Origin of the sequence: Paenibacillus sp. FSL W8-0426 (assembly GCF_037969725.1) — a bacterium.
GTDB lineage: Bacteria > Bacillota > Bacilli > Paenibacillales > Paenibacillaceae > Paenibacillus > Paenibacillus hubeiensis.
Window position 1 is genome coordinate 5700686 of record NZ_CP150203.1, and the last position, 115343, is coordinate 5816028.

Annotated in this window: 120 protein-coding genes, 4 pseudogenes, 1 riboswitch and 1 other annotated feature (2 of these 126 running past the window's edge); of the genes and pseudogenes, 33 read left to right on the top strand and 91 right to left on the bottom strand. The window is 49.5% G+C overall.

The window, feature by feature from the left end; translation table 11 throughout:
* Positions 1–999: the 3' portion of an NAD(P)/FAD-dependent oxidoreductase gene (locus MKY59_RS25670; protein WP_339274453.1), read on the top strand. It extends 3 nt beyond the left edge of the window; 999 of the gene's 1002 nt are visible here — the last part of the coding sequence; its start codon lies beyond the left edge, outside the window; the stop codon is at positions 997–999.
* 84 nt (positions 1000–1083) lie between these two features.
* The gene (locus tag MKY59_RS25675; protein ID WP_236414642.1) at positions 1084–1338 is read left to right on the top strand and encodes a hypothetical protein; all 255 of its coding nucleotides are present in this window, start codon (positions 1084–1086) and stop codon (positions 1336–1338) included.
* Positions 1339–1361: 23 nt separating this feature from the next.
* Here the strand turns inward: MKY59_RS25675 and MKY59_RS25680 are convergent, their stop codons facing one another.
* Positions 1362–1505 (bottom strand): sporulation histidine kinase inhibitor Sda, encoded by a 144-nt coding sequence (locus tag MKY59_RS25680; protein ID WP_236414644.1) that lies wholly within the window; start codon positions 1503–1505, stop codon positions 1362–1364.
* A gap of 351 nt (positions 1506–1856) precedes the next feature.
* Complete coding sequence (locus MKY59_RS25685) at positions 1857–2519, bottom strand: YheC/YheD family protein (protein ID WP_339278478.1); 663 nt, start codon at positions 2517–2519, stop codon at positions 1857–1859.
* A 250-nt stretch (positions 2520–2769) separates the two neighbouring features.
* Here MKY59_RS25685 and MKY59_RS25690 point away from each other — a divergent pair, with 250 nt between their 5' ends.
* The gene (locus tag MKY59_RS25690) at positions 2770–3021 is read left to right on the top strand and encodes a hypothetical protein (protein WP_236414646.1); all 252 of its coding nucleotides are present in this window, start codon (positions 2770–2772) and stop codon (positions 3019–3021) included.
* A gap of 26 nt (positions 3022–3047) precedes the next feature.
* The gene (locus MKY59_RS25695) at positions 3048–4574 is read left to right on the top strand and encodes a Ppx/GppA family phosphatase (RefSeq protein WP_339274456.1); all 1527 of its coding nucleotides are present in this window, start codon (positions 3048–3050) and stop codon (positions 4572–4574) included.
* Here the strand turns inward: MKY59_RS25695 and ppk1 are convergent.
* Positions 4534–6615 carry a polyphosphate kinase 1 gene (gene ppk1, locus MKY59_RS25700; protein WP_236414651.1) on the bottom strand — a complete coding sequence of 694 codons (2082 nt, stop codon included), beginning with the start codon at positions 6613–6615 and terminating at the stop codon, positions 4534–4536. The two genes, MKY59_RS25695 and ppk1, sit on opposite strands and share 41 nt — an antisense overlap.
* 266 nt (positions 6616–6881) lie before the next feature.
* Here ppk1 and MKY59_RS25705 point away from each other — a divergent pair, with 266 nt between their 5' ends.
* Both MKY59_RS25705 and MKY59_RS25710 read left to right on the top strand, forming a co-directional pair.
* A complete protein-coding gene (locus tag MKY59_RS25705) occupies positions 6882–7109 on the top strand; it encodes a hypothetical protein (RefSeq protein ID WP_236414653.1) in 228 nt (75 codons plus the stop codon).
* Between the two features lie 369 nt (positions 7110–7478).
* Positions 7479–8528 (top strand): glycosyl hydrolase 53 family protein, encoded by a 1050-nt coding sequence (locus MKY59_RS25710; protein ID WP_339274458.1) that lies wholly within the window; start codon positions 7479–7481, stop codon positions 8526–8528.
* A gap of 118 nt (positions 8529–8646) precedes the next feature.
* Here MKY59_RS25710 and MKY59_RS25715 read toward each other — a convergent pair whose 3' ends face one another.
* The 27 genes and pseudogenes from MKY59_RS25715 to MKY59_RS25845 all read right to left on the bottom strand — a co-directional run bounded on the left by MKY59_RS25715 (position 8647) and on the right by MKY59_RS25845 (position 34030).
* Positions 8647–9288, bottom strand: coding sequence for an NAD(P)-dependent oxidoreductase (locus MKY59_RS25715; protein WP_339274460.1), 642 nt, complete (start codon positions 9286–9288; stop codon positions 8647–8649).
* Between the two features lie 412 nt (positions 9289–9700).
* A complete protein-coding gene (locus MKY59_RS25720; protein WP_339274462.1) occupies positions 9701–13603 on the bottom strand; it encodes a carbohydrate binding domain-containing protein in 3903 nt (1300 codons plus the stop codon).
* A 507-nt stretch (positions 13604–14110) separates the two neighbouring features.
* Positions 14111–15352, bottom strand: a complete 1242-nt coding sequence (locus tag MKY59_RS25725; protein WP_339274464.1) for a VWA domain-containing protein — start codon at positions 15350–15352, stop codon at positions 14111–14113.
* A gap of 1 nt (position 15353) precedes the next feature.
* A complete protein-coding gene (locus MKY59_RS25730) occupies positions 15354–17750 on the bottom strand; it encodes a DUF5682 family protein (RefSeq protein WP_339278479.1) in 2397 nt (798 codons plus the stop codon).
* Positions 17751–17755: 5 nt separating this feature from the next.
* Positions 17756–18859, bottom strand: coding sequence for an AAA family ATPase (locus tag MKY59_RS25735; protein WP_236414662.1), 1104 nt, complete (start codon positions 18857–18859; stop codon positions 17756–17758).
* Between the two features lie 131 nt (positions 18860–18990).
* Entirely contained in the window at positions 18991–20826 is a 1836-nt protein-coding gene (locus MKY59_RS25740; protein WP_339274466.1) for a hypothetical protein, read from the bottom strand.
* Between the two features lie 50 nt (positions 20827–20876).
* Positions 20877–22313, bottom strand: coding sequence for an SWIM zinc finger family protein (locus MKY59_RS25745; RefSeq protein WP_339274468.1), 1437 nt, complete (start codon positions 22311–22313; stop codon positions 20877–20879).
* Between the two features lie 327 nt (positions 22314–22640).
* Positions 22641–22736, bottom strand: a pseudogene (locus tag MKY59_RS25750) (iron-sulfur cluster assembly accessory protein); the annotation flags it as partial.
* Between the two features lie 616 nt (positions 22737–23352).
* Positions 23353–23643, bottom strand: a complete 291-nt coding sequence (locus tag MKY59_RS25755; RefSeq protein WP_339274469.1) for a phBC6A51 family helix-turn-helix protein — start codon at positions 23641–23643, stop codon at positions 23353–23355.
* On the bottom strand, positions 23630–24019 hold the full coding sequence (locus MKY59_RS25760; RefSeq protein ID WP_339274470.1) for a phBC6A51 family helix-turn-helix protein: 390 nt from the start codon (positions 24017–24019) through the stop codon (positions 23630–23632). The genes MKY59_RS25755 and MKY59_RS25760 overlap by 14 nt, the downstream gene beginning before the upstream one ends.
* 94 nt (positions 24020–24113) lie before the next feature.
* Positions 24114–24434 (bottom strand): DUF2577 family protein, encoded by a 321-nt coding sequence (locus tag MKY59_RS25765; RefSeq protein ID WP_339274471.1) that lies wholly within the window; start codon positions 24432–24434, stop codon positions 24114–24116.
* Positions 24435–24450: 16 nt separating this feature from the next.
* Positions 24451–26301: a phage tail tape measure protein gene (locus MKY59_RS25770; protein WP_339274473.1), complete on the bottom strand. Its 1851-nt coding sequence runs from the start codon at positions 26299–26301 to the stop codon at positions 24451–24453.
* Entirely contained in the window at positions 26291–26617 is a 327-nt protein-coding gene (locus tag MKY59_RS25775) for a hypothetical protein (protein WP_339274475.1), read from the bottom strand. The genes MKY59_RS25770 and MKY59_RS25775 overlap by 11 nt, the downstream gene beginning before the upstream one ends.
* A 52-nt stretch (positions 26618–26669) precedes the next feature.
* Positions 26670–26963 (bottom strand): hypothetical protein, encoded by a 294-nt coding sequence (locus MKY59_RS25780; RefSeq protein ID WP_339274477.1) that lies wholly within the window; start codon positions 26961–26963, stop codon positions 26670–26672.
* Positions 26960–27613 carry a hypothetical protein gene (locus MKY59_RS25785; protein ID WP_339274479.1) on the bottom strand — a complete coding sequence of 218 codons (654 nt, stop codon included), beginning with the start codon at positions 27611–27613 and terminating at the stop codon, positions 26960–26962. The genes MKY59_RS25780 and MKY59_RS25785 overlap by 4 nt, the downstream gene beginning before the upstream one ends.
* Positions 27614–27636: 23 nt before the next feature.
* Positions 27637–28335: a hypothetical protein gene (locus MKY59_RS25790; protein ID WP_339274480.1), complete on the bottom strand. Its 699-nt coding sequence runs from the start codon at positions 28333–28335 to the stop codon at positions 27637–27639.
* 14 nt (positions 28336–28349) lie between these two features.
* Positions 28350–28661 (bottom strand): cold shock domain-containing protein, encoded by a 312-nt coding sequence (locus MKY59_RS25795; RefSeq protein ID WP_339274482.1) that lies wholly within the window; start codon positions 28659–28661, stop codon positions 28350–28352.
* A complete protein-coding gene (locus MKY59_RS25800; RefSeq protein WP_339274483.1) occupies positions 28658–29014 on the bottom strand; it encodes a hypothetical protein in 357 nt (118 codons plus the stop codon). The genes MKY59_RS25795 and MKY59_RS25800 overlap by 4 nt, the downstream gene beginning before the upstream one ends.
* Positions 29011–29301, bottom strand: coding sequence for a hypothetical protein (locus tag MKY59_RS25805; RefSeq protein ID WP_339274484.1), 291 nt, complete (start codon positions 29299–29301; stop codon positions 29011–29013). The genes MKY59_RS25800 and MKY59_RS25805 overlap by 4 nt, the downstream gene beginning before the upstream one ends.
* 127 nt (positions 29302–29428) lie before the next feature.
* Positions 29429–29650, bottom strand: a complete 222-nt coding sequence (locus MKY59_RS25810) for a helix-turn-helix transcriptional regulator (protein ID WP_339274485.1) — start codon at positions 29648–29650, stop codon at positions 29429–29431.
* 109 nt (positions 29651–29759) lie between these two features.
* Complete coding sequence (locus tag MKY59_RS25815; RefSeq protein WP_339274487.1) at positions 29760–30542, bottom strand: hypothetical protein; 783 nt, start codon at positions 30540–30542, stop codon at positions 29760–29762.
* Positions 30543–30835: 293 nt separating this feature from the next.
* Positions 30836–31312, bottom strand: a complete 477-nt coding sequence (locus MKY59_RS25820; protein WP_339274490.1) for a hypothetical protein — start codon at positions 31310–31312, stop codon at positions 30836–30838.
* A 63-nt stretch (positions 31313–31375) separates the two neighbouring features.
* A complete protein-coding gene (locus tag MKY59_RS25825) occupies positions 31376–31807 on the bottom strand; it encodes a helix-turn-helix transcriptional regulator (RefSeq protein WP_339274492.1) in 432 nt (143 codons plus the stop codon).
* A gap of 812 nt (positions 31808–32619) precedes the next feature.
* A complete protein-coding gene (locus MKY59_RS25830; protein WP_339274493.1) occupies positions 32620–32880 on the bottom strand; it encodes a hypothetical protein in 261 nt (86 codons plus the stop codon).
* A gap of 159 nt (positions 32881–33039) precedes the next feature.
* On the bottom strand, positions 33040–33399 hold the full coding sequence (locus MKY59_RS25835; protein ID WP_339274494.1) for a hypothetical protein: 360 nt from the start codon (positions 33397–33399) through the stop codon (positions 33040–33042).
* The gene (locus MKY59_RS25840; RefSeq protein WP_339274496.1) at positions 33400–33612 is read right to left on the bottom strand and encodes a hypothetical protein; all 213 of its coding nucleotides are present in this window, start codon (positions 33610–33612) and stop codon (positions 33400–33402) included.
* 130 nt (positions 33613–33742) lie between these two features.
* Positions 33743–34030 carry a hypothetical protein gene (locus MKY59_RS25845; RefSeq protein ID WP_339274498.1) on the bottom strand — a complete coding sequence of 96 codons (288 nt, stop codon included), beginning with the start codon at positions 34028–34030 and terminating at the stop codon, positions 33743–33745.
* A gap of 194 nt (positions 34031–34224) precedes the next feature.
* Between MKY59_RS25845 and MKY59_RS25850 the strand changes: the two genes are divergently transcribed.
* Positions 34225–34449 carry a helix-turn-helix transcriptional regulator gene (locus tag MKY59_RS25850; protein ID WP_339274499.1) on the top strand — a complete coding sequence of 75 codons (225 nt, stop codon included), beginning with the start codon at positions 34225–34227 and terminating at the stop codon, positions 34447–34449.
* A gap of 400 nt (positions 34450–34849) precedes the next feature.
* Here MKY59_RS25850 and MKY59_RS25855 read toward each other — a convergent pair whose 3' ends face one another.
* The 8 genes from MKY59_RS25855 to MKY59_RS25890 all read right to left on the bottom strand — a co-directional run bounded on the left by MKY59_RS25855 (position 34850) and on the right by MKY59_RS25890 (position 40758).
* Positions 34850–35524: a hypothetical protein gene (locus MKY59_RS25855; protein WP_339274501.1), complete on the bottom strand. Its 675-nt coding sequence runs from the start codon at positions 35522–35524 to the stop codon at positions 34850–34852.
* A gap of 15 nt (positions 35525–35539) precedes the next feature.
* Complete coding sequence (locus tag MKY59_RS25860; RefSeq protein WP_339274502.1) at positions 35540–35722, bottom strand: hypothetical protein; 183 nt, start codon at positions 35720–35722, stop codon at positions 35540–35542.
* 16 nt (positions 35723–35738) lie between these two features.
* Positions 35739–35975, bottom strand: a complete 237-nt coding sequence (locus tag MKY59_RS25865; RefSeq protein WP_339274503.1) for a hypothetical protein — start codon at positions 35973–35975, stop codon at positions 35739–35741.
* Between the two features lie 873 nt (positions 35976–36848).
* On the bottom strand, positions 36849–37454 hold the full coding sequence (locus MKY59_RS25870) for a hypothetical protein (protein WP_339274504.1): 606 nt from the start codon (positions 37452–37454) through the stop codon (positions 36849–36851).
* Positions 37451–38059 carry a hypothetical protein gene (locus MKY59_RS25875; RefSeq protein ID WP_339274506.1) on the bottom strand — a complete coding sequence of 203 codons (609 nt, stop codon included), beginning with the start codon at positions 38057–38059 and terminating at the stop codon, positions 37451–37453. The genes MKY59_RS25870 and MKY59_RS25875 overlap by 4 nt, the downstream gene beginning before the upstream one ends.
* 121 nt (positions 38060–38180) lie before the next feature.
* The gene (locus MKY59_RS25880) at positions 38181–39146 is read right to left on the bottom strand and encodes a tyrosine-type recombinase/integrase (RefSeq protein ID WP_339274508.1); all 966 of its coding nucleotides are present in this window, start codon (positions 39144–39146) and stop codon (positions 38181–38183) included.
* Positions 39143–40183, bottom strand: coding sequence for a tyrosine-type recombinase/integrase (locus tag MKY59_RS25885; RefSeq protein WP_339274510.1), 1041 nt, complete (start codon positions 40181–40183; stop codon positions 39143–39145). The genes MKY59_RS25880 and MKY59_RS25885 overlap by 4 nt, the downstream gene beginning before the upstream one ends.
* A gap of 218 nt (positions 40184–40401) precedes the next feature.
* Positions 40402–40758: an iron-sulfur cluster assembly accessory protein gene (locus MKY59_RS25890; RefSeq protein ID WP_236414666.1), complete on the bottom strand. Its 357-nt coding sequence runs from the start codon at positions 40756–40758 to the stop codon at positions 40402–40404.
* Between the two features lie 442 nt (positions 40759–41200).
* Here MKY59_RS25890 and mqnE point away from each other — a divergent pair, with 442 nt between their 5' ends.
* Entirely contained in the window at positions 41201–42307 is a 1107-nt protein-coding gene (gene mqnE / locus MKY59_RS25895) for an aminofutalosine synthase MqnE (RefSeq protein ID WP_339274512.1), read from the top strand.
* 230 nt (positions 42308–42537) lie between these two features.
* On the top strand, positions 42538–43599 hold the full coding sequence (locus MKY59_RS25900; protein WP_236414668.1) for an NAD(P)/FAD-dependent oxidoreductase: 1062 nt from the start codon (positions 42538–42540) through the stop codon (positions 43597–43599).
* On the opposite strand, the gene MKY59_RS25905 is transcribed toward MKY59_RS25900, so the two are convergent.
* Complete coding sequence (locus MKY59_RS25905) at positions 43596–43850, bottom strand: YuzB family protein (RefSeq protein WP_236414669.1); 255 nt, start codon at positions 43848–43850, stop codon at positions 43596–43598. The two genes, MKY59_RS25900 and MKY59_RS25905, sit on opposite strands and share 4 nt — an antisense overlap.
* 80 nt (positions 43851–43930) lie before the next feature.
* Between MKY59_RS25905 and MKY59_RS25910 the strand changes: the two genes are divergently transcribed.
* Positions 43931–44176 carry a NifU family protein gene (locus MKY59_RS25910; RefSeq protein ID WP_062324083.1) on the top strand — a complete coding sequence of 82 codons (246 nt, stop codon included), beginning with the start codon at positions 43931–43933 and terminating at the stop codon, positions 44174–44176.
* Between the two features lie 133 nt (positions 44177–44309).
* Here the strand turns inward: MKY59_RS25910 and MKY59_RS25915 are convergent, their stop codons facing one another.
* The gene (locus tag MKY59_RS25915; RefSeq protein WP_236414670.1) at positions 44310–45116 is read right to left on the bottom strand and encodes an SDR family oxidoreductase; all 807 of its coding nucleotides are present in this window, start codon (positions 45114–45116) and stop codon (positions 44310–44312) included.
* A gap of 343 nt (positions 45117–45459) precedes the next feature.
* Between MKY59_RS25915 and MKY59_RS25920 the strand changes: the two genes are divergently transcribed.
* A complete protein-coding gene (locus MKY59_RS25920) occupies positions 45460–46470 on the top strand; it encodes a DUF2167 domain-containing protein (protein WP_339274516.1) in 1011 nt (336 codons plus the stop codon).
* A gap of 90 nt (positions 46471–46560) precedes the next feature.
* Here MKY59_RS25920 and MKY59_RS25925 read toward each other — a convergent pair whose 3' ends face one another.
* The 6 genes from MKY59_RS25925 to MKY59_RS25950 all read right to left on the bottom strand — a co-directional run bounded on the left by MKY59_RS25925 (position 46561) and on the right by MKY59_RS25950 (position 52035).
* The gene (locus MKY59_RS25925) at positions 46561–47397 is read right to left on the bottom strand and encodes a MetQ/NlpA family ABC transporter substrate-binding protein (RefSeq protein WP_236414672.1); all 837 of its coding nucleotides are present in this window, start codon (positions 47395–47397) and stop codon (positions 46561–46563) included.
* A gap of 37 nt (positions 47398–47434) precedes the next feature.
* Entirely contained in the window at positions 47435–48094 is a 660-nt protein-coding gene (locus MKY59_RS25930; protein ID WP_236414673.1) for a methionine ABC transporter permease, read from the bottom strand.
* A complete protein-coding gene (locus tag MKY59_RS25935) occupies positions 48094–49122 on the bottom strand; it encodes a methionine ABC transporter ATP-binding protein (protein WP_339274519.1) in 1029 nt (342 codons plus the stop codon). The genes MKY59_RS25930 and MKY59_RS25935 overlap by 1 nt, the downstream gene beginning before the upstream one ends.
* A 229-nt stretch (positions 49123–49351) precedes the next feature.
* A riboswitch (SAM riboswitch) is annotated at positions 49352–49491 on the bottom strand.
* An 81-nt stretch (positions 49492–49572) separates the two neighbouring features.
* Positions 49573–50307, bottom strand: coding sequence for a Cthe_2314 family HEPN domain-containing protein (locus tag MKY59_RS25940; protein ID WP_339274520.1), 735 nt, complete (start codon positions 50305–50307; stop codon positions 49573–49575).
* A 182-nt stretch (positions 50308–50489) separates the two neighbouring features.
* Positions 50490–51428 carry a COX15/CtaA family protein gene (locus MKY59_RS25945; protein ID WP_290371432.1) on the bottom strand — a complete coding sequence of 313 codons (939 nt, stop codon included), beginning with the start codon at positions 51426–51428 and terminating at the stop codon, positions 50490–50492.
* Positions 51429–51690: 262 nt separating this feature from the next.
* Positions 51691–52035, bottom strand: coding sequence for a thioredoxin family protein (locus MKY59_RS25950; RefSeq protein WP_236414676.1), 345 nt, complete (start codon positions 52033–52035; stop codon positions 51691–51693).
* A 124-nt stretch (positions 52036–52159) separates the two neighbouring features.
* Between MKY59_RS25950 and MKY59_RS25955 the strand changes: the two genes are divergently transcribed.
* On the top strand, positions 52160–53446 hold the full coding sequence (locus MKY59_RS25955; RefSeq protein WP_339274522.1) for a DUF2515 family protein: 1287 nt from the start codon (positions 52160–52162) through the stop codon (positions 53444–53446).
* Positions 53447–53707: 261 nt separating this feature from the next.
* On the opposite strand, the gene MKY59_RS25960 is transcribed toward MKY59_RS25955, so the two are convergent.
* The 20 genes from MKY59_RS25960 to MKY59_RS26055 form a co-directional block, all read right to left on the bottom strand.
* Positions 53708–55336 (bottom strand): polysaccharide biosynthesis protein, encoded by a 1629-nt coding sequence (locus tag MKY59_RS25960; RefSeq protein ID WP_339274523.1) that lies wholly within the window; start codon positions 55334–55336, stop codon positions 53708–53710.
* Between the two features lie 59 nt (positions 55337–55395).
* Entirely contained in the window at positions 55396–55836 is a 441-nt protein-coding gene (locus tag MKY59_RS25965; protein ID WP_236414870.1) for a DUF456 domain-containing protein, read from the bottom strand.
* Positions 55837–55890: 54 nt separating this feature from the next.
* Entirely contained in the window at positions 55891–56640 is a 750-nt protein-coding gene (locus MKY59_RS25970; RefSeq protein ID WP_339274525.1) for a Cof-type HAD-IIB family hydrolase, read from the bottom strand.
* A gap of 210 nt (positions 56641–56850) precedes the next feature.
* A complete protein-coding gene (locus MKY59_RS25975) occupies positions 56851–57723 on the bottom strand; it encodes a metal ABC transporter permease (RefSeq protein WP_339274527.1) in 873 nt (290 codons plus the stop codon).
* Positions 57723–58682: a metal ABC transporter permease gene (locus MKY59_RS25980; protein ID WP_339278480.1), complete on the bottom strand. Its 960-nt coding sequence runs from the start codon at positions 58680–58682 to the stop codon at positions 57723–57725. The genes MKY59_RS25975 and MKY59_RS25980 overlap by 1 nt, the downstream gene beginning before the upstream one ends.
* 3 nt (positions 58683–58685) lie before the next feature.
* Positions 58686–59507 carry a metal ABC transporter ATP-binding protein gene (locus MKY59_RS25985; protein ID WP_339274529.1) on the bottom strand — a complete coding sequence of 274 codons (822 nt, stop codon included), beginning with the start codon at positions 59505–59507 and terminating at the stop codon, positions 58686–58688.
* A gap of 43 nt (positions 59508–59550) precedes the next feature.
* Positions 59551–60489 (bottom strand): zinc ABC transporter substrate-binding protein, encoded by a 939-nt coding sequence (locus tag MKY59_RS25990; RefSeq protein ID WP_339278481.1) that lies wholly within the window; start codon positions 60487–60489, stop codon positions 59551–59553.
* Positions 60490–60730: 241 nt separating this feature from the next.
* Positions 60731–61531 (bottom strand): nickel import ATP-binding protein NikE, encoded by an 801-nt coding sequence (nikE, locus tag MKY59_RS25995; RefSeq protein WP_339274531.1) that lies wholly within the window; start codon positions 61529–61531, stop codon positions 60731–60733.
* A 1-nt stretch (position 61532) separates the two neighbouring features.
* The gene (gene nikD, locus MKY59_RS26000) at positions 61533–62336 is read right to left on the bottom strand and encodes a nickel import ATP-binding protein NikD (protein WP_339274533.1); all 804 of its coding nucleotides are present in this window, start codon (positions 62334–62336) and stop codon (positions 61533–61535) included.
* Positions 62337–62372: 36 nt separating this feature from the next.
* Positions 62373–63200, bottom strand: a complete 828-nt coding sequence (nikC, locus tag MKY59_RS26005; RefSeq protein WP_236414685.1) for a nickel ABC transporter permease subunit NikC — start codon at positions 63198–63200, stop codon at positions 62373–62375.
* Positions 63200–64144 (bottom strand): nickel ABC transporter permease subunit NikB, encoded by a 945-nt coding sequence (gene nikB / locus MKY59_RS26010; protein WP_236414687.1) that lies wholly within the window; start codon positions 64142–64144, stop codon positions 63200–63202. Before nikB ends, nikC begins: the two co-directional genes overlap by 1 nt.
* 49 nt (positions 64145–64193) lie before the next feature.
* Positions 64194–65831 (bottom strand): nickel ABC transporter substrate-binding protein, encoded by a 1638-nt coding sequence (gene nikA, locus MKY59_RS26015; protein ID WP_339274534.1) that lies wholly within the window; start codon positions 65829–65831, stop codon positions 64194–64196.
* 201 nt (positions 65832–66032) lie between these two features.
* Positions 66033–67934 carry a penicillin-binding protein 2 gene (locus tag MKY59_RS26020; RefSeq protein WP_236414878.1) on the bottom strand — a complete coding sequence of 634 codons (1902 nt, stop codon included), beginning with the start codon at positions 67932–67934 and terminating at the stop codon, positions 66033–66035.
* A 322-nt stretch (positions 67935–68256) separates the two neighbouring features.
* On the bottom strand, positions 68257–68655 hold the full coding sequence (locus tag MKY59_RS26025; protein ID WP_236414690.1) for a hypothetical protein: 399 nt from the start codon (positions 68653–68655) through the stop codon (positions 68257–68259).
* 11 nt (positions 68656–68666) lie between these two features.
* Complete coding sequence (locus MKY59_RS26030) at positions 68667–69239, bottom strand: hypothetical protein (protein WP_236414692.1); 573 nt, start codon at positions 69237–69239, stop codon at positions 68667–68669.
* Positions 69240–69279: 40 nt separating this feature from the next.
* The gene (locus MKY59_RS26035; protein ID WP_236414694.1) at positions 69280–70017 is read right to left on the bottom strand and encodes a hypothetical protein; all 738 of its coding nucleotides are present in this window, start codon (positions 70015–70017) and stop codon (positions 69280–69282) included.
* Entirely contained in the window at positions 70014–71321 is a 1308-nt protein-coding gene (locus MKY59_RS26040; RefSeq protein ID WP_339274536.1) for an SPFH domain-containing protein, read from the bottom strand. Before MKY59_RS26040 ends, MKY59_RS26035 begins: the two co-directional genes overlap by 4 nt.
* A gap of 242 nt (positions 71322–71563) precedes the next feature.
* Positions 71564–73591 (bottom strand): penicillin-binding transpeptidase domain-containing protein, encoded by a 2028-nt coding sequence (locus tag MKY59_RS26045; protein ID WP_339274537.1) that lies wholly within the window; start codon positions 73589–73591, stop codon positions 71564–71566.
* Between the two features lie 112 nt (positions 73592–73703).
* Complete coding sequence (locus tag MKY59_RS26050; RefSeq protein ID WP_236414699.1) at positions 73704–74852, bottom strand: transglutaminase domain-containing protein; 1149 nt, start codon at positions 74850–74852, stop codon at positions 73704–73706.
* 21 nt (positions 74853–74873) lie between these two features.
* Positions 74874–75329 carry an ATPase gene (locus MKY59_RS26055; RefSeq protein ID WP_339274539.1) on the bottom strand — a complete coding sequence of 152 codons (456 nt, stop codon included), beginning with the start codon at positions 75327–75329 and terminating at the stop codon, positions 74874–74876.
* A 216-nt stretch (positions 75330–75545) separates the two neighbouring features.
* Here MKY59_RS26055 and MKY59_RS26060 point away from each other — a divergent pair, with 216 nt between their 5' ends.
* Positions 75546–76751: an MFS transporter gene (locus tag MKY59_RS26060; protein ID WP_236414703.1), complete on the top strand. Its 1206-nt coding sequence runs from the start codon at positions 75546–75548 to the stop codon at positions 76749–76751.
* Between the two features lie 184 nt (positions 76752–76935).
* A complete protein-coding gene (locus MKY59_RS26065) occupies positions 76936–77283 on the top strand; it encodes a toprim domain-containing protein (protein ID WP_236414705.1) in 348 nt (115 codons plus the stop codon).
* Positions 77284–77591: 308 nt separating this feature from the next.
* On the opposite strand, the gene MKY59_RS26070 is transcribed toward MKY59_RS26065, so the two are convergent.
* Positions 77592–78203, bottom strand: coding sequence for an SCO family protein (locus MKY59_RS26070; RefSeq protein ID WP_339274540.1), 612 nt, complete (start codon positions 78201–78203; stop codon positions 77592–77594).
* A gap of 279 nt (positions 78204–78482) precedes the next feature.
* Here MKY59_RS26070 and MKY59_RS26075 point away from each other — a divergent pair, with 279 nt between their 5' ends.
* On the top strand, positions 78483–79469 hold the full coding sequence (locus tag MKY59_RS26075; RefSeq protein WP_339274541.1) for a metal-dependent hydrolase: 987 nt from the start codon (positions 78483–78485) through the stop codon (positions 79467–79469).
* A gap of 117 nt (positions 79470–79586) precedes the next feature.
* Here MKY59_RS26075 and MKY59_RS26080 read toward each other — a convergent pair whose 3' ends face one another.
* The gene (locus MKY59_RS26080) at positions 79587–79805 is read right to left on the bottom strand and encodes an alpha/beta-type small acid-soluble spore protein (RefSeq protein WP_175399207.1); all 219 of its coding nucleotides are present in this window, start codon (positions 79803–79805) and stop codon (positions 79587–79589) included.
* A gap of 119 nt (positions 79806–79924) precedes the next feature.
* Between MKY59_RS26080 and MKY59_RS26085 the strand changes: the two genes are divergently transcribed.
* A complete protein-coding gene (locus tag MKY59_RS26085; RefSeq protein ID WP_236414712.1) occupies positions 79925–80119 on the top strand; it encodes a hypothetical protein in 195 nt (64 codons plus the stop codon).
* Between the two features lie 155 nt (positions 80120–80274).
* Here the strand turns inward: MKY59_RS26085 and trpS are convergent, their stop codons facing one another.
* The gene (gene trpS, locus MKY59_RS26090) at positions 80275–81264 is read right to left on the bottom strand and encodes a tryptophan--tRNA ligase (protein ID WP_236414714.1); all 990 of its coding nucleotides are present in this window, start codon (positions 81262–81264) and stop codon (positions 80275–80277) included.
* 74 nt (positions 81265–81338) lie between these two features.
* Positions 81339–81586 (bottom strand) — a binding site (T-box leader).
* A gap of 251 nt (positions 81587–81837) precedes the next feature.
* Between trpS and MKY59_RS26095 the strand changes: the two genes are divergently transcribed.
* Together MKY59_RS26095 and MKY59_RS26100 are read left to right on the top strand one after the other, a co-directional pair.
* Positions 81838–82812, top strand: coding sequence for an aldose 1-epimerase (locus MKY59_RS26095; protein WP_236414716.1), 975 nt, complete (start codon positions 81838–81840; stop codon positions 82810–82812).
* A 178-nt stretch (positions 82813–82990) separates the two neighbouring features.
* Positions 82991–83227, top strand: a complete 237-nt coding sequence (locus MKY59_RS26100; protein WP_236414718.1) for an alpha/beta-type small acid-soluble spore protein — start codon at positions 82991–82993, stop codon at positions 83225–83227.
* 75 nt (positions 83228–83302) lie between these two features.
* On the opposite strand, the gene MKY59_RS26105 is transcribed toward MKY59_RS26100, so the two are convergent.
* Together MKY59_RS26105 and MKY59_RS26110 are read right to left on the bottom strand one after the other, a co-directional pair.
* Positions 83303–83716 carry an O-methyltransferase gene (locus tag MKY59_RS26105; protein ID WP_236414720.1) on the bottom strand — a complete coding sequence of 138 codons (414 nt, stop codon included), beginning with the start codon at positions 83714–83716 and terminating at the stop codon, positions 83303–83305.
* A gap of 257 nt (positions 83717–83973) precedes the next feature.
* Entirely contained in the window at positions 83974–85764 is a 1791-nt protein-coding gene (locus MKY59_RS26110; RefSeq protein ID WP_339274543.1) for a M3 family oligoendopeptidase, read from the bottom strand.
* 120 nt (positions 85765–85884) lie between these two features.
* On the opposite strand from MKY59_RS26110, the gene MKY59_RS26115 reads away from it, so the two are divergent.
* Entirely contained in the window at positions 85885–86061 is a 177-nt protein-coding gene (locus MKY59_RS26115) for a YycC family protein (protein ID WP_236414722.1), read from the top strand.
* Positions 86058–86294: a hypothetical protein gene (locus MKY59_RS26120; RefSeq protein ID WP_236414725.1), complete on the top strand. Its 237-nt coding sequence runs from the start codon at positions 86058–86060 to the stop codon at positions 86292–86294. Before MKY59_RS26115 ends, MKY59_RS26120 begins: the two co-directional genes overlap by 4 nt.
* A gap of 11 nt (positions 86295–86305) precedes the next feature.
* On the opposite strand, the gene MKY59_RS26125 is transcribed toward MKY59_RS26120, so the two are convergent.
* Positions 86306–87037, bottom strand: coding sequence for a DUF2225 domain-containing protein (locus MKY59_RS26125; RefSeq protein WP_236414880.1), 732 nt, complete (start codon positions 87035–87037; stop codon positions 86306–86308).
* Between the two features lie 40 nt (positions 87038–87077).
* Entirely contained in the window at positions 87078–87455 is a 378-nt protein-coding gene (locus MKY59_RS26130; protein WP_339274545.1) for a globin, read from the bottom strand.
* Positions 87456–88232: 777 nt separating this feature from the next.
* On the opposite strand from MKY59_RS26130, the gene ylbJ reads away from it, so the two are divergent.
* Together ylbJ and MKY59_RS26140 are read left to right on the top strand one after the other, a co-directional pair.
* Positions 88233–89489, top strand: coding sequence for a sporulation integral membrane protein YlbJ (ylbJ, locus tag MKY59_RS26135; RefSeq protein ID WP_339274546.1), 1257 nt, complete (start codon positions 88233–88235; stop codon positions 89487–89489).
* 103 nt (positions 89490–89592) lie between these two features.
* Positions 89593–90396, top strand: coding sequence for an NAD kinase (locus tag MKY59_RS26140; protein ID WP_236414728.1), 804 nt, complete (start codon positions 89593–89595; stop codon positions 90394–90396).
* A gap of 75 nt (positions 90397–90471) precedes the next feature.
* On the opposite strand, the gene MKY59_RS26145 is transcribed toward MKY59_RS26140, so the two are convergent.
* Positions 90472–90864: a YutD family protein gene (locus MKY59_RS26145; RefSeq protein ID WP_339274549.1), complete on the bottom strand. Its 393-nt coding sequence runs from the start codon at positions 90862–90864 to the stop codon at positions 90472–90474.
* A gap of 14 nt (positions 90865–90878) precedes the next feature.
* Positions 90879–91778 (bottom strand): lipoyl synthase, encoded by a 900-nt coding sequence (lipA, locus tag MKY59_RS26150; protein WP_236414730.1) that lies wholly within the window; start codon positions 91776–91778, stop codon positions 90879–90881.
* 181 nt (positions 91779–91959) lie between these two features.
* Here lipA and MKY59_RS26155 point away from each other — a divergent pair, with 181 nt between their 5' ends.
* Entirely contained in the window at positions 91960–93036 is a 1077-nt protein-coding gene (locus MKY59_RS26155; protein ID WP_236414731.1) for a M23 family metallopeptidase, read from the top strand.
* A gap of 82 nt (positions 93037–93118) precedes the next feature.
* Here MKY59_RS26155 and yunB read toward each other — a convergent pair whose 3' ends face one another.
* From yunB to zwf, 3 genes are all read right to left on the bottom strand, one after another.
* Positions 93119–93991, bottom strand: a complete 873-nt coding sequence (gene yunB, locus MKY59_RS26160) for a sporulation protein YunB (RefSeq protein ID WP_339278482.1) — start codon at positions 93989–93991, stop codon at positions 93119–93121.
* Positions 93992–94223: 232 nt separating this feature from the next.
* On the bottom strand, positions 94224–95117 hold the full coding sequence (gene gnd / locus MKY59_RS26165; RefSeq protein WP_236414732.1) for a phosphogluconate dehydrogenase (NAD(+)-dependent, decarboxylating): 894 nt from the start codon (positions 95115–95117) through the stop codon (positions 94224–94226).
* A 202-nt stretch (positions 95118–95319) separates the two neighbouring features.
* Positions 95320–96774: a glucose-6-phosphate dehydrogenase gene (gene zwf / locus MKY59_RS26170; protein ID WP_339274552.1), complete on the bottom strand. Its 1455-nt coding sequence runs from the start codon at positions 96772–96774 to the stop codon at positions 95320–95322.
* Between the two features lie 418 nt (positions 96775–97192).
* Between zwf and MKY59_RS26175 the strand changes: the two genes are divergently transcribed.
* Positions 97193–97513 (top strand): helix-turn-helix domain-containing protein, encoded by a 321-nt coding sequence (locus tag MKY59_RS26175; protein WP_339274553.1) that lies wholly within the window; start codon positions 97193–97195, stop codon positions 97511–97513.
* Between the two features lie 216 nt (positions 97514–97729).
* Here MKY59_RS26175 and MKY59_RS26180 read toward each other — a convergent pair whose 3' ends face one another.
* The 4 genes and pseudogenes from MKY59_RS26180 to MKY59_RS26195 form a co-directional block, all read right to left on the bottom strand.
* Entirely contained in the window at positions 97730–98500 is a 771-nt protein-coding gene (locus tag MKY59_RS26180) for a DUF3600 domain-containing protein (protein ID WP_339274554.1), read from the bottom strand.
* Positions 98497–99078: a sigma-70 family RNA polymerase sigma factor gene (locus tag MKY59_RS26185; protein WP_339274555.1), complete on the bottom strand. Its 582-nt coding sequence runs from the start codon at positions 99076–99078 to the stop codon at positions 98497–98499. Before MKY59_RS26185 ends, MKY59_RS26180 begins: the two co-directional genes overlap by 4 nt.
* A gap of 948 nt (positions 99079–100026) precedes the next feature.
* Positions 100027–100502: pseudogene (locus tag MKY59_RS26190) on the bottom strand (dihydrofolate reductase family protein).
* Positions 100503–101499: 997 nt separating this feature from the next.
* Positions 101500–102483 (bottom strand): LacI family DNA-binding transcriptional regulator, encoded by a 984-nt coding sequence (locus MKY59_RS26195; RefSeq protein ID WP_236414742.1) that lies wholly within the window; start codon positions 102481–102483, stop codon positions 101500–101502.
* A gap of 85 nt (positions 102484–102568) precedes the next feature.
* Between MKY59_RS26195 and MKY59_RS26200 the strand changes: the two genes are divergently transcribed.
* On the top strand, positions 102569–103396 hold the full coding sequence (locus MKY59_RS26200; RefSeq protein ID WP_339274557.1) for an HAD-IIB family hydrolase: 828 nt from the start codon (positions 102569–102571) through the stop codon (positions 103394–103396).
* Positions 103397–103549: 153 nt separating this feature from the next.
* On the opposite strand, the pseudogene MKY59_RS26205 reads toward MKY59_RS26200, so the two are convergent.
* A pseudogene (locus MKY59_RS26205) lies at positions 103550–104110 on the bottom strand (response regulator transcription factor); the annotation flags it as partial.
* Positions 104111–104287: 177 nt separating this feature from the next.
* On the opposite strand from MKY59_RS26205, the gene MKY59_RS26210 reads away from it, so the two are divergent.
* Positions 104288–104683 carry a VOC family protein gene (locus MKY59_RS26210; protein ID WP_339274559.1) on the top strand — a complete coding sequence of 132 codons (396 nt, stop codon included), beginning with the start codon at positions 104288–104290 and terminating at the stop codon, positions 104681–104683.
* Positions 104684–104718: 35 nt separating this feature from the next.
* On the opposite strand, the gene MKY59_RS26215 is transcribed toward MKY59_RS26210, so the two are convergent.
* Together MKY59_RS26215 and MKY59_RS26220 are read right to left on the bottom strand one after the other, a co-directional pair.
* Positions 104719–104907, bottom strand: a complete 189-nt coding sequence (locus MKY59_RS26215) for a hypothetical protein (protein ID WP_236414746.1) — start codon at positions 104905–104907, stop codon at positions 104719–104721.
* 187 nt (positions 104908–105094) lie between these two features.
* Positions 105095–105799 (bottom strand): MerR family DNA-binding transcriptional regulator, encoded by a 705-nt coding sequence (locus MKY59_RS26220; RefSeq protein WP_236414747.1) that lies wholly within the window; start codon positions 105797–105799, stop codon positions 105095–105097.
* 168 nt (positions 105800–105967) lie between these two features.
* Here MKY59_RS26220 and MKY59_RS26225 point away from each other — a divergent pair, with 168 nt between their 5' ends.
* Positions 105968–106702, top strand: a complete 735-nt coding sequence (locus MKY59_RS26225; RefSeq protein WP_339274561.1) for a VOC family protein — start codon at positions 105968–105970, stop codon at positions 106700–106702.
* Positions 106703–106953: 251 nt separating this feature from the next.
* On the opposite strand, the gene MKY59_RS26230 is transcribed toward MKY59_RS26225, so the two are convergent.
* Positions 106954–108108: a stalk domain-containing protein gene (locus MKY59_RS26230; RefSeq protein WP_236414750.1), complete on the bottom strand. Its 1155-nt coding sequence runs from the start codon at positions 108106–108108 to the stop codon at positions 106954–106956.
* Between the two features lie 245 nt (positions 108109–108353).
* On the opposite strand from MKY59_RS26230, the gene MKY59_RS26235 reads away from it, so the two are divergent.
* Positions 108354–108824 (top strand): hypothetical protein, encoded by a 471-nt coding sequence (locus tag MKY59_RS26235; protein WP_339274563.1) that lies wholly within the window; start codon positions 108354–108356, stop codon positions 108822–108824.
* 359 nt (positions 108825–109183) lie between these two features.
* Here MKY59_RS26235 and ssuE read toward each other — a convergent pair whose 3' ends face one another.
* Together ssuE and MKY59_RS26245 are read right to left on the bottom strand one after the other, a co-directional pair.
* Positions 109184–109729 carry an NADPH-dependent FMN reductase gene (gene ssuE / locus MKY59_RS26240; protein ID WP_236414753.1) on the bottom strand — a complete coding sequence of 182 codons (546 nt, stop codon included), beginning with the start codon at positions 109727–109729 and terminating at the stop codon, positions 109184–109186.
* On the bottom strand, positions 109722–110993 hold the full coding sequence (locus tag MKY59_RS26245; RefSeq protein ID WP_339274565.1) for an acyl-CoA dehydrogenase family protein: 1272 nt from the start codon (positions 110991–110993) through the stop codon (positions 109722–109724). Before MKY59_RS26245 ends, ssuE begins: the two co-directional genes overlap by 8 nt.
* 143 nt (positions 110994–111136) lie before the next feature.
* Between MKY59_RS26245 and MKY59_RS26250 the strand changes: the two genes are divergently transcribed.
* Positions 111137–111694: a TetR/AcrR family transcriptional regulator C-terminal domain-containing protein gene (locus MKY59_RS26250; RefSeq protein ID WP_236414755.1), complete on the top strand. Its 558-nt coding sequence runs from the start codon at positions 111137–111139 to the stop codon at positions 111692–111694.
* Between the two features lie 121 nt (positions 111695–111815).
* On the opposite strand, the gene MKY59_RS26255 is transcribed toward MKY59_RS26250, so the two are convergent.
* The gene (locus tag MKY59_RS26255; protein ID WP_339274567.1) at positions 111816–112370 is read right to left on the bottom strand and encodes a dihydrofolate reductase family protein; all 555 of its coding nucleotides are present in this window, start codon (positions 112368–112370) and stop codon (positions 111816–111818) included.
* A gap of 273 nt (positions 112371–112643) precedes the next feature.
* Between MKY59_RS26255 and MKY59_RS26260 the strand changes: the two genes are divergently transcribed.
* The 3 genes and pseudogenes from MKY59_RS26260 to MKY59_RS26270 form a co-directional block, all read left to right on the top strand.
* Positions 112644–112889: a helix-turn-helix transcriptional regulator gene (locus MKY59_RS26260; RefSeq protein WP_236414757.1), complete on the top strand. Its 246-nt coding sequence runs from the start codon at positions 112644–112646 to the stop codon at positions 112887–112889.
* Positions 112879–113229 (top strand): DUF2178 domain-containing protein, encoded by a 351-nt coding sequence (locus MKY59_RS26265; protein ID WP_339274568.1) that lies wholly within the window; start codon positions 112879–112881, stop codon positions 113227–113229. Before MKY59_RS26260 ends, MKY59_RS26265 begins: the two co-directional genes overlap by 11 nt.
* Before the next feature lie 30 nt (positions 113230–113259).
* Positions 113260–113340, top strand: a pseudogene (locus MKY59_RS26270) (oxidoreductase); the annotation flags it as partial.
* An 85-nt stretch (positions 113341–113425) separates the two neighbouring features.
* On the opposite strand, the gene MKY59_RS26275 reads toward MKY59_RS26270, so the two are convergent.
* Positions 113426–113668, bottom strand: coding sequence for a hypothetical protein (locus tag MKY59_RS26275; RefSeq protein ID WP_236414759.1), 243 nt, complete (start codon positions 113666–113668; stop codon positions 113426–113428).
* Positions 113669–113751: 83 nt separating this feature from the next.
* Positions 113752–114186 (bottom strand): hypothetical protein, encoded by a 435-nt coding sequence (locus tag MKY59_RS26280; protein ID WP_339274571.1) that lies wholly within the window; start codon positions 114184–114186, stop codon positions 113752–113754.
* A gap of 318 nt (positions 114187–114504) precedes the next feature.
* On the opposite strand from MKY59_RS26280, the gene MKY59_RS26285 reads away from it, so the two are divergent.
* Positions 114505–115343 carry the 5' portion of an IS110 family transposase gene (locus MKY59_RS26285; protein ID WP_339274573.1) on the top strand. It continues 370 nt past the right edge of the window, so only the first 839 of its 1209 coding nucleotides appear in the window; the start codon lies at positions 114505–114507; its stop codon lies off the right edge, out of view.

Below are 115343 nucleotides of genomic sequence, written 5' to 3' on the forward strand. Positions count from 1 at the left end.
ACTGCACAAACGAACGGTCATGAGATGACCGATTTGCTTATTATCGGCGGTGGACCTGCGGGATTGTTCGCTGCGTTCTATGGCGGAATGCGCCAAGCGTCCGTTACGCTGGTAGAGAGCATGCCGCAATTGGGCGGACAGCTGGCCGCACTCTATCCGGAGAAATACATCTATGATGTTGCCGGATTCCCGAAAGTGACTGCACAGGAACTGGTAAATAATCTGATCGAGCAGATGAGCCACTTCAACCCGAATATTCGTCTGGAGGAAAAAGTCGTTTCGGTCGAGAAAAAGGACGAGCGCCACTTCATCGTCAAAACCGATGCAAACGAATACCATGCCCAAGCCGTCATTATTACTGCGGGCGTCGGCGCATTCGAACCTCGCCGTCTGGAACTCGAAGGCGCGGACAAGTTCGAAAAAACGAACCTTCATTATTTCATTAGCGATCTGAACGCGTTTGCCGGCAAAAAAGTGCTGATCAGCGGCGGCGGCGACTCTGCGGTAGACTGGGCGCTGATGCTTGAGCCGATTGCCGAGCAAGTGACGCTCGTTCATCGGCGGGATAAATTCCGTGCGCATGAGCATAGTGTCGAAAACCTGATGAATTCGAAAGTCAATGTCGTGACGCCGACCGAAATTTCGGAAATTCACGGTGACGACCGCATTACCAAAGTCACGCTGTCCCATGTCAAAACCAAAGAAACACAAGAGATTGAAGTCGATGACGTCATTGTCAACTTTGGATTCGTTTCCTCGCTTGGACCGATCTCCGAATGGGGAATCGCCATCGAAAACAATTCCATCGTCGTGGATTCCCGGATGGAAACGTCCATTCCTGGCATTTTCGCTGCCGGCGACATTACGACCTACCCGGGCAAGCTGAAGCTGATCGCCGTAGGTTTCGGAGAAGCGCCTACCGCCGTCAACAATGCCAAAGTATACTTTGATCCGGACGCGAAATTGTCTCCGGGACATAGCAGCAACATGAAGCGTTAATCGGCTGCCAAGCCCCTTCATAAAAGACACAAAAAAGGGTATCTTACTCCTGAACAACGATCTTATCCTTCAGGAGGGATACCCTTGTCTTATATATGCCCGCTTTGTAATGGCCTTATTGTTCCGGCGCAGGCTTGTCCCCACTGCCTTCAGGGGCTGTCGGAATGCGGCAAATTGGACGATTACACCGGTCCTTACAGCCCCTATACTTCCGGCATCACTTCTACCGGCGATGCGGAGGAGGCAGGAAGCGGTTGCATACATGTGCTGTACTGCGACCATTGCCAGACCCGTACGTTATGGTCCGAACCTCTATGGGACATATCCGGAAACCTGTAGCCTTGCCTGCAGTGAGGAGTTCTTTAGTGAAGAATGGCAGAAGCATTGGTATCCAGTTTGCGCTTATGGATTTCAGCCAAGAGCAGGGCGATGAAATCTCTCTCGAGATTGAGCTCAATCGCTTGATGGTAAGAATCCAATAACATCTCATCGGATAACATAGCCATTTCCACCCACAACCTTTCCTTTTTTTTCCTCGAAACTATCATATCAGAGATCCATAAAGAGAACAAGCGTTCTGTTATCCACAACAATTTGTGGAAATCCTGTGCATAGTTTGTTGATAAATGGCAAGAATGTTGACTATCCAACGTGGATAATGTGGACAGAATTTATGCACAGGATTTGTGGATATAACGATAGGCGATATATTAAAAAATATTTTTTGCATGATTCATAGTTTTACAGGCCGATACGTCTTATTACCCTATGCACCGCGGATTAAACCTGACCTGATCCTGACCTGCTTTCTTTTATTATCGGCTGGCATTCGGATTTGTTTAAGCTTTTCATGCGTTTTATTGAGGTCTGGTGTTCACTTCCAAAATCCATATTTTCCCTGAATAATCCAGGCCGTAGTCAAATCCAAGCTCTCCTATTCCTGGAAAGCGGCTCTCCATGATTTGGGTACAGGTCAGTGTAAGCAAGCGCATTTCCCGCCGTTTTCGTGCAGTGGACACATGCGGCAAGGAGTGCTTCAAAGCCGTTCTTCCATTTAGCATAGTTCCACCCCTGCTCAGATTGGTCACGCACAGGCCGCGCCGGGCCCATCGGCCCACCATGGAACGAAACGTCCATCCACGCTCGGTTTTGACGACCTTCACCCTGTAGTCCACGGCTCTTCCATGAATGGTAGCGAGGTGAATACCCTGTTGAATCAAATATTTTCGTTTAGCCTTTACCCGCAAAAGCGAACGGTACATCCTTTTGTAGCTTGAATAAGAACGCGTCGTTCTCTTATATTTATAACGGTATACGCCACCGTGTGCGGACACCCGAATGACGCCGTAGCCCCCTGCCCCCACGATCGGTTTCACATATACCATTCCATACGTTCGGAGCATCTGTCGCAAATTCGGGGCATTGAACGCTACGGTCCGGGGGATGTGCGCAGCAGCAGCCGGATACTTCAACAGCGTTTCTGTTTTTAACCATTTGCTTGCAAGTTGTCTCGACATGATTGATCTCCTTTCGTGAACAATGGTCCTTCCTTATACATACTCAGCAGAAACCTCCCATTCTTGGATGTTTGTCCAAGGCCAGGACCCATTTCCTTGGGGGCCGTTCCCTTATGGGCTTGTTTGTCCGAAGGTCAAGTGCAGTTTGTTCGCCGCCTGCGTCACGTTGCTTTTCAAACGCTTTAATCTGTAATATGCTACTTAAGAATATATGGGTAATAGGATCAATAAGAGGACCGAAGGAGCGTTCATTATGGAATCGTTTTTCAAGTCATTGTACGGCATCGCCTATGTCGCCATGTTTATTGTGCTCTTGGCTGTCACCGTGCTGCTTTTTGTTACGGGAGTACGGCTGTTCATCCAAAAGCGGAATCGCGGATTCGCCGTAAGCTGTATTTTGTTCGCTTGTTTTATCACGTTCATCGTTGTTGTCATGCTGACAACACCCTTCTCCCCGCTTCCGGATTCGTCCGGAGCGATGGCCGCACTGTTGCAGTTTGGATAGATCACCCTGCGTAGAAGGAGATAAGTATGAATCAAAAAGGAACTCTCGGCATTATCGACATCGGCTCCAATTCCATTCGCCTCGTCATCTATGAGATGGATGCAGAAGGCGCTTATCGAATCATTCATGAGGATAAATATGCGGCAAGATTAAGCAGCGTGGTTGAAAAAGATGGACGGATTTTGCGTTCTTCATTGGACACCGCCATGACTGTACTGCAGCAATTCAAGGCAACGTGTGACGCATTTCGCACGAGCAGAATTCACGCAGCCGCTACGGCAGCCATTCGGAATGCAGCTAACGCCGATCAGATCATCGGGTGGCTGGAGGAGGGAACCGGGCTTGAAATCGAATGCGTATCCGGAGACCGTGAAGCTTATTACGGTTTTCTCGGAGTGATCCAGTCGATTGGCCTGAACGACGGGTACGTCGTCGATATCGGCGGAGGCAGCACGGAAATTTCTGTTTTCCGCAATCGGGAACGGCTGCATAGCATCTCTTTGCCCATCGGTGCCGTGAACTCCCATGCCCGCTACGGGAATGAAGACCGCTGGACGGAAAGCCATATCGAAAGCCTGCGCAGCGAAATCGTCCAGGCCCTCAGCGGGCAGGAATGGATAAGCCAATACGCCGGACTTCCCCTGATCGGCCTGGGAGGTACCATGCGTACACTTGCCAAAATGGAGCAGAAGCGGACGCAATATTCGTTGCCGGTCACGCATCATTACGAGATTAGCGCTGCGGCGATGGATGCCATGTACGAGTCCATGCCGCAGCTGACCTCGGCCCAGCGTAAAAAGATCCCGGGATTGGCCAAAGACCGGGCCGATATCATCGTGCCTGGCATCATCATTTTGCGCACGGTATTCGAACTGATTCAAGGAGACCGTTACGTCGTCAGCGGAGCGGGCTTGCGCGACGGAATTTTACGCGATTTGCTGGCTCCATTCTATCCCTTGGCGCCGACGGCACTGGAAGATAGTGTCCGCAATTTCCTTCATTTCGGTCCAGCTATGCCAACCGATCGGCTGAAATGCGTATACGAGGACTCTCTTACCCTGTACCGTGCTTTATACGGCAAGGAGCCGTCGCCCGAAGATGACCGCATTTTGTACGTGGCCTCGATGCTGCATGGCGCCGGCAAACAGATCAATTACTTCCGATACAGCCAGCACTCTGCATATTGGATCATGAATGCCGGCATTTACGGACTTTCACACCGGGAAACCGTGTTATCCGCATTGGTCGCCGACTATCATCCGAAGAAAAGAACGAATCAACTGCTGCAAAAACACAAGGACATCTTGCTTGCATCGGACGATCACCATGCGCACCATCTTGGCTCCATCGTGCAAGCAGCCCAAGTCATTCATCGTGCCGGGCGTATATCGTCCATGACGGCAACGCAAAAAAACGGCTCGCTGCAGATGAATTTCACCTGTACAGCCGAGCCGTTACTCGAATTGAAAGGTTTGGAAGATGCCATGAAGGATCTGGAAGACGCATGGAAAATCACGTCAGCATATTCGATTCTTCCGGCTTCCAAGGAATGATGCCCATCGCCTCCGTCTGACTTCTCAGCGGGGGTTCTTCGTTTTGCACAAACACGTAATTGCCGCTAGGCAAGAGCTTTCTCGCCTTCACGTTGTCTCTGAGCGACAAATTCAAAATTTCCACAAGCATCCGCTTCAAATCCGGATCGAATACGGGACACATCAGCTCGATCCGGCGCTGCAGGTTGCGCGTCATCCAGTCGGCGCTGGATATATACACATCCGGATTCCGGTTATTTTCAAAGTAGAACAATCTGGAGTGTTCCAGGAACCGATCCACAATGCTGATGACGCGAATGTTTTCGCTCAATCCCTCGACGCCGGGACGCAGACAGCATACGCCTCGGACGATCAGATCAATCTGCACGCCGGCCTGGGAGGCCAAATAGAGCTCGTCGATCATATCCTGGTGCGACAGCGAGTTGATCTTAGCGATGATCCGTGCCGGACGCCCTTTTAGAGCATGCTCCTTCTCCCTGCGGATCAAAGCAAACAATTCATCTTTCATGCCGTCAGGTGCCACGCGGAAAGCTTTCATCGATTTGGGCCCGGAATATCCGGTAATCTCGTTGAACAACTCGGAGGCATCTTCCCCGATGACCGGGTTGGAGGTGAACAGCCCTACGTCCGTATATACTTTCGCCGTACTCTCGTTGTAATTCCCCGTCCCCACGTGCACGTAACGACGCAAGCCGTTTTGCTCCCTGCGCACGACCAGAATGATCTTGGCATGGGTTTTCAAACCGACAAGCCCGTACACGACGTGGCAGCCTGCCTTCTCCAACTTGCGGGCCCAGGCAATGTTCCGCTCCTCATCGAAGCGTGCCTTCAGTTCAACCACGACCGTCACCTGTTTGCCGCTCTCTGCAGCATGGGCCAAGGCCGGAATCAGGCGAGAATCGCCGTTTACCCGGTACAGCGTCATCTTGATCGCCATCACTCTTGGATCTTCCGATGCTTCAACGACGAAGTCGGTGACCGGTTCAAACGACTCGTACGGGTGATAGACCAGCACATCCCGCTTGCGCAGCAACTCGAAATGGCTCTCCCGCGGCAAAAATTCCGGCGGATAGATCGGCTGCACGGGACTATACTTCAGATGGCTAAAGCCCTCAATGCTGTCCACGAACCCCGAGAGGAAGCTGAGATCGAGCGGTCCATCGATTTCGAATACCGGGTCCTCGATCTCAAACTCCTCCTGCAGCTCGGCCAATGCGTCCGGCCGAAAATCCGTGCAGATTTCGAGTCGGACGGGTGCCCCCCGGCGTCTGCGCCGCAATTCTTTCTCAATCGCTTCGAGCAGATCCTCAGCTTCTTCTTCATTAATGGAAAGATCTGCGTTGCGGGTGACCCGGAACTCCTGCACTGCCAGCGGAATGAACCCGCTGAACAGCGTCGTCATATGATGCTTGATCAGATCTTCGATCAGAATGAACGTTTTCTTTTTGCTGTTTGCACGGAGCGGCACTTGAATGACCCTCGGCAGATTGGAAGGAACCTGAATAATCGCGAATAAGGGCTCGCCCTCACTCTCCTCTTCCTTCTGAAGAAGCACCGACAAATACACCGATTTATGATGCACCAGCGGGAATGGACGGCTTTGGTCCACTGCCATTGGGGTTAACACTGGAAAAATGATGTCATGATAATATTGATCCATGGCGCGCTGCTGCGTCACATTCAAGTCATCATATTCCTGAAGAACGACGCCTTTTTTGGCGAGCAGACGAATCAATTCACGATAGGTTTTGTATTGTTCGGATACCATTCCACCAATGCGCTTGATCAATCGCCGATACAGACCGGAAGGCGTATACCCCGTAAAATCCTTTTGCGTAAACCCGGCCTTGATCTTTTCCTTCGTTTCCGCTACCCTGACACTCATGAATTCGTCCAGGTTGCTGGCGACGATTCCCAAAAACCTCAATCGTTCCAGTAAAGGCGTTTCAGGATCCTGTGCCTCCTGCAGCACGCGCCGATTAAACTCGACCCAGCTTAAATCGCGGTTTACATAATTGCCTGTTTTGATATCTCTTTGCATGTCTGGCCTCCGAATGTGTTGCATATCCATCAATGTTACATGTACTTGTTATAATTGTACTATTCGTGATTGGCAGCAAGCGTCATCGCAGTGTAAAATCAGTGTAAAATTTACGTAAATCATACCGCATCTCGGTGACTTTTTCCATCCCTTTACAAAGGGAGGCAGACAAGGTAAAGTGATGTACAGAATCGCTTGAGCCGGCATTTTTTTGTTCGGAAATCCTCCGAATTCATATCGCATCTATATATAAGAAGGAGTTTAACATGAAATCCAACAAACCCAGAACATTGCATAAAAATATAGAATTTTTCGCAGCCGCGCTTTCCCAGTGTACGGTAACGGCATGGCAGGAAGATCCCGCAGGCGTATATTGCGAGGTGGGCCGCGGCATCGTGGAACGCATCAGCGACGAAAGCGTACGAATTCGCAACGACAACGGCACGAAGAGTCATTTTGCACGAGACATGACGATGTTCCAGACCGAGAAATAAAATTTTGCGCGATTGTAAAAAAAAGCAAAAAAGTGCTGGCATTTTAAGCGCCCGTGATGTATACTCGTCTCACAAGGAAAGGAGGTGCGTCAACATTAGTTATTCCATGTTGAACGTGTCCCTTACCCGATTCAACCGTTCAAATTAAGTTGAATGGTTGAAGGCGCGGGATACGGATCAAGGCTTCACATAGCGCCACGGGTAGAAAGACCGTCTTCGGACGGTCTTTTTTCATGTCCGAGAACGCGTGCCAGCGCAAGCTTGTTGCAAAAACAACCAAAATATTGGAAATGGACCCTGTAGGCAGATGCCCCTAGGCAACTATAATGAGGGTGCAACTCATCCTAATATTCAGGGAGGAATATTTGAATGCCGAGATTTGTAAGGGGTTACAAAATATCCATCGTATTGGTCTTTGCTTTGCTGTTCACCTCGCTCGGGCTGCCTGCCAGCCAGCATGCCGATGCAGCGCCAAGCTTTGCCAAAGGGGCCGACATCAGTTGGGTTCCGGGGATGGAAGCACAAGGGTATAAGTGGAAAGATAAAAACGGCGTGCAGCGCGACATTATCGATATCCTCAAAAACGACTATCAAATCAACTCGGTTCGTATCCGCGTTTTCGTGAATCCTTCGAATGATTACGGAAACGGGTACCTGAACAAAGATCGCGCCGCAGCGCTGGCCCAACGTGCCAAAAACGCAGGCATGAGCGTGATGCTCACCCTGCACTATAGCGATTCGTGGGCCGATCCGGGCCAGCAAACCAAACCTGCCGCGTGGAAAAACTACACGTTCCAGCAATTGATGGATGCCGTATGGAATTATACGCGCGAGGTCATGACGGCCATGCAGAGCAAAGGCGTGACACCCGACTGGGTGCAGATCGGAAACGAAACGAGCAATGGCATGCTGTGGGAAGACGGCAAAGCGTCGGTGAACATGAAAAACTATGCCTGGCTTGTCAATACCGGCCATAATGCCGTCAAATCCATGAGCGCCAACACCAAAACGATCGTTCACCTCGCCGGCGGGGATGACAACGCCTTGTACGTCTGGAACATCGGCGGGCTGATCAGCAATGGCGCCAACTTCGATATGATCGCCATGTCCCTGTACCCATCCGCTTCCGGCTGGAATACTGCAGTAACCAATGCCGTGAACAACGCCAAAGACCTGATCAACCGTTACGGCAAAGAAATCATCGTTTCCGAAATCGGCATGGACAACAATCAGCCTGCCGCAGGCAAAAGCTTCGTTGCCGCCATGAAAAACCAATTCCGCAACCTTCCTAACGGCAAAGGCAAAGGGGTGTTTTATTGGGAGCCGCAAGCCACTCCGGGCTACAATGGCGGATACGGCAAGGGAGCATGGCAATCCAACATGATGCCGACCATCATGCTGGAAGGCTTCATTGACTAAACAGCAGATGCCCCATATTGTGTGATCTTACGATGAATCAAACAGCCTTGGCTCGAATATCCGAACTAAGGCTGTTTGATTATATATAGCTGGATGTACTTTACTACTTTACTTTACTTTACTTTACTTCGCCGACTACGGTGAAGCGCTCGTTAACATGTTTCGCATTCTCGATCTCATCCACCAGAGCGATTGCATAGTCAGCATAGCTGATATAGCTGTTGCCTTCGCTATTAACCATGATAACGTCATGGCCTGCCTGGTATTTGCCAGTGCGAGCGCCTTTCGGATTAAAGAAGCCTGCCGGGCTCAGAAACGTCCATTGGATGCCTGTAGAAGCTTGCAGATCCTGGAGGTTTTGCGTTTGGTTCGACGCGGTCGCTTTATATGCTTCCGGGAATCCCGGGGAATCGACAAGACGCTGCGTCTTGGACTCGTCCGTGAACAGGCTGCCCGCACCGCCGACAACGATCAACCGGGTGTTTGGCGCGCCTTTCAAAATTTGAATCAAGGCTTGTCCCACTTCTACATGCATATGCTCTTTGCCAGCAGGCGCACCAAACGCGTTGACGATCACGTCAAAACGTTGGGCATCTTCGGAAGTCAGGCTGAACACATCCTTCTCCAATGCGTTCACGCTTTTGTCCTGCAGCTTGGATGCATCACGCACGATTGCGGTGACTTCATGCCCTCTTGCCTTGGCTTCCTCCAAAATGAAGTTGCCGGCTTTGCCCGTTGCTCCGATAATTCCGATGTTCATCATGATCTCTCCTTTAACGTTTGGGATGGAATATACTATATAAACCGCACTAATCATTTTCACTAGGGCACTGCGAGTGCAGTACCATCTTCCGATCGCTGTTATCCCCAGATTTTTGGGATTCCCCTTTTCTAAGGGAAAATCCGGTGATAAATGCGAACGCTTTGCTTCTCCAGATTGGTTCTGCCCTCTCCGTTAACATGTGTTTGTTTTTTGCGGTTTATATAATCATATTATGTTCAAACTTTATAATGTAACTATATCGGTTACAACAATATTTGTCAACCAACAGGCACAAAGAACCTCTGCTCACCCTGACGATGAGCAAAGGTTCTTACTTGATATAGCGTCTTGAAACCACAAGCGGCTCGTTTATTCAAAACTCTGCTTCTTTACCGCTCCTTTATAGCTTCTATGCGCTCTTCCGGCTGTGCAAACGCCATACCTCTGTTTGATCTGCCAAAGCCAAGGGATTCTCGAACGGGATCGTCCCGTAAGCCGTCTGTGCTCCGGACGGCACACCCGGAGTAATGTTCCCCGAATGGTAGGTACTATTGCCAAGCGGGAACATATAGTTTTTCCCACCATTGTTGTCCCATGTGCCGCTGCCGTTGTTGAACACGGCCTCCAATCCCGATGCGGCTCCTACGTCAATCGTGATCTTATAGTAACCGGGAACCTCCGCCGCCGTCATGGCTACGCCGGGAGGTGTCGTCCACGTCCCTCCTGCAGGGCGATAATGAATATTTGGATTCGCGTATCCTTGCTTATAATAGATGGTTACGCTATTGCCCTGCGGAGCTTCATCCGTCGTAACGCCCTGTTCTTCGCTGGCTGCCGAACGATTGGAGGCAGCATCATAGGCAATCACCTTATATCGGTACGTCGTTGAAGGTTGCAGCCCTTGATCGGTGTAACTGGTCGCTTCGCTGCTCCCTACCTTCGTTCCGTCACGAAAAATCTCATAACCGACCACGCCGACATTGTCCGTCGACGCATTCCATGACAGCGTCACGGAATGGGGCGTGGTAGAGGCAGCTGCGAGCCCTGTCGGCACGCTTGGCGCTGTCGCGTCCACCTGAGGGGCACCGGGCGTTATTTTGCCATTGCTGTATGTGCTTGTGCCTAAGGGGAACATGTAGTTTTTCCCGCCATTGTTGTCCCATGTGCCGCTGCCATTGTTAAATACGGCCTCCAGTCCGTCCGCCGAGCCTACATCGATGGTCATTTTGTTATAGCCGGTGATTTCGGCCGCAGGCATTTGCACGCCGGGAGGAGACGTCCATGTTCCGCCAGCAGGGCGATAATGAATGTATGGAGTAGCATATCCCTGCTTGTAATAAACCGTAACCACGTTTCCATCCTCCGTCTGGGCCGTTACCGGTAAACTGACGGGAGACTTGTTGCCGGCAGCATCGACGGCCTGAATCGTATAGGTGTAACTGGTTGCCGGCGAAAGCGCAGCATCCATAAACGAAGTGCTTGCGCTATCTCCCACTTTAATTCCATCACGGTAAATGTCGTAACGGGCCACGCCGTAATTGTCGCTGCTGGCGTCCCATTCCAGCGCTACGGACGATGCGGTAACAGCCTTCACCGTCACGTTGGCAGGAGCGGTTGGCGGCTGCGTGTCGGCTTCCAACGTTCTCACTTTTAACGGTTTGCTTAATTCAGAGCTGTTATTGGTCTTGTCTATGGCCTTCACGGTGTACTCATAATCCGTTTCGGGCGTGAGACCGGTGTCGGTAAAGCTCGCAGTTCCGGAACTGCCGGCCTTGATCCCGTCACGGAAAATATCGTATGACTCCACGCCGACGTCATCTTCGGGCACTTCCCACTCCAGAGTAATGCTGCGATCCGTAACCCGGGACGCGTGAATCCCTGTTGGTGCAGCCGGCGGCGTCGTGTCCACGACAAGGAAAGGATGTGTGCCCTCGATATTTCCTGCGGCATCCTCCACGATTTTCCCGGCAGCGTTCTTGCTGTACTTGCCTGTGCCGACGTAAACGGTCTGAATCTCGCTGCGCGTCACGTTTCCGTTCTCATCCACGGCTTCGACGTAATAGTCCACCAGTTGATCCCGGAACTCGTTAAAATACGTGTAGTACAGGTCGCCGATTTCTTGTGCAGGCACTCGCTTGAACATATCGGTGCTGCTCGGCTGCCAGACAACACCGTTGATATCCGGTTGTAGATCCCGCTTGTTCATCGGGTATTCCGTCCACCCGCTGACTTTGTCCGGATCGATGTTCGGCACGCCTTCGGCTTGAAGTCCCGCCGGATCGTATACGCGGAACGTATTATCCCGGGCATCCGCCTCTTTATCCCGATGCGTGCGTACCTTTACCTTGATATCCTGGATTCCGCTGACATCATAAGCGTACGTATAGATGCCGAACGTATTGTCAAAATAGTGCAGCGTCCATCCTTCGGCTTTGCTGACGTTTGCGCTGCCCGGGTTATACGGATAACGCTGCGGCCACCAGACCGAAGGGCCGGTTCGATCCTCCGCCAGCTGGCTGTTCACATAGGGCTTGGAAAAAAACAGCGACTGGTTGAAGGAGAGCGTCGGTTTCACGCCGTCATCGACATTTTCGTCGTAATATCCGAAACCGGAATCCAGCGCGGGCAGCAGAAAATACCAGCTCAGTTCGGCAGGATTTGCACCGCCGCTGTAATCGTTGGCCGGGTCTCCTTTGACCGGATATGCCATCATCCATGGATTCAACTGATTGCCCTCATACGTAATTTCGTGATCAAGCGCCGTCGTTGGCTTCCAATGGTTGGGGTGGCTGTCAAGCCATATCTGTTCCGCGGTTTTGGCGTAATTGAGGGCAGCCTGCTCCAGAGCGAAGTTACGCTCCAGATAGTGGTATCCATATTCGAACGACACCGTCATGCCTTCTTCCACGCCGTCCAGATTCTTTTTAGGCTTCAGATCAAGGCCTGTGGCTTGATTAAAAGCATCAAACTGACCCTTCCAAATACCAAACGGTAGACGCCAGTGATACCAGGTCGGATCGGAAGACGAGTCTCGCGTATCAATCCATGAGCCATCCTGAACATGGACTACGTCTTCCTCGTCAGGCGTATTTGTGCGCAAATACTCGTTAATGCTCTCTCCCTTCACGCCAGACTGCGCATAGGTCACGTTAGCCGCGTTTCTCCATGTTTCCTCGGAGCCTGCGCGTCCCGAAGAATTGTCTCCGTCATGGGCGATGACAAAGAACTGCTTCTGGTCGACCAAACCTTCGAACGGTTTAAGCGCATCCGCCTTGGCCGATCCTTGATATCCTTCTTCCCACGACTCGGCCTGGGCAACGGGAATGCCTACGACTCGGCTCTCCTCACCCGTCTCCGGATTGACATGCCGAACCCAATGCGGCGTGGAAGCAAACGGATATTTGTTGTAGACCACCTGCTTTTCGTTAAACATAGGCGAGGATACCCAAGACCCAACGTCGCTGGTGTTCTGCAGGTCGGCCCGGTTCGGTGGCGAGATCATCGTATCTTTGCCGGGATCGTTCAACAGCGGGTAATCCTTCAATGTACGGGAGAAATGGTTGTTGCCGATGACCGACCACTCGATGCCGAGTTTGTCGAGCACCGGGATGATCCGTTCCGAGAAGCCAAGCTCGGTCGGGAAAAATCCTTTCGAGGATTTAAACGAATCCCCCAGAAAGAAAGGCTGTGCCATCACTGCATTCTGGTAAATCAAATCCTTGAGCAAATATTCGTTGCCCGCCAGCGGTCCCATCGAATGGTGCCCGGAGAAATGAACGAGGTCCATCGTTCGCTCCCCGTTGGTTGTTTTGAGATTGTTGTATGCATTTTTCCAGGGAGCGCCCCAATTCACATTGTTGTAACCGTTTACATTATTGGTGTACATAAAACTGTTCACGTTATTGAGCAGCGACCCTGACATGGTAACCTGCATGCCCGCGGCAGGATGAAGGTTTTTCAAGTCGCTTGCCACCTGCCAGGGCCAGGACAAGTAAGCTCCCGTTTTGGCATGGTGCGTGTAATAAGCCACCAGATCATCATGCGGCATGGGTGCTCCACTGGGCAAATGATACGGATAATTGGCTGGAGGATTGTTTTTCAAGTCGACGACCTGCCCGTCATACGTATAACGGATGGGAGAACCCACCGGAGCCGAATGGTATGTGGACGTGTCATAGTAAGCCCAGAAATTCGGCATATGATTGTGATATACGTGGGTTGCGGATATTTCAGCGAAAACAGCCGATGTCTGTATTGTAAATACAAGCGGTAATGTCATAAGAATGGCACCAAGCTTGCGTACAAACTTCATGTTTTACCTCCCTTGATCTGATCCTTTGCAAAATTCACCCTAAACAGTCCTACAGTCGGCATATGCATGATATGCCTTTGCGGTCAGGTCATTATTCCCTTGCTCCATAACCGTTCTGTTCCATCTTCCCTCCTTTCTGTCGATCCCCGCAATCCGTGCCAATGGAGCTAGGTCGCCTTTTGCAATCACGGTTCATCCTTCATAAGAAATGCGATGATCTTTTTCCTTTTTTGTTATTGCGCAAACGTTTGTTCAAATTTCAATGAATTTTCGTGCCATCAACCTGCTTAAACCAAGGAATTCTAAAGTAATCTCACATTTCAAACTCCTTATTATTGCAAACGTTTGCACAAACAATATACCTTTAAATGGAACGAAATGTCAATCATTCATTTTCTGCGTCGTCCTCTATTTGATGATGCAGTTAGGGGATGAGACAAGCCAAAACAAACGTTAGCAAAAAGGACCAGCCAATAATCTGGCTGATCCAATCATGCACCATCCCGCTTAACCTTTTTCCGAGCTCAATTTCTTCGCCAATTCGCTCATATCGCGGCCCTGTAACGCTCCTGCCACCAGTTCAGGAAGCATGCCGGGCGTACAAGCAAAACACGGTGTGCCGTCACGGGAGAGCTGCTTCGCCAGCCGTTCGTCATAGAATGGCCGTCCGCGATCCGACAGTGCCAGCAGGCACAACGTCCGCACGCCGGATTCCCACATTTCACGCATGCGGCGCACCAAAGCGGATTGGTTGCCGCCCTCATACAAGTCGGTGACCAGAATGAACAGCGTTTTTTTCGGGTCCTCAATAAAGGGCTCGCAATACGCGACCGATTTGTTAATATCGGTTCCTCCGCCGAGCTGAATACCGAACAACATATCTACAGGATCATTGGCGCACTGTTCCGTCAGATCGACCACTTCCGTATCAAATACAACGACCCGGGTATCCAGCGCGGGCATGCTTGCAAAAACCGCTCCCGTCACCGAGGCCCAGATGACCGATTCGGCCATCGAACCGCTCTGGTCAATGTCGAGGATGACGGTCCATTCCTTATTTCGTCGTGCCCGGTCGAAATAATAAAACTTTTCGGGAACGAGAATGCTGCGTTCACGGTCATAATGCTTCAAGTTGCGCTGGATCGTCCGTTTCCAGTCCAGTCCGCTGAGCGAAGGGAGAGGGGTATGCTGACGCTTGTTCAGTGCGCCTGTCACAGCCCGCCGCATGTCTTCCTTCATGCGTGCCATCAGGTCTTCGACTACGGCCTGTACGAGCAGGCGTGCCGTTTCCTTCGTCTTTTCCGGTATTTTTCCCTTAAGCGCCATCAATGTGCCAACCATCTGAATGTCCGGTTTGACCGTTGCAAGCAGTTCGGGCTCAAACAACAGCTGCTTCCAGCCACGGCGCTCAATCGCGTCATTCTGGATGATCGAGACAACGTCTTCCGAGAAGAGGCTGCGCACGTCGCCTAGCCAACGGGACAGATTAACCGCCCCCCTGCCGCCGCCTGCCCCGCGGCCCGATGCTCCGCTTCCCCCGGCACCTCGGCCCGAGCTGTTGCCAGGTGAACTGCCATCGGTATCATCGTAAATGGCGGCCAGGGCGGCATCCATGATCGCTTCTTCTTCGGTCAGCTGCAACGCTTCTTCCCCGGTCAACCCCTCCAGCTTTTCCTGAGCCGCCTCGCCCAGAATCAACCGCCAGCGGGAAACGGAGTGTTCTTGTCTTTTTTCCGCCTGATCCGTCATGTCAAAAGTCCCCAAAATCAAATTCGTTTAATTCGTCCAGCATCTTGTCCTCTTCCTCCTTCAGATCCCCGGTTAAAACCTCTGCCGCTTGTTCCGCGTTCACGCCCCACAACTCGCCCAGTGTTTCGGCAATCATCGTTTTTTCGTGCGGCGAAAAGGAGCTGAATGCCCGGCGCAAAAAGACTAGCGCCCGTTTGAACTCATCGTTGTTTAACGAGTTGATGTAATCGTTCAGCTGCTCCCATAGGCTCATGCGTGACAGCAGCGCATATCGGTTCCGCATGGACAAGCCCTCGAACCAGCCTGCGCCAAGATCGGACGGAATGCCCGGAGAAAGCCGCCGCGAAACTTCGGCCGCGCACTGCTCCGCATCCATCTCGCCTCTTTCGAGCAGCAGGGCGCAGGCGAAGCCCGATAACTTGGGATTGCGGTCATCCCGTTCGGAGAGCTCGTTCAATTCGGCCGACCACATAGGCACGTCAACGACTTCGTCGTGTTCTTGGGCAATCCGGTTCAAATCACTCATAGCGGCGACCATGGCGTATGCTGCTTCGTCGTTGCAGTTTGCCGCATCCGACAAATACAGGCAGCCGCGGTAGAACAACTGTTCAAGCAGCGGCACAAGCGGTGCCGTTTCCGTACGCCGGATATCGCCATACGCGATGATACGCGACAGCTCTGCCGCAGCGGACGCGATCTGAGCCACGTCACGGCTGTCCGCAGCCAGCGCCTGCAGGACGCGGCGTCCGTCTTCCATTTGCGCGGTCATGCCGCAGCGGACAGATACGCCAATCAGCCGGGATGCTTCGGCAATAGACGTACAGGCCTCCAGCTTTTCGCGCAGCCGATGCGCACATGCAATCTCGACGGTTTCGCCGAGCAGCGTGGATTCCACGACTCTGATTTCGGCCTCAGGCGTCCATTGGATGACCCAGTCCTCGGCCCATACCGCGCGATCGCCACCATTGGTATTGTTTCTTGCGAATGGAATCTCCAACAGTTCCAAGCGGTGGAACAGAACGGAGCGATTCAGATCAAGAAACGCCGATTCGTGCGAGGAAACCCGGCGATTCTCGCGAAGGTCAAGCGATAAATCCGCGGCCACCGCGCTCTTGTATTTGGTGAGCTTAAGCCGCTTGAGCTCACGGTTCAAGTCATCCTGAAGCGGCGTTTGGCTAACGCCTTCGGCCAAGCTGCCGATATCCGTGCCGATGTCGAGGCGGGCCAGCGCCTCGGCTACCACCGACAGCTCGCCTCGACCGAGAAGCGTCTGTGCCGCATCGCGCAGCTCAAGGAGCGTGGGCATGCTGCCGCCGTGAAGCGAAGCCAGTCCTTCGGCCAACCGCACAGCCTCAATCACTTCGGCGGTGGACCTGTGCGTGCCTGATGACCGAAGCAAACGGGCAGCCGTCGACAGGTACAACCTCGGCAACTCTTCCGGCGATCCCGCCTCCATGGCCTCCCACATCATTTGAAAATAATGCGGAGCATGATTTCCCGCGCCATACCCCGACAGACTGGAAAGCCGGTAATATGAATAAGGCATCAGGGTTAGTTTGGAGCTGCGCGAAGGCATTGCCGCCAGCTCTTCATCACTCATCGCGCCTCCGGCAGGATGCTCCAAAACCGATGCATGGTACGCTCCGCAGACCACTACGATCTTCTCGGGATCATGTCCTGCTTCGATCGTTTTTAGAATTTGCCTCCGCATGTATGCTTCGCGCACATGATTATACGCGTGCTCTTCCGCCTGCTCGGCCCGCTCCCGCTCTTCGCCAAGACTGCGCATTTCAGCCGAAAAAGCGAGGATCGAATCCCGATATGCTTCCGGGTTGGCATTATGTTCGTAATGGCGCTCCCAGTACGTTTCGTAATCATGCTCGCCTGCTAAATCGGCAATCCGGTCGTATATGGATCCAGCCTGTTTGTCATTCCGAGTACCGCCGTCTATTATTTCTCCCTCGCCGTTATCGGTCGCTTCGTTTGCCTTCGTTTCGTTTGCTGCCGTTTCATCCTGCTCTGTCGTACCATTCCTGCCACGGGACAAGAGCGATTTCTGTTTCAGCTCTTCCAGCGCCAGTGCTGCGCCGGATGGCAGGTCGATCAACTCACAATGCACCTCATTTTTGGCAGCCCAACGCATCGCCTGCAGTTCCGGAGAGTATACGGCGAATGGCCATAACGCTGTTCGAACGGGCATTTCATCCGTAAACGCCAGCAGGGCTACCGGAGGCACGGTCGATGGATGCACCAGGTCGGCGATCCTGTCCGTCGCATCCGAAGGACCTTCAATCAATACCGCCGTCGGACGGACCCGATCCAGATATTCCAGCAGATGGCGAGCACCTCCGGGGGACAGGTGCCGGACGCCGAAGACGGAGACGCGTGCGTCTTCCATCGTCTTCACTCGTTCAACTCCCTGCACGCCTGGTACAGTCCGCGCCACTCCGATCCCCGCTTCTTCATGACGTTGTCGAGGTATTCCTTCCACACCAGCTTGTCCTTGTCATCGTCTTTGACGATGGCCCCCTGCAAACCCGCAGCCAGATCTTCGTCCGACAGCTCGCCATTGCCGAAACTGGCGGACAGCGCCATGCTGTTGGTAAGCAGCGAGATCGCTTCGGCAGTGGAAATAACGCCGCCCGGAGACTTTAATTTCTCCTTCCGGTCGAGCGTCATGCCGCTGCGAAGCTCGCGGAATATGGTTACGACTTTCAACAAGGCTTCGTCCGCCGGCGGAGCTGCGTGCAGTTGGTACGAAGCAGCGATTTCGCTTACCCGTTTTTTGACAATGGAAAGCTCGGTTTCAAGATCGGAAGGCGCAGGCAGCACGATGATGTTGAATCGGCGCTTGAGGGCCGCGGACATTTCGTTGACGCCGCGGTCGCGCGTATTCGCCGTTGCGATAATCGAAAACCCTTTACGCGCACTCGTCTCGCTGCCAAGCTCCGGCACCGAGACGGTCTTTTCGGACAGAATGGAGATCAAAGCGTCCTGCACTTCGGAAGCGCAGCGCGAGATTTCCTCGAAGCGGGCAATGCTGCCGTCTTCCATGGCCCGCATGATTGGGCTGCGTACCAGCGCCTCCGGTGTCGGCCCGTTGGCGAGCAGCATCGCGTAGTTCCACGAATAGCGCACTTGTTCCTCCGTCGTGCCCGCCGTCCCTTGAACGACGAGTCCCGAATTGCCGCAAACCGCGGCAGACAGGTTCTCCGACAGCCATGACTTGGCTGTTCCCGGCTCGCCGATCAACAGCAGCGCACGGTCGGTAACCAGCGTTGCGATAGCCATTTCGACCAGTCTTCGGTTCCCTATGTACTTGGGCGTAATATCCACTTTGCCGGCTTTGCCACCGGTAATGTAAGTCAGTACGGCACGCGGGGACATTTGCCACCCTGGCGGAACCGCTCCCTTGTCTTCCTTTTTAAGCGCCTCAATCTCTTCGCGATACAGCAGTTCAGCCGGAAGGCGCATGACATCCTGTGCTTGTTTTTTCGTTGCGGCCATTTCGATATTCCCCTCTCCATGATGGACCTATTTCTTTCACCAATCTTGTTCCAAAATCCAAATCACCCTTCGCCCGGTGCTGCCGGGCGGCCTGAAATCGAAAGGATATTCTCTGTTTATGGAAAACCGGTTTACACCGATGCTGCCCGGCGCCGAAGCGTATGAACGATCTCTTCGAGCTGCTCCTTAAGGCCTTCATAGCGTACTTCCGGGAGTAACGCCTCTACCCTGTCCGCCACTTCTGCGGCCAGATGATCGGGGACGCGAAGCAAACGTTCGCTCTCTTCGGAGTACATGCTATATGTGCGTTTCCAATCTTTTCGCTCCATCCATTGCACCAGAAGTTCGGCTTTTATATCCTCAGCAGCACCGCCGGCATCCAGGGCGGCGAAAATGTAATGCGAGTCATGATTGTTGGCTTTTTCTATGGCTTTTTCGATATAAGGAAGCAACCTGTCATTTCCGGGGGCTGCCAGCGCGGACACCAGTTGCAGCTCATCGCGATCCATCAGCCAGTCGAGCCAGCGGGAATCCCATTCTGCTTCGATCCGTTCCTGGGGCAACCGGCTTCTGACATACCCATGATAAACGTACAATTCATCGCGAAGTGCATCCAGCAGCGCCTTCTGCGCCAGTTGAGACTTTCTGGAGACCACGGTTTTGAGGCGTCCCCACCCGGAAGCAACATACCTGTCGTAAAGCTCGGCTGGCGCAAGCTGGCGTCTGGCAGCACGGAATGCATATGGCAGATACCCCGGGTCTTGATCTTCCAATTGTTGGAGCACGGCAAGTGCCTCTGGCGAATCCGTTTGCGCCAAATAACCCGCAACCTGTCTCATTAATTGCACACGATCGCCATAGTCGAGCCTGCCCAAGGAAGGGAAAGCGGATTCGTTTCCTGCCACGTCCAGATACAGGCGCTCCAGCTCGGGATGACGCACGTCTCTGAGCGCAATGGACAACGGCTCAAGTTCTTTCCATAGCTTTCCCTTGCTTTTTTTGTCATCTTCGCCTACATGCTCCTTGCGAAGCCGTTCCTCGAAAAGAGGCAGCAGCATATCGACCATTTCCTCGGCTGGCGCATAACTGATCGCTTCGGCCACGAGCAATGCGTCTTTTCCCTGGATTGCTTGATATAACCGTTCGCGCGCTCCTTCCGAATTACGGACCGCCAATGCACCATAGGCCCCTTCGCGTACCGGTTTCTTTTTGTCCTGCGACCACTCAAGCAATCGGTCTTCGAACTTTGGATGAGGCCCGAGGCAGGCAATCGCCGCGGAGCGGATTTTGTCTCCCCCTTCTTCCGCGGCCTTGACCAAACGTTCCAGCGACCGTTCATCCTCCGGATCGACACCGAGCGACCTTACCACCTGCAGGCGCCGTTCCTCTTGACGTCCTCCATTGATGTCCATTCCCTCAAGCAAGTAAGGTACAATCGCCGGTCCATATGCCGGCAGGATGTTCCGCGCCGCAAAATCCGCAATTTCCGAATATGAATCGCCCAAGGCCCTCACCGCAAACGGGAATAACCTTAAGTCACGGAACAGTCCCTGTTCAAAGGCAGAAGTCACAATCTCGTACCGTCCGCCTCCCGAATCCGACAATGCATTCTGCACCTCGGCCAGCTGTCGGTACGAGTGGCTGGTCGTTAACCCTGACAATTCGACCTCCTTCCTATGCTCCGCGCATACGTCTCCTTCTGCAGCCACGATCCCCTGTGTCGACAACACCGAATTCAGCAGCAGCGCCACATCCTGCAGCCGGGCCGCTCTTGCTTCCGCCTCTAAAGGACCTGTCAGTGCGGCGACTCCCTCGGCAAGTTTGCCGAATACCGGGGCCCGCTCCCCAAGCTGGGCCAACTTCGGCTCCAGGCGTTTCAGGCGGAAATCGTCTCCCGCCAAGTCGCTGCCTGCAATATATAAACGGCGAAGTTCGCCCTGTAGTTCTTGCAATAAAGTGGTGCTCATTCGCTTCTCCTCCCGATTCCCCGTTTTGATTCCAGCTTCGATAACAGCGATCAGTACAGCAGCCGGGCAATCCGGTCTCCCTGAATCACCGTTAACGGCTGTGCAGCCAGCCGCCCTGTATCCATCTGATGCTCGAACATCGCCAATACGCAGCAGTCGCTGAGCAGCGAAGCATCGACGAGCGACAACAGCGGCGTCGATTGCCCGGGCAGGCGGTAAATATCGCTGAGCTCCAATGTATTTCCTGCCTCATCGACCAGGGCGAAACCTCCCATTTCCGTGCGTGCGATGCGGGAGGCCTTCAGTAACGCAACCGGGGCCCGATCGCCCAGCGGATCTTTCAGTTGGTTTTTAACCGCCTTGACCGCCTCCGGTATCGATGACCAAGCCGATTCGCAGGCAGCCTCAAGATCGACGGCTTTCGTCTCGCGCGGGATCATGCCTTCAAAACGCACCCTGGCGTTCATGCCGCCCGGATAAAGATACAATTCGGAAATCTGCGCCACATTGAAGAAACTGTCTTCTTCCTTCATGAATTTCAAAGCCTTAAACGGTCGATAATGTACGGTTCGATGAATGCGTTTGCTGCCAAGCTCCAGCCAATAACCGGTGTCTATGTATTCTCGGCGTGCGTCATCCTTGTGGCAATAGAAAGCAAGTTGAAGCAGCTCCACATTCTCGCTTACCCGTCCGGCTTCCTTAAGTTCGGACAGCTGCCAAGCATGACCAAGCCATTCTTCAATCGTTGATTCGCTATCCGGTTTGAGTTCCGGATCTTCCTGTTTGGCTTGTAAATATGTCCTGCCTCTTTTAATAAAAGCATGCAGCAAAGTCAGCTGCTCCATCGCATATGTATAGCCGCTCTCTCGGTCTTCCTCTTCCAACAGCAGTGCAAGCCGCCGTAATTCGTTCTCCGCTCCGGTAAGGTAACTGCTTCCGAGCCGCTTGGCATGCTCGTTCAGGCTTTTCACCGTCCGTGCATCCGCCGTACCCAACCCACCGCGAACCAGTGAAAGCACAAGCTTCTCCAATTCGTCCAGCGCTTCAAGCTGCTTGGCGATTTTCTTCTTGAGCGCGCTTTTATTGACCTTTTTCGGCTTGTCAGGCAGCTCACCGCTTTCGCGCTTGGCTTTGTTCTCTTCGCGTTTCTCTGCCTTCTCCCGCTTGGACGCAATATCTTCAGGCACAGAAGCGTTCTCAAACGGCAATCCTTCCGCATAGGCATACATCAGTCCAAGCGCATGTTTGCATGGAAACTGCCGGCTCGGGCAGCTGCATCGCGAGACCGGATTGTCCGGCATGACAAAATCGACGGAACAAACATAATTGGATTTCCCGCTGCCGGCACATTCACCAAACAACAGGTTCCCTTCCTCCGATATGTTAAGTTTGACGAATTTGTTTTTCTGGACCAGTCCCCGTCCGTTCTTGGCCGCAGCCGCGTTCGGGGCCAGTGAATCAATATAGGTTGAAGCCAGTTGAAGCATTTCGCGCGCCTCCTCGCTGGAAAATTGAACTTGTGAAAATTATACTGTAATCTAACGCAAATCTCACTCGTGCGCATGGCATGGGCCGTTTGGCATTTATGATGCGGATTTGCGAAACAGGAACACCAGTTCCCTTTTTTATTTGAATATATCATGGTCTTCCGTTATTTTCAAATCCGCCCATCCAAAACCTTACATGCCGAAATCACACTCGATCCCTTTCCAATACAAAAAAAAGCCCCCATATCGCAATTAGAGAAAAACTAATGCGCTACGGAGACCTTTATTGCACCGGTAATACATATACCAGAAACATCTATTTCCGAATCAGCAATCTTTATCCGGCACGCCTGCTTCTTCGCGTGTGCGGAAGGAAGATCCGCAACCACATGTCGCTACCGCGTTCGGGTTATGGATAGTGAATCTTCGCAAGGCTATACGGAAGGCTTAACGCCCGTCACTACGCGATTTCTCGCAATTAGGCGGGATTGTTGATTGTTACGATTACTTGTGGATCACGCGCCACTATGACGCATAATCACGCTAACCAAATACTACCCTAATATGAGCGGACAAGTCAACGCAAACCCCACGAGTTTATTTTGCTGCGCGGATATTTCGGGTACCTGATCCAGGGCCCGGCGAACTGGGCCTTGGGGTCACGGAATCCCCCGCTAAAGCAGCCATCCTGCGCATAAATCTACACGCACACAGGATTGCGGATTTGTGATTCTCAATCCCCACGCCAACCGTGTAAACCCGCGTCAACACTGGACTTGCGCCTCTACCGCACATCACCCGTCGCCCTTCGTTTGCACTATTCCGCATATTCGCCGCTTATTCTCCGCCTGAAACGCGTTATTCTGCCGCCTAACCCCGTGAGTTTCCGGAAGGCCGTCCGCCAGACGGTCCGTGCAGGTGAAACGCGCCATTCGTCCGATAATGGGACATTAATAGTCCCACCTATAAACGCAGAAAAGCCGCGCCACCGTAGCGTTTAACCACGATGACACGGCCAATTCGGTATTTATACGTAAGTTTACAACTCGCCTACCGCGCTAAAGAACCACGTCATATCCTCCGATGATCTCAGACGGCTTCGTTCGCGTGATGTCCTCCGCCATTCCCGTTCCATCCGCGCTAGAACCTTACGCAGTTCCCTTTCGAAGTCCTTGCGTTTGCGCCAGCGGTGTAGTGTGCGCCGGTCTACGCCTACCCTGTCCGCGATCTCTCCGTAGCGTAGCCGCCCTTCCGCAAGCAGCGCAATTGCCTGGCGGTGACGCTCATCAAGCCCGGCAACCGGACGCCCTCTGCGTTTACTCCTTCTCATGCTGGCGCGCCTTTACTGCTTCGATACGCGATCTTAACGCACCGAGGTCGGCATTTTGCGCGGAGGTTTGCGTCTGTACCTCGACTTTGTCCGTAAGCATTCCGTGGACCTGCAGCGCCAACTTCGCCATGGCCGCGGACTTATCCTCGATCGCCATTCGTGTTAATGCGCCGACAAGCTCCGGTAGCTCCCCGACGTTATTGCGGACAATTTGCGCCTTGAGTTCGGCGATAAAGTCCGGGTCTTTCTGCCACGCGTAGACGGTTGAGCGGCTTACGCCCGCCTCTGCGGCAATTTTGTCAACGGTAGGACGCTCCGCTTTCGGAAGCGACAAGTATTGGACGGCCGTGAGCTGGCCTGCTGTGAGTGATCTCATACCCATTCCTTCCCCTTTCTCTCTCCTCAAGATAATAAAATTAACCCCTTCATATGCAAATGGTACACGAAGAAAGAAGCGAGCCGAAGCCCGCCTATATCCGGTCCAGTATCATGTACCCCTGTCCTGCGCCGAACACAGCGACAGCCACTCGATCGCCTACCCGGAGCGCATCCTTGAACGTTATCGTCGTGTCCTGACCGCCAAGCGTAACCTCGCGATCGTGTTCGCGCAAATGCTCGCAGACGACGCAATCCTCCGAATCGAGCTCGAAGTTAGCATCGTCGAGTCTGACGAGGATGTCGGGCAACGGCGCGATGACCGTCCCGAACTCAATGTCGACGTCTTTGTTATAGCCGAGCAAGCGGATAACATCGCGTAGTTTACTTACGGGCCCGCCTTCGATTAATTGCATCGTATCGCCTCCCGTTTTACATCGCCAATCTCATAGCTAACGCGCCGGCAATTGCTTCGATATCGCTGTCACTACGTACATGGAACGTATTCCCGGTGATCGTGATATTCGGCGCAGTTTTTCCGCTGTTCTCCCGATTGGAGCGCGTTTCGGCAGACGTCAGAATGCTTTCGCCTTCATGGACGTACGCGTAGCCGCTTCGCGGGACGTAGTCCAGGCCGCCCGAAAATTTACCCATCGAAATGTCGCCCATCGCTTTGTTTAACGCTTGATCAATTGCCCATTTCGACGCGTCTTTGGCGCTCGGAGCGGTCACCCCTACGCCTACTCCCGTCAGCTTCGAGCGTCGATTCGCGGCATCTTGCTCAGCGGTTGCGGAGTCATAGCCGCCCATCCACGTAGGCAGGTTTTTGCCGGTCCAGTCAAACACGTCATTCATCCAATCACTTTTGAGGATTTTATCCTCCATCTGTTTAACCGGACTTAACCCATCGAGTACGCCCTGCGCAATTGTCGCTCCGAGTTTAAGGCCAATCTGCGCCATACGAGGGACAGCTGCCTCCAAAACGTTTAACATGAGGTTTGTTACGGCCTCTGTTCCACTTCTTATCTGAGCTTCCCCACCATCAGCCCACCATTTATCGAAAACTTCTTTTGCTTTCGCGAAAACGAAGTCTATTTTTTGAGAAATTGTAGGCAGATTGGTGAACTCCGGGTTATTAATAAAATTCGTTTTAATGTAATTAGCAGCAGTATCTACCGCATTTTGTACTGCCGCAGTAATCTGCGGAGTCCAATCCGCAATCAGCTTCTGCGCACCCAACGCGAATTCTTTGATATACGGCAGAAGCGGAGACAACGCGGATATCTGTAACGTCTCCATCGCGCCTTGGAACTGTTCGAGCGCACCCGCCGCGCTATTCATCTTCTCCTCGGCAACTTGGAGCGCGGTAACCTTCGCCATCTCATTGTGGAACTCCTTAACGCCTTTAGCGCCTGCTTTGTATAGCGTTGTAGCCGCCCGTACCCCATCCGTGCCAAAAATATCAAGTAACGTGGCTACGCGATCTTGCGAATTCATATCTTTAAGCGTGTCGTTCAGGACTTGCGCGATACCGGCCAGGTCTTTGATACTTCCGTCTTTGAAGAACTTATTCGCCTTGCCTACGCCGATGCCGAGTTCTTCGAAGAGATTAGCCGCCTTTTTGGTCTGCGGTTGCAAGTACATGAGCATCGATTTGAACGAGGTACCCGCGTCCGATCCGCTTTTCAGTCCGTCATTCGACATCAGACCGATCGCGGTATTCAAATCGCGGAATGAGATGCCGGCCATATCCGCAACGCCGCCCGCAGATGCGATCCCGTACGCGATGTTACGCACGTCAGTAGCCGCCGCATTCGCCGTACCCGCGAGAATATCCGCCGTTTGAGCCGCAGATAGTCCGTCCTTCTTAAACGCGTTCATTGACGTCGCCATAGTCTCCGCTGCTTCCGCAAGGTCCAGTCCGCCGGCCGTTGCGAGGTTAAGCGCCGCGTTCAATCCGCCAGTCATGATTGTCGATTCGCTCATGCCCGCTTTCAGCAGTTCCTCGATCCCTTGCGCAGCCTCTAGCGCGGAATACTTCGTGGCGGCGCCTTGTTCGAGCGCCAAGTCCCGCATTTTCGTCATCGTCTCATCGGTCGCGCCGGTCAGCGCCTTGACCGATTGGAGTTGTGACTCGAAGTTCATCGCCTTTTTAAGCGAATCGCCTACGATAGCAACGGACCCGGCAGCCACACCGAATTTCATAATTTGCGAGGTCATACTGCGCAACGGTCGCGTCGCGTTATCGATGATCCGGAGTGTTCCCGTTATATCAAACGACATGGGCCTTCGCCTCCTGCATCGTGTCGACCACGCGTTTTCCTAACCTTGCGGCCCGGGCCGCTTTAGCCTGTGTAAACCCTCGATCGAGCTCCGTTAGGCACACGTCGAATTCAATCAACGCGCGTCCGTACTCCTTAAGCTTGCGGTCCTTGGATCGCGCCAATCTGCCGGCGGCCAGCCTAAAACAGCGGAACCTCTCCGGAAACTGTGCGTTAAACCGCCAATTCTCCGGCATTGTATACGTGAGGACCTGGCTAACAAGACCCAGCGTTTCACCTACCGCCTTAATGTCGTGCCTTTCTTGTTCCGTGAACATCGTGATTTCCTCCCCCTTATAAATGAAAAAGAGCCCCGAAGGGCTCTCGCTTTTAGCTACGTACATGTCCATAAAACGTTATGTGCTGCTCAACGGGACTATCTCGGTCAATCTCGACTCTCAGTTCGTCGAATGGAGCAACGATCTCGTCAAAGCTTTCACCTTCTGGCAACGAGTACTCATGGAAGAAGTGCTTACCGCCTATTCCTGTACTGAATTTGATGCGCGCGCTCCCATCGTTTCTGATATATAACGAGTATGCAGTCCTTGGAAACCTGAAAGTTAGTGTCTCTTTGAAATTACCTGAAAATCTGAATGGGCTATGTGCTATCTTTTCTTTGATCATTCAATCTCCCTCCCAAGCGCTACGCTAGTCCTCCGAATCTTTCCGTCACGGTATGCCCGCATAGCCTCTATATCGATAATGCCGTGTACCTGGCGTTCCCCGCCGCGCCAATTTAGCGCTAATTCTGGGAATTGCGGCTTGGGTAATCGCTCTGCCCTCGATTCCGAGTTCGTGCCGTTTACTGCTGCGCCATAAATGCTGTGCGCCTCGTTACGGAGCTCATGCAGGTCCACCAGAGCAGAGAGATACATATACTTGGCCTCCTCAATCGCTTTAATCTTCGCATCCCAATTCTCGTTGTAGTAACGCTGAGCTTCTTCCCGACCGGTATGAATTGCGGTCTCCGCTAACTGACCGAGCGTTCCCGAATGGACGGACCGAGCCACAACCGCGCGCTCTTGAGTTGCTTTGATATCCGATTCAAGTTCCTTTACTCTACGGTTTAAGTTCGTTTCAACCTGGACGTTATTCGCGGATGGATCCGTGATGGTTTCCTCGACAGCCTCGACAAGTTGCGCCTTAACTTCTGCTAGTTCTTCGTTAAGTTTATCTAGCGCTGTCTGATGAGCTTCTAGTAATGCGCTGTTCTTCGCGGCCTCCACTTGGTACGCTTCAATTGCGGTTTGTACTTTTGGGGGTAATTTTTTCATGTGTTTGGCTCCTTTAGTAGTTTTTACTCGCCGTGACTGCGCAGATATCCTTCATGGTCGGCCATTACCGCTCTAATCGCGCTCTCGCCTAATGCGGAGGAACCAAGCGAGGCCATCGAATTAATCGGTGTCATCTTGCGTAAATTCTCGATCTCCTGCAGCGCACGTTTCGCCTGCGTTTTGCTGTCCGTTTCCGCCGTCGCCCGGACGATGTCGTATACCGTGCGTAGTTTTGTCGGGTCGCCCCCGTTCTCCCGAAGTTGGACGCCTACCGCAGTAAAATCGTCCGCCAATGTCCTTGCGAGGTACGGGTCCGTTATACTTTGCATAAAGTCGAGCATCATTGTAGCCGCGCGTTGGCCCCCGAATACTAACAGTTCCGTTTTGAGTGCGCCGTATTGCTCATCAAACTCGCGGATTGTGGCATCGTCAGGTTTGGCATTCGGTTTTGATAGATCGGCACGGGCAATTTTTTCGGCGGCATCCATTTCAGCGTCAATCGCCTTCTTGTTGGCACGCATGATCTTTGCGAGCTCCACCGCGCCTTTCGTCTGGGCTTCCCGCTGTTTCTCCGCAATGCCGATCCCGGATAATGTGCGGTCCATCTGGATTTCTTTCATTTCTGCTTTGATCCGGTCGAAAATTTCCCGGGCGGGAGCAAGTGATCCGGGCCCATAAACAATGTCCTTAGCCTTTGCGATGTGTTCTACGTATTTTGTCATTTTCATTTCTCCTTTTAGTTTGATTTAACGTTAATAGCGCAAGGCTTGCCGAACTTATCCGCACCGACTTCGTAGCTCACGCGTTCACCGACCGGAATATATGCGGTGTCCATTTCATCACAAGCGCTGATATGAAAGAAGATCGAGCGACCGGCGGTTTCAATAAATCCGTAACCCTTATCCGCGCTGTAGTATCGGACGACACCGGTCTTGTGCTGCGGCTTCTGGGGCTCTGTCGTCTTCGTGCGGGACTTACCAAGCGACGGGCCAATAAGTACGTTCACCGCTTCCATTTCTTCTCCTTGTAGTCCGCTCCATATCTTCATGCCGCATCCTCCTCGTTGTTATCCTCGATTGGATCAGTCCACGTCACTTTTGTTTCTGACTTCTTCCCGATCAATCTGTTTTCAATTAGCTTTCGTACGTAGCCGCGCTCATTCTTTGTTAAGTGGTAATGACCGAGTATGTTGCAATGATAGTCGATCGTATCGGCGTTGAAGCAACGTCGCAAAACCCTCGCTACACCTTCGAAAGTCTCCCATGCGATTTTCACTAGTGGATAGGCTTCGTAGGTGAAGTAGTGCCGGTCTAGAACTCCCCCATCTTCTCCAACCAGGATAACGAGTGCCTTGCTTTTGTCCGCACACACATACACTTGCTGGTAGACAGTCACTTTCATTCGTCAGCCTCCTTCGGGGGTTCCTCAAACTCTTTGATAAAAGCAGGAATCGCACCATCCACATTCGATTGGATAATTAATGGGAAGCCACCCAACTGGCGTTCATGATCAATAGCATGGAAATATCCTTCCCATAACGAATGAACGGCGCTTTCCACTTCACCGACCTCCGTATTTACGGGCTCTTTCGCGGTATACGTAATCCATCCGTCGCCAGCCGTTATGGTAACCGTGTCCAGCCCATCTTCTCGAACGTGATTAATTCGTGTATAAACTTTCTCTCCCACTCATTTCACCCTCGGCTTTCCTTAGAATTTGCTTGATTTTAGGCGCGACAAAGAAGCAGGGAGATAAACCTACTCCTGCCGTTTCAAACACCTAATTCAACGTAAAAACAACGTGCTCAGCACAAGTCTATAGAAGCTTGTCGGACTCCTTCGCGCGTTGGATTGCTGTTAAGACATCGCTATCCAAGCCGAATATCTGCGCGATTTTGATTCGAAGCTTGGTAGAAACCGGACGATAGCCATTTTCAACCGCAGCAATGCATGACTTGGAAACTGATAATGCTTTTGCGAACTCAACCTGCTTCATGTTTTGTGAGATACGAATCGCTCTAACCGCCTGTGCATCCATGAATACAAACCTCCCTTCGTTATTCGTTTGATTACTTTAATCCCAAATAAAAAGCACACTGGCGGGATAATACCGCCTATAATGAATACTGGAAAAAGGTTCGATTACTCTATGCTGCTTTCCGCTTAGCCTTACGTATTTTAGCAAGCAATCTATCGCGCTCTACCTGACACACGGACTGCGGCTTGAACTTGTAATGTGGTAGAACGTCGCAAACTTTAACCCGTTTGGGCTGCACGCTGTGCGAGTAAAATGCGTTTCCACATACTTCACACACCTTCACTCGGCGCATGTCTAAGCGCATGACTGCGTTGGTTACGTTCTGCGCGGTCCTCCGCTTGATAATTTCTTCCGCGTTCCAGGGACTACCGTCTGCATACTGTTCTATTACATCGCTTGGATCACGTTGTGTCGATGCTAACATTTCCGTCAACTCTTCGGCCGTCATGTCGGTACGCTCGAAGAACAAGACGTCTTCCACCGAGTTTGTCATCGCGATCGAATCGGCAAATATTGTTCCACGCGGACAATAATCGGAATCATGGTCGGAACGATCATAACGGAGCAGCAACTCGCGCTCATTGCTTCGTACCTCCTCACGATATCTCTTTTCCGCGCCTCTTACGGGATACTCCGACAACCTTTCTGCGACCTCCCCAACGTTCATAATGAAGTCTGCAAGAATGTCACCGATCGTTTGATACGCCGCACTCTTCCGCAATAACGAAGGATGACGCATTCTCCACATCCAATACAGTGCGCGCGTCACCCCTTCGGATTCGAGTTCATCCGTGAGGTTCCGGACCAGTTCCGAGCGCCAGGCTGTCGGCGCTTCGTTATTTTGGATTACGAAATCCTGTATCTTCTTAAGTACGTCTGCTTTCTTAACCATTCGAGCCGCCTCCTTGTGGATGTTCCGTAATTTAACTTCCGCGTATCGTTTGTTCTTGCTCTGTTTTTCCCGCGCTCACCATCCCCTCCATACCTTTATGCGCGTCAACAATTATCCGCTAGGAACGAAGTGACGACGCGTGAGGGATAGTGCTCTTCTATCCCGAAAGCATGCTCGGTATGTTTTATTTCTCTTTCTCGTTATTCTTTCTCGTTATTCTTTCTCTGGTTAAATGGCTTAACATCAGAGGTGAAATCATTAAGTAACAGAGATTAAATGAGTTGACCTCCGCCTTATGAAGCCTTGGATTCCGGATCAAACCCAGTCTGTTTTTGCTGCAATCGCTCTCTGTCTGCTTCAATCTCGCGGCCTGCCGTTTCCACTCTCTCCCGAAATGCCCGTATTTCCTCAGCATACACAGCCCGGAATTCAGCCTCGGTTAATGGTTCGAGCGGCTCGTATATGTGTTTATTGGGGATCATGTTCGACTTGCTAACGTTCAGCAATCCGTACCTAACGAGAGCCTCGACATGGGTACGTATTTTGTACGCGGACATACCAGTTTGAGCGGTTACATCTGACTGATTGAGCCACACTTTACCGAACATCGCGTGGCCGGGCTTGTTCTGGCGCCAGGATAACAAATACCCGTAGAGGCCCACCGTTTCCAGAGTGAACCCGTCGAGCAACGGGTACATCCGGAAAAGGATATTGGGCATGCGCGCAAATCCGTCATCGTGGGCGAGCGGTTTTGATACGTCGATTGTCATAGCGGTGCTCCTTTCGTAGAAGAGGATTGTGGCAACCACCTGGGCAGATGCCGCATGTCTAACTTAAATCGTGAATGCGTACGACCCTCCATTCTGTTCACAGATACTTACCGCAAGTGCCGCGTTAAAATCGGGGTCGCCGCTGTTGATCTCCGCCACTTGCGTGAACTCTCGGCGCAGGATCGTAACTTTGCCGGCTTCGTCTGCATCCTGATCAATCAGGAACTCCGCGGTATCCTCCTCCAAATTTCGAACCAGTTGCATTCGAAGTTGCAGGAACATATCGTACGCCTTTTCGATTAAAATCGAACGCGAAATCGGATACCCACGTTCAAAACGGTGAATGGTGCTAGGACTTACTCCGATACCAATAGCAACCTTCGAAATGGTCAACCTCATCTGTTCGCGACGCTGGCGGAATGCTGCACCTCTCTTTCTCCATGCTTTGGTGTTCTTCTTGATGTATTGCTCGCGAGTGATAAATTGGTTTGTCATAGTAAATCTCTCCCTTATCGTTATGATTTTTATATGAAGCGGAATGATCCGCGGAAATCCTATACTCCTTTGTTGCCGGCCAAGGGCATATCGCACATACTTATTCCTTACTTAATTTGACGACGCTATTTTGCGAGTCGTACACTTTACGAAATATTCATCCTCTTGTATTAACGACTCTAAATCTCTTTCAACACACCTACCGCAAAAATTCCGTCATACTACTTCGTTCCCGGCCGTCATGAATCTCGGGCACACTCCGAAAAATATTCGGTACTTTATAAATGCCGCCCGCTTGGAATCTCGGGCATTTCCGCTTACTTATTTACCGACAGCCGATTAAAATCTCGGGTGCGTAGCGAACAACTCCGTATACTTTAGTATCGTGTATCGACGTGCATCTCGGGTACATTCGTAAAAATTCTCCCACTATATATAAGGACGTTACTTTGGAGAGTTGGGCGCGCTTTTTCTGATGTTTGTGTCTAATTTGTGAACTGTTAATTTCAAGCGAAACCAAACAGAACCTACGTTCGTATTACTTGGTATAACAACGGAGGAGAGCGTGCCTAAACGCGATAGCTACTCGCCACTCTCCTCGCAGCTTATCTATGTGAACCGCGCTCGAAGGTTGCCGCCATCTGGCGCGAGAATATTCGAACGGAAAAGCCGGAACGTTGGCGCGAACCGGCGAAGTATACCGAGCAATTGGCGTTACTCAGCGTTTAAGCATCCCGATTGGCGTCGGGAAAGTACGAAACGTCCGCATGGCGATCCGAAAGTTGGCGCTGACGGTACGGACAAATAGAATGTTAAGCGATTGCTTCAACGGTAATAGGGTAGTTTGACACAATAAAGCCGAGGTCGGCCGCTTGTTCCAACGTGACATTAACGGTGCTCGCGATGGACCTGCGGTCTATTTTGGGTAGAATGCGGAAGAATGCGCCAGGCAGAACGACGATTTCCTGACGACGAAGATTGCTTTTAATAGTGGGATTAACAAGTGACGCGATGAAGTTGCCGGTGCGATGATCTCGTACATAACCGATTTGAACTACCGTCGTTTGTGCCATGAATAACCTCCTAGCGTTTTAAGCCCGCACGGCTATAATTTGATTATTTCACCGTTACAGTACGTTGTTACATGAATATTGCGGAAGTTCCGCGACCATCCGGACATAGTCCGTAGGTTTCGGCCCGCTCCGCTAAGGCAGGCGCTCATCAGGCGGCATTCATCGAAGAAATTCGAGCTTTAGACTGAGGTCTCCGCGGTCTTTAGTCCAAAGCAAAATGTCGAGTAGGAATTGCAGTCCGTCCATCATTCGTAGCTCCGTAATAATCGTTTCTATCAGATCGCGGATGTCTGCGCCCTCGACTGCGCTGGCGATGACCATACCGCCTGAGTCTCCGTCCAGGTACAAGTGATCCATGCCCGGAGCCTTATTTACCTGACGCAACCAGAGCTCGCCCTCGTCGAGAATGAAGATGTGGCGACCGTTGAGTACGTAGCCCTCATAGAGCGCATACTGATGATCACGGTCAAATGGGCCGAGGATAACCGAAGCTAACTCAAGGTTAATCTGCGCGCTCACTCACATCACCCCGCGATACTCGAAATCGATACGTACGATGTCGGCCGCCGACACGCTAAGCCCCGAAACATTGGCGTTGCTGACACCCTTCTCAACCGCGCGAAAACGGACTTCCACGTCGGAGAGTTCCCGGATACTGTTAACGTAGAACATGCGCGTAGCCTGCGAGAATACGGCGATACAGCGGTAAAGGTGAACGGGGCGGCGGCTCATCCGATTACCTCCTTCGTAATGACCAATATGCAATAAAGTGCGCGCAGTAGCTTAAGGAACCGGCGGGCGTGCTTGCTCGTTTCAAAGTTGTTAGACGTAGTTTGCGAATTATCCATAGTGAGTTGCATGATTACGTATCCCCTTTTCGGATGAATTTTGAAAGAAGCTCGATCGCGCTCATGTCGCGAATGTTATCGATGATGCTGGCGTCTGATATCGGAAGGTCGAAGATAATCGAGCCGGGACCGCCGGTAGTGACGTATTCGTCTCCGTCGTAATATACGCGTTCAAGGACGGCCAGACTATATGTAGTATCGACGTATAACGCGAAGATATCGTTTATTAGCGTGCCGGCGTACTCCATGCGGAATGGATCGCCGCGATCGACGCCTTTGGTGACTACGGTAATGTTCGGCATGCTGCGTACCTCCTTGCGGTGGATTGTTGCGGACCAGTACGATGTTGCTGTAATGATTTTTGAAACCTTTTATACTGTTATACGTATATTCGTTTATCTGATACCGAGTATATACGACTTCTAGTATAGTGTCAACACTTTATTTACGTATATCTGTATATTCGTTATAATGGGGTTCAAGGGAAGGTGTACATATGAGAAACATTCGAATCCGCCTTAATGAAGTGATGGCCGAGCGTGGCCTGACACAGACACAGCTATCGGAGCTTTCAAACGTCAGACAAGCGGCTATTTCGGAGATGTCACGGAACATCCGCGAACAAATTAACCTCAAAACGTTGGTTAAGATTGCGGACGCGCTTGAGATCGACGACATATCGGAGCTTATTGTAATAGAGAAAACCGGAGAGGGCCGCTAATCAACGCGGCTCTTTCTTTTTGCGTGGATTTACCGTGAGATTAGCGCATTAGGACTTCGTTAAGGGGAACGTACCCGGACGGGCTTACGTGGCTATATGTACGGGGATCTGACGGGAACTCTACGTGATGTATCCACGTGGATACACGTTGCGACATCGCAACACAAACGACTCGACATCGAGTCAAATGCGCAGACGTCTTCGTATTTAAACCTTGCCACGTGGCAAAATGTTGGAGACGTCGCCAAGTATCGGAATCTGCGGATGTCACGACATCATGGGATTTGACTCCTCAAAGTTGCTGAGTGAAAGGGTGTATGTTTGAGTAAACACCTTTTAAAAGACAAAAAGCCCGCGACCAGAAATAGTATCCGATGCCGGCTTTTACTTTAAATTTGTATCAAATATTATTCCTAAATGGATCCGTCAATCTGAAAACTGACTTGTTCTTTACTTCGTTATACTTTATAAGTAGACGTTGTCGGTAATCATCCAAATACAACTCTAGTTTTTTTGCCTGGTTAAGGTAGTCTTTTATGTCTAAAGCGAAAACACTGTCAGGATCATAGTTTTGTATGTACGTATCAATAGCCTCGTAGTGATTGTTAAATCCGTCCAGCGCTCTAAGCCTCAATTCAATTTCCTCAAAAGTTATTAAGTCTACATCGTTAACTATTTCTGCAAATAAATCAGAAACATTTTCTATATATTCCTTAATCAGCTTGGTTTGTTCCTGTAATCTCTCCTTGGTGATTTCGTGCTCTTTGAGAGTATTATAGAACTCTGTCATAGAGATTACTCTACGGGTTCTCTTAGAATAGAGAGTTAGTTCTTTTATGATCGATGAGTAACGTGTCATTAGCTGATCCTTACGCTGAGATAGTATAGGAGCACGGATACCCATATAAGTAATTACGGCAGCTATCATAGAACCTATAAAAGCCAAAAGATCCCAATCTGTTACGCTGACCTTCGGAAAAATAACAGGAATCATCGCAACAAGTAAACATGCTAGGCACAAACTGGCCAAAGTCAAAAATGTAATCCATAAATATTTTTTCACTTTATTAATCAAACGTTTCTTCTCCCTTTACCCCGCATATTTAAACGTACAGACTCCGCGCATAAAGCTCATCTCCGTAATATCCTCGATCACACCGCTACCAACGAGCTCCGCGCCAATAAATACTACGATAGGCGTCAGGTCCATTTGCGCGGTATAAAGTTGGATATCGGAGGTTAGCGGACGCATAAACCGTTCACTCTTCTTCATATTAATCCTTTCTGAGTTAGGACCGTAGCCAAAATTCGCGATCTTCTGGTGAGATTAGTTGCGTTAAGGCTTCGCCATCGGTGTCGTAATAATTTACCGCGTAAATTTCTCCCGTCTTACGATCTATGCGATCTATCACATCTTCTTTGTCTATATCTCGGCCGATTGTAAAGGCTGCTTTTTCGCCAGTATCAATGTAATGAATAGTCACGGTCCTGCCATTTCGGTAGCGTATGTAGTCAAAAATCCCCATTTAAACCTCCTGTCGTTCATTCTACTCGTAGATACTTCGACAAATTGGCGCAATTTTCCTTCATATGTAACGAACAGCTTTACGTTCTATACTTTTCACAGAGAATAATCGGTAATTGTATGAAATACGGAGCAAAATTGAGAAAACGGAAGCTCTGCATTTTTGCACTTTATAGGATTCTAGCAGCTATTAGCGGCTATCAGGTACATAATTTAAATTGTGTAGTATATAGTAATCCTCATTTAATCTATAAAGGAACAATAATCCATTTATTAATTTTAGGAAATCCCTAATTTTCCGATTTTACCGAAATGGAATCATGAGATTATAATCTAATGGAAGTAGAAGAGATGTTTAATAGTTTGGAGGTGACATTAATTAGTACATATGAAGCCCTTGACGTCATGCTTAACTTTGGTATTTTAATTTTCGCTATGCTGGCCTTCCTTACGTCAATCACAAAAAAGCGATAGCCTCCCCGCCAAGAGTTGCTACCGCGTCGATCATTCGTAACTAGCATAAATCTTACCGCCAACACGCGCAAGACCTGGCGCAGCCGATCGAAGCTGCGTCTTTTTCACGTTCGATTCCGCGCTCCGAGGTACTTGCGCATCAACACTCGTGTGCCGGGCAAAAACGCACATCTTCTGAGAGATGAGCGAAGTAGTTCAATTCATTTAGACAAGATAGAATTCACAGGCTTTTTTAAAAAACCATGAGTTGTTTATTTTGATAGAGGAATCCGTAATTTCGACAATAATACCTCGTTCTATTTCTTCGTTATCCTGCACTACAGAGACCCTTCTAGATTCCAATTTTGCTGTGTAAAAATGAATATTCCCAGTTAATTTCATATGAATCCTACCTCTCAACCTATCCTATGGCAACTTTGACTTTAGCAATAATTTTATTCATCAAAGATATAAACAAATCACAACTATATCCAAGTATAAACGCCCATAACATTCTATCCTTTATATCAAAAATCTGTCCTTGATCGTTTGTAAACAAGAATGATACAAACAAGAATGGAAGCGCCAACGCAACAAGCATCTTATAAATTGGCGCGTCTAAACCTTCCATGGTCCGGCTCGATATAAAATAGATAATTGCACCGACGGCACTTGAAATTACATATGTCAAATACGTAGCTATATTTTCTAGGTTTATATCTCCACTTAGCAAAATATAGGCAATAGGGTAAAGTAAAATAATTATTGCATAACCTACAAAAATACCCGTTTTCCTCCAGAAAGAGCTAATATCCAGCTCACTTTCTAAACTGAGCACTTCATATTTTAACTCTATTAATTCTAACTCGTTATCATCAGAACTCTTCGCAAGTCTAAGTTCAATTTTTCTACCTTTTTCTATGAGTTCACTCCTTTTAGCCTTTTCTACAAAACCAACATTCTTCAATATATCATTTAATTTAAATTTAATCCGTTCTTTGTTTATCGTGTCTGTTTGTTGTGTCATTTCGTTTCACCCACGAGTTTGAACGTACCATTCGTTGATTTGCCGATGCTGTAATTTTGAACCGTAAGCTGTACGGAAGTAGCATCAGTCCAAGCCGGTGCGTTAGATGCCGAATTGTAATAGTCGGTTACCGCCTTGATTATCGCGTCAGACTTAGCGCGTAATTCTCGGTCAGATAGCTCATACGCGCCTTTAGCCTTGTATGAGAGCGCCATAGTCGGCTGGTTTTCCACATCAATCGTTACATCGCTGAGGCTTCCGTCCTCGCCCCAATTAAATCTAATCTTGTTCACAACGAAATCATCCGTCACAATTCCATCCTCAATATCGTGGGCCATGGCCGTTAAGTATGCCAATTTGCGGTATGTCTCTTGCTCAGTGTTGAAAATCGTTTGCGCGTCTGCAGCTTTTTGTAGTTCATCATTTTTCTTTGAAAGGGACGCTACTTGTTCAGAGAGCTGATTGGTTTTACTTGTCAATTCCGAATTTTGAACCACCAGGTAAATAGAAGTTGCTACAGTTAATACCGAGATACCTAACGCGATTACAGGTAACACACTAATGCGCTGCTTAGGTTTATTTTCTGTTACAGTCAATTCCTCCATTATGTACCTTCTCCTCTGTATTTTTGTAGTTCTATTCTACTATGGACAGGAAAATTATACTATACAGGAACAAGAAAAAACGCAGCCCTCAACGGATTATCCCGCGAGAACTGCGCCTCTTTCATTCTTCGTCATCCTCAACGTTGATCTTCGTTAATCTCTTCCTCTTCGGCTTATCATCTGCGATCTTGTTAAGCGGTGACGTCTTCGCGTGTTCGATCTTCAAATCATCGTTAACCAGCGCAACGTAACGGCGCGTCATCTCCATCGTCGTGTGACCGAGCGTCTTCTGCACTGCGAAAGAAGATGATCCATTTCTGATCGACTCTAGGGCGTATATGTGCCGCAAATCATACGGTCGGATATGAACGCCGATTTTTTTGCTATGTCGCTCAAGCCTGTCTCCCCATACGTGCCTATTTAGCGCGTTCCCTTCATACGTACAGAATATCGGCACCTTATCCGCCCACCCCTGCGGCCGTGATCGAATTAAACGATTCATCGCCTTAATCGTTGCCTCAGATATCGGCAGATCCCGAGAGCGCCGTGTCTTTGCCGTTAACGCAGTTACATGGATTTCGCGAGCCTTGGGACGGAAATTACTTGGTACTAGCGCAAGGGCCTCTGATGGCCGAATACCAGTGTCCAGCGTCAAAAGGATTAACGCATAATCACGAAGGCCGACGAACGTGGATTGATCCGGTACCTTTAAGAGTTCGCGGAGAACTTCGATGGATACGCTGACTCTGCGGCCTTCCTCGTGACGCTTCTTGAGTTTTGCGATCGGATTCTCCTTGATATACTTGTTCTCAACGCACCAATTTAGGAAAGTACGAAGATATACAAGGCGACTGTTAAACGTTGCAGGCGCGATATCAGGCTGTCCGAGATGCTCAAAAAGCATTACCTTCAAGTTTTGCGGTGAATCCCATGCATCAGGATAGCGCGACATAAACAACGTCATGCTTCGTTTATAGTCGGTAATCGTATGCTTGCTCACACCTTGGACGCGTTTCCAGTTTATAAATTGTTCGAGGCACTCTTCCCACGTTCGAACTTTAAGTCGATCTTCATATCGCTTTCTCATTTTTCAGTCCGCCGTTTAACAAAGCGTCCTGTTGGCGAGAATTCGTCATGGCTTCGACGCACGTCCCTCATGTCCATCTGAATGTACCTCCGCATAGTTCGTATATCGGACCACCCTCCCATTTTCTGCACAGTGAACGGATCAGCTCCGTTAAGTACCATAGCGCGGGCCCATGTATGCCGATATACGTGCGCAGTCATCTTCTTCCCTTCGACGCCGGCTTTCTCCCCGTGATATTTCAATCTTTTGTTAAATTGGTTCGGCGAAACCGGGTCGCCGTAGCAAGAGAGAAATAACCGATCTGTGGTGAAATGCTGCCTGTTCTCATCAATAAGTTGCAAAAGAAGCTTCGCAACTGCGCCGGAGAAAGGAACCATCCGCGGCTTCCGGTTCTTGTTCGCCTCACCTTGCAAGGTAATAAATCGCGTTTGAAAATCCACATCTCCGATGCGAAGCCCCAACATTTCCGACACGCGCAGTCCGCTATCCAGCATAAGCATAATCGCGACATAATCTCGGAACCCTACGAAGTCCCTCCGGTTAGGCTGCGCGAGTATAGCAGCAATTTCCTCGTCCGTTAAGCAATTCGTTAAATCAACGTCCTGGCGCAGTAACTTCACCTTGCTAACCGGATTCACTTCGATAAGCTCATCGCGATCTAACTGGTTGAATATCGCCTTCAGCGTACGCAGCCGAATATTTACGGTCGTATCCGATAGACCTACGCGCTGGCCCTCCGTAGGAATGTGCTTGTGTCCTTCGTATCTGACGCGATCGTACTTCATATACGCCACATGGTCGCGAATGATACTAACGTCGATGTGCTCGATTAGCGTAACTTCCGGATGGAACTCGTTCAGCCAGGCAACAAAATATCCGTAGTGCTTTGCGTAGTCCTTTAGCGTCCGTTCCCGTAAACCCTCCACTTTCTTCGCGTTGATTACGAAATCAATCGCCTGCTCTAAAGTGACCTCCGGAAACAATTTCTCATTACGCGCACCGACCGGGGCACGCCGTTCTCGCTTCTTTAGCGCCATAACAAAAAGACCTCCATAAACGTAGTAATTGCGCGTTACTACGTCATAGAGGCCGTGATCCGCAACCCCGAAACGGCGTTTCAAGGGTTGTTAACGTTCATCATCCGGGGTTGTTAATCTAACGAATTCCCGGTACAATCTGCAATCCACACCGTTCAGGCTTGCGTTAAGGCTTCCGCTCGTCATTCGGAGTTAAAACCGCTCAAACCTGCGCCGAATCAGCAATCTTTATCTGGCACGCCTGCTTCTTCGCGTGTGCGGAAGGAAGATCCGCAACCACATGTCGCTACCGCGTTCGGGTTATGGATAGTGAAGCCGCCCGTCATGCCGGACTCTTCAAAATCAATTTCCAGGCCATTCAGGTATTTCAGGTTTTCCTTCTCCACAACAACCTTCATGTCGTGAATGTTCATATAAATATCGTCTTCGGATTCTTTATCGTCAAAGCCCATGGCGTACGAAAATCCGGTACAACCGCCCGGTGCTACGCCAAGACGCAGGAACATGTCCGGCGTCTCTTGCTGAGCCAGCATATCCTTCAGCCGCTCGGCAGCCGTTTCGCTGATGCTGATCATGCCAGGTCACTCTCCTTTAATTTGAACTCTTTCTAAATTATACTCCACCGCGTCAAGGGGCTCAAGTCATGTTTGCCCGTGTTTTCTTGCCTCCGCTCCTCCTTTTTCTTTCCAGCATATTGAACCCCCGGGACACGAGGTTTATAATGGATAGGTGATCGATTTGAAATGTCGATATTTTGTCATGACTTCTTCAAGCGATGGTCATATTTAGAGTTGTAATTTTTTTCACATTTCGAGACTGTGCTGCAGTCCCCAATGCATATAAAGCCGGAGGGCTCATTTCGCGAAAAAAAACAGCTACGCAATGCAGCATGCGCTGCAACCGGGTCAATACGAGTTGGTTATACGGAAGGCGGCAAACGACCGCATCTTTGTTATGTAGTTCTGCAAGCCAGTACTGCGCGCAACTCCAATCCGGTCAAGAACAGGAGGAAACAACATGTCTACATTGGTAACACCGTTCACGGACAAGAGAATGGCTGAAATCGTCGAGAAAGTACAGAACGGAGTAAGGCTTAGCGTAGAGGACGGCGTTTATCTGTACCAGACGGATGACCTGCTAACTCTGGGCCAGCTGGCCAATGAGGCCAACCTGAAGAAAAACGGCAAAAAAGTATATTTCATCGAAAACATGAGCCTGTATTTCACCAACGTGTGTGAAGCCCACTGCGCCTTTTGCAACTTCCGCAAGGATCAGGGTGAAGAAGGCTCTTATACCTTGTCGGGACAGGAAATGATCGATTACGTAGAACAGCATATTCATCCCGGCGTACGCGAGTTCCATATTGTAGGCGGACATAACAACCATGTTCCTTTTCAATATTATGTCGATTCCTTGCGTGCATTAAACGAAAAATATCCGGACGTTACGCTGAAGGCATACACGGCAGCAGAGATCGATTTCTTCACACGCATCAGCGGACTAAGCATTAAGGAAGTGCTTGAGGAGCTGCAAAAAGCCGGACTTAAATCGCTCACTGGGGGCGGAGCCGAAATTCTCTCCGATGAGTACCGCAAAAAAATGCGCGTGGACAAAGCGAACGTCGATCGTTATCTGGAAGTTCACCGCACGGCTCACCTGCTCGGCATGCGGACGCACACCACCATGCTGTATGGTTCGATCGAATCCTATGAGGACCGCGTCAACCATATGGCCCAAATCCGGGAACTTCAAGACGAAACAAACGGATTCATGGTATTCATTCCGCTGTCCATGCAGCCAAAGAGCAAAAATGCAAGCATCATGCGCCGCAACTCGGCGTACGAAGACCTCAAAACGATCGCGATCAGCCGCCTGATGCTGGACAACATCGACCACATCAAAGCCTACTTCATTAATATTGGTCCACAGCTGACTCAAGTCGCGCTCGGCTTCGGAGCATCGGATGCGCACGGTACGATCGTACGTGAACGAATCAGTCACGCCGCTGGTGCCCTGACACCCGAAGGGCTGACCCGCAAAGAGCTCATCTGGCTGATCAAAGGTGCCGGACGAATCCCGGTGGAACGCGATACCTTCTACAACGAAATCCAAGTATACGAGTAAACCCGAGCATCGGGCTCGAGATCCGCTTGACCGAAAAGGGAGCGGATCCCGAACCGATGCTTTCCATTGGAATAATGCCCCTAATTTGAAAGACCTGAATTTTCGATATACTAATTTAGATATACTAATTCAAACCTAAAACAACACATGAGGCAGATCGCCATTATGGCCCTGTGCCTCACGGGTACAGCCCCGCTTCCTGCGGGACTGGTGCAGAAAGGAAGCCAATCATGAAAAATTTCGTCATTCTTGGGGGCGGCTACGGCGGCCTCACGATTGCTAAAGAACTTCTGGAAGGCAAAATTCCGGCAGACACTCAAATCGTTTTGGTGGATCGAAATCCATTCCAAGGGCTGAAGACCGAATATTATGCGCTCGCAGCCGGAACGGTATCGGATTACGACCTCCGCATTCATTTTCCCGTGCATGAAAAGCTTACCCATCGGTATGGAGAAGTGACGTCGATCAACCTGGAAGCCCGTCAGATCGAATTCGAAGGACAGGACCCGCTTCCTTACGACAGACTTGTCATCGGGCTTGGTTGTACGGATCGGTTCCACAATACGCCCGGAGCCGAGGAATTCAGCTGTACCATTCAAAGCTTCGGCAAAACAAGGGAAACTTACCTGCGCTTGAATGAGGTTAAACCTTACGGCCACGTGCACATCGTCGGCGGCGGGCTTAGCGGTGTTGAAGTAGCGGCTGAACTGCGCGAAAGCAGACCCGACCTGAATATTACGATCCTCGATCGGGGTGAGCGCGTGTTGTCCGCATTCCCGCAACGCTTGTCCGCTTACGTACATGAATGGTTCAAAGAACATCAAGTCGAATCGCAGCGCCATGTGGCCATCTCCAGACTGGAGCAAGGCGCCATTTACAATCGCGACGAAGAGATCATGACCGATGCCGTTGTTTGGACAGCAGGGATTCAGCCGGTCAAAGTCGTGCAGGATCTGAATGTCGCCAAAGACCCGCAGGGCCGTGTCGTCCTGAATGAGTATTATCAAATTCCGGAATATACGGATGTATATGTGGTGGGAGACTGTGCCAGCGTGCCATTTGCACCTAGCGGTCAGGCTGCCGAGGTTCAGGGTGAACAGATCGCTCATATTCAGCATGCTCTTTGGAAAGGCGAAGAGCCCAAACTTCACCCCCTCAAGCTTCGCGGCACACTCGGCGCACTCGGCAAGAAGGCTGGGTTTGGGCTGATGGGCAAAACGTCCATGATGGGACGCGTGCCGCGTATTTTGAAAAGCGGTGTGCTCTGGATGTCTAAACGGCATCTCGGTTAGTCAAGATCCAGCTCGTCCCAGGCGTCCGCTTCGGCAATTTTGGCCAATATGGCGTTATACAGATCTTCCACTTTGTCCGTGATGACAAGCTCGCCATTCACCAAAGCAAAAGGAGTCATGTAACATTGGCCGCAATTGCTGAGGCACCCGTACTCGATGACGTCAAAGTCAGGATTTTCTTCCAGCATGTCCATCACTTCATCGGTACCGAAATGCATATTATTGGCACAAAATTCAATAATCGGTCTCATTTGTTGTTCACCTGCTTGCTTTGACCATTTGAATTTATGGCCATTTGTAATATAATATATGAAGGAAAGGAGTTGAAAATATGAGCGAAAACGCACAAAGCACCATGTACGATGAGGTATCCGACGTGCTTGACAAACTTCGTCCGTTCCTGCAGCGCGATGGCGGTGACGTGGAACTGGTCGACGTGGAGGACGGCATCGTGAAGCTGAAACTGGTCGGTGCCTGCGGCAGCTGCCCAAGCTCCACCATTACATTGAAAGCCGGGATTGAACGCGCCCTTCTTGAAGAAGTTGACGGTGTGGAAGAAGTTGTCCAAGTATTCTAATCAATCCTTCACGAAATAAACCTCAAGAGCCTTTCGCTTCTTATGAAGCGGAGGCTCTTTTTTCGCCTTGCGTCACGGAACTGTACTCCTGACCAGCCAAGCGGAAACATTTATTACAACGCCTGCGCTCGCATCACTCGCTTTTCCCGGCCTCATGCTGCTCTGCATCTTCGCGCCAAATATTAGGGCGGATCGGATCCAGGCCGCCGGATACATCCATAATGTTTCCGGTAATGAAATCGGAGTGATCCTCGCACAGATACGTGATTACGCGTGCGATATCCTCCCCGCTTCCCGGGCGCCCTCTCGGTGTTTCTTCATCCTTGATTTCCCGGATTTCATCGATCGTTTTTTCTTTGTTCGCGCCGCGAATGTCGCCAGGGCATACCATATTCACCGTGATCCCATATGGCGCTTCTTCCACGGCAAGCGTCTTCGTAAACGAAACCAGGCCTACCTTGGCCGCTGCATAAACCGCGCGATGGGGCCATGATCTGGCCTCTCCTGCATGGCTAAAGCCGAAATGAATGATCCTTCCCCACTTCTTGCGCCGCATCTCCGGGAGCACGAGCTGGTCCAGCAGCATGGGCCCGAGCAAATTGCCTTGCACAAGCATCTGGATTTCGGCTGCGGAGTAATCGGCAAACCATCTGCGTTCCCGGACAAACGGTCCCGCATTGTTTATAAGTATATCAATATCGCCCAGCTGATTTTGCACACGTGCGATCAGCCTGGTAATGTCTGTCGGTTGTGAAATATCGGCCTGCACCGCGATACAGCGCACGCCTGTGGACATAATCTGGGATTGAAGGCTTTCGGCCTCGCTTTGGCTGTGCACATAATTCAGAGCAATGTGGCATCCCTGTTCCGCCAGGCGCAGTGCCGTCATTTTGCCAAGACCTTTGGCACTTCCCGTTATGAGGGCCACTTTACCTTTCACGTCCATCCCCCTCTTCCAAGAACACAGTCACTCATTCAGTATAAAAGATTTGACGTTCCCTCACAACTTCCCCATCTCCAAATGCTCTTGCATATATTTGCAAAAAATCATTGGAGCGGGGACGATCCTCATATGTTGTCCATTCACAAAATAAAACCGTGTAGGACTTTAGAAGGAAATATAACCCCAATTTTCCAATTATCCCTTGATTAATGTATGAGGTATATGTTAATTTCGATAAGTCATTATTTTCTATACAGAAAAAGACATAATACATACGCTCATGCTAGGCTGTAATCAGCACTTTCCTGCCCAGGCATGGGGCCCTCGAAAGGAATCCGAAATGAAAAACAACAAAAGATGGTTGACCTCCCTTGTCGCCCTTATGCTGGTGACCGCTTTGCAATTTCCGCTCGCTCTCACGGCGTCTGCCGAAAGTGCTGCCGACAGCACCGCAGATGACTATGAATGGATTGACGGTCCTGCCACCGTATCGCTGGATGACAAAGCCACCCTCCAAATCGCACCCGGCCTGACTTATTTGGACGCAACCAATACGAAACGTTTTATGGAAGATACGGAATCATTTCCGAACGGCACTGAAATCGGAAGCCTATACGGCGAAGGCGAGCAGTCCAGCTGGTATGTCATTTTCGAATACAACGACACGGGACATATCGATGATAGCGACAAAGACAATCTGGATGCCGAAGAGCTTCTCGACAGCTACAAACGCGGTACCGAGGAGCAGAACGAAAAGTCTTCTCCGGAAAATCGGCTCTACATCACCGGTTGGGAAATCGAGCCTGCTTACGAGAGTGCGAAACATCAGTTGATTTACTCTCTTGGCGCGAAGGACGCGGCGCAACAACCGATTGTCAACTATAACGTAAACGTACTGACACGCGAAGGATATATCGGCGTGATTCTCATTACGGATACCGCCCATTTCGAACAAAATCGCAAGCAGTTCGAGGAAAGCGTGCTTGGGCAGCTTCATGTTAACGCTGGCGAGAAATACGAGGAATTCGACGAGTCGGTCGACAAATCTTCCGAGCTGGGGCTAACCGGCCTGATTCTAGGGGGCGCCGGGGTTGCCGTAGCCAAGAAATTAGGATTGCTGCTATTGCTGAAAAAAGGATGGTTCGTCATCGTGGCCGCCATCGTCGGTATATTCGGATGGCTTCGCCGCAAATTGACGGGAAGAAAAAATCCTACGGATGCACATGGACAACAGGATGAACTTACGCCGACTGACGAAGCCTATCAACAAGTTGCGGCCGGACAACAGTCTACCAATCCGGATGATTCATCACCGAAAGATCGTTCCAAACCGGATTTGGAAAAAAGATAAATTGCATCAATGCATCTCTATGACCATACACAAAAACAAGCCGACGTCGCTTGAACAGCGATGAACGGCTTGTTTGATTTGCGCATCTATTTAGAATGCAGGTTCCACTGCGCCTTTGTAACGTTCTTTGATGAATGTTTTGACGGTTTCGGAGTTCAGTGCGGCTGCCAATTTTTTGATGGCATCTGCATCCTTGTTATCTTCACGCGCAACCAAAATGTTGGCATACGGATTGCCTTGCAAATCTTCGATCAACAGGGAATCCTTCTCCGGATTCAGGTTGGCTTCCAACGCATAGTTGGCATTAATGAAGACCAGATCGGCTTCATCCAGTTGACGAGGCATCATGGCCGCATCAAGCGTGATGAATTCCAGGTTTTTCGGATTAGCCGTAATATCCTGCACTGTAGACGAGATGTTGTTGTTGTCCTTCAACGTGATCAAGCCTTTTTTGGCCAGCAGCAGCAATGCACGTCCGCCGTTGGACGGATCATTCGGAATCGCTACTTTCGCTCCGTCCTGAAGCTCATCCAGCGATTTGATTTTTTTGGAGTATCCCGCAAACGGCTCAACGTGCACCGGAGTTACGGAAACAAGATTGAATCCGCGTGCTTTGTTCTCCTCATCCAGGTACGGCTGATGCTGGAAGAAGTTCGCATCCAGTTGTTTGTCGGCGAGCTGTTGGTTCGGCAGAACGTAATCGTTGAACGTTACGATTTGCAAACGGATGCCTTCGGCCTCCAATTCGGGTTTGATGGCTTCCAGAATTTCGGCATGCGGCGTAGGCGAAGCTCCGACTTTCAATTCAACAGTACGTGGAGCGCCTCCTGCGTTATCTGCGCCGCTGTCGGCATCCTTGTTGTTGCCGCATGCCGCAAGGACCGCGATCATCATCAGGCTCAGCAAAGCGATGGACCATTTTTTCATGTGTAAAACCCCTTCTCCTTAAAATTTGATCTATGTGTTATTTCCGGGTGAACTTTTTGACGAGACGATCGCCGCCCATTTGCAGCAATTGCACAAGAATAATCATCAAAATGACGGCCACGATCATGATTTCCGTTTGATATCGGTAGTATCCGTAGTTGATCGCCAGCGTACCCAACCCGCCGCCGCCAACCATGCCCGCCATTGCCGTGTACGATACCAGGGTCACGATCGTAATCGTAACGCCTGCCAGCAAACCTGGCAGTGCCTCGGGCAGCAATACCCGACGGACGATTTGGCCTGTAGAAGCACCCATGGACTGAGCGGCTTCAATGACGCCGCGATCCACTTCGCGCAGCGTCGTTTCCACCAATCGCGCAAAATACGGGGCAGCCGCAATAACCAACGGAGGAATGGTGCCCAGCACGCCGGTTGCCGTTCCAACCAAAGCTCGGGTGAACGGAATAAGAGCAACAATCAAAATAATGAATGGAACCGACCGAAGAATGTTAACGATAATAGAGAGAATGGTATATAAAATCTTGACTTGCGACGAAGCCGAGCGTGCTGTCATGAACAGCAAAACGCCAAGCGGCAAACCGATAATAACCGTGAACAGGCCGGACGCCCCTAGAATCTGCAACGTTTCAACGGTAGCCTGGCTGATCTCTTCCCATCGAATGCTTGAAAAATCCATTATTGTAGCACCTCCACATCAAGCCCCTGCTCGACCAGTTCGTTCATCGTCTGCCTGATGGAAGCAGGCTCGCCCTCAAACCTTACCGTCAATTGTCCGTAAGGAACTTGTTTGATGGTCGAAATCGTGCCTTGCAAAATGGCAAAATCGACGCCTGTTTTGCGGACCGTTCTGGACAGAATGGCTTCATATGTCTTTTCTCCCAGAAAAGAGATTCTCACCAGTTGGGAAGCTCCGTTAGCCAATGCGTCACCTTTGACCGGTGCACTGACTGCCAACAGCTCCGCCGAGGCATCGTCCCGCTGGATGAAATCGCGGGTGACCTCATGCTGCGGCTTGAGAAATACTTCCGTTACCGGCCCTTGCTCCACGATGCCTCCCTGGTGAATGACCGCCACACGATCGCATATGCTCTGGATGACATGCATTTCATGCGTAATCAGTACGATCGTAAGATCGTACTTCTCGTTAATGTCCAGCAGCAGCTTCAAAATGGAGGCCGTCGTCTGCGGATCAAGCGCCGAGGTCGCTTCATCGCAAAGCAGGACCGCCGGATCGCTGGCCAGCGCGCGGGCAATGCCTACCCTTTGCTTCTGTCCGCCTGAGAGTTGGGCAGGATACTTGCCGCTGTGGTCTTCCAACCCGACCAGAGAAAGCATCTCTTTGACCTTGCGGTCGATCTCCGCCTTGGGTGCATTGGCCAACTTGAGCGGAAATGCCACATTGTCGTACACCGTCGCGGATGACAGGAGGTTGAAATGCTGAAAGATCATGCCGATTTTGCGGCGTTGCTTCTGAAGCCCCTGTTTCCCAAGCTCCGTTAAATTGACGCCGTCGACCCACACTTCGCCGCTCGTCGGCCGTTCCAGCAAATTCATGCAGCGAATCAACGTGCTTTTTCCCGCCCCAGAGTGGCCGATAATGCCGAAAATCTCGCCTTTTTGAATGGTCAGGTCGAGTTCGGCTAACGCTGTCGTTGCTTTGGCGCCTTTGCCGTATGTTTTGGTTAATGCCTTTAATTCAATCAAAATAGCTTCTCCTTCCCGCCATTACATGTATCTTTACCCGAAAGGCTGGAAAAACTCCTTCGGACGCCGAGAAAAACGACTTTAGTCATATCTCCCGAGCAAACCGATCATCGTTTGGCGAGTAATCATAAACCTGTATTGCAAGCAGATCCTTCCAATCTGCATTCTCCCCGAACCAAAAAAGAGCCCCTCTGCAGAAAAAAGGGCTCTTTGCGTGAAAGATTATGCCTTCTCATCTGCCAAAATCGTGCTCTGCACCATTTTGTAGGAATTAGCACCTAACATCTATAAAGAATGACATCGTGTCACACCCCATAAATCGGTTGCCGGGCTTCATCGGGCCTGTCCCTCCGCCGCTCTCGATAAGAATATATGATTTTTAATCAGTATTGAATATAGGAACTCAGTATAATCCAAGTATTCCGGTTTGTCAAAGGTAAATATTACACCCTAATGGGTGCTGTTTTTGCGATTCAAGCCGTGCTCACGCCACAAGGCATTAATGTAGCCATAAGCCGTCTTGATGGTTTCGCACACCATGTCCGTTCCTTGCCTGAGCTCATGAAGATGCTGGTCCAGATCCTCCAGCTGCACTTTGCCCTGCAGCGTTTGATGCAGCTGCCACAGGTCATCTTGCATCTCCCAGTTCATGTAATGAATCTCCATGTTGCGTCGCTTGCGCAATCGGCTCATCGGTTCGCGGTATTTTTCTTTGATCCGGATCAGCGCTTCGGCCAAATCGGCATGAACTTTAGCATAGCCGAACTGCCTGAGTACTGTAAAGTAGGAAAAGTGGGCTTTGACCTTTGAGGTATTCAGGTCGAAAATTTCGTTGATGACCGTTCCGGTTTTGTCCAAAATGGCGAAACAGCGAATGAAGCCGTCCTTATAGAAATATACGTAGCGCGCATATTCCGCCTTTTCGGCAGCGGTCATGTCTTCCGTAGAGCCTGCTTTCACCTTTTTCCGAAAATGGGAAGCCGCAAAACAGCTTTGCTCCAATTCATCCAGCGAGGATATCAAACCTTGGGTCCAAACATACAGTTTGCGGTAATCATGCGTCGGGTCCTGATTCAGGTCCAACTGTCGCTGCAGGAGCCCCAGCGTTTCCACCATCGCTTCGATCGCTTCTTCCAGAACGCCTTCATTCCGGCGCGGGGGTTCACCCAGTAGTGTTCGCAGCATGAGCATGCCTCCTCTTGTCCAATCTGTCTCAACCACCCAACTTAAGCATAACCCCAACCGGAGACCGAGTAAACGCACAGCGCTATTGCACCATAGCGTACCCGAATCCGGTGCGGATCAAACAAAATCCACCCGCATCCGTGACGATGCATCACGAGGGCAGGTGGACTTGGGAAAGCAGATCAGAACCGATTAACCGGTTTGTGCAGTTTGTATACCAGAAAACTCATGTACGTCAATATGCCGAACAGGATGGCAATATCAAGCATGTGCGACAAGGCAACAAACATGTACACTTCCGGACGATTCATCGTAAGCATCATCAGGAAACCGATAAACACTTGCAGCAACACCAGCACAACCGACACCACACCCAGCGTTCTAAGCTCCTTATTATCCGGATGTTTGCGGTATGCATAGTGCCCCAGAATCGCAATCACGACGACGAGCGACACCGCTGCTAAACGGTGGATGAAGGCTACGGCAACGCCGCCGGACAGTTCAGGAACGATTTGCCCGTTACATAGAGGGAATCCGGAACAGCCGCCAGCCGAATCCGTATGGCTTACAAAAGCCCCCGTGTACACAACCAGGTACGTGTAAATGGTGGAGAACCACACGAGATTCCGGAAATTTTTGCTCACTCGCGGATATTTGTTCAAACGTTCCAGTCCGCCATGCTTGGCCTCTTGGCGAATGCCCAAAGCCATCATGAGCGAGCTGGCAAAGGCGATCAGCGCAAACCCGAAATGCAGCGCCATGACTGCCGATGACTGGGAAAAGACGACGGCGAATGCGCCCATGATCCCCTGTATGATGACAAATAACAATGTCAGCAATGAGAACAATTGCAGATCTCGGCGGGACTTGCCGAACCGTAAAAACGCAACGAACGAGGCAATGGACAACAGCCCTGCCAACGCACTGACGGCACGGTGGGAAAATTCGATCAAGGAGGCAACGGTATGGGCCGGAACCAGTTTGCCGTTGCATAGAGGCCATTCGGCGCCACAGCCGAGTCCGGACTCGGTCCGCGTAACGACGCCGCCACCAAACGTGGCCATGAACATGACAAGACAGGTTAATACGGTCAACCATTTAAACAAGGTTAAATGCTTCAATTTTTCTCACCTGCAGTTAAATTTTTAAATTGCGAAGGAATGACTCCCTTCATGAGGTTCGTTACTTTGACATTTATTTCACAACTAAATCCATTATAACGGATAAAAGAGTCATTGACGGCGCGGTTTGTGACAAAATGTTAACGTCTGGGTGAGATTCGGACAAGCGGATCACGTGCAAGCGGCCTTCTTTCAGCATTCCCTAAAAATGACAAAACAAAAGCGCCTCCCTCAGTTGGGAATGGCGCTTTCGACCAAAAGCTTATTTATGAATCGTGTTATACACTTCAACCGCACGTTGCAAAAACTGCTCGATCTCTTCTCTGGATTTGCGCAGTTTGTTCACGAAACGAACGAGTTCCCGGCCATCCGTGTAAGCGACGAAGCTCGGAATGCCCAAAATGTTCTGCTCTTCGCTTACCGTTCCGACCTGATCCACGTCTACCTCGACCAGAGTCAGTTCGTTTGCATATTTTTCCTCGACTTCCGGCATGAACGGGTCAATGAATTTGCAATCCCCGCACCAATCGGCCTTGAATACCGCAACGGTAAGCCGCGAAGACTGAATAGCTACGTCGAATTCCGGTTTGGACGTTATTTGTTGCATCACAGCATCTTCCTTTCTTTTTTAGCAGCATGTCTCTTCTTTATACACATAAGCATGTTGACGAGTGGAAGTCAACTCTTCGGCACATACTTAAGATAACCATCAGTAGAAAGGATAGTACGCCATGATGTTCCTTGGCACCGATTCTGCCCCGTTCGGAGCCATGCTTCAGTTCATGCGCTCCCTTCCGGAAGCGGCCCGCGAAGCATGGCGCGGCAAACAGGCCGCGTGGCATGCCTCCGCACGGCTCAGGCACCCTGCGCGTGACCTCGATTGGAACGAGGATACCGCGGCAGCGCTGCGTTCCGAGATTCGGCGTTTGCTGCCTGGCAAAACCGGCACAGACCATGCCGCAGCCCGCCTTGCCAGAAACGCTCCCCTATGCGAGGAGGATTGCATCATTCTCGAAGACGTCTCCCGTCAAACCCGGGAACACAACCGGAGCAACATTACGCGAACCGCCGCTTATCTCGCCTGCTACGAGGAATGCCCCGAATTGCACTGGGCGCTGCTTGCCCATATGGTGTCCCGAAATGGCGGCTACCACATGACCGACCTGCAAAGCGGGCTCATGCGCAATTTGCAAGACGAAACCTCCCGGCAGCAGACGTACCGTTTGCTGGAGCGGTGCAATGCTCTTATTTTCCAGGACGCTTATCCTCAACTGTTGTTGTATCAGCATAGCCGCCGCCTTGGACGAAGCTGCTTTCATTTATTGTCCCATTTTCACGTATCGGCGTTCATGACGCCTTTCTGGGAGCGCTTCTGGCTGGAGAAGTGCAGCTCGCTGCTCAGCACGGCATTAATTATTAATGAGCAAAACTATATTGAAGGCCGGGTCGTGCAGCACCCGTATTTCCACAAAAACGTAATCTCCAGCCCTTCCTTCCGATTGCACGACCTGGCAGGGCTGAACCAGATCGTATTTCCTCTCGGAGAGGGCTTGGGCATCGTCGGGCGAGTACTGGAGCGGTTCGACAAGCTGGATGAACGCATTGCATTTGGCAAAAGCCTGTATGCCATGCTATTTGGCATGGATCAGGTGCTGGACGGGGTATTGAAATTTGCACGAGCCGTGCCCCATCAAGGCTCTCGCGCCGAATATTGGCCAGGACTGTTCACCGCAGTTCAGCATGAATCCGGGAATAACACCTCCCAACGAAGCAGCGCTGAGCTGATGGACGAAGAGTGGCTTCCGGAAGGACAGCGCTTGTACAGCCCGAAACTGCTTGACGTTTGGCATGAGACGCCTTATGAACCCCTTCCGAGATACGATTGGCTGCAGAACGCCGACTGCCTCTCTCACATCAGCACGCCCAAGCGTCCTTGGATCTTCGAGATCAGTCACGAGCATCGATTCGGCATCCTGAAAACTGCGCTCGCCCATGATGCCCGGACCATTCTGCATTAGGTTGGATGATCCTGGAGAACCCAGTGATCAACGCGAAGCGTATGCTTTCGATGGAGCTTTCTTACAGAAAGCTTTTAGCTCCGCTTCTCCAGATTCTTTCTGATCCATCCGTTTTTGAGCAAATTTCCAATTCGGCCTATATAGCCCAACGTTTCATCACAAATATTGAAAAAAGGTCCTGCCAGCTCTAGAGCGGACAGGACCTTCTTTTATTTTTATCCGAGACGCCCATTCGCGTTCCAATCAACGATTCTCCCTTGCTTACCCACGTTGTGCCTGTCCGCGCTGGAACCGCATCAACGGACGCAATACTTTTTGCAAAATTCGCGGATAGCTGCCCAGTTCGTCCTTGCGTAGCACATTCATCACGACCAGCAGCAGCAGGTAAACCGCAACGACCAGAACGCCTACCACCATACACGTCAGCAGGAAGGAAATTCTCGCCGGCAGGAAAGCACCGAATACCTGATTGCCCGCCCAGTTCGCGCCGAATCCTACCGCCGCTGCGACCAAGACGGTAACGGCAAGGCCTGTCCAACGGTTGCCCATGATGGAGAAGGAAACGATTTTGCGCAGCACCCTGAGATTGAGGTACGTAATGACCAGGAAACAGAGCGCCGTGGCCATAATGATGCCGTAAATCCCCATCAGCGGGGCCAAAATCAAACTCGCCACAAACTTGACGATAATGCCTGCCGCCACGCTGATCATCGTAATGCGCGGCTTTCCTACGCCCAGCAGAATGGCATTCGTCGTCATCATCGTGATCTGGAAAATGGTCCCGATCGTCAATACCGCAATGATCGACGTGCCGCCCAGATCGCTGAACAGCAAACCGTTGATCGAATGCGCTGCTGCGCTCAGCGCAATGACGATCGGCAGGCCTGTCAGAATCGAAATGCGCAGGGCCAGCGTGATCTGGCTTTGCAGATGAGCTTCATCCTTGCGGGCAAATGCTGCCGAAATGACCGGCACCAGCGACGTGCTGAGCGCAATGGCCAAAATCGGAGGAATTCCGGCAATGCTCTGGGCTTTCATACCAAGCACCGCCAGAACGGCCGTCGCTTCTTCCAGACCGATCCTTCCGCTCAGCAGCGGAACGACAAGAGAAGTGTCAATGAAGTTGATGGCTGGAACCGCCAAGGAAGAGAGCACGATCGGAATCGACAATTTGAATATGTCCCCATAGATTCCGCCCAGCGGCAGCTTCTCTGATCGCTCCTCGATGAGTGCTGCGGCGCTGTCCATGCGCCGCTGCTTCATGGTGAAGTACAGCATCACCGCAAACGCCCCGATGCTGCCGAATACGCCCCCGAACGATGCCCCGGCGGCCACCGTCTGGTCATCGTAATTCCATTGCAGCAGCACAAATGCCACCAGTATCGCGGTACCCACGCGGGCGAACTGCTCCACAATTTGGGATATGCCTCCGGCCGTCATATTGCCACGGCCCTGGAAGTAACCGCGCATCATCGCGATGGCCGGGAAGAGCAGCAATGCAGGGGCCAGCGCGCGGATGGCGCTGACCGATCCCGGCACCTTGGAGATGTGCGTCGCGTAGAATGGCGCCGCAAACCACAGCAGGGTCGACATGATGACCCCGGCTGCGGCCGCAAAGATCAGCGCCGCCCGGTAAATCTGCCGGGCCTCTCCGCCGCGGCCCAAGGCGTAGCGTTCAGATACCATTTTGCTCAGTGTACTCGGTATGCCCGCCGTCGCCACCGTTAACAGCATTAAATAAACCGTATTGGAAATCGTGAACGATGCATTCCCGATATCGCCGAGAATGTGATCCAGCGGCACGCGCTGAGCCAATCCAAGCACCCTTGCAACGAGCGCCGCGGCCGCCAGGATGAGCGTTCCTTTGATAAAGCTTTCTTTCTTAGACAACCTGTTTCCCTTCTTTCCCCACATGGGCCGCACCCGCCTGGATCACCAAGCCCGAACGTCTATGCGAATCTCGCCACCCAAATAATGAACAGAACAATCATAACGATCTGCAAAATGATTTTCATCACCGTACTGGTGAACAGGCCAACGACCGAGCCGAAGCCGACCTTGGTCGCCTTGGAAGGCGAAGATCCGCCGATCAGCTCACCCAGAAACGCTCCGATAAACGGACCGAGCACCAGACCAAATGCCGGAATCACAAACGGGCCGATAATGACGCCGATTGTGCTGAGCGTGGTGGATAGCTTGGAGCCCCCGAACTTTTTGACCCCCCAGGCACTGACCACGTAATCCGCGACGAACAGCACCACGACGATCAGAATCTGGAAGATCCAGAACCATACCCCGAACGGATCAAAGCTGAAGAACCAGCCATAGACCAGAAACGCGAACAAAATGGCGATAGCTCCCGGAAGAACGGGGTAGACCGTTCCTGCCATTCCCACCGCGAACAGAAGCACGATCAAAATCCAGCCAACGGTTGCGAGCAAGGTTTATTCCCCCTTCAAAATATGATCGCGAATGACCTCAACGATGCCATCCTCATTGTTGCTCGCGACGATCAGATCCGCCGCTTCCTTCACCTGATCCTGGGCGTTGCCCATCGCTACGCCAAGCCCTGCCGCTTCGATCACGGCCAGATCGTTCAAGCTGTCGCCCACCGCTACGGCCTGGGACATGTCGAGTCCAAGCAGTTTGCATACTTCGGCCACGCCGCTTGCCTTTGTAATGCCGGCCGGGTTGACTTCAATATTGACGGGCGAGGAGTTGGTCATCTGCAAACCGCCCAGCTGCTGCAGTTCCATCATAATTTGATGGCGAATCTCGTCGACCTCGGTGTTAAACCCGAATTTCAGCCACTGGGTTCCTTCGATATCCTGGGTCCAGCGGTCGCGGTTGAAAAGCTCTTCCACGGAGTATGCCCAATACCAAGTATTGTACTTCTCTCCGATCTCCCACATCTTGCGAATCAGCACAGGGTCCATCAGATGGCGAATATGCAGGTCATGCGGCGCTTTCCATACTTCGCTGCCGTTTACCGTGATCATCGGGGTTTCCAATCCGAGCTGCACGGCATAAGGCATAGCGTGAAACACGGCTCTTCCCGTGGACAGGCAGACGTGTACGCCGCGGCGGATGGCAATCTGGATCCATTTGGCTGTTTCTTTTGAAATTTCATGGTTGTCGTTCAGCAGCGTTCCGTCCATGTCAAGCGCAAGCAATTTGTATTTCGGTTCTCCCATGTTGTACTCCTCCTTGGTTCTCTCTCTGATGTTTTTATGATGCGAAATCGGATCTCACAAAAAGACCGTCCGGCTGCCGCAAATGCGCGGGCGCTTCGGACGTCATGGCTAACGACATTTTACCACAGATGATCAACCTGCAACAAAGGAAGCTGCATCCTTTATTGTTCATGAAAAAAGACCGCCTGCAATGCAGGCGGCCTTATGCGCTTATTGTGCTGCGGACTTGCGGCGAGCGTAGCGAAAAACGATGCCGTGCCTCGGCGACAGCAGGAAAGCCAGCACAAACAATATGCCTGCGGCAGCCACCATGCATCCGGCAATGGAAGCATCCCATACGAACGCCATCACATATCCTCCGATGGAGGCAGCGGCCCCGATGACGACGCTGTACGCGATCATTCGACCCAGTCGGTCTGTCAGCAGATAAGCCGTGGCTGCAGGCACGATGAGCATACCGACGACGAGAATGGAACCGACGCTGTCAAAGGAGGCCACCGACGCCATGGACACAAGTCCCATGAGTACGTAATGGAACAGGGCTACCGGAATGCCGCAGGCGGCGGCAAGGGCCGGATCGAACGCGCACAGCTTGAACTGTTTGTAGAACAGGCCCAGCACGGCCAGAATGACCAGCAGCGTAATGCCGAGCATCCACACCGCCCGTGGTCCGACATTCATGCCCCAGAGCGTCAGTGTATCCCACTGAACATAAGCAATCTCCCCGAATAGTACATGATCGAGATCAAAATCGATGTTTTGCGCATTTTGACTGATTAGAATCACACCTACCGCGAACAGGGCCGTGAACACAATCCCTATGGATGCATCCGAGGAGAGTCCTCCGGATTGCAGCGTCTGGATGAGAAACACCGTAATCAAGCCAAATGCCGTCGCCCCCAGCAGCATCCAGAGCGAATCCCGGGATCCGCTCCACAGGTAGGCAACCGCGATGCCGGGCAATACCGCATGGCTGATGGCATCGCCCACCATCGTCATCTTCCGCAGAATCAGAAAACATCCGAGAATGGCACAAGCGGAGGAGACGAGCATGGCCGTTAAAATAATCCAAAACGTGGACATTACAATCCACCTCGTTCCTGCTGCGCGCGCTGCACGGGCAGCCCGGATAAGGCCATGCGTTCCTCCCGCAAATAGGCCGATCTCGCCTGCGCGCTCCGCAGTCGTCTGGCCAGCAGCCCGCGCCGCGGAGCCAGTAATGCAGATCCGGCAAAAATGACCGTTGCCGCGAGCACCGTCACAGGCCCTGTCGGCAGATTCGGCACCATCGTGCTGAACAACGTTCCCGCCGCGCCGCTAAGAGCGCCGAACAGACCCGCCAGCAGCACCATCAGTGCCAGTGAATCGGTCCAGCAGCGTGCAGCCGCAGCCGGCGTGACCAGCAAAGCCGCAACCAGCACCACGCCGACGGCCTGAATCCCTGCTACGACAGCAATAACGGTAAGCAGCAGAATCAGGTGCTCCAGCATGCCTACGGGCAAACCCATCCCCCGTGCAAATCCCGGATCAAAGCTCACCAGCTTGAATTCCTTGAACCAAGCCACACTGGCAAGGAGCAGGATCAGGCATACGCCGCCCATGACGTATACATCGGTCTGCACCATGGATGCCGCCTGCCCGAACAAATATTTGTCGAGTCCGCTCTGGCTGCCGCTTGCTCCATGCTGGATTCGCGTCAACATGACGATGCCGATGCCGAAAAAGACCGACAGCACGATGCCCATCGCCGTTTCCTGCTTAATGCGTGAATAGCGCGTAATGCACGTGATGCCAAAGGTAGCCATAATGCCCGCAACGAGGGCACCGACGAGAAACAGGCCAACCGACTTCGTTTCCGCAAGCATGAACGCTATGCATATGCCGGGCAGTGCCGCATGGGCCAGCGTATCGCCCATCAAACTTTGACGACGCAAAAACGTAAACGAACCGATAATGCCGCTGCTGAATCCAAGCAGCATACACCCAAGCAGGATCCATCTCGTGTTGGGATCGGTCAGAATCGTCATGATCCAGTTTCCCATCATTTACACCTGACCCTTCTCCGAGCGGCTGCCAATCATGGCAATCCGGCCGCCGTAGGTTTCCTGCAGCATATCCGGCACAAATACCTCGCTGGTAGGGCCTCCTGCCACCAACCGGCCATTCAGCAGCAGCACATGATCGAAATATTCCTCCACCGTGGCCAGGTCATGATGAACGACAAGCACCGTTTTCCCTTGCCGCTTCAGCTGCTCCAGCAATGAAATAATCGCTTTCTCGGTCGTGGCGTCCACGCCGGCAAACGGCTCATCCATGAAGTACAGGTCAGCGTCCTGCACCAGGGCGCGAGCCAGAAATACTCTCTGCTGCTGCCCCCCGGACAACTGGCTGATCTGACGGTGCATGAAATCGCCCATGCCTACCTGTTCCAGACAATGTGCGGCGAGATCGCGCTCTTTTTTACCGGGACGGCGGAACCAGCCCAGATGGCCGTATCTTCCCATCATAACCACATCCAGCGCATGGGTCGGAAAATCCCAATCCACGGATTCGCGCTGGGGCACGTATCCGATGCGACGGCGCTGTTCCCGGTATGACTGGCCGAATATTCGCACCTCTCCGTTCATTTTCGGGATCAGCCCGAGCACGGCTTTGATCAAGGTCGACTTGCCCGCCCCGTTCGGACCGAGAATGCCGATGAGTTGACCTTCCGGAATATCGAAGGATACGCCGCTGAGCACAGGCTTTTTATGGTAAGCCACCGCCAAATCGCGAACGCTCAGGGGTGACGCCGCTTCCAAACTGCCTAGGCCTTGGCCCAGATGATCTTCTTTGCCTGCATAGGTTAATGACGTTGAATCTCTCATGCTGCCCACTCCTCTCATTGCTTTTCCTTCACTTGGTTAATGGCTATTTCAACGCCTCTGAAATCGTATCGGCATTATGGCGAATCATTCCGATGTATGTTCCTTCCTCCGTGCCCTCGGCGCCCATGGCGTCGGAGAACAGTTCTCCGCCGATGTTTACCGTATGTCCCTTTTCCGCCGCTCCCGCAATGATGGCTTCCATCGCTTTTGCCGGAACACTTGACTCCACGAAGACGGCTTTGATGTTATTTTCTACCAGGTAGTCCCTCAATTCGCTGACGTCCTTGGCCCCATACTCGGCCGCCGTGCTGATGCCCTGCAATCCCATCACCTTCATGCCATAGGCTTGGCCGAAGTATCCGAAAGCATCATGTGCCGTAACAAGCACGCGGCTTTGCTCAGGTATTTCCGCGATTTTCTCCCTTACCTCGTTATCAAGCTTCTCCAACTCCGCCAAATACGCCGCCGTCTGTTCCTTGTACTGTTCTGCATGATCCGGATCTGCTTCGGTCAGCGTATCCCGCACGGCTTCCACCACCACCATCCAGTGTTTGACGTTGAACCAGACATGCGGATCATACTCCGTATCCATCTCTTCGCCCGAACGCAGCTCCTTTGGAGGAATGCTCTCCGCGACGGCGGCTACTTTTTTGCCGGCAGACATTTTTTTAAGAATTTCGGACATTTTGCCTTCCAGATGAAGCCCGTTGTATAGAATCACGTCAGCTTCTTCCAGCTTGCGGATATCTCCCTGCGAGGCTTTGTATAAATGGGGGTCGACTCCCGGTCCCATCAGTCCGGTGACTTCCACATACGATCCGCCGACTTCACGGGCGATATCCGCGATCATGCCGGTCGTTGCCGTTACTTTCATTTTCCCCTCGCCGCCTGCCTCCGTGCCGTTCGAACATGCCGTCAATACGACAACCAGCAGCAATACTGCCGTCATAACCCCTCTGTGAATACTCCTCATCTTGACCATTAACAATGTGAACTCTCCTTTCCCTCTCCTAAAATAATTGTGACAAGTTAATTTTGTTGTACAAGGTGTTAAAATTTAAACATAACTAAAAAAGTTTCCCTTGAGCAAATTTTAAGCGATGCCAAGCAAAAAGGCAAGGGATATTTTCCCTTGCCTTTCCTATACAAACTTATGTTTGCCCGAGCATTCCCGGCGCTTTCCTTTGTATTATCGATATATCTGTGTCCGTGTCTGAAACCGTTCATGCAAAAGGAATCCGAAGCGATGGGTGATCCGGCAAAATGGCTGAAATCAACGCTTTCACCGCCGGATGATCGCTAAGAAACACGGATTCCGGTTCGTCGCTGTAATGCACGATCCTGCCTTGCTCCATAACGGCAATCCGGTCACAGATCGACATGGCCGCCTGGATATCGTGCGTTATGAACAAATACGATAATCCATGCTTCGCCTTTAACTCGGCCAGCAAATCCAAAATGTGCACCTGATGCACCCGATCCAAGCTGCTAACGCATTCATCAAGCACTATCAGTTTGGGCTTAAGGGCAATCGCCCGCGCAATATTGACGCGCTGCAGCTGCCCGCCGCTGAATTGTTCCGGCCGCTTGGCTCCATCTTCCGCGCGAAGACCCACTTGTTCGAGCAATTCCCCGATGCGGTGCTCCATCTCCGCCGGAGATAGACGCTCATAATTCCGAAGCGGCTCGCCGATGATCTGCGCCGCCGTCATCATCGGGTTTACAGCCGAGTAACAATCCTGGAACACAACCTGCAGATCGCGCCTTACGCTTTTGGGCATGCCCCCGTTTGCCTCATAAAGATGGCATCCTTCAAACCGTACCTGTCCTTTGCTGGGCCTTTGCAGTCCAAGGATGATTTTTCCAAGCGTACTCTTTCCTGCCCCGCTCCCCCCCAGCAATCCCAGACAACAACCCTTCTCAAGCTCGATCGAGATGTCTTCAAGAACGGGAGGGCGCGTATCTGTACGATTCCACCAGCTTCTTTTCCCATAACTATGGCTCACGCCGAGCACCTGAAGCACATTAAGCATCCTTTCTTGCACGGAGACGAGCTTGAAGTAGCATCCGAGTATACTCGTGCTGCGGCCGATCGAACAGTTCGTGCACGCCGGCCTGCTCCACGACTTCTCCCTTTTTCATGACGGCGACCTCATCCGCGAGTTGGCAGATCACGCCCAAATCGTGAGAAATCAACAAAATGGACGTCCCCTTCTCCCTGCGAAGCCGTTCCAATTCCCGAAGCACTTGAAGCTGATTGACGACATCGAGCGCCGTGGTCGGCTCGTCCGCAATGAGCAAGGAAGGCTGCAAACACATGGAAATGGCGATCATGACCCGCTGCAGCATGCCTCCGCTCAATTGATGAGGATAACATTTCATGATTCTGCCCGGGTCAGGAAGGTTCATGTCTGCAAGGGCAGCCACTGCCTGTTCTTTGGCTTGAGATTTCGATATCTTCGAGTGGGTGCGCAGCGTTTCAATAAATTGGGACCCGATCGTATATACGGGCGTAAAAGCATTCATCGGATTTTGCATGATAAACCCGATGTCCTTGCCTCGAATACGCCGCATATCTTCGGCTCGCAATGCAGACAACTCACGACCGTTTAACCGCACGCTTCCCTCTACCCGCATGTTTTGCGGGTTCAACAACCGGAGGATGGCGTGGCACGTCATCGATTTTCCGCTGCCGCTCTCTCCGACGAGTCCCAACACTTGCCCTTTCCCAAGCGTCAAATCCAGCGGCTTTAACAGCGGAACGGTTTCTTTTCCAATATGCAGTTCGACTTGCAGCCCCCGGACCTCAAGCACGTTGGGATGATGCACTGTATCGTTCCCCCTGTCCAAATCTGTGTAGAACAACTAACGTTTCGCAATGCCGTAACGTTCCGACAGAGCCTCCCCCAGCACGTTAAACGTGATTACAACCACCAGGATCAGCACACCCGGGTAAATCATCAGCTCCGGATGGCTGCGGATGTAACTGGTTCCTTCATGAATCATGGCTCCCCATTCCGCATTCGGCGGCTGAATGCCCAAGCCCAGAAACGAAAGCGCGGAGATGTCCATGATCGCCCAGCCCATTTCCAGGGTGCCCATAACGACGATGGGACGCTGCACGTTGGGAATGATATGTCTGCGAATAATGCTCCATGAGGACGAGCCGCTGATGCGTGCCGCCGCAATAAAATTTCGCTCTTTCAGCGTAACGACCATGTTCCTGCAGATTCGTGCATAATATACCCACTGCACCATCATGAGCGCCAGCAGCACCTGCATCAAACCTGGCCCGAAAATGCCCACAATGCCAAGCACAAGCACCAGATTCGGGAAGGCCATGATGCCTTCGCAGAAGCGCATGAGCACACTGTCCAGCCAACCGCCGACATAACCGGAGATGGAACCGATGATCACGCCCAGAAACAACGACGACAAAAAGATGAGGATGGCAAATCCAAGCGATACTCTGGCTCCATAGATCAGACGGGACAGATTGTCGCGCCCCAAATGGTCGGTTCCCAGCCAATGCTCTGCCGACGGCCCTTTCAGTTTGTCCAGCAGATCCACCTTTACAGGATCATGCGGGGCAATCCAAGGAGCCAGCAGCGTAACGATAAAGAAAATCATAAGCACCAGAGAACATATCATGATTGTTCTTCGGCCTTTTAACGCCGCACGCCATTTATTCATCAATGCTCTGCCCGTCCTTTCGCCGAAATCCGCGGGTCCATATACATCTGTATCAGATCAACCAGCAGATTGCATACGATGAACAAACAAGCCGCCAAAAATACATAACATTGGATCACAGGAATATCGCGGTTAAAAATGGCCTCCACGAAGTAGCGCCCGAACCCGGGCCATGAAAAGACCTGCTCCACAATGATCGTGCCTGTAAGCAATTTCCCCAGGTTCATGCCCATCCCTGTAATCAATGGCGCTATCGCGATTTTAAGCACATGCTTCATCATGATGGCACTTTCCCGAATTCCCCTTGTTCGCGCATATCGCACATAGGTTTCCTGCAATTGTTCCAATACGCTGGAACGAAGCAGCCGCGTATACACGGCGATCAGGACCAGCGACAGCGTTATCGTCGGGAGCACCAGGTTCTCCCAGGTCCCCCGACCTTCCACAGGAAGCAAATCAAGCTTGACCGAGAAAAAGAAGATTAACAGATATCCCAGCCAAAACTGGGGAATGGATGCCCCGAAATAGGAGATGGCTCTGCTCAACATGTCAACCCAGCTGTTTTTGTATACTGCAGCGAAAACCCCGAGCGGAATGCTGACCAGCGCGGAAAACAACATGCTCCAACATGCAAGCTCCGCAGTCGCCGGAAGCCTCGTTTTAACCTCATTCCATACGGGTTGATTCGTGAGGTAGGAGGTACCGAAGTCCAGCCGGGCCATTCGCTTTAACGTATTCAGATATTGGTTGAACAGCGGTTGGTCCAAGCCAAATTCATGCCGCTTCTGTTCCAGCAGCTCGGGCGTCGGATAGATGTGTGCCGCGGTCAAATAGGCCTCTGCCGGATCAACCGGCGAAATATGGATCAATGCAAAGGTTACGAGCGTTGCCATGAATACGATCGGAATGATCGCAAGCATTCGTTTACCGACATAGCCGATCACTCTTTTTTCCTCCTTGGATCAAACTGCCTCATGCCTTAGTTCGGCTGAATTATGGAGTGACGGTTTCCATCCCGGCAAACGGGTTTTCGTCACGATTCGCCGGAAATACGAAACGGGTAATTTTTTTCTGGTAAACGGCGGTCTTCTTGATATACGAAATTGGTACGATCGCGGACTGCTCCTGCAATGTTTGCAGAATGGAGCCGTACAGCTCCTGGCGCTTCGTCTCGTCGGTCGAAGACAATACCTCCCGGATCATGCCGTCCAATTCTTTTTTCATCGGGATTGCGCTTAACGTTTCCGAAATGCCGAAGCCGGGATTCGCGACAACGTTAACGAACGAATGCGGGTCATATGGAGCGCCGTAGTTGTACCAGAAATACAGATCGAAATCGTTCGCTTTCAGGCGCTTGATTTGTACCGTCAGCTCCAGGCCTGTGAGGTTGACCTTTACGCCAAGCTGGCTCCATTCGGCCTGAATCGTTTCGGCCATCGCCTTCTGGATCGGGTCCGTCTTGTCAAAGATCATCTCGAATTCGAGCGGCTGACCGTCTTTTTCCCGCACTGTGCCGCCTGACGGCAATGTCCAGCCCGCTTCGTCCAGCAATGCCATCGATTTCTGCACATTGTATTGAATCGGCTCCAGATCGACGTTGGTATACGGATAGTTTTTGGACAACACCGAGTCGGCCGGTTCTTCCAGCCCTGACGTAATGCCTTCTACCATCGCCTGTTTGTTAAAACCCTGTTGTAACGCCATGCGTACCCGAACGTCGGCCAGCTTTGGATTGGAGGAATTCAGGAGCAAACTCCGCGTTCCCACCGGATCGGATAATTGAGTCGTGTACGCTTCGTTCTCGCGAAGCTGTTTGAACGCATCGAGACTGATGACGCCTTCACCGTAAATCAGGTCCAAATCTCCCTTTTCAAAGGCAGCCACGCGCGTTTCTGCATCGGGGATGATTTTCACGGTAACTTCATCGATGGCCGGCGCGGTTCCCCAATAATTCGGGTTGCGTTTGAACACGGCATACTCGTCCTGTTTATATTCAGCCAGCATCCATGGACCTGTTCCGACAGGCTCCTTTATGCCCTCCGACGTGTCTCCGTTATCGGGAAAGCCTGCCTCGCCAAGGAAGCGAAACGGACGGACGACAGACAAATCCTGAAGTACCGGATAATACGGCTCGGTGAGCGTCAGGCGAAACGTGTGGTCATCCACCGCTTCCGTCTTGGCGATGACATTAACCACGCCCAGCCAGCTGTGGGTGTCTTTATGTTTCATCACCGCATCAAAATTCTTTTTGACGATCCCGGCGTTAAAATCCGTTCCGTCCGAGAACTTTACGCCTTGGCGAAGCTTGAACGTGTATGTTTTCCCGTCATCCGAGATGGTCCATGATTCGGCCAAAGCCGGCTCCAGCTTTCCGTTCTCTTGGTAACTCACCAGCGGCTCGTACAGCATGGATTGGGCAAACAATTGCGAAGGGTTATACGTGTGAGGATTCATCGTGCCGATATCGCGAGGCCAGGACATCGTGATCGATTTGGCCTGGGATGATCCGTTTGAGGATGTGTTCGAAGAATCCGCGCCGTTCTCTCTATTGCTGCAGCCAACGACAACAAAGAGAAGCAAGAGCGTGGTCGCCAGCAGCAGGGCCGCGGTTTTACGATGATGTGTGAACATGGATGCAGTACCCCTTTTCAGTATTATGCAAAATATGATAATGATTATCATAATCATGGATTAAGAATAGGGACGAGCGCCGATTTTGTCAATATAAATTAAATGAAATGCACCTCCGGAACATATAGACAAAAAAAATATGCCCGTACAGAGCCGCTTGCACTCAGCAAGCTCTCTTACAGGCATATCCATTAACTCATGCTATTGGTCGCTGTTATTCTCCTTTTTTTTGTTCTTCGGCGTACCGTCGAGGCCATAGACCTCGTCATAAGCTTCAAAAATTTTACGGGCAATCGGAGATGCGCTAACCGATCCGAACCCGCCTTCAGGAACGACTACAGCTACGGCCAGTTTCGGGTTTTGTCTTGGTGCAAAAGCAATAAATACGCCGTTTTCTTTCTTGTTTGGCCCGCTGCCCTGCTGTGATGTGCCTGTCTTACGCGCAAAATCGTAAGGAAATCCGTCAAACGTGCTGAGCTTGGTCGCCATGCCGCGATGAATCTCGTCCCAATACGCATCGGGGAACTCGACTTCGTTGAGCACCTTCGGTTTGATCTTGCGAACCACGTTGCCGTCGGCATCGCGAATTTCCTTCACCAGATGCGGCTCCATCCGTTTGCCCTTGGTCGCAATGGTAGTCACGTATTGGGCTAATTGCAGCGTCGTATATTTCGCCTGTTGGCCGAAGGAAGCAAACGCCAATTTGGTCAAGCCGGATTCAGAGGACTCATTGTATTCCAGTCGGCCCAAAAACTCACCAGGCAGATCCACTCCCGTAGATACGCCCAGCCCGAATTGCTTCATATATTCGTCCCATTTGTCGACGCCTTTGTCACCTCCATACTTCGCATACAAGCGTTTACCCACCATATCGATCATGAAGGCGTTGGAAGATTTCTGAATGGCCTGTCTGGCGTTGATGTGGCCGTTGTAAGCGGCGCCTGCGTTCTGGATGCGTCTTCCATCCTTGCCCAAGGTGGTGTACCCTAGATCGGGATACGTCTCTCCCGCTGTAAAAAGCCCTTCCTTCAGACCAATCAGCACGCTGAGCGGCTTGATGACCGACCCCAACAACACAACAGATTCGGCTCGCTTGCGCGAATCGTCGGGCGGGAAGGAAGCAATCGTCCCGTTCCGGTACACGTATTTGATTTTGTCGTAATCCCATTCGGCATTTGGATCGTAATCCGGCATGCTGGCCATCGCCACCACGTTGCCAGTATCGATTTCCATGGCCACCGCATAACCGGTTACGGCATTAGGCAGCTTGCGCAGTTCATCCGTAATAGCCTGCTGCGCCGCCATTTGAATGTCTTTGTGGATGGTGGAAATAAGGCTGTATCCCTTTTCGGGAGGCGTCTGCACGATGTTCCCCTCCGGCAAGTTGCGCGAGTTGATGTCGATGGACTGGTATCCGCTGCGCCCGCGCAGTTCTTCCTGATATTGATATTCCAGCCCGTCCGCACCGACCATTTCTTCCTGAGCGTAACGAAGGCCCGGATCACGCTGGTCGACTCCGCTGCTGGCGATCTCCTGATACTTTTTCAAGGTTCCCAGCCCCTTGTACTCCCGCGTATACCCGATAACTTGAACGGCCACTCCGTCCGGGTCGTATCGGCGCACATTTTCCTCAAGCACCATCACGCCGGGATGCTGGGCCTTGTTTTCCATGAAATATGCGATTTCTTTGGTGTTCAGATCGGATTTGACCAAACGCGGCGTGTATCCGTGCGTCTTCTGGTAATCCAGATCAAGGCGTTTGATGATTTCTTCCGCGTCCGGCTGTTCTTTGTCCCCGGGATTAAACTGCTTGAATATGCCGGCGAGATCTTCTGCGAGCTTCTGTGCCTCTTCCTGTCTAGCCCCATTGCTGTAATCTTCGTAAAGCAACACGTATAGCGACTGCACGGGCTCGGAATAAGCAAGCGCGATCTTGCCCGTAGCGTCATAAATCGGGCCGCGCACAGGCGCCAGCGGAATGTCTTTCGTATTCCGACTGGTTTCCATGTACGTCAGTTCCGGCCCTTCGACAAATTGAATATAAGCCAGTCTGAATATAAGAACGCTGAAGATGACAAAGGCCACGAAAAAAAACGTATTCATCCTTAAGCTTGAAGGCGTGTTGATCTGCCCATCCTCTTGAGTTTTCTTTTTCTTTCCCCAAAGCTTGAACATGCTGTGTACCTCACCCATTCCCTGTCCAAAATAGTCTATACTTCATAAAACTCCCCCAGTGAAAGCACAACTCTGGATATTAACAGTCTACCAAAGCCACACTCCTATGTCGCCCAAATTTTGGTTACACTTTCGTCATCTGGAGGTTGGCATGGTAAAGACCCCTCCTGATCATACGGAGAGGTCTCGCATCATTAATAATGGAATGAAGCTACGTACACCTTATACTCATGGCTTATTGTTCTGAAAATCAAGAAGCCCGCAACGTGCTGCCACAAAACTCGCATTGGGATGAAGAATGGACAAGAACCTGCTTCTGGGCACCACAACCTGGACAATGAACACTCACCTTGTCGGGCGGTGTCCCCTCGTGCTCTGATTCTCCTTCTTGTTGCCGTTCAGGCTCCGATCCCGGCCAGTCGGTCAAATCATCCCATTTAGTCCCACTCTCTTTTGGCTTCCCTTGTCCAAACAACGGTTGTCCTTTAAACAACTTCACAACGACGTATAGCACCGTCAAACTCGGAATAAGATGAAAACAAATAGCGACGACGATATCGAATCCGCCTGCCTTTGCCGTTTGAAAAGCAAGCGAGAGCGAGGGCAAAAAGCACAACATAAACAAAATGACTCCAAAAAATTTTTTCATGGGCTGCCCCTCTATGAAAATCGGACGGTCGTGCCGCAGTAATCGCACACGGCAGAAACATTGCCCTCAAACTTCACGTTGGCCCCACAGCCTGGACATTGTGCCGCCGTAGGTTTCGGTGGGTTCGCTTGCTCCTGCCGGCGATTATTATCCGTTGAAAATGTCGAGGTATCGAACGTTCCTCCTGCGCCCCCGGAACTATTCGGGTTGAAAGAAGAAAACTGGGTATTCCAATTGATGTCGATTTGCTGCCCCTGATTACCGTTCGTAATTCTGACGCTCTGTTGTCCTTGATTTTGCATGTTTCCTGCTGATGGCTGATAACGTCCTCCTTGTGGACCGCCGTTATAGCCATTGGATGGATTTCTGAACGGATTGTTCTGAGCATTATATGCCGGGTTTGGGACTGGTTTGCCTTTAAGCTGCTTGATTCCAAGCCACCAAAACGCGATGGCAGGCAGTAAAAAAACAACAAAAGCAATAATCACATGAGCCGCTTCAGATGCACTGACCAATAAAGCAAAACATCCAAATGAAAAAATTGCCCCTAATAAAATTAAAATGATACCAAAGAACTGTCTCATGCTCGGTTCCTCCAAAACGTGTTATGAAACACATTGAATATTACGATTTGGCCATTAACACCTGTTGATTGCGTGCGCTTAAACGATTCTGAAGATCTGCAATACGCTGATTTATCCAATTTGCTTCAAGAGGTTGGCCTTTGTCATGCTCGTCATGCATTTGTTGACTTAATAATTGAATGTCGGCAAGCAGCTGATGATCCGTATACATGATCGCCTTAGGTGTAACAGGATCACTGTATCTCACATTTTCAATCAATGCTGCCACCTGCCTGCGCACTTCCTCCATTCCCTCCACTTCCAATAAGCCAAGTTTCCGCTCCAGTTCCTGCAGTGCCATCTCAATTTGTTGCAAATGGACGACCTGGGATTGCGTATCAAGTTCGCGGTCTTCGACTGACCGCAGCCAGATCATGATCAGCCCCACCAAAATAATGGCTGAAACCATGGTCAAAACATGCACGAGAAGATACCCGCGCAATGCTACATGGGCCACGTTCGTAAATAATGAGTACATGATGACCGCTGCAAAATAGACAACCAAAACGGTACCAATGGCTGTGTAACCCGGCACAAAACGTTTGACTTGATCGAGATTGCGAATGATATATACGGCATAACCCCATATTGCAGTCAAAGCGATGCAGCTCACAAACAAAGAGATCCAGAACGAAATATTAAAAATGCTGAACAAGGAAAAAAAGATGGCTGAAACGGCAGCTAGTGCTGCGACATACAGAACGGTGGAGATGTTAATCGCGAATCGGTTCGATGTCATGCTCCCCCGCCCCCTTGCTGTAAATTATAGCCGCAGTTCAGACAGAACTTTTGTCCCGGCTTGACCTCATGCTGACACTGACCGCAGTTCAGTACCAAACTGGAACCGCAATTGCCGCAAAATTTGGTATTGCCTGTATTGAGATGACTGCAGTTCGGGCAAGGACGAGGCATCGGTTCGCTGCACTTAACGCACTGCGAGCTTCCAAGCGGATTGTCGGCTCCGCATTTTGGACAGGCGTTGTAAGGATCTCCGCAGTTAGGACAGAATTTAGTCCCGCTCTGAAGCGGGTGTCCACAAGAATTGCATCCGTTCACAGCGCCTTGACTGCCCATCGCTTTCCCGCACTTCGCACAGTATGAGGAACCTTTGCTATTCATGTGTCCACAGTTCCCGCACGATTGCAATTCCACGCTTTCACTGGTGCTCATCACCTGCGACAATTGAGACATGGCGCTGGCAAACGGGCCTCCCATACCAAGCCCCATTCCCATGCCAAGTCCGGCTCCCATTAGGCCCGATTGCATGCTTCCTTCGTTTTTAGCCGCCCCCTCCAACGTATCGAAGGAGCGTTCCTGTTGGTAATTGAATCCGATAATATCCATTTCTGCCTTTCGGGCCAGCGCCTCCCTGAGCCGCTTTACGGATGGGTCATCATCCGGATGGTTAATGCTATGAATATAAAAATTAATAAGCTGAATGCCGTATTCCTCAAATGCCGATTTGATGATTTCCGTGAAATGCCCCGACATTTCGTTGATGAATGCATTAATTTCCAACACGCTAATTTTTTTATGTACGAGATATGAAGTGAGCATTGAATTCATGTTCATAATGATGAGTCCGCGAAAATAATTAATCAAGTTCGTTTCATTAAAGACAGGCAGCGTTCCGACAAGTTTGACGAGAAATTTGCGCGAATCCGTTATTCGCAATCCCATCTGGCCGAAGGCACGCACCGGAATAATGATATTATACTTCGGATCCTGTACCTGGATGGAGTTCGGAGTTCCCCATTTTACGTCAAGGGCGCTTACTTTATTGATATACCAAACTTCTGCGGCAAATGGCGACTTCCCCCCGAACGGCAGGTTGATGATGTTGTTGAGAATAGGAATGTTGGCCGTGCTCAGGGTATGTCTTCCAGGTCCGAATAAATCCAGCGCCCTCCCATCCTTGAACAGGATCGCTTCCTGTGATTGGTTTACGATCAATTGCGTCCACGTTCCCATTTCGGTTTCGGGATGCTTCCACGCAAACACGTCTGGGGTACCATCATATTTAATCACGTCAATAATTGCCATGGTCCGATTCCTCACTTTATGCGTACTAGATGATTCTTTCATATAACATGGTTCGACATGTCTTGTTGATAAGGCTGATCAAACGCCGTCGAACTTTCATCATTTTACCATTTCCATCCTTCAAGTGCATTATCGAATAGTACCTTTTTCCTGAATTTCTCCAATTACTTCGCTAAAAAAGACGACCTCCCTCCAGATCCATCCGAAGGGAAATCGCCTTGGTACTTATTCATTCAATTGACTCATTGTTGCGTGTCAGCATTTTCCGTTTTGTCTTTTTTGGGAACGCCATCCAAACCATACTCTTCGTCATACGCGTCGAAAATCGCGCGCGCAATCGGCGCGGCACTCGTCGAACCGAATCCCCCTTCCGGGATGACTACGGCTACGGCCAGCTTCGGGTTGTTGCGCGGAGCGTAGGCGATAAATACCCCGTTATCGACATTTTTTCCGCCGACCAACTGGGTAGACGTTCCTGTTTTCCGGGCAAAGTCGTACGGGAATCCACTAAATGAAGAAACTTCGGTGGCCATCCCGCGCTGCACTTCGTCCCAGTATGAGGAGTCGAAATCAACCTTGTCCAACACCTTTGGTTTGATCTTTTCTACAACGTTCCCCTCGGAATCGCGAATTTCGCTGACCAGATGCGGCTCCATCCGTTTTCCGCGGTTTGCCAGCATCGTTACGTATTGGGCAAGCTGCATCGTCGTATATTTCCCCTGTTGTCCAAAGGAACCATACACCAGTCTCGTCAACGAGCTCTCTGTCTTGTTCGTATACTCGCGGCGGCCTAGATATTCATTCGGAAGATCAACGCCGGTAGATACGCCCAGACCAAACTGTTTCATATATTCATCCCAAACATCGATTCCTTTTGCTCCGTAACGGTCATACAGTTTTTTCCCGATTTCATCAATCATGAACGGATTTGAGGAATGGCGAATGGCGTCGCGTGGGCGGAGCGGTCCGTATACGTGTCCGCCTGCATTCTGCACCCTGCGATTGTCTCCACCAAACGTGGTGTATCCTTTATCGGGATAAACGGTATTGGCCGTAAAAAATCCTTCTTTAAACCCGATCAGCACACTGAGCGGTTTGATGGTTGAACCGAGCAATACAACCGATTCGGCTCGCTTGCCGCTGTCATCCGGCGGAAACCCTCGAATCGTGCCGTTCTGATAAATATACTTGATATCATCATACTGTTGATTGGTGATGCTTCCCGTTCTCCAAATGTTGGTATCGTAGTCCGGCATGCTCGCCATGGCAACCACTTTGCCCGTGTCGACTTCCATCGCAACGGCAAAGCCGGTTTTGGCATTTTGGTGATACTTGCCGGACACCAGATTGGTATGCAGCCATCTCAACTGATCCGTGATGGCCTGCTCTGTCTTGACCTGAATGTTTTTGTTGATGGTGGTAATCAGGTCATATCCTTTCTCGGGAGGGGTCGAACCAGCTACGCCTTCCGGAAGGTTGCGCAGGTCTACGTCCACCGAGTTATACCCGCTTTTGCCGCGCAGAATGTCCTGATACTGGAGCTCAAGTCCGTCAAAACCAACGAACTCGTTCTCGGTATAAACAAGACCAGGGTCGGTTTGCGTTTTATTTTTCGCATCAATCTCTTTGTACTTGTCCAGCGTTTTGGAACTTTTGAACTTCTTGAGATACCCGATCGTCTGTACGGCGACCGTGTCCGGATCGTAGTAACGAACGCTTTCCTCCACGATCTGGATACCTTTGAACTCATCCTTGTGCTGGAGGAAATACGCTACTTCCTCGTCCGAAAGATCGCTCTTGATCAAACGCGGCATGAACCCGTTTGCTTTGCGCGAATTCAGGTCCATCTCTTCGATGATTTCGTCGACGGACAATGAGGGCGATTCCTTTTTCTTATACTGCTCGAATACGTCATGCAGCCGCGTCGCCATGTCCTGAATTTCGGCGATATATGGACTCGGCTCGCCGTTCACGTCTCCATAATTTTTGTACAAGGTCAGGTAAAGTGATTGAATCGGCTTGGAGTATGCCAATTTCACTTCGCCCGTCGCATCGTAAATCGTGCCCCTGACCGGAGCTAGCGGAACATCCTTCGTAATGTTGCTCGCTTCCTCCTGGCTTAATTCGGGGCCTTCCACGAACTGCAAATAGGCCAATCGTACGATGATTACGCTAAAAATAATAAAGGAAGCAAAGAAAAACACGTTCATCCGGTAACTGAAACGCCGTTTGTCCGTAAGCTCTTCCTTCTCTTTGGAACGATTGTTCATCCGTTTTACCTCTTTCATGACTTGATGCTTTCCGCTCTGGCTTTGAGGTGATTATGAGTATAGGCAATGTCTTACAACATCCGTCCTACGCCCATTTGATTTCATATCCTTTTTATGCTGTCTCATCCTTCAGATGGGTATCTGAGAAATTCGGCGGATTGAACCAGTCCCCACTGACTGCCCATGTCGAATCAAGCGGAATCCAGCTCTTCGAATCGCTCAAATAGATTTCATTCCAAGCATGAGGCCCATAACCGCCCTGTCCGTTATATCCCAAGCCGGTTACCACCTTGACGTCCAGTCCTTGGGACCGTGCCATGACCGCATATAACCTCGCATAATCGATACACACGCCTTTCCGCGTGTCGAATGTGTCCTGCGGCGTCTGCTCATGCCAAATGCCTCGCTGTTCGTAATCTTCAACCTTGCCATAGTCATATTGAATGCGTGATCCAACCCAGTCATAAAGCGCCCTTGCTTTCGCTTCTTCGGTGGATTTGCCCTTCACGATCTCGGCTGCGGCCGCTTCGATATCCGTTGGGATGTTATGATCAATGACCTCATATTTGCGCTGCAGAATGCCGCTAAGCTCCTTCTGTACCGCTTGGGTAAACACCGGAAGCTGATCCTTGATCAGGTTGCCCGACAAAGGTTCAATGACCGACTTGGCGCCTTGCATGTAGATCGGCGACGCCTCAACGTACCTGCTGAACAGGCTTCCCGGATACAAACTCACGATCATGAACAGCACAGCAATGACGATCATGCCGCGTGCCGAACCGATGACCGTGCCGATCAGCGCGCCGGTAAATCGGCTGACGATCCCTTTCGGCCTGTTCCCGGGCTCGGCGTGATGATGCCTTACGTTAAAGAACATCATCGAGAACCATCCCAACAACATTCGAATAATCCCGTAACTCAATACGAACAGGACGGCAAACCTCATTAACGGAAAATCCGCCACTGCCGTGACAAGGGTATAATACACCTGCTCCATGCGGCTTAATTCACGGCCCGGCATCGCCTGTGCATGATCGGACAGCCATTGCTGCACATAGGGTGCAAGCCATACCGTCAAACCTATGGATAACAAAATGCCTACCACGGTCATAATCCCGTCCAGCAGAAAGGAAAACAGCCTCCCTGCCGAACGAGAAGCTCCCCTGGACCACCCTTGCAGCAAAGACGCCGCAACAATCAACAACAACAGAATCGTGATGCCGTTGAATTCCTTCAGGCTGTCCAGCCAACTTTGAAACACGTTGTCCATTCCTCCTTTTGCCTAAGAAGCCGGGGCTCCCACGTTCCCTTCCGCCTGTTTGATGAACGTCCGGATCGTGTCATTGTCCAGCTTCCATTCGCCGAGCGAAATGCCGCGAAACGTGACGTCCACTTTGTCCGAGCCAGCGGTTCCCTGAATCTCCACATTAGGACTCTTGATCGTAAACGCCCCGCCTTCGCCACGGCTGTAGGTTGCCTTGGAAGCCTCCTTAAGCATGATGCTCGTCGCTTCCTTCTTCAACGTATCCATTGTGCTGCTCTGCACGTCAGATACCGTTTGCTTGATCTGATCGAGGGAGATGCCGCTGTATATCACCAGAGCCGCAACGATGATAATGGCAATCGCCCATTTCAAAACCGTTCGGAGCACATTCATAACAAAAACCAGAATGATCAGCGCAATGACGATCACAAGCCAGTTCTGCATAACAAACTCTTTCCAAACTTCTATGTTCATGATTACACCTTCCGAATTAGAGTCGAGAAATGAATCTTCCCGAATATTATACATGATTTCCGGAGCCGCTGTCAGCTAAGCCCCATTCCCGTAAAAATAAGCGGTATAAGTTCGTCCCAATGCACGTACAAGTAGTACTACGGTTTTGCATGATCGGCATGGCCCGTCTGCAATCTTCCACATTTCAACGGCATCGCTTAACAAGGAGGGGCTTTTGTGAAAACGGCCATTTGGCTCTATCTGTTTTTGTTTCTCGCTGTCTTTGACCTGCACGCTCAATATCCCATACTGACGCCGTTCGCCATCTCGCTCGGTGCCGCCCCTACCTTCATTGGATGGATGATGGGCATTTACTCCCTGACGCATCTGCCTGGCAACCTGATTGCCGGTACGCAGATCGACAAACACGGCAGCCGCCGCTACATCGTATTCAGCCTGCTTGGCGCCGGGATCATTTTGCTGTTACAGGCATACGTCCAAACACCATGGCAGCTCTTGGCCCTGCGGGCCATCAGCGGCTTCGTGCTTGCCTTCTTGTCTCCGGCTTGCCTTGCTCTTCTGGCCCAGCTCTCCCGCGATCCCGTTACTCAAGGCAAATATATGTCCGGACACGGGGTTGTGCATACATTGGCTTCGGTCGTCTCTCCCGCGGCAGGCGCACTGATTGTGGCAAGCATCGGATTCTCGGCCACCTTCTCCAGCCTGGGTTACCTGCTCATTCTGACAGGCGTCATCGCTTTTTTGTCCATGCCCAAGGGATTGGTAGATGCAGCCAACGAAACAGAAAAAATTAAAGAAACCGTCCCGCCGAGCCCGTCCTCCGTCACTAAAGGGAGCAGCTCCGAAAAAGCGGCATTCATGCCTGTCTCATGGCGTTATTTCGCCCTTCCGCTGTTCATTGCTTGTGCCCAAGGCATCCTGTTTTTTGAATTGCCGCTGCGCAATGGCGGCACAACGTCCATCATGTCCACAGGGCTTATGTTTTCCATCATCAGTCTGGGCGCGCTGCTTACGCTGAGCATGCTGTTTCTCAACCGGTATTCCCCGAAGCTCCGCCTGACGTTGGGCGTGCTGCTGATGTCCCTGTGCTTCTTTGCTATGGCTGCATTTCCGGCGTGGCCTCTGCCCGGCATTCTGTTCGTGCTCGGATTGGCCAAAGGAATTACTTTTCCAGCCATGGCAACGCTGTTCATTCGTTTAAGCGGGGGCAGCAAGCTGGGCCGCATCTTCTCGTTACAATCCATCTTCACCTCGATCGGTTCGTTTATCGGACCCATCGCGGCCGGACAGCTTCGGATCGGGGTCTCTCCTTATTTCATTGCATTTCTATTGTTGATGTTAGGCATACTACTGCTTCCCTATTTCAGATCGCGACATGAAGCGTCATCATCCCGTTCAGACCCGCATAGCATATTAAGCTGATTTCCCCGGTTTTCTGCCAACGAATCGGCTTCTTTTTTCCTTTTGACAGCACCCGAGCCGGTTCCGAGGTTTTCTTTGCATTATTCACCCGTTTACAGCTACACTATAGGTATTCCCGGTCGATTTCCGCTGTAACATTTCCCGGGTAATGTCGATACAAGCACTCGTTCAAGGGGTGAATAGGATGCCAATTCATGTCATTGTGGAAGGAAAGAATGACCGCAGTAAACTGAAACGCCTCGTTTCTCCCGAAATCAACATCTTATGCACGTTCGGAACATTGAATACCGTCAAACTTGAGGCACTTCGCAAACAGGTCGGATATGACGAAGTGTACCTGTTTGTGGATAACGACAGCTCCGGCAAAAAAATCCGGGGTGTGCTGCGGGACGCTTTTCCCGACGCCGTCCAAATCTATACCCGGCGCGGCTATGCGGGCGTCGAAGGCACTCCGGACGAATACATCATCGCCCAACTCGAAAAGGCAGGTTTGGAGGAATATATCCAATATCCCGAACTGCCTTCGCTTTAATGGTTCTATATTTACCTCACAATCAATCACACAAGGCCACTGCGAGTGCAGTACCATCTTCCGATCGCTGTTATCCCCAGATTTTTTTCATTCCCTTTTTCTAAGGGGAAAATCCGGTGATAAGCCTATGCTTCCGATGCAGCTTTCCTTCAGAAAGCTTTTAGAACGCTTCGCTTCTCCAGATTGGTTCTGCCTCTCCGTTTATGTGTGTATGTTTTTTTCGGTTTATATAGCCCCTAAAATAAAAGGGCTGCAAACAGGTTATCCCTGATTGCAGCCTTTTATTGTGCAGTGTTTTCTATCCCTTATTACTCTTTAATCAAAGCGCGGATGTCCGCGGCAATCGCTTCCGGTTGGACGTCCTCCGTATTGAAGGCGTTGTACACTTTGCGCAGGTTGTTGTTTTTGTCAACCAAACCGATCATGTTCATGTGGGCAAAGTCGTCCTTGCTCTCGCCTTCGATCAGGATCTGAAACGAATCCCTGGCAAGCTGCTTCGTTTGATCCATATCGCCGCGCAGGAAATACCAACCCGCATAGTCCGCATGGAAGCGGTCGGCAAACGTTTTGATCTTTTCCCTCGTATCCACTTTCGGGTCAAACGAGATCGATACGAATGAAGCATCGTTGCCGAACGTATCATCTTCTTTCAGCAGGTCCTGCACCTGCGAAAGGGTAAATGTCGTAATCGGGCAAACATCCGGACAGCTCGTGAAGTAGAAATAAAATAACCGAACCTTGCCTGCCGTATCATCCAGCGAGATCGTTCGCCCGTCCACATTTTCCATGGAGAAGGATTGAACTTCACGAATCTCGGGCAGTTTCTCTTTGCCGGCGAATACGGTATTCCATGTCAGATATACAGCCATGATCAATGCCAGTCCCAGCAGCATCCAGGTCCACTTATACTTTTTCAGCATCACATTCGTCCCTTCTGTTCATTTGCCCAACTTTCGGGTCGTTTCCATTGTCTATGTATACAAATCACCTGTTTATGAATAAGCTCTCATTATTGTAACTGTTTTTCCAGCAATTGCCCATGCCTTTTGCGCATTTCTTCATGGAACCTGTACAGTCCCCCTATTTTCTGATGTTTTGCTTCGTGTCGCGGGGATATTATACACTGGATATGGGCATCACCTTAAGATAGATACACGTCATTGCGTACAGAAAAAAGAAGGATTTCAAAGGAGTCGTTTATGGACACTTCCACACATTTTGTCATGGGCGTCGGTTTGGCCGGTCTGGCTTATGTCGATCCGGTCGTAGCTTCGAACCCCACGCTTGCCGCAGCTGTCATGATCGGCACGATTGTCGGCTCGCAGGCACCTGACATCGACACTGCGCTGCGCCTCAAAAGCAATTCCCTGTACATCCGGAACCATCGGGGACTTTCCCATTCCCCTCCGTTCCTGCTGTTATGGGTAGCGCTTATTACAGGCGCGATCGCGCTCTTTTTTCCGAATGTTCCCATTAGCCATGTCGCGGGCTGGACCGCCATCGCTGTCTGCGTACACGTGTTTACCGATCTGTTCAATACGTATGGAACCCAGGCGGGCAGGCCGTTCACGGAACACTGGATTGCCTTGAACGTCATTCACATCTTCGATCCGTTCATGTTCGCTTCCCATGTCGTGGCCATTCTCTTATGGGCTTTCGACCTTGTCGCACCTGCTCCGATGTTCATCACGCTGTACGTCGTGATCGCATTGTATTACGTCTGGCGCGTGGCCGCTCATGCCAAAGCCGTCGCGAAGGTGAAACAATTGGATCAGGCCAAGGGCAAAACGAAGGCCCATTACATGGTCATCCCTACGATTTCGTGGAATCAATGGCATATCGTGAAACGGTATGCTGACGGCTCCTATGATATCGGCAAGATGGAGCACGCTCAACTGATATGGAATCTCCATGCAACGTCATCGACCCATGCCGCCGTGGAAGCGTCACGGAAATCACCCGAGGTGGCTGCGTTTCTGTATTTCACGTCCTATGCCGTCGCTGAAGTCGAAGAGCTGTCCGCAGGGTATAGAGTCCGGTGGGCGGACGTAAGATATCGGCATCGCAAGCAGTATCCTTTCGTTGCCGTCGTCGTTATGGATCGAAATTTCGAAACGATTGATACGTACGTCGGCTGGTTAAGCGAAGAGAAGATGAACAAAAAACTTTTATCTGCCCGGTCTTGACGAAAGTTGCGGGGAAGGGCAAAATCAAACATAGGAGCCGGTGCAAAAGCAAAGCCCGGAGCGTTTCCCGCTCCGGGCTTTTTTTGGAGATATTGGTACTGCGAAAATTATGATGGATTATTTGCCAGACCCAGCCAGAGACTGCTCAGCCAGTTGGACCAGACGTTTAGTGATATATCCACCCAGAGAACCTGTTTCGCGGGACGTGTAGTTACCGTAGTAACCATCCTGTGGGATTGTTACGCCCAGTTCTTGCGCAGCCTCCATTTTCAATTGTTGCAGAGCTGCTGTTGCTTGAGGTACCACCAAGTTGTTAGAACGAGATCCTTGAGCCATATTTAAAATCTCCTTTCAATCTGTGTCTGTGATGTATTGCAAGCTTGCAAGATTATTATGGCTCTCCCGTATCAGGTTATACGGAATTTTCAACAAAATCATGATGGAGGTTTTTCCCAATGAGCAAAGGCTTGTCTTTATGGTTTGCGTTTTCGTCCATTGTTTTGTTAACGGTTACAGCAATTACGATGTCTTATTCCGGTTGGCTTGCTGCACTTCTGTTTGTGGCATCTATCGGCAATATCGGCTGGGGCTTTGTCATTCGCGCCAAAAAAGAGCGCCAATCCTTGGGATCGCCGAATTCCGCATCCTGAGTATTCCCAAGCCTGCTGAATTTTTCAGGCTGCAAGAGAAGCCGCCATTCGGCATTTTTTATGACAAAAGGAGCGAATCGCCCAGGCAACCATTGCCGGCGAATCCCGCTCCTTTTTGTCATGTTCGCAGAACCCTTCCGCAAGATGGCTCAAGCCTACTTGCGTTTAGGGACAAACCCCATGCGTTCCTTAACTTCGCGAATGGTTTTGTCGGCCACTTCTTCGGCACGGCTTGCCGAAACCGCCAAGATTTCGGTCAGTTCGCCCGATTCGCGAATTTCGCGATACCGCTGTTGCAGCGGCTCAATGACCGAAACGACGGCTTCTGCCAATTCCTTTTTGAAAGGACCGTACATTTGCCCCTCGAAGCGCTCAGCCACTTCGTTCAGCGTAATTCCCGCGCATTCCGCATAAATGGTCATCAAATTGCTGACTTCAGGTTTGTTCGCAGGATCATACACGACCTCGCGTCCCGAATCCGTCGTGGCACGGCTGATCTTTTTGCGGATTTCGGCCGGTGTGTCCAGCAACGAGATGTAACTGCCCGGATTCGGGTTACTTTTGCTCATCTTGCTGGATGCGTCATCCAAAGACATGATGCGTGCGCCAACCTTCGGAATATACGGCTCCGGAATCGTGAAGTAGTCCCCGTAACGATGATTGAACCGTCCGGCGAGATCGCGCGTAAGCTCCAGGTGCTGCTTCTGGTCGTCCCCGACCGGAACGAGATCGGCATTGTAGAGCAGGATGTCCGCAGCCATCAACGACGGATACACGAACAAACCGGCTCCGACCGATTCTTTGCCTGACGACTTGTCCTTAAATTGCGTCATGCGTTCCAGCTCGCCCATCGCGGTGAGTGTGGTCAGCAGCCATCCAAGCTCGGCATGCTGCGGAACGTGGGATTGCAGGAAGACGTTGGACTTGGTCGGATCGATTCCTGCTGCAATAAACAGAGCAGCAACCGCCTCGGATTGCTCGCGAAGCGCTGCCGGCTCCTGCGGAACCGTGATGGCGTGTAAATCCACCACCATAAAATGGCACTGATAATCATGTTGCAGCTTGACGAAATTTTTGATCGCGCCAATGTAATTGCCCAGCGTAAGCTTGCCGCTGGGCTGAATTCCTGACAAAACGGTTTTCATATGACAAATTTCCTCCCTTAGATCGTGTCGAATTACAATCGTTATATTTTTGTACGCAAAAAGATCCCACATCCGCAAGGGACGTGAGACCGTGGTGCCACCCTAATTCACATTTCTTCCTTCAAAGAAATGCCTTCCATTTCCGTAACGTGGAATAGACGTCAGATCCTACTGCAGACCTGTCCTGCCTTCTCGGCTGCCGGCCTGGTTCAAACCCGCGCTCCAGAGTCCATTCGGCAATAAGTCCCTCATCGGTTCGCATCCTCCACCGACTTTCTGAAGAGAGCTCTCATAGCTTACTTGTCCCTGTCATCGCTTTATCGTGTTTCAAATTCATTCAAACAACTTCTGTCTAATTCATATTAATGCGCAAGCAGCGGATTGTCAAAACCGGAAGAGCTTTTTTTACCCCCGGCCCTAAAATCTGTTATGATGGAATTGTTCATTGAAGGTAAGGCACATCATGATCCGACGGTTCCGGGAGACTGTTGTGCACAATTGACACGCCTGCAGGCGGCATGCTATCTTTGAGCCGCGCAGACAGATTTCAAGTGGGAAAAGGAGCATCCAAATATGAAACAAGTGACCAAAGGCCAATGGAATGGTTACGACACGTATATTCTACATAGCCGTGAACTGGAGATTACCCTGCTGCCTCGTCTGGGGAATAATATCATTTCGATTCGGGACATGGTACAGAATCGCGATGTTGTTCGCAGTCCAGAGGAAGACGAGCTTGCCTTTTATCTGCAGAAGCCTTATCACTTCGGCGTACCTTTGCTGGTTCCGCCAGGGCGTATCCATCGTGGCTCCTTCGAATACGAAGGCGTCCCCTACCAATTTGTTCAAAATACGGCCCATGACAATCATATCCATGGACTCCACCGCACTCAAGCCTGGTGTGTCAGTGACATAGAAGAAGACGAAGACGGCTGCGCGATCACCACCGAATTTCTGACTTCCAGCGATGAGGACTGGATGGCGCAATACCCCATTCCGCTTAAGCTTGAAATGACATTCAGGCTGCAAAACGCTGTCCTGAGCCAGAAGCTGAAAGTGACCAATCTAGGTTCGTCTCCCGCCCCGTTCGGGATGGGTTATCATACATGGTTCTTGCTGGACGGCAAACCTGCGGAATGGACGCTGCAAATCCCCGTTTCCGGAGAATATGCCCTCAATGAGGAACAACTGCCTACAGGCGCGATAGAACCGCCAGGAGAGTGGGCAGCCCTTAATGAAGGGATGAACATGGAAGGACGCAACTGGGATAACATTCTCAAGGCGACACCGGGCCAGCCGGCGATTGCCCATTTAATTCGCCAAGATGGTTATCAAATTAAATATTCAACAGATGAAGCCTATTTCAAGCATTGGGTACTATTCACAAAGGGTGAATCCGATCAGTTTTTGTGCATCGAGCCATATACCTGGCTGTCGGACGCCCCGAACTTATCTCTGCCCGCTGAAGAGACGGGGCTAATTCGTCTAGAACCCGGATACCCTGTCGAGCTGCTCACGCACATTGAAGTCGTTCCGCCCGCAGAATAGCTGCTTCTTTCTGCTGCATTGCCGGGTTTCACATGAAACTGCTTGGCCGATCCTTAACGGATCGGCTTTTTCTTCGTTTAGGAGCATTTCATTCCAAATGTTACCTCGCCCTCTATCGGGTATATTTCTCGCACCTGCAACCATACTAACATCACCAAGACATAAGGAGGTGATACACATGTACGGAGGTCAAAACCAAGGTAGCGGAAACCGTTCTTCCAACAACCTCGTTGTTCCCCAAGCTACAGCAGCACTGCAGCAATTGAAAATGGAAGCTGCACAGGAGTTGGGTGTGACAATCCCTCAGGATGGTTACTACGGTAACTACACGTCCCGCGAGACAGGTTCCCTGGGTGGATATATCACTAAACGTCTGGTTCAAATCGCTGAGCAGCAATTAGCGGGTCGTTCCTAACACTCGGAATAATTGCTTGGATTACCTACAGCAACATGCGGCCTTCTTCGGAAGTGCCGCTTTTTATGCTCATCGTCATGAAGTCGATCCCAAGCCGGAATCCTTGTATGTATTGGTTCTAGGGTAGCGGATCATAAGATTGGCCATATTGTAGTTGGACTCCATCGTAGCGTCTACCATGATCATGCCTTGCCTAACCGTAAAATCAAAAGAAATTTCTCCGTGCGTCCAATTCCGCTTGAACTTCAGCGTCTCCAGGGCCATGGCCCGGAATGAAGCACGCTGGGTCTCGTTCAAACCTTCGTGATCGGATTCCATTTGCCCATTGCGTCCAGCTATCGGATTATGTCGAATACCAAACTTCCCAATGACATTATTTCGTATTTGCACAAACAAAATTCCTGACCCCACCCCGCCTAACTCCTGATCCACTTCTTTGAACACCAAATCCAATTGTCTTGCTAACGAAATCTGGTCAATTTTTACCACATCTATTCCTCCTTTATGCAATAAGACCTGAAAGTTCAGGACTTACGGCTCATTATATGACATCATATTGGTCTATTCAACAATAATAAACAAATTTGGGTATTGCTTACTATATGTTGCGCAAATAATTGCCATTCTCCGACTTTTATACGAGTTTTTTCTTTCTATTACGACATCGGTATTCGACAAAAAAACCTGCAACCCTGTGTGAAACACAGCATTGCAGGTTAAGATTACTGGATGCTTGCAGGCGCTGCCTACTCCGTCATGGCAAGGAACTGTTCGATATCATCCGTAACGAGCCGGGCAGCATTCTGCCAGAAATCAGGCTTCGTCAAATCGGTGCCGAGATGCTTCTGCGCCAGTTCCTCAACGGTCATTCGTCCGGTATCCCGCAGCAAGTCATCATACTTGTCTGCAAATGCGGTACCCTCTTGTTGCGCTCTGGCGTAAATGCCCGCGCTGAACATATAACCAAACGTATAGGGAAAGTTATAGAACGGAACGCCTGTCAAATAAAAATGCAGTTTGGATGCCCAAAAATGCGGATGGTTCGACGCGAGCACGCCGCAGAACGCTTCATCCTGCGCCTCAACCATGAGTTTGCACAATTCATCGGCGCTGACCAGCCCTTGTTTTCGTTTTTCATAGAAACGGGTCTCAAACAGAAAACGTGCATGAATGTTCATAAAGAACGCGACGCTGCGCTGAATTTTGTCTTCCAGCAAAGCCAGCTTCTCCTGCTCGTCCGTCGCGGCCTGAACAAGCGCATCGGCCACGATCAGCTCCGCAAAGGTGGAAGCCGTCTCGGCTACGTTCATCGCATAGCGCTGGTTCAAGGCAGGCAGCTCCTCCATGATGTGCTGGTGGTACCCGTGGCCCAATTCATGTGCAAGCGTGGATACATTGGAAGGCGTGCCGGAGAACGTCATGAAGATTCGGGTGGCTTTGCTCAAAGGAAGCGAAGTACAGAACCCTCCAGGACGTTTGCCGGGGCGATCCTCGGCTTCAATCCACCGTTTCTCAAAAGCCATCTCCGCAAATGCGGACAATTTGGGACTGAACTTGGCAAACTGTTCGACAATATTCAACGCGGCTTCGTCATAAGTCACTTTTCCGCCCGCTGTGCCCACAGGAGCATCCACGTCACTCCAGCTGAGTTTGTCTACGCCCAGCAACTTGGCTTTTCGTTCGAGATAACGCACGAGCGCCGGTTTAGCATCGTTAATAACGCCCCACATCGTATCCAAGGTCTGGCGGCTCATGCGGTTGATCGCGAGCGGTTCCTTCAAAATATCCTCCCAGCCGCGATTCTCATACAGCTTCAGCCGGAAACCAGCCAGATGATTCAGCGTATCCGCGCAGAAATCTTCCACATCGGTCCAGGCCTGTTCCCATTTGGCGAATACGGATTCGCGAACGTTCCGGTCGCTATCGCTCAGCTTGTTGGAAGCTTGGCCTGCAGACAGCATCACCGTTTCACCATTTTGTTCAAATGGAATGTTCACTTTGCTTACAATGGTGTTGTAGAACTTGCCCCAGCCATGGTAACCATCGACACCCAGATCCAGAGCAAGCCCCTCCATCTCAGGCGACAATTTCTCCCGGGCCAGACGGCGGCTTTCGTTCAAAACAAAGCTTAGCGGCTGCCATTCGTCTCTGGCGATCCATGCTTCCCATACCTCATCTGGGGTCTGGCTAAGCAGGTTGTCAAAACGCGCTTTGCTGCTATTCAGCATGGCTGCAATAGAACTGACGGTTCCCTGGAGCTGGGCGGCCTTTTTGTCAGCCTGGTTTTGCGCGGACAGACAGCTCACGAATGCGGAGCCTTCGGAAATGCGAACGTAACAGCTTTGCAGCAGCTCCAGTACTGGATCGAATACATGTGTAGCCTTGGCAGAGGTAGGTACTGGCGTTTCCTGCAAAAGCTGCTGCAGTTTACGCACGTCCTGTTCCAGATCCTTCAAATAAGCAGCAAATGCTGCGGAGGAGGATCCCCCGCTAAAAACGGACTCCAAATCCCAAACGGGCTGTAATGGCATTTTCATATTGCGCGACACCTCTCCCTTATCACAATATTCGAAATCAATGAATTCAAACTGGTGTTATGCATGATCGTTCACTATACTATAGAGACAGTTCAAGCCACACTCAGGAGGTTATATTAGATGAAACCTTTGCAAATATCGGCAGACACTGCCGTCAAATTAGCGGAATCTCTCGGCGTACCGCTCGAGCACTTGATGCATATGCCGCAGCATATCCTGTTGCAAAAAATCGCGGAATTGGCAAAGACGGAAGCAAGCACTCCCAAACCATCTTCTTCGGAAGGCGATCAGCAATGATTCCTTTCGAAAACAGCTGGCCCTACGACATCGTTATGGGCGATATCTATATGCCGCAATGCCCGTTCTGCAACGCGCACAATGTGCTGCTTCCCTTGAAACCGAAGGAGCTTGTCCGCATCCGGGAAGGCAAAAAGAAGCTGCTCGTCCTGCCGTGCTGCAACGGCAGCATGACCATCGTCGACAATGATGCCGACTATCTTCTTGCCAGCTCTCCGCTTCGCAAAGCATAATCCAGATTTGCCTACAAGGGGCTGCGCTTCGCAGCCTCTTTGTCTGCTTCGAGCATTTCCTCGGGCAATTCCATCTGTCCGGAAATCATCTGTTCGCGAAGCAGCGCCCACTGTTCCCTTGACGCGCGAATCATGGCCGCATCCGTGATACGCTTATCATGGATCACTCGGCCGAACCATTTGACCGCTTCATGAAAGCGGCCTATTCTGCGGTTCAGCTCACCAATCAGGTAGAGCAACCTTGCTTCATTGCTGCCCGCGCCTTCCATTTCGAACACCTTGACGTAGGCATCCAGGCTGAATTCCAGAAAACGGCGCTCCTGTTCATGATCTTCCCGATACCGGTATAACCAGGCGATATGGTGGAGCAACCCGGCAATGACCCTGTCCTTCTCTTTGATGGCCTGAGCACATAATAACCCAAGCTTGTACGTTTCCAAGGCGTTAGCCAGCGTGCGCGGTCCGCTGTAATCGCGTTTTTCCCAACGGCTGCCGACCTGATCCATAAAGTTTTTCTTCTGCAGATCGCTCAGCTTTTCGGTGGAATTTTCCGTCGAGGCGAATCCGCACTCCGGGCATATGCGCACGACGTAGAAATCCGGGTTTTCTTTTTTATAATAGGCGCAAAAATCGGAATCTGAACGGTAAGGCCGCTTCAAACTCGGTCTTACCCGCGAGGTTTCGAATACATGCTCGCAATAATTGCATGTGATTTTCACTTTATACAGAGGTTCCAGTTCCAGATCCACTTTCTCCACTCCTCTCCGAATGCCTGATGGCAGGCTAAGGCGTATTTACGAAATGGTAAGCCGGCCCCGACAAACGTTGGAGAATAAAGGAATGCAGCGGCTCTTCCACACCAATCTGTGTCAATGCTTGATCCATGCAAGCGAGCCAAGCCTCTGCCCGCTGCACCGTCACTTCAAAACCCATATGGCGGGCACGCATCATCGGATGACCAAATGCTTCGGAAAACAAAGCAGGCCCGCCAAAAAATTGCGATAAAAACATAAATTGTTTCTCCATGACCGGTCTGATATCCTCAGGAAACAGAGGGGCCAACTGTTCGTTTTGCTGCACAATGGGATAGAACGCTTCGACCAGAGCGCGAACGCCCTGCTCACCGCCAAGGTTGTCATAAATACTTTGTCCTGGGTTCATTGGGCAAAACCTGCTTTGATCGTGTCGAATTTTGGCATTTATTACACTCCTATGCTTAATCTTAACAATACCTGCATGACTCGTAAGGCTCAGGCTGCAGTTGACCTAAACCTCATTCTATCAAAAAAATCCCAAAACTCCTATCTAACATGACATAGCTTTCCTTCAATTTATCCGCTATATAAACCACACGAATCAATCACACAAAGCCTCTGCGAGTGCAGTACCATCTTCCGATCGCTGTTATCCCCAGATTTTTTTATTCCCCTTTTCTAAGGGAACATCCGGTGATAAGCCTATGCTTCCGATGCAGCTTTCTTTCAGAAAGCTTTTAAGCGACCGCTTCGCTTCTCCAGATTGGTTCTGCCTCTCCGTTAACGTGTGTTTGTTTTTTGCGTTTATATAGGTCGCCGCCTAACGTAAACAAAAAAAGCACCAAACCGAAGTTTGGTGCATCACTCGATTTAATAGCTTCTCCAGTCCTCTTCCTCGGAAGGGACCAGCGAGGCTCGGATTACATACACAAATGCGCAAACCAAGATTCCCATGACAAGGCTCATCATCATCGCTCCATCCGTTCTGAATTCCACCGTCTGGACAATTGGGTGACGTATAGGCGTTGGGTTCATTTTAGCATACATCGTTTAAAATTACAGCCATTTATGCAAGCGTTTTCTTTATGAAAATGGTACTGTTTGTCCCTGCCGTTTCATATTATCGGAGAGACGAGCTTTTGTTGATTTCCGCCTTCATTCCAAACTAAAAAAGGAGAACTTTATGGCCGCAACCCAAAAGTGGATTCCCGCAATGATTGCCTTTGCGCTGCTCCTGATGTGTGGACTGATGGCCATGTTCCCAGCCGAATCCTGGCATGCGGGAGTGCGCGGACTCTCAATCTGGTGGGACGTGTTGTTCCCTTCCTTATTCCCGTTTCTGGTGCTGTCCGAGCTGTTGCTCGGATTCGGCATCGTTCATTTTCTTGGCACGATGCTTAATCCGTTGATGCGGCCGCTGTTTCGCGTGCCGGGAAGCGGAGGATTCGTATTTGCAGTCAGCTGCGCCTCCGGATATCCGACAGGAGCCAAACTTACGGCACAGCTGTATGAACAAAAGCTGGTTACGCGCGAAGAGGGCGAACGTCTGGTCTCTTTTACGACATCATCCGATCCGATCTTTATGATCGGGGCTGTATCGGTCGGTTTTTTCCACAACGCGGCCATTGCTCCTGTGCTGGTAATCGCCCACTACGCTTCCGCATTCATTGTCGGCGTACTCATGCGCTTTCACGGCTCCTCAGGCACGATTCCATCGGCTCCCGCATCGGATGCGCATCTCCTCTCCTCCGGTGAACGGCAAAAAAACAGGGTCGCAAGGGCCATTCGGGCCATGCATGAAGCACGCCTGGCAGATGGGCGACCGCTGGGGGAACTGCTGCGTCAGGCGGTCGCATCTTCCCTCCGCCTTATTATTATCGTCGGCGGGCTGGTTGTATTCTTTTCGGTCATCATGGAGCTTCTGGTCCAGACAGGGGCACTCGGTCAATTGTACCGGTTTACCGAACATTTGCTTCAGCTTGCCGGCCTGCCTTCTGCCGTTTCCCACAGCCTTGTCGGCGGATTGTTCGAAGTCACCTTGGGTGCCAAAGAAGCGGGAGCTGCCGGCTCGGCAGTCCCCCTTCCGTATAAAGTGGCCGCCGCCGCGTTTGTACTGTCCTGGGGCGGGTTATCCGTTCATGCCCAGATTATGAGCGTGCTCAGCCACACTCCGCTCAGGTACGGTCCTTTCCTGCTCGCTCGGGTTATTCACGCGTTGATTGCACCCGTACTCGTTCTTCTGTTATGGTCGCCCATCACGGGAAGTTTGACGCAATCCGTGTTCCATCCGTCGGGCGTGATTTCCGGGCAAAGCGCCTATAGGGCGGACTGGTCCTTGATCCTGTTTTCCGGGATCGGCGTGCTTGCGGGCATGATACTGTTTATGCTTTGCATCTCTTTCATGTGTTCGCGGTTCTTGCCTCGTCGCATCGAAAGGTAGGCCCCTTCGTCACCATTTCGTCATTTAGTTTCCGCTAAACGTTGTGTTCTTCCGTGGAATTGATTATCATCGGTAATATAATGACCACAAAGGAGCTTTCATCTTGAGATACTATGTTCAAGACCGCGGAGACCAGTTATCGATTGAACTGAGTCAGCAGTTCCACGCGCTGGCCAAAGAAGCCGGATTCAAGCTTGATGCAGAATCCCCGCAGATCGTCATTTCCATTGGCGGAGACGGAACCATGCTGCAGGCCTTTCACAACTTTATCGACCGGATTCCGGAAATCGCCTTTGTCGGAGTCCATACAGGCCATCTCGGGTTTTATGCCGATTGGAAGAAGGATGAGCTGCGCGAACTGATTGATTTGATGAGCGGCAAAGGAGACCCGGAACTTCTCAAGCCCCGCATTGTGCAATATCCGCTGCTCGAGCTCGAAATTCGCAAAAAATCCGGCAACGCCTCGTACATTGCCTTGAACGAATTCACGCTCAAAGGCGTGGACGGCACGGTCGTCGCGCAGGTGGACATCAATGACGTTACCTTCGAGATGTTTCGGGGTGATGGAATCTGCGTATCCACGCCGTCAGGCAGTACGGCCTACAACAAGGCGCTTGGAGGCGCCATGGTTCATCCCACCATTGATGCGATTCAAATCGCGGAGATCGCTTCGATCAATAACAGGGTCTACCGAACGCTCGGCTCGCCCATCATTTTGCCCAAACATCACCACTGCGACATTTTTTCGCGAAAAGAACAGCGTTTGCTGCTGACGATCGATCATGTCAACGTGATGGTTGAGGATTTGATTTCGGTACGCTGTCAAGTATCCAGCCAAAAGGTAAGCTTTGCGCGTTTCCGTCCCTATCCGTTCTGGAGCCGGGTACGTACTGCATTTTTGGACTAGCCCTGCCAAAACACTTCGGGCACCTGTCGAACCAACAGCACCCCCAATAATAAGCAAACCAAAAAGCGGCCCTGTTCAGGAGCCGCTTTTGGCTTTCGGTGGCTGATCCTTGCTCTTTTGCAGCACGAAATATGCACAACCGAAATTGCAGTATTCATTAATGTAATCGACCATATGCGAAATGGCAGAGTCCTTGTTGGCCTTGGGATGGTTGTCCCGGTAAAATCCCTTCAAGCGCAGCTGGCTGTATCCCCAGTCCCCGACGATATAGTCGTAACGCTCCAGCACTTCGCTGTAACGATCGCGAAACACCTCGGGATTCCAGCCGTTTTTATGGTTCTGCACGATCTCGTAATTTTTGTTGCCGACCTGTACGATCACTTTTTCCTTGGGCCGCTCTTCGGGCTTTTCCTGAATTTGATCCTGGATCTGCTCCTGCTCGGGCACCATGCATTTCTGTTCTTCCAAGCCTGTATCCTCCATCATGCGAGTGTTGCCGCTTGCTCCGTATGCTTCGTCGCAGATTTGACTTGCTCATGGGCATGATAGGAGCTGCGCACCATTGGGCCGGATTCGACGTGGCTGAAACCGCGCTTCAAGCCTTCCTGTTTCAAGGCCGCAAATTCTTCCGGCGGATAGTATTTTTCCACGTACAGATGCTTCTCTGACGGCTGCAAATACTGCCCTATCGTCATGATATCACAATCCACAGCCCGCAGGTCGTCCATCGTTTGCAAAATTTCATCATATTCTTCGCCTACGCCAAGCATAATGCTCGATTTGGTCGGGATGTTGGGCTGCATTTCTTTGGCGCGTGCCAGCAGCTCCAGAGACCGTTTGTATTTGGCCTTTGCCCGGACCTTATCCGACAGGCGTTCAACCGTTTCAATATTGTGATTCAGAATGTCCGGCTTCGCATCCATGACGATTTTCAAGGAGTCGCGATCCCCCATAAAGTCAGGAATAAGCACTTCCACGCTGCAGAGCGGCAGACGCCGACGCACGGCTTTGACCGTTTCTGCAAAAATGGATGCCCCTCCATCCTTCAAGTCGTCCCGCGCCACGCTGGTGATGACGCAATGCTGCAGGTTCATCTGCTCGGCTGCTTCCGCTACCCGTTCAGGTTCCTGCAAATCGAGCTCCGTCGGCAAGCCGGTATTTACCGCGCAGAACCGGCATGCCCGTGTGCAGATGTCGCCCAAAATCATAAAAGTGGCCGTTCGATTGGCCCAACATTCGTAAATGTTCGGGCACCTCGCTTCCTCACATACCGTATGTAAGGTTTTGGAACGCATCATGTTTTTGATTTCCTGATAATTATCGCCGGTTGTCAATTTGATCCGAATCCAGTCCGGTTTCGGCTCCTTAACACGTTTAGCCAATGTATAAACCTTCTTTCTACTGAAGTTAGGCTGTTCTCGGAACATATTATACCATGAAAGCGTTGGAAAAACTCCCATTTGTCACATCTTGTCCGATTCGGCCCCAAATGGGATAAAATTCACGCTTTTGTAGAACGCTACGAAAAAGGGCGATTCAGACGGAAAGGAGGAAGCTTCTACCGTGAAAAAGCGTTTGAACGCGCGATTATACCGTCATCGCTGGATCTACATCGGTTTTGCCGTCCTGCTGCTAATTCCTGGTTTGTCCGTGCGAACCTACGCCAAACCCGCAGCACCCGAACCAAGGCCGCAACTTAAGGAATTGAAGCCTGCGGAAATTTTTGCCGAAAGAAGGCATTTGTACGAAAGCATCGGCCAAATGACCGACATTCCGTGGTACAGGCTCGCCGCAATCGATCAGTATGAGCGAACGCTCACCCGAGCTCATCCGAAGGACCGCAAACACCCGGAGCGGCTGACAGGCATATTCATGACGTCTCCGGCCTGGAGAGGCTGGCTGAATCCGGATGAAACGGATCAGAAGCCGCAATCGATCCTGGTCTTCGGCGGTTACGGGCGCGACGGCTCCGGCGACGGTATGGCCGACGCCAATAACGATGTCGACGTGTTGTACAGCATGGCTGAATTTATTCGAAAGCACGGAAACCGGCAGGAGGATTTCAACATCGCCCTATGGGAGTATTACCACAATTCCCGCGCCGTGCAGCGGATCCAGCAATTCGCCAAGCTGTATGAGCATTTCGATACGCTGGACCTGTTTGCGCACGCCTTTCCCGTGCCCCTCGGTACCAATTATTCCTATCGCAGCACCTGGGGAACGAAGCGCAGTTGGGGCGGCTACCGAATCCATGAAGGAACCGACATTTTCGCGCCTTATGGTCTCCCCGTTCGCAGCACCTGTTACGGGATCGTGGAAGTCAAAGGCTGGAATCCGTTCGGGGGCTGGAGGATCGGCATCCGGGACTTGAACAACCATTATCATTATTACGCGCACTTGTCCGGTTTCGACAAAAAGACGCATATCGGCCAAATCGTTACTCCAGGCCAAATCGTCGGATGGGTGGGCAGCTCGGGCTACGGCAAACCGGGCACGCAAGGCAAATTTCCGCCCCACCTTCACTATGGCATTTACAGGGACAGCGGGCTTGCCGAGTGGTCGTTCGACCCCTATCCGCTGTTGAATCATTGGGAGAAGGAAGAATACCGCCAAATCAAAGCAGGCAAAAAAAATAAATGATGCGCAGGCATCGACCAAACAGGACCTCGGTGGAACGAAACCGTTTGTTTCTTTCCATCATGAGGTTCTGTTTGTCATTGTTTTAATGGCTTTCATGCGCCGCGTCCGTCTGCAGTTCCTCCTCCATGCCGGGAATCGCGGGCTGCGGCTCGTGTTGTCCACCAGGCAGAGTCTGCTGCGGCACGACAGGCGTGCTCACGCCTCCGCTGCCCGATACGCCGCCGCCTTGGCCCGACGGCAGGGCAATGGCAGGTGCACCGTTACCGTTATCTCCTACAGGCCTTCCTTGGTTATCGTAGTAGTACATGGGAACATCCCCTACGACTAACAAGTAGGAAATCGGAATTTCCGTATCCACCGTTTCGGGTTCCATATCAAACGGGACAACGACCGCGACTTCCGCAATAATGCGGATGTATACTTCGACCAGTATCATATTGATGCCCGCGTTCTGTTGGCGGGTATTCAGGTCGACTTTGACCGCGCCTTGAGGCTCTACCCGGAGCGGAATGCTGGGTCCGAACGATGCCAGAACGGGGCTTCCCAACGCCTGGCCGAGAGGGATCTTTTCTTTCAACATATGGATGTTCTGCAGCGTGGACTGCACGATGTTCATCGTACTTGCGGTGATGCGCATATGTTCGTCATAGTTCAGCATGAAACCCGAAACTTTTCCGGTTTGATCCGTCTTCCAATCGATCAGCCCTTCCGTCGCTTTTCCTTCGGCCACTTGTGCGGTGATCGCGCTGTTAATCGCCTCCGTCGCAATCTGCTTGACCCGGATCTTGGCCAAATGCATGATTGGCGGCTTCATTTTTTTCTCGACGTAGGCAAACCCCTGCAGCACGCAAAAAACCGATACCAGCAAAATAATCAGCCATATGCGCCGCTTTCCGCTTGGCGGCTTTCGCGGTTTCCTTATCCTGCGGCTTCTCCAGCGCATTCTTCTTCTCATCATCGAGCAACCCTCCCCTGCAGGATGAGCTGTAATGTATACGTTATCCTTATGCAGGACATGGCCGAAAAAGAAGGACAATGCCTCAGCTCACCGCAAGCAACAGGACTAGGCCGGGCAAACGCAAAAAAGCCTCGCGGGCAGCTTCGCTGCCTGCAAGACTTTTTTCGCACGGTCCGAACCCTTATACAGGCCAGCTCATAGGCCCAAGGATACGGAATCATTCATGCTATTATTTTTTTTCGACAGCATGTCCGCCGAATTCGTTGCGAAGCGCCGCAACGACTTTACCTGTAAACGTATCTGTTTCCAGGGAACGATAACGCATCAACAGGGACAACGCGATAACCGGGGTAGCGGTCTGCAGGTCGAATGCCGTTTCAACCGTCCAGCGGCCTTCACCGGAAGAATGCATAACCCCTTTGATTTCGTCCAGGTTAGCGTCTTTGGAGAATGCACGCTCCGTCAATTCCATCAGCCACGAACGGATAACGGAACCGTTGTTCCACACGCGAGCCACTTTTTCGAAGTCGAAGTCGAAGTCGCTTTTCTCCAGAACGTCGAAACCTTCGCCGATGGAAGCCATCATGCCGTACTCGATGCCGTTATGCACCATTTTGAGGAAGTGCCCGCTGCCCGCTTTACCGGCGTACAGGTACCCATTTTCCACGGCAGTGTCGCGGAACGCAGGTTCAACGATTTCCCAAGCTTCCGGATCTCCACCGATCATGTAACAAGCGCCGTTGCGTGCGCCTTCCATACCGCCTGATGTTCCTGCGTCCATATAGTGAATGCCTTGCGGTTTCAGTTCTTCGTAACGACGGATGGATTCTTTGTAGTGGGAGTTGCCTGCTTCGATGATGATGTCGCCTTTGGACAGCAACGGAGCAACTTCTTTCAATACAACGTCAACCACGTTATGTGGAACCATGATCCACAGTACGCGCGGTGATTCGAGGGATGCCACCATATCTGCATAAGAAGATACACCTTGTGCACCGTATTCTTTCATTTCTGCTACAGCTTGTTCGTTCAGGTCGAAGGCAACAACCTCATGTTTATGGTCGATCAAGTTTCTGCCCAGGTTCAAGCCCATTTTACCAAGTCCGATAAGTCCAAGTTTCATTCCAAACTCCTCCTATTTTATCAACATTTTTTTCTATATCTAAAGGGCCCGGAAGCGAAAACGGCATTACCAACGTATTAAAGAAAAATGACAAACTCGCCGTTTTCGCCGTTTGGAGCCACTTATCGCTATATCACACGCATGTTCTAATATATAACAGTAAAATGAAAGCTAATTTCCTCTAACGGTTCGGTTTTTCGTCTTACCACCAACGGAATCCGTCTGCCGCCGTCAGGCGATCTGAGGATTCAGGGCCTTGAGATCCTGCCGCATACGTATCCAGCGGTATGCTTCCTTCCTGGAAGGCTTCCAGGATCGGTTGTACCCACTGCCAGGACAGCTCCACCTCTTTCCAATGCGCAAAGAATGTGGAATCACCGCGCATGGCATCATAAATGAGGTTCTCGTAAGCTTCAGGAATGTTGCGCTTGCCGGAGGAGAACGTCAGGTTAATCGGCTCCACCTCGCCATGATGCAGCGGATTTTTCCCGTTGAGCTGCAAGGAAATGCTCTCGCCTGGACCGATTTCGATTGTCAGCAGGTTCGGATCGGATGTTCTTTCCGATTCATGACCCGTTTTGAGCGGCTCTTTGAATTCAATGACGATGCGCGTCGATTTCTCCGCAAGGCGTTTACCTGTGCGAATATAGAACGGAACTTCGCTCCAGAACGGATCGTCGATCCACAATCTTGCGGCAACGTAAGTTTCATTTTGGGAACCGGCAGGAACGCCAGGCTCGTCCAAATAACCTACAACGGATTCGCCTTGAAGTTCGCCGGCAGCATATTGTGCACGCACGACTTGGGAAGCGATCTTTTCTTTCGTCAGCGGACGAAGCGATTCAACGATTTTCCGTTTTTTGAAGCGGATTTCATCAGGCGTGCAGCGCTTCGGCAAGTGCAGGGCCGTCATCATCAGTATTTGCAGCATATGGTTTTGGAACATGTCGCGCGTTGCGCCGCTTTGATCGTAATACGCTGCGCGTTCCTCGACGCCAACCGTTTCGCTTGCCGTAATCTGTACGTTCGCGATGTAACGGTTCGACCACAAGGCCTGAATGACCGGGTTGGCATAACCGAGTACTTCGATGTTCTGCACCATCGGTTTGCCAAGGAAATGGTCAATCCGGTAAATTTCTTCTTCCGCAAACGTGCTGCTTAATTTCTCGTTCAGCTCGCGTGCGGATTGCAGATCATGGCCAAACGGTTTTTCAATGATCAATTTCTTCCAGCCTTTGGTGTTGCCCAAACCGCTTTGCTGAATGTTCTCCGCGATTGGCTCGAAGAACTCAGGAGCGACCGACATATAAAACATGCGATTTTCCGGAATATTCAATTCCTTCTCACGCTGCTCCACAAGCTCCAGAAGCTTCACATAATCTTCAGGCTTCGTATTGTTCAGCGAGCAGTAACGGAACGCCCCGATAAAATCGCGTACGACGGATTCTTCTTCCGGCGTCTGGCGCGAAAAGGTGTGTAACGATTTTTCAACATTGCCCTGGAACTCGACATCCGACAGTTCACGCCGCCCCAATCCGATCACGGAGAAGGATTTCGGCATTTTCTGATCAACGAACAAATTGTATAAAGCAGGATAAATTTTGCGCTTGGCCAAATCGCCAGTTGCCCCAAACAAGACAAATGTCATTGCGTCCATTGAAGTGCCTCCTGTGTTCTGTGCAGTATAGTATATGATGTTGCAAAATGTTCAAATCCAAGCATGACAAAAGACGGAATTAGTGGGTATGTGTCCCCGCCTTCGCTCCGTTTCGTGCCTTGGTTGAATTTAAACATCTGACATTCCTTCTCTCCACAACCCGAGTGACCAGGTTATAAAATGTAACCTACTTGAATTGCCGTAACCCATAATACACCCGTCGTCACATTTCGTCAATAATCGTGGCAAAACTGTGAACCCCAGATCCAGCAAGGGTTTTCAGTGTTGTTAACGCTTAAATTGGTAATATAAACTAACAATTGTATGTGATTTTTGACACATTCCGCGGTGGACATCTTGGTTACAATAAGTATACTAATGCTATATAGAGCCAAACTTTGAATAAAGGAGCACGTTTATGAGTGATGATAAGAATGCCAATCAGCTATGTGGAAAAGTGGAACAGTCTTATCTGATCATTGGCCGAAAATGGGTCGCCCTCATCATTCACGCATTGATGGAAGAGCCCAAACGTTTCAGCGAAATACACGCTTATATTCCAGATCTGAGCAAGCGTGTGCTGAATGACCGAATAAAGGAACTTGAAGAAGAGGGGATCGTCGTTCGCCATGTGGTGACAGAGCGCCCGGTTCGTACCGAATATATGCTAACGCGCAAGGGTACGGAGCTTGGGCGGGCATTAGGCGCTGTCGAGCAGTGGGCTGAAAAGTGGCTGTAACGAATGCATGGCATCTAAGAGGTAAATATGATGCATCATACCGTCTAAAAGTTTAGTGTTTTTCCCTAATGGAACATAAAGACAACAACAAAACCCCTTTGTCTGAACATGACAGCAGCGTCCGACTCATTTGCGGATCTTCGCCATTTCATCACAAAGGGGTATTCGTTCTTCTAGTCCGACAGGATGACTATAGGGTTGGCCGTATATTCCTTCCTATCGTATTTCAAGGCCCAGCCTCTTCAAATAAACGCTAATGCGCTGTGTAAGTTCGTCTAAATCCGAACGCTGTTTCTCGGACAGTTGCTCTTCATTTACGGTGCCATCACTGGTTACGGTCAATGCTTCAATGCGCTTCATTTCCTCGTAGACAGCTTGGAAATCGGCATAGTCTTCCGCACTGAACATTTCCTTGGCCTGGGCAAACTGTTCTTTCCAAAACTGCTCTTCACCCATGATGATGTTATGTGACATCCTTATATCATGTGAACTAACTTGCTCTAGTTGAGTAAAGTAAGGTTCTAACTTCACGGCCAATGCTTCGTACTGCTGTCTGACTCCGTTATCCCATTGCTCGGGATGCAGTTGTCCATCCGGACCGGCTTGAGCAAGTGCAATTTTCCCCCACTGCTGGAGCAGACTCATAAAGGCGGTGTAATCTTCATTGCTAAAATGAGCCTTGGCGCCCTGCAATTTGGCTTCAAGCCGGGCATACTCTTCTACCGTCACGCCCAACGCCGCAACCGATTGTTGACTGCCATAGATGCCATCTGCCAAATAGGTGTAACCTGCATAGGCACCGGTAGGGATTAACAAGGCGATGCTAATGATGCCCGCAACCATCCATCTGCTGCTTCTTCTTTTGTTTATGGAACTGACTCTTTTTTCGATCTGCTGCATTAATCGTTCCTTGCTTTCCGTCGGCACGGTCCATTGACCTGTCTGATCCTTGAATGCTTCGCGTAATTCGTTCTCCAATTCCTTCATCCCCAATCCTCCACCTTTCTGCCTTCGATGAATTGTAAAATGCGCTTCTTCTGACGCAGCTTGCCCAATCCGGCATGGATGCGGGATTTCACCGTTCCAAGCGGAATATCCAGAATCGTTGCAATCTCTTCCTGCGTATACTCGCTCAAATAATGGAGAGTAATGACTTGCCGCTGTTTGTAGGGTAATCGCTGTACTTGTTCCAGCAACGGACGATGGGCCAGTTTGCTAACCAATTCGCCTGTAAAGTCTTGTTCCATGGCTGTGTCCGTTTTGTTCACCCGCTCGTTAAAGCGCAGACGAAGCAGTTTTTTTCGCCGATCGTTCTGAACGATACGCATGGCAATGCCCATCAGCCACGGGCGAAACGGACGCTGGGCATCAAATTTCTCCAGGGAGCGATACGCCTGAATGTAAACTTCCTGCACCAAGTCCTCCGCATCGCTCGCATGCCTCACCAAAAAACGAACGGTGCGATACACGTCCTGCACTGTCTTTTCATAGATTTCCCCATATGCTTCGTGGTCCCCCGCACGCGACAGTTTAACCAAAGTTATGAATTGTTCATTGTCATCCATAAGTCTCTCCTCTCTGCAGCCTTTACTATATATTGTCGCGGGAAGCAGATATCGTTCGATTTATTTGAAGGTGAAGTCGTCGTAGTCAGAGGTCCTTCATTTCCAAAGCCAACCAAACAACATTTTAGAATGGAATCCGCAACAATCCACTGAAGAATTTATGTGTGTGTTGACAGCACATTCGTGCTGTATAAAATTTCTAAGAGACAACACACTTCAACAATATGAAAAAAGCGTGACCTGCTGTGTCGTTCTACAGTCCACGCTTTATTATTCAGTAAATGAAAAGGAGTATTATTAAAAGTATGGGCCCCGAAAGTGTCATTATTATAGAAAACTTCTTGTTTTGTATAAATTGGACTAAATAAAACACCAAAGAACCTGCCATAAAAATAAAGAATAGCGGCCAGTATCCTATAGATGCTATACCTCCTAAAAGTATATATAGTAAGGAACATAGGAAAAACTTTGATTCTTTATTATATTTAAAGAGAATGGCATATAAGGCGATCCCCAATATACAACTAACGTAGACGTATAATGTGATCATTCCAAGTTGAAATTTGATGTATTCACTATGAATGGGGACGAAAAGGAAATAAATCAGTATACCTACCAATAAAGAACTGCCAGCCCCCCTTAAGTATCTAACAAACAAAATTAGGCCCCCTTTCTTTAAATAACTATTTTTCCACCCTCCAATGTCGTACTCGAACATATATTGTTTGAATATTACTCACCTGCCTGAAGGTCTTTTATCGAGATTAAACAGGCGTATTTTCTTCCCCATATTCCCCTGCTTTTTAAAAACAGTACGGTTATATCCTAACACATTTTGGAAGCATCCTGCCCGTATGTTGAACAAAAGCAGCCGATCATTTTGATCAACTGCTTTCTTTTTAAGTCATCGTTTCCCGTTAGCGTACCAGCTTAAGTGACAAGGTCATTTTACCGTCTGTAAACGAGACCTATGGCTCCAGAATCAAAGGTCTTGTTTTCGATTAGCTTAAGATTGATCTTCTCCTTGAGGCCTTGGAATAACGGTACTCCCTTACCGATCAGGACTGGAGAAACCGTAATATTTTACTCATCAATCAAATCAAGTTGCATAAGGTGGTGTGCAAATCTAGGACTGCCGAGGATGGCCCATATCCTTGCCTGGCTGCTGTTTGAGGTTATTGATCTCTTCCTTGACTCCTTCTTTCACGAGTCTGGAATTATTCCATTCGACTTTCTCCAGCGTCGTGGAAAAAATGATTTGGCTGTCTTTTCGATCCACTCGGCATGATTCCGTTCATGCTGCGAAGCTGAGGGGTTCGAAGGCACAGATTGCCAGTAACTGTGCATCATCTGATAAGTCCCACGCCCCCCAAATGACAATGTCGCTCCAAATCAGCATCGTAGGAAACCCAGCCAATGTCCATTTCACCATTCGGCCCTTCTACAAAACCGTCAAGCGATAAGTGAATGTTTTTGCCAGATTCCCTACATTCACCAGGCGTTATCCCATATTCGCGTTTAAACGCACGTATGTAGGTTTGCTCATGTTCATAACCGCATTCGATGGCAATGTCTAGAACCCGCTTCTCAGTTTGCATCAAATCTTCTAAGCTGAAGGCTAGCTTTCGAGAGCGGATATAGCTTTGCAGCGGTACGCCAAAAGCGAACTTGAAAAGTCGACGTAAGTGAACCGTGGAGATTGGAAGATCGTTCAGATATTCTGTCTCGCTCGTACCAGTAATATTTTCTTCGATTCGGGACAGGAGCTCAGAAAGAATTTTGTATGGTTGTATAGCCTATGTCACTCTCCTAATATGTTTTTGTTCCTTAGAATTTATAATGGACCTTATTTGCTACTAGTAAAATAATACCAAAGATGGGAATTATATTCATTTTTTTGAATACTGACGATGAAGATCCGATTATCTACATTGTCAATCTTTTCGACGGGCGACATGGAGAACAGCGCCCCAGTGACGGGAAACCGACTTTTCTGGACGACTTTTCTGGACGACTTTTCTGGACGACTTTTAAGACGAACTCGGATTTCGTTGAACAGTTTGTCGCGTTTCCATTCTTCCATACAGCCCGCTTTTCTCAATCTCATCGTTTTGAATTTCACGGAAGAAGGGTCTCCACCGTCTGGAAATACGTGATCTGCGTTCCAAAATGCGAGGTATCCGCCGGGACGAAGGACCTGCAATGTCTTAATGTATTGTTCAAATGACTCACGCAACTTCATTTGAGATAAACTTGGACACCAGCTTAAGCATCTCCGGTTCTCGCATCCCTTTACTCCTTTAGCGTAAAGAACCACTGAATATCTTTCTTATTTAGAAATGCTCCGTTTTGTCTAGAGATTCAAGTACCACAACGAGGATTTCACTACCCTTTTTTTCTTTGTCTTTCACTTCACTTATTTTAAGTAGAATTACGTATAATCAGCGAAGTTTTGTAGGTTTTCGCTATAGGAGCAGATCGCATCCCCTTCAATCTCCGGGTAAGACATGCTGTAACATCCCTGGCCATTTCGGGAACACAATTGGTTAATGTGGTCAGTTCCGGATTAGTCATCAATCCCACAGGATGATTATCAAATCCGATGACGGACATTTCTTGAGGCACGGATATCCCCTTTTGCTTTGCTGCTTTCAATAAACCTGTAGCTACAAAGTCACTACCTGTTATCATTCCATCCGGCAATTGATCAGAAGTAAATAATTGTTCTCCCAAGGCATAACCATCTTCCATAGTCACCAGACCCATATAACATTGTGATTTCGTACACGCAAGGCCGAATTGTTGGTGAGCCCGTTGAAACCCGTTCCATCTTTTCTCTTGCAATAGTGTCAGATGATCCATACAGAAGAATAGATGACGGCGCCCCTTGGACAGCAAATAGGCTGTCGCTTGAAAGACCGCATCTTCTTCATCCAATCGAAAGACATCGAGAAACTCTCCGTCCATCGCTTCGTTGCATATGATTCCAATGTAAGAACCTATATATTCTTTAATTTCTCTCTCCGAGAAATGGGAATGAGCAATAACAACGGCATCCATTTCTCGACGTAACAATCGGGCATACACATCACGTTCATACTCGGGGGATGATTCAGTCTGATAGATGACAAGTTGATACCCCATCGAGCCTAAAGATCGACTTAATGCACTAACAAGCTGACTGAAATAGGGATGCTCCACATCCGGGACAAGCACACCGATATGATTGCTGGCCTGTAGACGCAACTGAACCCCCTGCGTATTGCGGACATATCCCAGCTCCGTAATGGCTCTCTGTACTTTTTGCCTGCTTTCAACAGATACATGAGGATGGTCGTTTAACACACGTGATACCGTCGACTTGGAGAGACCGCTTATACGTGAAATATCCATTATGGTAGGCAAAATTAACACCTCATCTAAAGTATTGACCTGGGAACGTTCCCTGCAATTATGATATCGTTAACAAACTGTAGGAGGAGTCACACTTATGGAAGTCATCTATACCCCCGCTGTAACCGAATATCTGATATTGTTTGATTTTGACGAAACGTATTACCCGCATGAATGTTTGCCTGAACAACTCAACATGGTGTACGAACTGGAAAAATACCTCCAGCAGCTTGCCAGAAATCATCAAGTAAAGATAGCTTGGGTCACCGGAAGCAGTGTTCAGCAAATTCAAGCAAAAATGAAAATAGCCGGTATGACACAGCTCCCCCATTTTATAGCGAGCAATCTGGGCACAGAGATGTGGGAAGTCGAGCCTGACGGACAACTGGTCACTGTTCCTTCATGGGCAAAGATTATACAGGCATCCGGATTCTCTCGAAGAGATGTAGAAGATTTAATTAGCGAATTAAAATCAACATTTAACATTGTCCTTCACGAACAGACTCAATTTGGTCAATCTGGATATAAAATGAACTACTATTATTATCCGGTATCGGCATCCAGAACCCAATATGATATAAGTATCATCAGGCACCTGGCTGCAAATTACGGGATCGGAATTAATATTAATATTTGCAATCCCAAGGCGGGTGATCCGGAGAACGCATATGATGTCGATTTTATCCCCGCAGGAACTGGAAAGAAAGCGGCTGTGCAATTCCTGATGGATTATAGTCAGGTACTCCTCTCCAAAACATTGGCCTTCGGTGACAGTGGAAATGACATCGAGATGCTTCGGATGGTTGCCCATGGATATCTTCTCCAGAATGCAACGGCAGAGGCAAAGTCATGCCACAACAACATTGCCCCTTTTCCTTACGCCGAGGGAATTTTGCATGTATGCAGAAATTTCTTTGGGGAGTAATTCATATTATGGCGTTTGCTCAGCTATTGTACAATATACAAATACCGCCGCTTTCCTTTAGGGAGAAGGGCGGTATTTACATATTGACGGTTGGAAATCCAGTTAGCCTGTATCCATGGCCTTTAAAAATTGAAATGGATACATAACTTGAGGTTATTCCAGAAGCCCAGCCTCCCTGGCTTTCAGCACCGCTTCCTCACGGTTGCGGACTCCCAGTTTCAAATAAGCCGATGACGCATAGTTTCGAACCGTACCATCGGATAAATACAATTCGGAAGCAATGCTTTTATATCGCAGCCCTTTGGACACGAATTGTAAAATTTCAAGTTCCCGCGGTGATAAATCATAGGCCGAGGAGACTTTGATTGACGAATGGTCATCGCCGCTATTGTCCGCTTCCAGTTGGGCAAATAATTTGTGTGACATGCCCTGATCGATCAGCGTGCCACCGCGATGGACGGTGCGAATCGTTTCAGCCAGCTCTAACGGCTGCATGGACTTCAATAGGTATCCATCCACCCCGCTTCGCATTGCCTCCATAGCCTGTTTGGTATCCTCGAACGTGGTGAAAATCAGAATCCGGATGTTGGGCCACGATTCTTTTATCGGACGGGATGTTCGGCATTTCAACATCCATAGCACCAGTTGCGGCCTAACTTGCCTGCACAGCTCGATCGCTTGCTCGCCATCCTCAGCCGTCCCGACAATACTGAGCCTGAATGATTTTATAAATAATTAAAGGGAAAAATGCCAAATGTGGTCTGGCTGCAAAGAAGGCACGTCGATAGAAGGTTTTTAACAAGAAATTTTTTTTGACTGTGTCGATTTCAGTGATACGCATTCGTCGTATGAATGTAAGACAAAAAACAGATGAAAGGTTGTTGAACAATCATGGGAGCACAAATGAACGCTTATCTGATGTCGGGGGATGCAAGAAGCCAGGCAAATTACTATATCGAGGCACTCGGTGGGGAAATCCAGTTTGTCAGTACATACGGGGATGCGCCCGGCGCGCCCGAGGCAATGAAGGATAAAGTGATGCACTTGGCGATCACGGTGGCGGGAACGAATTCGTTGATGCTGTCCGACGTGTTTGAGCCGGTATCGTATAACCGGAGTGTCAGTCTCTCATTAACGTATAATGATGAGGCTGAAGCGAGAGCGGCCTATGCCAAGCTAAGCGAAGGCGGAGAAAGCAAGTATCCTTTTGCCCTTCAGCCATGGGGTGCTTATTATGGAGAGATTATTGATCAATTCGGAGTTACGTGGATGATCACTAAAATGTAGTTGTAGGAATCAACCCTTTGAGAATTTGATGATGATCATTTCCGGAAGGCAGTCGACATTAGGATCGGCTGTCTTTTTCGTTCGGAAACTTCTAAATCATACATGTTCCTTTTTGTCATTAAACTAACCTGCCCGTTTTCCGCTCCCCCATCTCCATATTCTTCAGCAGTATCAATCAGAGTAAGCCCATTTCTAATACCATAACGCAGCTTACGATACTGCATTGAAACAAAACCTCCCGCAAAATAATAGGCACATCATGTGTTGATCTACCGTTAATAACTTAAAACAACCAATCACAGTAAGCGGCTACGTTTTTATGTAATCGTTCAAATAGGTTAATCCAACCTTACTGCTAATTTTGTATTACCTGTTTGCTCCATCTAACCTTAGAATACAAGTATTTCCTTACTACTTTTCTTCTTTATTTGAGATTACATTAAGAAGATTATTTAAAGAACCTATACCATGTACCTGCTCAAGCAACGCTTTATCAATGTATTGAAGAGACTCATGAGCAATTTGCTTAATTTGAGCAATGCTATTATTATCAATCCCCGATAATACCTCACGAACAATATCCAATGAGTAAGCTACTCTTTGAACCGTTCGAATAATAAATACCTTGCGAATATCAGATGGACTGTATATACGGAATCCACTATCTTTGTCTCGCTCAGGTCTGATTAATCCTTCCTTCTCCCAATGCCGAATTGCAGAAGTAGACACATTCGCTTCTTTAGCTAACTCTCCGATTGTAAACGAATCTTTATAACTGTACTTGGGGAGATCTGTCATTTCTTTCAAATCAAGCATATCGACAGTTCTTTGTGCGACTTCCCTTTCTGCATGAAGGTTAACTTGAGCTTTATTAATCAGCCATAAAGCATTAAGTATATCCCCATTTATGATGAGTGGCATAACCTCTCGGACCAAATTCATTCCAAAACCTGCGTACATTGCACGTATGCACTCAAAATAAGCCTCATGTTCCTTTGTATAATTGCGATACCCGTTGGCCGCTCTTTCGACCTTTGGAATAAGTCCCCAAGCTTCATAATGCCTTAATGCGCTGGTACTTATCTTCAATTTCCTTGCTATCTCGATCCCTTTCATCTCGCTTCCCCTTTTATCCTTTACTTAGTCGTTAAACCAGATGACGGCTTTTTCTCTCTTATCATTATAAAAAAGGGATATAATAAATAAAACATTAGCATTTGCATGAGTGTTTTATGATAAGAGAGTAATTATGTTAATCAGCCACTTTTCGAGGAGGTTGTACTCTTGTCAACAAAACAATCCGGTACCGCGATCCCCATTTTGCCCAGCAGATCTATAGACGAACAACTGGATTTTTACCAAGCATTAGGTTTCGAAGTGACGTACCGTCAAGCCAAACCCAACCTGTACGCTTGCGTCCGTCACAGAATCGTAGAACTACATTTCTTTGTACTCAAGCAACTGAATCCGGAAAATTCTTACAGCATGTGCTACGTACACGTTCCAGATGTGGATGCCGTATACAAGGAATTTAGTGAGAATTTAAAAAATGTGTACAGAAAAATCCCCACTAAGGGATTTCCTAAAATTTCAAAACCAAATGACCTGTTGGAAGATCGCAGATTTAATCTCATCGATCCTGCTGGTAACCGTCTGTTAATTGGAACTAAGCATACCGAGAATAGACAAATCGTAAAAGGGACCTCCAAATTTGAAGTCGCCTACGAAGCTGCCTACCGAATGATGTATGCCAAAGATGAGCCAGTTGGTGCAGCAAAAGTACTAGATGTAGTGCTTTCAAAAGCTCAAGATGCATCTTCATTACTTCATTTTAGAGCGTACGTATTACGTGCAGATATCGCAGTTGCTATGGAGGAATGGTCAATTGTGAATCACTTTGTCCAGAAAACGGATCAGATTTCATTATCTGACTCAGAACTTATTGAAAAAGTCACAGAAGAAGAATTTATTAGGCTAAGAGAAATTAAAAAAATGCTTGAAATGCAAGGGGAATATTAAAGTTCAACCAGCGTTCAATCACTTACGAAACTTATAAAGAATTTCATACGTAAGAGTATTCGCGGAATCATTGAACTAACCTGCCCGTTCGTTGAACAAAAGCAGCCGATCATTGATCAGCTGCTTTCTTGATATTATTGAGCAATCGTTTCCCGTTAGTTTAATGACGGTCTACATATTTTACTCTTGTTTTGAGGCATGGTAACTGAGTCCTTATCTACAAATATTATTTTGTAACTCCATTATGCTGCTTAATTTTTGAAAATCACGACCATATGCTTGCTCCCCATATATTCAACGGAAGTATTTAACTGCTCCGCCACAAAACGAACAGGAACGAACGCACTGCCGTTCTTCAGAAGTAAAGGAGCATCTTGCATCACCGTTTGCTGGTTTACTTTTACCTGCCTGTTCCCTACAACCCAACGAATCGTTTTACCATCCTTCTGAATCGTTACCTCTTTGGTGCTCTGCTTCCAATTCACGGCTGCCCCAAGCTTCTCGGAGATGAAACGGATCGGCACATAGGTACGTCCTGTCTGAATAAATGGCGCTGCGGTAATACGATAAGCACTTTCTCCAACATAAGCAGTCGTGCTGCCGATCACCAAGCGCTGTGTCTTACGCTGACCGCCAGGCAACTCATTTCCTGCCATTTTCACAAATAATTTATATGTTTTCGATCCCTTGCTTAAATCTAAATAGTTATTTTGCAGTGCAAGTGGTTCAATGAATGCACCCGTATCATAATACGGTAAAAAACCACGTTGTTGGAGCGGCTCTAAATCCCAGACTCGATTATTTTTCAAATAGAGGTAAGACAATCTTTGAAGATTTCTCAACGGCTCCAAATCATAGATCTGGTTAGATGATAAATCCAGAGAAAGTAAGTTAGTTAATTTAGATAAAGGAGCAAGATCTTTGATGTTATTATTCGCAGCATCGAGTCTCCAAAGATTAACCAATCCTGCTAGCGGCTTTAGATCTGTGATCTTGTTAGAACTTATGGACAACGTATTCAGATTAACTAGTCCCGCTAGCGCTGAAAGATCATTGAATTGGTTCCTAGATACCGATAAATCTGTCAACTTCGTTAACTTCCTGAGGGGCTTAATATCCTCAATTTGATTGTCACTCAAATCCAAAGTCGTCATATTGACTGCATACTCCAAACCCTGCAAACTCTTAATTCCTTTACCCGATAAATTAACGTCGGTCAGTGACTCTAAATCCTCTTTTGTCAGTGATTCATCGTCGTTTTTATTCAATAATGACTTAATCGCTTGTTCTAGGTTGATATCCTCAAAAGCTAAAGGCTGTTGGTTAAACGCCTCCATGTAAGCCTGTCTTGGTAAGCCAAAACATAGGACAAAAATAATTAATAATCCAGCAAGGTATTTCTTCATTCTGACCATTCCTCTCCAATCACTGTATAAACTAGCCAATGTTGCTTGAATTAAGACGCAGTTTGCAAAGAAAAGTTGTATTGAAGAGTAATGTAAGTATTCTGCTCGTTAGTTGAACAGCCCATCAAAGTTGATTCTTTCGGAGACCAATTGTCCTGCAACGCCAAATAGGCCCTTACCACTTTTTAGTGAATATAATGTTTTAAAGTAGGAAATAATTGTTGGTATAGAAAGGCGGGGATAATATGTTTAAGAAAATATATTTAATAGCCTTTGCAGTGACTATTATTTCAGGAGTGTCATTAATTCCCAATTCAAAAGCAGACACCTATCCAGAAATGGAAACCGTAAATAAGACAGATAAAAATCCTGTTAACACGAATTTTTCAACAAATAATGTGAAATCCGAAGAATCAGTAAAAAACGTAGAATCCGTAGAATCAAAAATCGCAAAAGGGTATTATAGTCAATTCTATACACCTCATGGCATGTTCGTGCGAGCAGATGAACAAAGTATCTTTAAGGAATCAGAGATAGCAAGAACTATAGATGAAATCGGGCCTAATACGAATCAACTAATTTTTGAAGGCGAGTTTTTTTTAAAAGTAGATGAAGCAGAATTTTCTAAAAATTATCCCAATTCGTTGCTCTTAGGTAAAACCTTAAATGATGAAAACCCGACTGATACTGATGTTCCATCAAGTTCATCAAAATAGTAATTTCATTTCATAAAGAAGGAGCCATTGTTTTCGACAACGGCTTCTGATTTTTTTATTTTGGAATTAGCGTGACTCCAGTGAATGTTTCGACTCCCGGCCGCTGTTGTCCCCAGATATTCACGGTAGAAATCCGGTGGCAAAGGCGGACGCTATCGCTCCTACAGTTCCAAACTTCTCCTCCGTCTCTCTTCCCTTATAAGATAGTTTTAAGTTCAATCTATATAGATTGATAAGCTCCGTTTCATTCACGTCCCTATCCTACGTTAACCTGCCCTTTAGTTGAACAAAAGCAGCCGATCACATTGATCAGCTGCTTTCTTGATATTATTGAGCTATTGTTTCCCTTTATCTTATCCTCAGATGCGTTTGGTGTAGGCAATCAAATCCAATATTGAGGCATCCATACGCTGCTGGATTTCGTGATCTAATTGGAATTGAATGTCTTGGTTAGGAACTTCAATACGTTCGATCTGACTGTCGATGGCAAATACATTTTCCGCAAAAGATTTAGTTCCCATCGAGGCTAAAAGGGGCTTCAACGCATAATCGATGGAAAGCAAGTTCGAAAGGGTACCTCCTACAAAATAGGCAGCTGCGATTTTATCTTTAAAGGCTTTTTGCGGCAATAAATCAACGTAAGCTTTAAGGATGCCTGTATAGGTTGTTTTATACACCGGGCTTGCAATAATGATTCCTGTCGCTTCTTCCACTTTGGCATGTGCGCTTAATATGGGCTTGCTGTTGAAATTGGCGTGCATCAAATCAGCCGGAGGCAAGGAGTACACATCGATGATCGCTACTTCGCAGCCTTGCTGCTCCAATTTCAGTTTGGCATATTGAACAACGCCGTTTACCCGAGATCTATTGTTGGGGCTTCCAGAAATGATCGCTATTTTACTCATTGTCTGCTTTAGCTCCAGTAGTTGATCCTAGAGACGATGCGTAAGCTAATGTCATCCCATGCTGTGGCGGTAAGCCCATTAGTACTCTTCCGTATAGCTCAAGCCCGGTAGATGCCGTAGTCAGCGCATGATTAGAGCCGCCTCTAATGTCACGGAAGATTTGAGACAAGCGATTGGAATCGGCAATGACACTCCCTCCGCTCTCCGCCATTAGCATATCTACGGCTTCCCAGCATAACATCGCTGCATAGGTCATATCCGTCTGAAGCTGAGCCACTTCCTTTAGGCTGAATCCTTCTGCATTTTGCACATGACGCTCCAGATGATCAATGGCTCGACTGATATGAAGATGAGCGGATTCGACTTTCATGGCGGCAAGCCCTACTTTATACTGAATATGGCCCACTTCCGCCTGAGAATGATGGATGGTCATCGTTATTCCTCGATGAGGCGCTTTTTCAACAAAATACTCGACAGCCCCTCTGGCCAGTCCGAGAATCGCACTGATCCCGGTCGTAATACTTGTAATAAGCTGTACATAAGGTTTGTATTTGTCACGCCCTTTTAATTCAACAGGCAAAGAACTCATTTGTTTCGTGTCCTGGCTGACGACATATTTCTCTGGAATAAAGACATTTTTGATTTCCAGACTATTACTTGCCGACCCTTTTAAACTCATCGTGTACCAGTCATCTACAATGGTAACTTCACTCATCGGAACGACGGCCAACATCATCCCCAAATTTTTGCTTTCCTGCATGGACTTTGCGTCATTCAAATTTAACAAAGCATGGGTTGCATGCTTGGAACCTGAACCGAATCCCCAAAAGCCCTCCTCTACCAAATAGCCCCCGTCTACTTTTTTCACTACAGCTTTGCGTGCTCCCAAGACGGAACAAAAACGTACTTCCTCTTGCTGACCAAAGAGAGAATCCAATGCTTCGGAAGATAAAGACAATGAAGCCGTATAGTTGTTGCCGTTAATGATTTGAACGACCCAGCCAACAGAGCCGTTCCCCTTGGCCACCTCGGAAATAATTTCAACCATGGCACGGATACTTACCTCATGACCTCCGTACTCTTTCGGTGTGCCAAGCTTAAACAAACCCGCATCCGAAACTTTCTGAATAACCTCTTCAGGAATATGTCTTTCTTCATCAATCATCGTTCCGAATTTTTGAAGATAGGGAACTAACGCTGTAGCGTTGTTTAGTAATTGACGTTCAAGTGTGGTGAGCTGATGGTCGCTGCTTAAGTTAGCCATTCGTATATCGCTCCTTGTTTTCGAATTATACAGGTGTATATTTAAAACGTGTTTGTAGAATAAATAATATGATGTATAATAGGCCTCATCAACCGATAAAAACGCCAATATGTCGAAAAACGATACACAGAGAGGAATCTGTCATGGTAAATAAAACAACGGAAGACCTTAGAGTCAGAAGAACCCATAAGCTCCTGTACAATGCTCTATTTGATCTCATGGGCAAACACTCATTTGAACATATAACGGTGAAGCAAATTTGTGATTTGGCGATGGTGCACCGGACTACGTTCTATACGCATTTTCAGGATAAATTTGATTTACTTTCACGTGCCGTGCAGCAAATTGCCGAGGAAGAATTCAAGAACTTTGCCGAGGTATCCCTTTCTCCGTTCGATAATTTTCGGGAATTGTTTTCCGTTGCAGCGAAACATAAAACATTATTTTCACAGCTTTTATTTGAGGAAAGAGATTCCTTAAGGAATTTGTTGCGGAGGGATATGGGGGCAGGTATGAAGAAATACTTGGTTGAGCATCACTCCATTGAAGTAGATTCCATAGAAATACAAATTAAACTGGAGGCCTACATCGGAGCTGTTCTTGGTGTGTTAAATTGGTGGATGGAGAACAACATGTCTATTGATGAAGAGGAATTATACAAAAAGATGAATATCTTTTCAGAATGGACTTTCGCAGAATAGTCTCTCATTGCACCAAAAAACCGATCACGATGGAACCGACGGACAAGCCAGTCCCTAACGTTGAACGAAGAACCCTTCAAAACCACCATTAACGTGGGTTTGAAGGGTTCTTGTGCTTCGCTTATTTCTCATCTAAATGGTAGATGACTTGCACGACACCGGAAGCAAACGTTCTTGTATCCACCGTTTTCAAGTTTATTCTCTGTTTCATATCCATAAATAGCGGTTTTCCTTCTCCTAATATGACAGGGTGAATGGATAATCTAAATTCGTCAACTAACCCCAAATGAATAAACGTAGTCATCAGATTGGCTCCGCCATACAACCAAATATCTTTACCTGGTTTATTCTTTAATTTAATAACTTCTTCAACCATATTATTATTAATGTAGGTGGCTTTATGATCCGTCTCATTTTTAGTTCTGGAAAACACATATTTCTCTTTCGTATGAACCAGATCCCAAAACTCTTTCTCAGCATCGGTAGATTCATTTTCTGGAGTAAATTGTCCCCATAAATCATAGCTTTTTCTTCCGTAGAAAATCGTGTCAATTTGACTCAGAAAGTGATTAAACTCCATATCAGGATCCATGATGCACCAATCCACTTCCCCATTTTTCCCTTCAATGAAACCATCTAACGTAACGGCTAAATCTAAAATTACTCTTCGGCTCATCACTTGCATCTCCTTTCATTCATCTACGTTCAGTATAGATCTGAATTACGACAAATCACGTCGTAGTTAAGAAGCAAGTTTCTTTTCAATTTGGTTAGCAGGGTTACAAATTAATCCGTTGAATCAACGGAATCCTGAATGACGTCAGCTTCTTTCAGCATTCCGGTTCTTTTCAAATCAAAGTAATCTAAGTGAATATAAATAAATTATATACCTTTGTATAAGTTTACTTTACTTTTATAAAAATTTAATTTATAATCGATCCATGAGGTGATGGTCGTGAAGAAAGATTTTGGTGATTCGATATCAAACAAGGTTTACGAATATCGTGTACTTGCCAGAATGTCTCAGCAAGAATTAGCAGAGAAAGTCGGGGTTTCCAAACAAACCATCTTCGTCATGGAAAAGGGAAATTATGTTCCAACTTTGCTGTTAGCTTTTCGAATTGCCGATTTTTTTAATGTCGATGTAAACGATATTTTTACTTATGTGAAAGGAAATGATCAAAATGATAACTAAGTTCTTCTCAGATGTCCATAATGCTATTTTTTCCCCTTTAAAGTCCTGGGCTGAACAATCTACGGCAAATTGGAATATTCTCATTGGAGTTGGTTTTTTACTGGTTATGGGGAGCGCAATTTTAGTGTATGTATTGTATAAGAAAACCGGGCAAGACGACGAACGGACCAATAAAATCTTTTTGAAAAGCAGTTCCTACATGCTGTTGGCCATTATTCTATGTGACATCATTTTTCCTAAAGACGATATGTGGACCATCTTCTTCTTGTTCAAATATACGCTGGCATTTCTAGCCGGTGGAATTTACATGGCCGTCCAATATAAAAGGGATTTTTCATAAGGAAAGATCGAGAAGCGAGATTGGGGTGCAGTAGGGCTCGTTATTACTGGTTGTACTCGTGTTTTACCTAATGGGCATGGATTTACGAATGAATTTGCTCGATACAACGATGAATTGTTCCAAGTTTACACCAAAGCAGCTGATCACTATGATCGGCTGCTCTCTTGGTTATATTGAGTTTACGTTTCCCGTTAGTTCAATGTCGTGGCGCATAAATACGGTCAGTATCCGTATCAATTACAACATTTGGCCTGACATCTATTTCTTCTGAAGAAGGTAGACGCTCAAATTGAAACATCCTACAAAAAATATCTGCAAATTCACTTATGTTTGTACAACAGGTTTTGGCTATTTCATATTTCTTTCTTAATTCCGAAATTGAACATGTTTTGCCGATGATAAGTACATTTTCAAAATAACCATCAATTTCAACGATCAAGTTCATCACCGCCAGTTGCTATCCAGCCTGTAAGCTCAAAAGTATTGATACATAAAGATTAATAACGGCACCTCTTAGTTAAACTAAAGTTTCCCGATAGTTGAATCTAGAATCTTTAGATTGCCACTTCTTCCATAACTCGACTCAATTTCTTTAGACAATACTTTTGTTTGTTCCCCTAGATATTTCAAGGCGTTAGTATAAACTGTTGTATCGTCGCCTAGCCGAGCCATAACGGTTACACTTACAACATTTCGAACATCAACATCATTACTTAAAGCCATTTGTTCAATAAACCCAAAAATTATAACAAGTAAATTTTCCTCACTTTTGGTTAATTTATAGTTAATTTGGAGTCGGTTGATTAAATATGGATTCAGTATATTGCCAAATGCAACGTGAGGCGGAATCTCCCCCTCTTCTTTCCATAGTTCATTTAGCTCTTTTATGTATAGCGTATTTAATACCGGCAATAGCCTACGCATTTCGTGAACAACGTTTTTATAATTCAACGTCATCTCTTTCCTCCTTTAGCAAGGTTAATCCCTCTTAACTCTTCGACTTATTTGTTAAACTAACCTGCCCATTCGTATTATGAGGTCAACCAGTTCTTTCTGGTTGATCCTTTTTTCATTAGCTTTGAGAATGAAGGTAGCCGGGTCGAACGTACCTGCCCGTGGGACTTGATCCCGAGCGCTATATTGTTCACCCCTACTTGTCATGACCATGTTTGAGGCTGGTTGGGACATAGATCCCGTATAACAAGCGATGCTATGGAGCGACAAGAGGAAATCACAGGGGCTGCCGGTAAATCTAAATTAGGAAGGTGCATTTTAATGAATCCAGTGATTGGCCTGGATATTTCTAAAGGTGAAAGCTATGGGCAAGCCTTTTTAAAGCGAGGCAAACCGTACAGAGGGACGTTTCAATTTGAACATACCCAAGAAGGTCTGACGAAGTTACTTCAAGCTATTCAGGATCTTGAACATGCTGCTGGACTACGTCCTACACTACTTCTTGAGGCGACTGGGCATTACCAGAGTCCTGTTGTTCAGTTCTTAGAGGAGCATCATTATTTGTACATTGTCATTAATCCGCTTATCTCAAATCGGCTTAGAAAGTCCAGCCTTCGTAAGGTAAAAACGGATGCCGCTGATGCCTATTTGCTAGGAGAGTTGTACTATAAAGAAGAATTTGAGCCCTTTAAAAAAAGAGGTGTTCAACTGCTTAATTTGCGTTATCTAACAAGACAATATGAGTCTCTTTCAAAGATGTGTGTACAAAATAAACTGCAGTTTCAAGCTGTTCTTGATCAAGTTTTCCCTACGTACAAAAGTGTTTTTGGAGATATCTATTCTCATATTTCACTTCGATTTCTAAGTGAATTTCCAACTTCATATTTGGTACTACAATCGGACGAAGGAATGCTTAAATCCAAATTCAAAGAGCTGCTTTCCTCAAGACGAGGACGATCAGAGAATTGGATCTGTGTGCGAGTTAAGCGTCTACTTCTTGCGGCAAAACAAAATCCTTTTCAGCAGAATATGTACTCTAGTCACTTGGTTAACCTGAGAGTTTTGATTTCGCTCATCCTTCAGTACCAAGAACATCTATCTCAATTGGAAAAGAACATAGATGCTCTCGCTGAAGAAATTCAAGAATATGATTTAATCCA

Excerpts from the sequence above, each read along its gene's own strand:
- MKY59_RS25990 (WP_339278481.1), bottom strand. The coding sequence starts at position 60,489 with ATGGTCAAGATGAGGAGTATTCACAGAGGGGTTATGACGGCAGTATTG.
- MKY59_RS25900 (WP_236414668.1), top strand. The coding sequence starts at position 42,538 with ATGAAAAATTTCGTCATTCTTGGGGGCGGCTACGGCGGCCTCACGATT.
- MKY59_RS26175 (WP_339274553.1), top strand. The coding sequence starts at position 97,193 with ATGAGTGATGATAAGAATGCCAATCAGCTATGTGGAAAAGTGGAACAG.
- MKY59_RS25725 (WP_339274464.1), bottom strand. The coding sequence starts at position 15,352 with ATGACGGATCAGGCGGAAAAAAGACAAGAACACTCCGTTTCCCGCTGG.
- MKY59_RS25870 (WP_339274504.1), bottom strand. The coding sequence starts at position 37,454 with ATGACACAACAAACAGACACGATAAACAAAGAACGGATTAAATTTAAA.
- MKY59_RS25930 (WP_236414673.1), bottom strand. The coding sequence starts at position 48,094 with ATGGATTTTTCAAGCATTCGATGGGAAGAGATCAGCCAGGCTACCGTT.
- MKY59_RS25965 (WP_236414870.1), bottom strand. The coding sequence starts at position 55,836 with ATGGCAGGAACGGTCTACCCCGTTCTTCCGGGAGCTATCGCCATTTTG.
- MKY59_RS25765 (WP_339274471.1), bottom strand. The coding sequence starts at position 24,434 with ATGCAATTAATCGAAGGCGGGCCCGTAAGTAAACTACGCGATGTTATC.
- MKY59_RS25710 (WP_339274458.1), top strand. The coding sequence starts at position 7,479 with ATGCCGAGATTTGTAAGGGGTTACAAAATATCCATCGTATTGGTCTTT.
- MKY59_RS25680 (WP_236414644.1), bottom strand. The coding sequence starts at position 1,505 with ATGGCTATGTTATCCGATGAGATGTTATTGGATTCTTACCATCAAGCG.
- MKY59_RS25740 (WP_339274466.1), bottom strand. The coding sequence starts at position 20,826 with ATGAGCACCACTTTATTGCAAGAACTACAGGGCGAACTTCGCCGTTTA.
- MKY59_RS26100 (WP_236414718.1), top strand. The coding sequence starts at position 82,991 with ATGTACGGAGGTCAAAACCAAGGTAGCGGAAACCGTTCTTCCAACAAC.
- MKY59_RS25955 (WP_339274522.1), top strand. The coding sequence starts at position 52,160 with ATGATGTTCCTTGGCACCGATTCTGCCCCGTTCGGAGCCATGCTTCAG.
- MKY59_RS26255 (WP_339274567.1), bottom strand. The coding sequence starts at position 112,370 with ATGAGCCGAAGAGTAATTTTAGATTTAGCCGTTACGTTAGATGGTTTC.
- MKY59_RS25800 (WP_339274483.1), bottom strand. The coding sequence starts at position 29,014 with ATGAAAGTGACTGTCTACCAGCAAGTGTATGTGTGTGCGGACAAAAGC.
- MKY59_RS25925 (WP_236414672.1), bottom strand. The coding sequence starts at position 47,397 with ATGAAAAAATGGTCCATCGCTTTGCTGAGCCTGATGATGATCGCGGTC.
- MKY59_RS25950 (WP_236414676.1), bottom strand. The coding sequence starts at position 52,035 with ATGCAACAAATAACGTCCAAACCGGAATTCGACGTAGCTATTCAGTCT.
- nikC (WP_236414685.1), bottom strand. The coding sequence starts at position 63,200 with ATGAATAAATGGCGTGCGGCGTTAAAAGGCCGAAGAACAATCATGATA.
- ppk1 (WP_236414651.1), bottom strand. The coding sequence starts at position 6,615 with ATGCAAAGAGATATCAAAACAGGCAATTATGTAAACCGCGATTTAAGC.
- MKY59_RS25970 (WP_339274525.1), bottom strand. The coding sequence starts at position 56,640 with ATGGGAGAACCGAAATACAAATTGCTTGCGCTTGACATGGACGGAACG.
- yunB (WP_339278482.1), bottom strand. The coding sequence starts at position 93,991 with ATGAGAAGAAGAATGCGCTGGAGAAGCCGCAGGATAAGGAAACCGCGA.
- MKY59_RS26055 (WP_339274539.1), bottom strand. The coding sequence starts at position 75,329 with ATGAACATAGAAGTTTGGAAAGAGTTTGTTATGCAGAACTGGCTTGTG.
- MKY59_RS25860 (WP_339274502.1), bottom strand. The coding sequence starts at position 35,722 with ATGAAGAAGAGTGAACGGTTTATGCGTCCGCTAACCTCCGATATCCAA.
- MKY59_RS25795 (WP_339274482.1), bottom strand. The coding sequence starts at position 28,661 with ATGAAGATATGGAGCGGACTACAAGGAGAAGAAATGGAAGCGGTGAAC.
- MKY59_RS26230 (WP_236414750.1), bottom strand. The coding sequence starts at position 108,108 with ATGAAGAAATACCTTGCTGGATTATTAATTATTTTTGTCCTATGTTTT.
- MKY59_RS26280 (WP_339274571.1), bottom strand. The coding sequence starts at position 114,186 with ATGACGTTGAATTATAAAAACGTTGTTCACGAAATGCGTAGGCTATTG.
- MKY59_RS25760 (WP_339274470.1), bottom strand. The coding sequence starts at position 24,019 with ATGAGATCACTCACAGCAGGCCAGCTCACGGCCGTCCAATACTTGTCG.
- gnd (WP_236414732.1), bottom strand. The coding sequence starts at position 95,117 with ATGAAACTTGGACTTATCGGACTTGGTAAAATGGGCTTGAACCTGGGC.
- MKY59_RS25885 (WP_339274510.1), bottom strand. The coding sequence starts at position 40,183 with ATGGCGCTAAAGAAGCGAGAACGGCGTGCCCCGGTCGGTGCGCGTAAT.
- MKY59_RS26065 (WP_236414705.1), top strand. The coding sequence starts at position 76,936 with ATGCCAATTCATGTCATTGTGGAAGGAAAGAATGACCGCAGTAAACTG.
- MKY59_RS25975 (WP_339274527.1), bottom strand. The coding sequence starts at position 57,723 with ATGTCCACGTTTTGGATTATTTTAACGGCCATGCTCGTCTCCTCCGCT.
- MKY59_RS25695 (WP_339274456.1), top strand. The coding sequence starts at position 3,048 with ATGAATCAAAAAGGAACTCTCGGCATTATCGACATCGGCTCCAATTCC.
- MKY59_RS26035 (WP_236414694.1), bottom strand. The coding sequence starts at position 70,017 with ATGACATCGAACCGATTCGCGATTAACATCTCCACCGTTCTGTATGTC.
- MKY59_RS26095 (WP_236414716.1), top strand. The coding sequence starts at position 81,838 with ATGAAACAAGTGACCAAAGGCCAATGGAATGGTTACGACACGTATATT.
- ssuE (WP_236414753.1), bottom strand. The coding sequence starts at position 109,729 with ATGAGTAAAATAGCGATCATTTCTGGAAGCCCCAACAATAGATCTCGG.
- MKY59_RS25745 (WP_339274468.1), bottom strand. The coding sequence starts at position 22,313 with ATGCTTCAACTGGCTTCAACCTATATTGATTCACTGGCCCCGAACGCG.
- MKY59_RS26220 (WP_236414747.1), bottom strand. The coding sequence starts at position 105,799 with ATGAAAGGGATCGAGATAGCAAGGAAATTGAAGATAAGTACCAGCGCA.
- MKY59_RS26045 (WP_339274537.1), bottom strand. The coding sequence starts at position 73,591 with ATGAACAATCGTTCCAAAGAGAAGGAAGAGCTTACGGACAAACGGCGT.
- MKY59_RS25890 (WP_236414666.1), bottom strand. The coding sequence starts at position 40,758 with ATGATCAGCATCAGCGAAACGGCTGCCGAGCGGCTGAAGGATATGCTG.
- MKY59_RS25735 (WP_236414662.1), bottom strand. The coding sequence starts at position 18,859 with ATGGCCGCAACGAAAAAACAAGCACAGGATGTCATGCGCCTTCCGGCT.
- MKY59_RS25720 (WP_339274462.1), bottom strand. The coding sequence starts at position 13,603 with ATGAAGTTTGTACGCAAGCTTGGTGCCATTCTTATGACATTACCGCTT.
- MKY59_RS26040 (WP_339274536.1), bottom strand. The coding sequence starts at position 71,321 with ATGGCAATTATTGACGTGATTAAATATGATGGTACCCCAGACGTGTTT.
- MKY59_RS25940 (WP_339274520.1), bottom strand. The coding sequence starts at position 50,307 with ATGCTGCGAACACTACTGGGTGAACCCCCGCGCCGGAATGAAGGCGTT.
- MKY59_RS25880 (WP_339274508.1), bottom strand. The coding sequence starts at position 39,146 with ATGAGAAAGCGATATGAAGATCGACTTAAAGTTCGAACGTGGGAAGAG.
- MKY59_RS26030 (WP_236414692.1), bottom strand. The coding sequence starts at position 69,239 with ATGAGACAGTTCTTTGGTATCATTTTAATTTTATTAGGGGCAATTTTT.
- MKY59_RS25755 (WP_339274469.1), bottom strand. The coding sequence starts at position 23,643 with ATGAGAAGGAGTAAACGCAGAGGGCGTCCGGTTGCCGGGCTTGATGAG.
- MKY59_RS25820 (WP_339274490.1), bottom strand. The coding sequence starts at position 31,312 with ATGACAATCGACGTATCAAAACCGCTCGCCCACGATGACGGATTTGCG.
- MKY59_RS26080 (WP_175399207.1), bottom strand. The coding sequence starts at position 79,805 with ATGGCTCAAGGATCTCGTTCTAACAACTTGGTGGTACCTCAAGCAACA.
- MKY59_RS26130 (WP_339274545.1), bottom strand. The coding sequence starts at position 87,455 with ATGAACCCAGGACAAAGTATTTATGACAACCTTGGCGGTGAGCAGGGC.
- MKY59_RS25875 (WP_339274506.1), bottom strand. The coding sequence starts at position 38,059 with ATGGAGGAATTGACTGTAACAGAAAATAAACCTAAGCAGCGCATTAGT.
- MKY59_RS26020 (WP_236414878.1), bottom strand. The coding sequence starts at position 67,934 with ATGAATACGTTTTTTTTCGTGGCCTTTGTCATCTTCAGCGTTCTTATA.
- nikA (WP_339274534.1), bottom strand. The coding sequence starts at position 65,831 with ATGTTCACACATCATCGTAAAACCGCGGCCCTGCTGCTGGCGACCACG.
- MKY59_RS25785 (WP_339274479.1), bottom strand. The coding sequence starts at position 27,613 with ATGAAAAAATTACCCCCAAAAGTACAAACCGCAATTGAAGCGTACCAA.
- MKY59_RS25770 (WP_339274473.1), bottom strand. The coding sequence starts at position 26,301 with ATGTCGTTTGATATAACGGGAACACTCCGGATCATCGATAACGCGACG.
- MKY59_RS25730 (WP_339278479.1), bottom strand. The coding sequence starts at position 17,750 with ATGGAAGACGCACGCGTCTCCGTCTTCGGCGTCCGGCACCTGTCCCCC.
- MKY59_RS25905 (WP_236414669.1), bottom strand. The coding sequence starts at position 43,850 with ATGAGACCGATTATTGAATTTTGTGCCAATAATATGCATTTCGGTACC.
- MKY59_RS25790 (WP_339274480.1), bottom strand. The coding sequence starts at position 28,335 with ATGACAAAATACGTAGAACACATCGCAAAGGCTAAGGACATTGTTTAT.
- MKY59_RS26110 (WP_339274543.1), bottom strand. The coding sequence starts at position 85,764 with ATGAAAATGCCATTACAGCCCGTTTGGGATTTGGAGTCCGTTTTTAGC.
- MKY59_RS26075 (WP_339274541.1), top strand. The coding sequence starts at position 78,483 with ATGGACACTTCCACACATTTTGTCATGGGCGTCGGTTTGGCCGGTCTG.
- MKY59_RS26200 (WP_339274557.1), top strand. The coding sequence starts at position 102,569 with ATGGAAGTCATCTATACCCCCGCTGTAACCGAATATCTGATATTGTTT.
- MKY59_RS26070 (WP_339274540.1), bottom strand. The coding sequence starts at position 78,203 with ATGCTGAAAAAGTATAAGTGGACCTGGATGCTGCTGGGACTGGCATTG.
- MKY59_RS26265 (WP_339274568.1), top strand. The coding sequence starts at position 112,879 with ATGATAACTAAGTTCTTCTCAGATGTCCATAATGCTATTTTTTCCCCT.
- MKY59_RS25985 (WP_339274529.1), bottom strand. The coding sequence starts at position 59,507 with ATGAGAGATTCAACGTCATTAACCTATGCAGGCAAAGAAGATCATCTG.
- zwf (WP_339274552.1), bottom strand. The coding sequence starts at position 96,774 with ATGGACGCAATGACATTTGTCTTGTTTGGGGCAACTGGCGATTTGGCC.
- MKY59_RS25845 (WP_339274498.1), bottom strand. The coding sequence starts at position 34,030 with ATGCCGAACATTACCGTAGTCACCAAAGGCGTCGATCGCGGCGATCCA.
- MKY59_RS25980 (WP_339278480.1), bottom strand. The coding sequence starts at position 58,682 with ATGGGAAACTGGATCATGACGATTCTGACCGATCCCAACACGAGATGG.
- MKY59_RS25830 (WP_339274493.1), bottom strand. The coding sequence starts at position 32,880 with ATGGCACAAACGACGGTAGTTCAAATCGGTTATGTACGAGATCATCGC.
- MKY59_RS25705 (WP_236414653.1), top strand. The coding sequence starts at position 6,882 with ATGAAATCCAACAAACCCAGAACATTGCATAAAAATATAGAATTTTTC.
- MKY59_RS26215 (WP_236414746.1), bottom strand. The coding sequence starts at position 104,907 with ATGCAGTATCGTAAGCTGCGTTATGGTATTAGAAATGGGCTTACTCTG.
- MKY59_RS26115 (WP_236414722.1), top strand. The coding sequence starts at position 85,885 with ATGAAACCTTTGCAAATATCGGCAGACACTGCCGTCAAATTAGCGGAA.
- MKY59_RS25810 (WP_339274485.1), bottom strand. The coding sequence starts at position 29,650 with ATGGATGCACAGGCGGTTAGAGCGATTCGTATCTCACAAAACATGAAG.
- MKY59_RS25825 (WP_339274492.1), bottom strand. The coding sequence starts at position 31,807 with ATGACAAACCAATTTATCACTCGCGAGCAATACATCAAGAAGAACACC.
- trpS (WP_236414714.1), bottom strand. The coding sequence starts at position 81,264 with ATGAAAACCGTTTTGTCAGGAATTCAGCCCAGCGGCAAGCTTACGCTG.
- MKY59_RS26180 (WP_339274554.1), bottom strand. The coding sequence starts at position 98,500 with ATGAAGGAATTGGAGAACGAATTACGCGAAGCATTCAAGGATCAGACA.
- MKY59_RS25815 (WP_339274487.1), bottom strand. The coding sequence starts at position 30,542 with ATGGTTAAGAAAGCAGACGTACTTAAGAAGATACAGGATTTCGTAATC.
- MKY59_RS25775 (WP_339274475.1), bottom strand. The coding sequence starts at position 26,617 with ATGTTCACGGAACAAGAAAGGCACGACATTAAGGCGGTAGGTGAAACG.
- MKY59_RS25690 (WP_236414646.1), top strand. The coding sequence starts at position 2,770 with ATGGAATCGTTTTTCAAGTCATTGTACGGCATCGCCTATGTCGCCATG.
- MKY59_RS26025 (WP_236414690.1), bottom strand. The coding sequence starts at position 68,655 with ATGAAAAAATTTTTTGGAGTCATTTTGTTTATGTTGTGCTTTTTGCCC.
- MKY59_RS25850 (WP_339274499.1), top strand. The coding sequence starts at position 34,225 with ATGAGAAACATTCGAATCCGCCTTAATGAAGTGATGGCCGAGCGTGGC.
- MKY59_RS26235 (WP_339274563.1), top strand. The coding sequence starts at position 108,354 with ATGTTTAAGAAAATATATTTAATAGCCTTTGCAGTGACTATTATTTCA.
- MKY59_RS25780 (WP_339274477.1), bottom strand. The coding sequence starts at position 26,963 with ATGATCAAAGAAAAGATAGCACATAGCCCATTCAGATTTTCAGGTAAT.
- MKY59_RS26185 (WP_339274555.1), bottom strand. The coding sequence starts at position 99,078 with ATGGATGACAATGAACAATTCATAACTTTGGTTAAACTGTCGCGTGCG.
- mqnE (WP_339274512.1), top strand. The coding sequence starts at position 41,201 with ATGTCTACATTGGTAACACCGTTCACGGACAAGAGAATGGCTGAAATC.
- MKY59_RS25715 (WP_339274460.1), bottom strand. The coding sequence starts at position 9,288 with ATGAACATCGGAATTATCGGAGCAACGGGCAAAGCCGGCAACTTCATT.
- MKY59_RS25865 (WP_339274503.1), bottom strand. The coding sequence starts at position 35,975 with ATGGGGATTTTTGACTACATACGCTACCGAAATGGCAGGACCGTGACT.
- MKY59_RS26120 (WP_236414725.1), top strand. The coding sequence starts at position 86,058 with ATGATTCCTTTCGAAAACAGCTGGCCCTACGACATCGTTATGGGCGAT.
- MKY59_RS26085 (WP_236414712.1), top strand. The coding sequence starts at position 79,925 with ATGAGCAAAGGCTTGTCTTTATGGTTTGCGTTTTCGTCCATTGTTTTG.
- MKY59_RS25840 (WP_339274496.1), bottom strand. The coding sequence starts at position 33,612 with ATGAGCCGCCGCCCCGTTCACCTTTACCGCTGTATCGCCGTATTCTCG.
- MKY59_RS26260 (WP_236414757.1), top strand. The coding sequence starts at position 112,644 with ATGGTCGTGAAGAAAGATTTTGGTGATTCGATATCAAACAAGGTTTAC.
- MKY59_RS26245 (WP_339274565.1), bottom strand. The coding sequence starts at position 110,993 with ATGGCTAACTTAAGCAGCGACCATCAGCTCACCACACTTGAACGTCAA.
- MKY59_RS26210 (WP_339274559.1), top strand. The coding sequence starts at position 104,288 with ATGGGAGCACAAATGAACGCTTATCTGATGTCGGGGGATGCAAGAAGC.
- MKY59_RS25920 (WP_339274516.1), top strand. The coding sequence starts at position 45,460 with ATGAAAAACAACAAAAGATGGTTGACCTCCCTTGTCGCCCTTATGCTG.
- MKY59_RS26250 (WP_236414755.1), top strand. The coding sequence starts at position 111,137 with ATGGTAAATAAAACAACGGAAGACCTTAGAGTCAGAAGAACCCATAAG.
- MKY59_RS25910 (WP_062324083.1), top strand. The coding sequence starts at position 43,931 with ATGAGCGAAAACGCACAAAGCACCATGTACGATGAGGTATCCGACGTG.
- ylbJ (WP_339274546.1), top strand. The coding sequence starts at position 88,233 with ATGGCCGCAACCCAAAAGTGGATTCCCGCAATGATTGCCTTTGCGCTG.